The sequence below is a fragment of the Gracilibacillus sp. YIM 98692 genome (genome assembly GCF_010993965.1).
GTDB lineage: Bacteria > Bacillota > Bacilli > Bacillales > Amphibacillaceae > Gracilibacillus.
In genome coordinates, this window is record NZ_WIXM01000003.1 from 1 (window position 1) to 115,343 (window position 115,343).

The 115,343-nt window shown below is 35.5% G+C and carries 102 protein-coding genes, 2 pseudogenes and 1 riboswitch (1 of these 105 running past the window's edge); of the genes and pseudogenes, 18 read left to right on the top strand and 86 right to left on the bottom strand.

The window, feature by feature from the left end:
* Positions 1-435: 435 nt before the first annotated feature.
* The 9 genes from GHD00_RS04500 to GHD00_RS04540 form a co-directional block, all read right to left on the bottom strand.
* A complete protein-coding gene (locus tag GHD00_RS04500; protein WP_163536938.1) occupies positions 436-1,656 on the bottom strand; it encodes an EAL domain-containing protein in 1,221 nt (406 codons plus the stop codon).
* Between the two features lie 123 nt (positions 1,657-1,779).
* The gene (gene glnA / locus GHD00_RS04505; RefSeq protein WP_163536940.1) at positions 1,780-3,150 is read right to left on the bottom strand and encodes a type I glutamate--ammonia ligase; all 1,371 of its coding nucleotides are present in this window, start codon (positions 3,148-3,150) and stop codon (positions 1,780-1,782) included.
* A 268-nt stretch (positions 3,151-3,418) separates the two neighbouring features.
* Complete coding sequence (locus GHD00_RS04510; RefSeq protein WP_163536942.1) at positions 3,419-4,897, bottom strand: sodium:solute symporter family protein; 1,479 nt, start codon at positions 4,895-4,897, stop codon at positions 3,419-3,421.
* Positions 4,894-5,082 (bottom strand): hypothetical protein, encoded by a 189-nt coding sequence (locus GHD00_RS04515; protein WP_163536944.1) that lies wholly within the window; start codon positions 5,080-5,082, stop codon positions 4,894-4,896. The genes GHD00_RS04510 and GHD00_RS04515 overlap by 4 nt, the downstream gene beginning before the upstream one ends.
* 126 nt (positions 5,083-5,208) lie before the next feature.
* Complete coding sequence (locus GHD00_RS04520; RefSeq protein ID WP_163536947.1) at positions 5,209-6,837, bottom strand: BCCT family transporter; 1,629 nt, start codon at positions 6,835-6,837, stop codon at positions 5,209-5,211.
* A gap of 327 nt (positions 6,838-7,164) precedes the next feature.
* The gene (locus GHD00_RS04525) at positions 7,165-8,184 is read right to left on the bottom strand and encodes an LLM class flavin-dependent oxidoreductase (protein WP_346427610.1); all 1,020 of its coding nucleotides are present in this window, start codon (positions 8,182-8,184) and stop codon (positions 7,165-7,167) included.
* A gap of 15 nt (positions 8,185-8,199) precedes the next feature.
* Positions 8,200-8,874, bottom strand: a complete 675-nt coding sequence (locus GHD00_RS04530; RefSeq protein WP_163536950.1) for an RluA family pseudouridine synthase — start codon at positions 8,872-8,874, stop codon at positions 8,200-8,202.
* A gap of 218 nt (positions 8,875-9,092) precedes the next feature.
* The gene (locus GHD00_RS04535) at positions 9,093-9,482 is read right to left on the bottom strand and encodes a cupredoxin domain-containing protein (RefSeq protein WP_163536953.1); all 390 of its coding nucleotides are present in this window, start codon (positions 9,480-9,482) and stop codon (positions 9,093-9,095) included.
* A gap of 114 nt (positions 9,483-9,596) precedes the next feature.
* A complete protein-coding gene (locus tag GHD00_RS04540; RefSeq protein WP_163536954.1) occupies positions 9,597-10,184 on the bottom strand; it encodes a YdcF family protein in 588 nt (195 codons plus the stop codon).
* A 150-nt stretch (positions 10,185-10,334) separates the two neighbouring features.
* Between GHD00_RS04540 and GHD00_RS04545 the strand changes: the two genes are divergently transcribed.
* On the top strand, positions 10,335-11,111 hold the full coding sequence (locus tag GHD00_RS04545; RefSeq protein WP_240468591.1) for a thermonuclease family protein: 777 nt from the start codon (positions 10,335-10,337) through the stop codon (positions 11,109-11,111).
* A 423-nt stretch (positions 11,112-11,534) separates the two neighbouring features.
* On the opposite strand, the gene GHD00_RS04550 is transcribed toward GHD00_RS04545, so the two are convergent.
* The 11 genes from GHD00_RS04550 to GHD00_RS04600 all read right to left on the bottom strand — a co-directional run bounded on the left by GHD00_RS04550 (position 11,535) and on the right by GHD00_RS04600 (position 24,723).
* Entirely contained in the window at positions 11,535-12,980 is a 1,446-nt protein-coding gene (locus tag GHD00_RS04550; protein ID WP_163536956.1) for an aldehyde dehydrogenase family protein, read from the bottom strand.
* A 14-nt stretch (positions 12,981-12,994) separates the two neighbouring features.
* Positions 12,995-14,068: a homoserine dehydrogenase gene (locus tag GHD00_RS04555; protein ID WP_163536958.1), complete on the bottom strand. Its 1,074-nt coding sequence runs from the start codon at positions 14,066-14,068 to the stop codon at positions 12,995-12,997.
* A gap of 68 nt (positions 14,069-14,136) precedes the next feature.
* Positions 14,137-15,333, bottom strand: coding sequence for a cystathionine gamma-synthase family protein (locus GHD00_RS04560; RefSeq protein ID WP_163536960.1), 1,197 nt, complete (start codon positions 15,331-15,333; stop codon positions 14,137-14,139).
* Positions 15,334-15,375: 42 nt separating this feature from the next.
* Positions 15,376-16,584: a M24 family metallopeptidase gene (locus GHD00_RS04565; protein ID WP_163536962.1), complete on the bottom strand. Its 1,209-nt coding sequence runs from the start codon at positions 16,582-16,584 to the stop codon at positions 15,376-15,378.
* Positions 16,585-16,979: 395 nt separating this feature from the next.
* Entirely contained in the window at positions 16,980-18,662 is a 1,683-nt protein-coding gene (locus GHD00_RS04570; RefSeq protein WP_163536964.1) for a PucR family transcriptional regulator, read from the bottom strand.
* A gap of 835 nt (positions 18,663-19,497) precedes the next feature.
* Positions 19,498-20,094 (bottom strand): NAD(P)H:quinone oxidoreductase, encoded by a 597-nt coding sequence (gene wrbA / locus GHD00_RS04575; protein WP_163536966.1) that lies wholly within the window; start codon positions 20,092-20,094, stop codon positions 19,498-19,500.
* 97 nt (positions 20,095-20,191) lie between these two features.
* On the bottom strand, positions 20,192-21,166 hold the full coding sequence (locus tag GHD00_RS04580) for a DUF4362 domain-containing protein (RefSeq protein WP_163536968.1): 975 nt from the start codon (positions 21,164-21,166) through the stop codon (positions 20,192-20,194).
* 243 nt (positions 21,167-21,409) lie between these two features.
* The gene (gene arsC / locus GHD00_RS04585) at positions 21,410-21,829 is read right to left on the bottom strand and encodes an arsenate reductase (thioredoxin) (RefSeq protein WP_163536969.1); all 420 of its coding nucleotides are present in this window, start codon (positions 21,827-21,829) and stop codon (positions 21,410-21,412) included.
* A gap of 15 nt (positions 21,830-21,844) precedes the next feature.
* Complete coding sequence (locus GHD00_RS04590; protein WP_163536971.1) at positions 21,845-23,143, bottom strand: arsenic transporter; 1,299 nt, start codon at positions 23,141-23,143, stop codon at positions 21,845-21,847.
* A gap of 18 nt (positions 23,144-23,161) precedes the next feature.
* Positions 23,162-23,509 (bottom strand): ArsR/SmtB family transcription factor, encoded by a 348-nt coding sequence (locus GHD00_RS04595; protein WP_163536973.1) that lies wholly within the window; start codon positions 23,507-23,509, stop codon positions 23,162-23,164.
* Between the two features lie 98 nt (positions 23,510-23,607).
* Complete coding sequence (locus GHD00_RS04600; RefSeq protein ID WP_163536975.1) at positions 23,608-24,723, bottom strand: metal ABC transporter solute-binding protein, Zn/Mn family; 1,116 nt, start codon at positions 24,721-24,723, stop codon at positions 23,608-23,610.
* Positions 24,724-24,953: 230 nt separating this feature from the next.
* Here GHD00_RS04600 and GHD00_RS04605 point away from each other — a divergent pair, with 230 nt between their 5' ends.
* On the top strand, positions 24,954-25,718 hold the full coding sequence (locus tag GHD00_RS04605; RefSeq protein WP_163536977.1) for a FixH family protein: 765 nt from the start codon (positions 24,954-24,956) through the stop codon (positions 25,716-25,718).
* 265 nt (positions 25,719-25,983) lie between these two features.
* Here GHD00_RS04605 and GHD00_RS04610 read toward each other — a convergent pair whose 3' ends face one another.
* Positions 25,984-26,307 (bottom strand): DUF4870 domain-containing protein, encoded by a 324-nt coding sequence (locus tag GHD00_RS04610; protein WP_163536978.1) that lies wholly within the window; start codon positions 26,305-26,307, stop codon positions 25,984-25,986.
* A 209-nt stretch (positions 26,308-26,516) separates the two neighbouring features.
* On the opposite strand from GHD00_RS04610, the gene GHD00_RS04615 reads away from it, so the two are divergent.
* The gene (locus tag GHD00_RS04615) at positions 26,517-27,821 is read left to right on the top strand and encodes a lysine N(6)-hydroxylase/L-ornithine N(5)-oxygenase family protein (protein WP_163536979.1); all 1,305 of its coding nucleotides are present in this window, start codon (positions 26,517-26,519) and stop codon (positions 27,819-27,821) included.
* Positions 27,822-27,825: 4 nt separating this feature from the next.
* On the opposite strand, the gene GHD00_RS04620 is transcribed toward GHD00_RS04615, so the two are convergent.
* Positions 27,826-28,329 (bottom strand): GNAT family N-acetyltransferase, encoded by a 504-nt coding sequence (locus tag GHD00_RS04620; protein ID WP_240468593.1) that lies wholly within the window; start codon positions 28,327-28,329, stop codon positions 27,826-27,828.
* A 186-nt stretch (positions 28,330-28,515) separates the two neighbouring features.
* Between GHD00_RS04620 and GHD00_RS04625 the strand changes: the two genes are divergently transcribed.
* The gene (locus GHD00_RS04625) at positions 28,516-28,791 is read left to right on the top strand and encodes a hypothetical protein (RefSeq protein WP_163536981.1); all 276 of its coding nucleotides are present in this window, start codon (positions 28,516-28,518) and stop codon (positions 28,789-28,791) included.
* 65 nt (positions 28,792-28,856) lie between these two features.
* Here GHD00_RS04625 and queE read toward each other — a convergent pair whose 3' ends face one another.
* Genes queE through queC form a run of 3 tightly spaced genes read right to left on the bottom strand, consistent with a single transcriptional unit; the run spans position 28,857 to position 30,716 of the window.
* On the bottom strand, positions 28,857-29,585 hold the full coding sequence (queE, locus tag GHD00_RS04630; RefSeq protein ID WP_205600704.1) for a 7-carboxy-7-deazaguanine synthase QueE: 729 nt from the start codon (positions 29,583-29,585) through the stop codon (positions 28,857-28,859).
* A complete protein-coding gene (gene queD, locus GHD00_RS04635; RefSeq protein ID WP_163536983.1) occupies positions 29,578-30,045 on the bottom strand; it encodes a 6-carboxytetrahydropterin synthase QueD in 468 nt (155 codons plus the stop codon). The genes queE and queD overlap by 8 nt, the downstream gene beginning before the upstream one ends.
* Entirely contained in the window at positions 30,045-30,716 is a 672-nt protein-coding gene (gene queC / locus GHD00_RS04640; RefSeq protein WP_163536984.1) for a 7-cyano-7-deazaguanine synthase QueC, read from the bottom strand. The genes queD and queC overlap by 1 nt, the downstream gene beginning before the upstream one ends.
* A gap of 82 nt (positions 30,717-30,798) precedes the next feature.
* Positions 30,799-30,843: riboswitch (PreQ1 riboswitch) on the bottom strand.
* Between the two features lie 210 nt (positions 30,844-31,053).
* Here queC and guaC point away from each other — a divergent pair.
* Positions 31,054-32,037, top strand: a complete 984-nt coding sequence (gene guaC, locus GHD00_RS04645) for a GMP reductase (protein ID WP_163536985.1) — start codon at positions 31,054-31,056, stop codon at positions 32,035-32,037.
* A gap of 24 nt (positions 32,038-32,061) precedes the next feature.
* On the opposite strand, the gene GHD00_RS04650 is transcribed toward guaC, so the two are convergent.
* The 4 genes from GHD00_RS04650 to GHD00_RS04665 form a co-directional block, all read right to left on the bottom strand.
* Positions 32,062-32,772 (bottom strand): DUF2306 domain-containing protein, encoded by a 711-nt coding sequence (locus tag GHD00_RS04650; protein WP_163536986.1) that lies wholly within the window; start codon positions 32,770-32,772, stop codon positions 32,062-32,064.
* 377 nt (positions 32,773-33,149) lie between these two features.
* A complete protein-coding gene (gene cypC / locus GHD00_RS04655) occupies positions 33,150-34,406 on the bottom strand; it encodes a CYP152 family fatty-acid peroxygenase CypC (protein WP_163536987.1) in 1,257 nt (418 codons plus the stop codon).
* A 738-nt stretch (positions 34,407-35,144) separates the two neighbouring features.
* A complete protein-coding gene (locus GHD00_RS04660; RefSeq protein WP_163536988.1) occupies positions 35,145-35,993 on the bottom strand; it encodes a glycerophosphodiester phosphodiesterase in 849 nt (282 codons plus the stop codon).
* 202 nt (positions 35,994-36,195) lie between these two features.
* Positions 36,196-36,852 carry an SOS response-associated peptidase gene (locus tag GHD00_RS04665; RefSeq protein WP_163536989.1) on the bottom strand — a complete coding sequence of 219 codons (657 nt, stop codon included), beginning with the start codon at positions 36,850-36,852 and terminating at the stop codon, positions 36,196-36,198.
* A gap of 335 nt (positions 36,853-37,187) precedes the next feature.
* On the opposite strand from GHD00_RS04665, the gene thpD reads away from it, so the two are divergent.
* Entirely contained in the window at positions 37,188-38,117 is a 930-nt protein-coding gene (gene thpD, locus GHD00_RS04670) for an ectoine hydroxylase (RefSeq protein ID WP_163537196.1), read from the top strand.
* A 50-nt stretch (positions 38,118-38,167) separates the two neighbouring features.
* Here the strand turns inward: thpD and GHD00_RS04675 are convergent, their stop codons facing one another.
* The 20 genes and pseudogenes from GHD00_RS04675 to GHD00_RS04765 form a co-directional block, all read right to left on the bottom strand.
* Positions 38,168-38,803, bottom strand: coding sequence for an FMN-dependent NADH-azoreductase (locus tag GHD00_RS04675; protein ID WP_163536990.1), 636 nt, complete (start codon positions 38,801-38,803; stop codon positions 38,168-38,170).
* A gap of 194 nt (positions 38,804-38,997) precedes the next feature.
* Positions 38,998-39,132: a hypothetical protein gene (locus tag GHD00_RS21220; RefSeq protein ID WP_276208252.1), complete on the bottom strand. Its 135-nt coding sequence runs from the start codon at positions 39,130-39,132 to the stop codon at positions 38,998-39,000.
* A gap of 275 nt (positions 39,133-39,407) precedes the next feature.
* Positions 39,408-40,820 (bottom strand): hypothetical protein, encoded by a 1,413-nt coding sequence (locus GHD00_RS04680; RefSeq protein ID WP_163536991.1) that lies wholly within the window; start codon positions 40,818-40,820, stop codon positions 39,408-39,410.
* Between the two features lie 273 nt (positions 40,821-41,093).
* Entirely contained in the window at positions 41,094-41,960 is an 867-nt protein-coding gene (locus GHD00_RS04685; protein ID WP_163536992.1) for a PHP domain-containing protein, read from the bottom strand.
* A complete protein-coding gene (locus GHD00_RS04690) occupies positions 41,957-42,412 on the bottom strand; it encodes a GNAT family N-acetyltransferase (RefSeq protein ID WP_163536993.1) in 456 nt (151 codons plus the stop codon). The genes GHD00_RS04685 and GHD00_RS04690 overlap by 4 nt, the downstream gene beginning before the upstream one ends.
* Positions 42,405-43,127 carry a phosphonate C-P lyase system protein PhnL gene (locus GHD00_RS04695; protein WP_163536994.1) on the bottom strand — a complete coding sequence of 241 codons (723 nt, stop codon included), beginning with the start codon at positions 43,125-43,127 and terminating at the stop codon, positions 42,405-42,407. Before GHD00_RS04695 ends, GHD00_RS04690 begins: the two co-directional genes overlap by 8 nt.
* Positions 43,128-43,140: 13 nt before the next feature.
* A complete protein-coding gene (locus GHD00_RS04700) occupies positions 43,141-44,346 on the bottom strand; it encodes an alpha-D-ribose 1-methylphosphonate 5-triphosphate diphosphatase (RefSeq protein ID WP_163536995.1) in 1,206 nt (401 codons plus the stop codon).
* A gap of 509 nt (positions 44,347-44,855) precedes the next feature.
* Positions 44,856-45,719, bottom strand: coding sequence for an ATP-binding cassette domain-containing protein (locus GHD00_RS04705; protein WP_240468594.1), 864 nt, complete (start codon positions 45,717-45,719; stop codon positions 44,856-44,858).
* On the bottom strand, positions 45,701-46,576 hold the full coding sequence (locus tag GHD00_RS04710; RefSeq protein ID WP_163536996.1) for an alpha-D-ribose 1-methylphosphonate 5-phosphate C-P-lyase PhnJ: 876 nt from the start codon (positions 46,574-46,576) through the stop codon (positions 45,701-45,703). The genes GHD00_RS04705 and GHD00_RS04710 overlap by 19 nt, the downstream gene beginning before the upstream one ends.
* A gap of 34 nt (positions 46,577-46,610) precedes the next feature.
* Positions 46,611-47,708: a carbon-phosphorus lyase complex subunit PhnI gene (locus GHD00_RS04715; RefSeq protein ID WP_163536997.1), complete on the bottom strand. Its 1,098-nt coding sequence runs from the start codon at positions 47,706-47,708 to the stop codon at positions 46,611-46,613.
* On the bottom strand, positions 47,709-48,335 hold the full coding sequence (phnH, locus tag GHD00_RS04720; RefSeq protein ID WP_163536998.1) for a phosphonate C-P lyase system protein PhnH: 627 nt from the start codon (positions 48,333-48,335) through the stop codon (positions 47,709-47,711). It lies immediately after the preceding gene.
* Positions 48,322-48,759: a phosphonate C-P lyase system protein PhnG gene (gene phnG, locus GHD00_RS04725; protein WP_163536999.1), complete on the bottom strand. Its 438-nt coding sequence runs from the start codon at positions 48,757-48,759 to the stop codon at positions 48,322-48,324. The genes phnH and phnG overlap by 14 nt, the downstream gene beginning before the upstream one ends.
* Positions 48,760-48,778: 19 nt before the next feature.
* On the bottom strand, positions 48,779-49,501 hold the full coding sequence (locus tag GHD00_RS04730) for a GntR family transcriptional regulator (RefSeq protein WP_163537000.1): 723 nt from the start codon (positions 49,499-49,501) through the stop codon (positions 48,779-48,781).
* Positions 49,502-49,717: 216 nt separating this feature from the next.
* Complete coding sequence (locus GHD00_RS04735; protein WP_205600708.1) at positions 49,718-50,557, bottom strand: PhnE/PtxC family ABC transporter permease; 840 nt, start codon at positions 50,555-50,557, stop codon at positions 49,718-49,720.
* 6 nt (positions 50,558-50,563) lie between these two features.
* Positions 50,564-51,348: pseudogene (locus GHD00_RS04740) on the bottom strand (PhnE/PtxC family ABC transporter permease).
* A complete protein-coding gene (gene phnC / locus GHD00_RS04745) occupies positions 51,338-52,132 on the bottom strand; it encodes a phosphonate ABC transporter ATP-binding protein (RefSeq protein ID WP_163537002.1) in 795 nt (264 codons plus the stop codon). The pseudogene GHD00_RS04740 and the gene phnC overlap by 11 nt, the downstream one beginning before the upstream one ends.
* 29 nt (positions 52,133-52,161) lie before the next feature.
* Positions 52,162-53,187: a phosphate/phosphite/phosphonate ABC transporter substrate-binding protein gene (locus GHD00_RS04750; protein WP_163537003.1), complete on the bottom strand. Its 1,026-nt coding sequence runs from the start codon at positions 53,185-53,187 to the stop codon at positions 52,162-52,164.
* A gap of 296 nt (positions 53,188-53,483) precedes the next feature.
* Positions 53,484-53,780, bottom strand: coding sequence for a hypothetical protein (locus tag GHD00_RS04755; RefSeq protein ID WP_163537004.1), 297 nt, complete (start codon positions 53,778-53,780; stop codon positions 53,484-53,486).
* A 63-nt stretch (positions 53,781-53,843) separates the two neighbouring features.
* Complete coding sequence (locus GHD00_RS04760) at positions 53,844-54,113, bottom strand: hypothetical protein (RefSeq protein WP_163537005.1); 270 nt, start codon at positions 54,111-54,113, stop codon at positions 53,844-53,846.
* 161 nt (positions 54,114-54,274) lie between these two features.
* The gene (locus tag GHD00_RS04765) at positions 54,275-55,492 is read right to left on the bottom strand and encodes a Bcr/CflA family efflux MFS transporter (protein ID WP_163537198.1); all 1,218 of its coding nucleotides are present in this window, start codon (positions 55,490-55,492) and stop codon (positions 54,275-54,277) included.
* Between the two features lie 520 nt (positions 55,493-56,012).
* Between GHD00_RS04765 and GHD00_RS04770 the strand changes: the two genes are divergently transcribed.
* Both GHD00_RS04770 and GHD00_RS04775 read left to right on the top strand, forming a co-directional pair.
* The gene (locus GHD00_RS04770) at positions 56,013-56,507 is read left to right on the top strand and encodes a universal stress protein (RefSeq protein ID WP_163537006.1); all 495 of its coding nucleotides are present in this window, start codon (positions 56,013-56,015) and stop codon (positions 56,505-56,507) included.
* Between the two features lie 298 nt (positions 56,508-56,805).
* The gene (locus tag GHD00_RS04775; RefSeq protein ID WP_163537007.1) at positions 56,806-57,957 is read left to right on the top strand and encodes a glucose-1-phosphate adenylyltransferase; all 1,152 of its coding nucleotides are present in this window, start codon (positions 56,806-56,808) and stop codon (positions 57,955-57,957) included.
* A gap of 74 nt (positions 57,958-58,031) precedes the next feature.
* Here the strand turns inward: GHD00_RS04775 and GHD00_RS04780 are convergent, their stop codons facing one another.
* Positions 58,032-58,775 carry an NAD-dependent epimerase/dehydratase family protein gene (locus GHD00_RS04780; RefSeq protein ID WP_163537008.1) on the bottom strand — a complete coding sequence of 248 codons (744 nt, stop codon included), beginning with the start codon at positions 58,773-58,775 and terminating at the stop codon, positions 58,032-58,034.
* A gap of 166 nt (positions 58,776-58,941) precedes the next feature.
* On the opposite strand from GHD00_RS04780, the gene GHD00_RS04785 reads away from it, so the two are divergent.
* Complete coding sequence (locus GHD00_RS04785; RefSeq protein ID WP_163537009.1) at positions 58,942-60,072, top strand: CAP domain-containing protein; 1,131 nt, start codon at positions 58,942-58,944, stop codon at positions 60,070-60,072.
* A gap of 165 nt (positions 60,073-60,237) precedes the next feature.
* Here GHD00_RS04785 and GHD00_RS04790 read toward each other — a convergent pair whose 3' ends face one another.
* The 13 genes from GHD00_RS04790 to GHD00_RS20885 form a co-directional block, all read right to left on the bottom strand.
* Positions 60,238-61,791 (bottom strand): response regulator, encoded by a 1,554-nt coding sequence (locus tag GHD00_RS04790; RefSeq protein WP_163537010.1) that lies wholly within the window; start codon positions 61,789-61,791, stop codon positions 60,238-60,240.
* 27 nt (positions 61,792-61,818) lie between these two features.
* The gene (locus GHD00_RS04795; protein ID WP_163537011.1) at positions 61,819-63,558 is read right to left on the bottom strand and encodes a sensor histidine kinase; all 1,740 of its coding nucleotides are present in this window, start codon (positions 63,556-63,558) and stop codon (positions 61,819-61,821) included.
* Positions 63,559-63,654: 96 nt separating this feature from the next.
* Positions 63,655-64,542: a carbohydrate ABC transporter permease gene (locus GHD00_RS04800; protein WP_240468595.1), complete on the bottom strand. Its 888-nt coding sequence runs from the start codon at positions 64,540-64,542 to the stop codon at positions 63,655-63,657.
* Between the two features lie 20 nt (positions 64,543-64,562).
* Positions 64,563-65,453, bottom strand: coding sequence for a carbohydrate ABC transporter permease (locus GHD00_RS04805; protein ID WP_163537012.1), 891 nt, complete (start codon positions 65,451-65,453; stop codon positions 64,563-64,565).
* 95 nt (positions 65,454-65,548) lie between these two features.
* Complete coding sequence (locus tag GHD00_RS04810) at positions 65,549-66,901, bottom strand: ABC transporter substrate-binding protein (RefSeq protein WP_163537013.1); 1,353 nt, start codon at positions 66,899-66,901, stop codon at positions 65,549-65,551.
* A gap of 25 nt (positions 66,902-66,926) precedes the next feature.
* A complete protein-coding gene (locus tag GHD00_RS04815) occupies positions 66,927-68,054 on the bottom strand; it encodes a glycoside hydrolase family 172 protein (protein ID WP_163537014.1) in 1,128 nt (375 codons plus the stop codon).
* A gap of 461 nt (positions 68,055-68,515) precedes the next feature.
* On the bottom strand, positions 68,516-69,052 hold the full coding sequence (locus GHD00_RS04820; protein WP_163537015.1) for a ribonuclease H-like YkuK family protein: 537 nt from the start codon (positions 69,050-69,052) through the stop codon (positions 68,516-68,518).
* 442 nt (positions 69,053-69,494) lie between these two features.
* Positions 69,495-70,658, bottom strand: coding sequence for an iron-containing alcohol dehydrogenase (locus GHD00_RS04825; protein ID WP_163537016.1), 1,164 nt, complete (start codon positions 70,656-70,658; stop codon positions 69,495-69,497).
* 74 nt (positions 70,659-70,732) lie between these two features.
* The gene (locus GHD00_RS04830) at positions 70,733-71,440 is read right to left on the bottom strand and encodes a hypothetical protein (protein ID WP_163537017.1); all 708 of its coding nucleotides are present in this window, start codon (positions 71,438-71,440) and stop codon (positions 70,733-70,735) included.
* A gap of 150 nt (positions 71,441-71,590) precedes the next feature.
* Positions 71,591-75,379, bottom strand: a complete 3,789-nt coding sequence (locus GHD00_RS04835) for a glycoside hydrolase family 30 protein (protein WP_163537018.1) — start codon at positions 75,377-75,379, stop codon at positions 71,591-71,593.
* Between the two features lie 331 nt (positions 75,380-75,710).
* Positions 75,711-78,848, bottom strand: coding sequence for a rhamnogalacturonan lyase family protein (locus GHD00_RS04840; RefSeq protein ID WP_240468596.1), 3,138 nt, complete (start codon positions 78,846-78,848; stop codon positions 75,711-75,713).
* A gap of 527 nt (positions 78,849-79,375) precedes the next feature.
* The gene (locus GHD00_RS04845; RefSeq protein ID WP_240468597.1) at positions 79,376-82,495 is read right to left on the bottom strand and encodes a rhamnogalacturonan lyase; all 3,120 of its coding nucleotides are present in this window, start codon (positions 82,493-82,495) and stop codon (positions 79,376-79,378) included.
* A gap of 62 nt (positions 82,496-82,557) precedes the next feature.
* Positions 82,558-82,734, bottom strand: coding sequence for a hypothetical protein (locus GHD00_RS20885; RefSeq protein ID WP_205600705.1), 177 nt, complete (start codon positions 82,732-82,734; stop codon positions 82,558-82,560).
* A 355-nt stretch (positions 82,735-83,089) separates the two neighbouring features.
* Between GHD00_RS20885 and GHD00_RS04850 the strand changes: the two genes are divergently transcribed.
* On the top strand, positions 83,090-83,521 hold the full coding sequence (locus GHD00_RS04850; RefSeq protein WP_163537019.1) for a universal stress protein: 432 nt from the start codon (positions 83,090-83,092) through the stop codon (positions 83,519-83,521).
* A gap of 82 nt (positions 83,522-83,603) precedes the next feature.
* Here the strand turns inward: GHD00_RS04850 and pseI are convergent, their stop codons facing one another.
* From pseI to GHD00_RS04910, 12 genes are all read right to left on the bottom strand, one after another.
* The gene (pseI, locus tag GHD00_RS04855; RefSeq protein WP_163537020.1) at positions 83,604-84,653 is read right to left on the bottom strand and encodes a pseudaminic acid synthase; all 1,050 of its coding nucleotides are present in this window, start codon (positions 84,651-84,653) and stop codon (positions 83,604-83,606) included.
* A 2-nt stretch (positions 84,654-84,655) separates the two neighbouring features.
* The gene (pseH, locus tag GHD00_RS04860) at positions 84,656-85,207 is read right to left on the bottom strand and encodes a UDP-4-amino-4,6-dideoxy-N-acetyl-beta-L-altrosamine N-acetyltransferase (RefSeq protein WP_163537021.1); all 552 of its coding nucleotides are present in this window, start codon (positions 85,205-85,207) and stop codon (positions 84,656-84,658) included.
* Positions 85,208-85,213: 6 nt separating this feature from the next.
* Complete coding sequence (gene pseG / locus GHD00_RS04865) at positions 85,214-86,290, bottom strand: UDP-2,4-diacetamido-2,4,6-trideoxy-beta-L-altropyranose hydrolase (protein WP_163537022.1); 1,077 nt, start codon at positions 86,288-86,290, stop codon at positions 85,214-85,216.
* Positions 86,291-86,300: 10 nt separating this feature from the next.
* Positions 86,301-87,032 carry a cytidylyltransferase domain-containing protein gene (locus GHD00_RS04870; protein WP_163537023.1) on the bottom strand — a complete coding sequence of 244 codons (732 nt, stop codon included), beginning with the start codon at positions 87,030-87,032 and terminating at the stop codon, positions 86,301-86,303.
* Positions 87,033-87,042: 10 nt separating this feature from the next.
* Positions 87,043-88,245, bottom strand: coding sequence for a UDP-4-amino-4,6-dideoxy-N-acetyl-beta-L-altrosamine transaminase (pseC, locus tag GHD00_RS04875; protein WP_163537024.1), 1,203 nt, complete (start codon positions 88,243-88,245; stop codon positions 87,043-87,045).
* 16 nt (positions 88,246-88,261) lie between these two features.
* Positions 88,262-89,206 (bottom strand): dTDP-glucose 4,6-dehydratase, encoded by a 945-nt coding sequence (locus GHD00_RS04880; protein WP_163537025.1) that lies wholly within the window; start codon positions 89,204-89,206, stop codon positions 88,262-88,264.
* An 866-nt stretch (positions 89,207-90,072) separates the two neighbouring features.
* On the bottom strand, positions 90,073-91,185 hold the full coding sequence (locus GHD00_RS04885; protein ID WP_163537026.1) for a polysaccharide pyruvyl transferase family protein: 1,113 nt from the start codon (positions 91,183-91,185) through the stop codon (positions 90,073-90,075).
* A gap of 51 nt (positions 91,186-91,236) precedes the next feature.
* On the bottom strand, positions 91,237-92,664 hold the full coding sequence (locus GHD00_RS04890; protein WP_163537027.1) for a capsular polysaccharide export protein, LipB/KpsS family: 1,428 nt from the start codon (positions 92,662-92,664) through the stop codon (positions 91,237-91,239).
* Positions 92,665-92,687: 23 nt separating this feature from the next.
* Positions 92,688-94,448: a hypothetical protein gene (locus GHD00_RS04895; RefSeq protein ID WP_163537028.1), complete on the bottom strand. Its 1,761-nt coding sequence runs from the start codon at positions 94,446-94,448 to the stop codon at positions 92,688-92,690.
* 29 nt (positions 94,449-94,477) lie between these two features.
* Positions 94,478-95,482, bottom strand: a complete 1,005-nt coding sequence (locus tag GHD00_RS04900; protein WP_163537029.1) for an SDR family NAD(P)-dependent oxidoreductase — start codon at positions 95,480-95,482, stop codon at positions 94,478-94,480.
* 287 nt (positions 95,483-95,769) lie between these two features.
* On the bottom strand, positions 95,770-97,059 hold the full coding sequence (locus tag GHD00_RS04905; protein WP_163537030.1) for a surface carbohydrate biosynthesis protein: 1,290 nt from the start codon (positions 97,057-97,059) through the stop codon (positions 95,770-95,772).
* A gap of 91 nt (positions 97,060-97,150) precedes the next feature.
* Positions 97,151-97,840 (bottom strand): BMQ_0737 family morphogenetic spore coat protein, encoded by a 690-nt coding sequence (locus GHD00_RS04910; RefSeq protein ID WP_163537031.1) that lies wholly within the window; start codon positions 97,838-97,840, stop codon positions 97,151-97,153.
* Positions 97,841-98,047: 207 nt separating this feature from the next.
* Here GHD00_RS04910 and GHD00_RS04915 point away from each other — a divergent pair, with 207 nt between their 5' ends.
* Positions 98,048-98,602, top strand: coding sequence for a hypothetical protein (locus GHD00_RS04915; RefSeq protein WP_163537032.1), 555 nt, complete (start codon positions 98,048-98,050; stop codon positions 98,600-98,602).
* Positions 98,603-98,951: 349 nt separating this feature from the next.
* On the opposite strand, the gene GHD00_RS04920 is transcribed toward GHD00_RS04915, so the two are convergent.
* From GHD00_RS04920 to GHD00_RS04935, 4 genes are all read right to left on the bottom strand, one after another.
* Positions 98,952-100,205 carry a surface carbohydrate biosynthesis protein gene (locus tag GHD00_RS04920; protein WP_163537033.1) on the bottom strand — a complete coding sequence of 418 codons (1,254 nt, stop codon included), beginning with the start codon at positions 100,203-100,205 and terminating at the stop codon, positions 98,952-98,954.
* Positions 100,206-100,525: 320 nt separating this feature from the next.
* A complete protein-coding gene (locus GHD00_RS04925) occupies positions 100,526-100,831 on the bottom strand; it encodes a hypothetical protein (RefSeq protein ID WP_163537034.1) in 306 nt (101 codons plus the stop codon).
* Positions 100,824-101,411 (bottom strand): hypothetical protein, encoded by a 588-nt coding sequence (locus GHD00_RS04930; protein ID WP_240468598.1) that lies wholly within the window; start codon positions 101,409-101,411, stop codon positions 100,824-100,826. The genes GHD00_RS04925 and GHD00_RS04930 overlap by 8 nt, the downstream gene beginning before the upstream one ends.
* 116 nt (positions 101,412-101,527) lie before the next feature.
* Positions 101,528-102,217 (bottom strand): BMQ_0737 family morphogenetic spore coat protein, encoded by a 690-nt coding sequence (locus tag GHD00_RS04935; RefSeq protein ID WP_163537035.1) that lies wholly within the window; start codon positions 102,215-102,217, stop codon positions 101,528-101,530.
* 284 nt (positions 102,218-102,501) lie between these two features.
* On the opposite strand from GHD00_RS04935, the gene GHD00_RS04940 reads away from it, so the two are divergent.
* Complete coding sequence (locus GHD00_RS04940; protein WP_163537036.1) at positions 102,502-103,671, top strand: hypothetical protein; 1,170 nt, start codon at positions 102,502-102,504, stop codon at positions 103,669-103,671.
* Between the two features lie 3 nt (positions 103,672-103,674).
* A complete protein-coding gene (locus GHD00_RS04945) occupies positions 103,675-104,076 on the top strand; it encodes a M67 family metallopeptidase (RefSeq protein ID WP_163537037.1) in 402 nt (133 codons plus the stop codon).
* A gap of 637 nt (positions 104,077-104,713) precedes the next feature.
* Here the strand turns inward: GHD00_RS04945 and GHD00_RS04950 are convergent.
* From GHD00_RS04950 to GHD00_RS21225, 4 genes are all read right to left on the bottom strand, one after another.
* Entirely contained in the window at positions 104,714-105,889 is a 1,176-nt protein-coding gene (locus GHD00_RS04950; RefSeq protein WP_205600706.1) for an acylneuraminate cytidylyltransferase, read from the bottom strand.
* Between the two features lie 269 nt (positions 105,890-106,158).
* Complete coding sequence (locus GHD00_RS04955) at positions 106,159-107,100, bottom strand: hypothetical protein (protein WP_163537039.1); 942 nt, start codon at positions 107,098-107,100, stop codon at positions 106,159-106,161.
* Between the two features lie 293 nt (positions 107,101-107,393).
* Positions 107,394-108,266 (bottom strand): N-acetylneuraminate synthase family protein, encoded by an 873-nt coding sequence (locus tag GHD00_RS04960; protein WP_205600707.1) that lies wholly within the window; start codon positions 108,264-108,266, stop codon positions 107,394-107,396.
* Between the two features lie 354 nt (positions 108,267-108,620).
* Complete coding sequence (locus tag GHD00_RS21225) at positions 108,621-108,743, bottom strand: hypothetical protein (RefSeq protein ID WP_276208253.1); 123 nt, start codon at positions 108,741-108,743, stop codon at positions 108,621-108,623.
* Positions 108,744-108,805: 62 nt separating this feature from the next.
* On the opposite strand from GHD00_RS21225, the pseudogene GHD00_RS20890 reads away from it, so the two are divergent.
* Positions 108,806-108,959: pseudogene (locus GHD00_RS20890) on the top strand (transposase); the annotation flags it as partial.
* Between the two features lie 37 nt (positions 108,960-108,996).
* Here the strand turns inward: GHD00_RS20890 and GHD00_RS04965 are convergent.
* Positions 108,997-110,169 carry a polysaccharide pyruvyl transferase family protein gene (locus GHD00_RS04965; RefSeq protein WP_163537040.1) on the bottom strand — a complete coding sequence of 391 codons (1,173 nt, stop codon included), beginning with the start codon at positions 110,167-110,169 and terminating at the stop codon, positions 108,997-108,999.
* A 161-nt stretch (positions 110,170-110,330) separates the two neighbouring features.
* Complete coding sequence (locus GHD00_RS04970; protein WP_163537041.1) at positions 110,331-111,218, bottom strand: class I SAM-dependent methyltransferase; 888 nt, start codon at positions 111,216-111,218, stop codon at positions 110,331-110,333.
* 924 nt (positions 111,219-112,142) lie between these two features.
* Here GHD00_RS04970 and GHD00_RS04975 point away from each other — a divergent pair.
* Together GHD00_RS04975 and GHD00_RS04980 are read left to right on the top strand one after the other, a co-directional pair.
* On the top strand, positions 112,143-112,328 hold the full coding sequence (locus GHD00_RS04975; RefSeq protein ID WP_163537042.1) for a type Z 30S ribosomal protein S14: 186 nt from the start codon (positions 112,143-112,145) through the stop codon (positions 112,326-112,328).
* 128 nt (positions 112,329-112,456) lie between these two features.
* Complete coding sequence (locus tag GHD00_RS04980; protein ID WP_163537043.1) at positions 112,457-112,798, top strand: hypothetical protein; 342 nt, start codon at positions 112,457-112,459, stop codon at positions 112,796-112,798.
* 508 nt (positions 112,799-113,306) lie between these two features.
* Here the strand turns inward: GHD00_RS04980 and GHD00_RS04985 are convergent.
* The gene (locus GHD00_RS04985; RefSeq protein WP_240468599.1) at positions 113,307-113,474 is read right to left on the bottom strand and encodes an aspartyl-phosphate phosphatase Spo0E family protein; all 168 of its coding nucleotides are present in this window, start codon (positions 113,472-113,474) and stop codon (positions 113,307-113,309) included.
* A 736-nt stretch (positions 113,475-114,210) separates the two neighbouring features.
* On the opposite strand from GHD00_RS04985, the gene GHD00_RS04990 reads away from it, so the two are divergent.
* Positions 114,211-115,029, top strand: a complete 819-nt coding sequence (locus GHD00_RS04990) for a helix-turn-helix domain-containing protein (protein WP_163537044.1) — start codon at positions 114,211-114,213, stop codon at positions 115,027-115,029.
* Between the two features lie 76 nt (positions 115,030-115,105).
* Positions 115,106-115,343, top strand: partial view of an MEDS domain-containing protein gene (locus GHD00_RS04995; protein ID WP_163537045.1) — the start only. It continues 341 nt past the right edge of the window; 238 of the gene's 579 nt are visible here — the first part of the coding sequence; it begins with the start codon at positions 115,106-115,108; the stop codon falls past the right edge of the window.

A 115,343-nucleotide genomic window follows, 5' to 3' on the forward strand; every position in this document is an offset into this window, starting at 1 on the left:
TCACCAATTAGCAATGAACGGCTTGCTAGGCACGCGGCAGCACCTCAGCCTCCTCACTCACCAAAACCGTTCGCTGTGGGGTCTTCGGAAGCTGCTCTTCCCCCAGGAGTCTCGCATTTTTCCGCCGCTTGTGTGAGTTTTCGTATTTAGTAAGAAAAAATTCTAGTAGCTTTTATATATGATGCGTTTGCACAAAAAATTCACCATCCTAACAGCGTAGGAAATATACGTAGACTCCTGCGGGAACAGCAACGGCTGAAGATCCCGCAGGAAGTGTATTTTGCTTCCGAGGAAGCTGAAGCGTTGCCCGCGGAAAGCGAAGTATATTTCTGGAGCGGTATTCAGAGCTTTTTTAAGGCTTATTGCGCAGTTTTGTTCTACTGTGTAGTAAAAAAAGACCCTAAATAGGGCCTTTGATAAGGAATATTCTCTATGCTACCAAAGTAAATATTCGTGTTCGTCGATGTACATTCTTGATATATCCATAAATAAGTATAAGTCTTGATTAACCGGGTAAGAAAAGGTGCGAATTAATTCGCCTGTTTCAATATCACTATATAAATCTGATAAAAATCCTACCTTTTCTTTGTTCATACGTATCACATTTTCTATAAAATATGGACGCCAGCTCCAGTTTTTTTCTAATGCACTTGTATCTAACTCCCATTTCCCATTGGTATTTAATACAATATTAGAAGTTTTTTGAAAACCGTCTTCATCTGTTAAATACAATCTGAAAGCAATATTTGAAATTTTACCAGCTATTTCTAGTAATTGCTTATCTAAATCGCTATTCTTTTTCCATGACTTTGTTAAGTTGGACATTGTTTCGTTTATGTTGGCAGTGAACTGAAATATTTCCTCTAATTTTGATCGCTCTATTTGAATGAACTGTTGAATATCCCCTTTAATACTATCTTTCCATCTGTTTTTATCAACGAACGATGGCATAGCCTGAGCAAATAAAGTACCTTGATAATAACGGCCATTTTTACGCCATGCATAATGAAACGGATAGTTAGAATCGATACCTTTATATAAGATCTCTGCTCCAACTTTCCTTGCAAGTAGTGTAAGCGAATATATAACATTATGGTGCATACTTGAAAGGGATGGATTCTGCAATGATTGCAAATCAATGATAATTATATTTGGTTCAAGCTTGCTAATACGCGAAAACTGGTTTGAACCACTATCGACATCATGAATGGCAATTTTTGTTCCAAGTGCTTTTAAATACTTTAGGGAATTCCAAAACACATGATCATCTATTGATTTATCTAATTCTGCAACCGCAATTATAATTTGAGACAAATTCAAACCTTTTTCTTGAAAACGTAGCAGCTGTGGAATAATAGCATTATCAGACTCTTTTACAATATTAGTTGCATGAACCGTTAAAAATAAAGACGTATCCTGTGGTTGTTCTAGACACTGCTTTAGTGCATGATAATAGACGTGTTGGTCCAATTCTTGCTTAAAATCATCTGGCACATTCGGATCTTGAAAAAAGAATTGAATATTTTCTACTTTTTCGCCCTTTTCCATCACTGCTACCGTCTGATACCCTGTTACCTCATGACTATCTGCACTTAGAACTGGCTCAAAATATGCTTTCACCTTATCCTTATATAACATCACATCAAGCGGATCCACTCTTAAATCCCTCCATCATTTAGACAAAAACATGACAAGTGTTATTTCCTTTTCAAAATTTGTGTCGAATGAATAAAGCCTGTATTTCGATGTGAAATACAGGCTTTTACTTATTATATCATATTAGAATTTTGCTTGGTAGCGATCTAGCTCCCATCCTGTTACAGCAGTTCGATAGCTATCCCATTCTTCTTGTTTTAAATCTACGTACTCGTTAAATGCAAATTCTCCAAGTACTTTTTTACCAATTTCACCGTTTGTTAAAGCTTCGATAGATTCACCTAAAGTTGTTGGTAAGTTATCGATTTTTCTTTCATCACGTTCCTCATCAGACATGCTGAAGATATCGTCTACTGTTTCTTCTGGAGCTTCTAATCCTTTTTCGATTCCATCAATACCTGCTGCTGCGATAGAAGCAAAAGCATAGTATGGGTTAGCAGATGGATCTGGACAACGGATCTCTACACGTGTACCTGCTCCACGAGTTGCCGGAATACGTACAAGCGCAGAACGGTTAGAAGAAGACCAAGCGATGTAGCATGGAGCTTCATAACCAGGTACTAAACGCTTATAAGAGTTTACTAGCGGGTTAGTAAATGCTGCAAAACCAGGAACATGGTTTAATAAACCAGCAATGAATTGGTAAGCCTGATCAGATAATTGACGAGAATCTGATTCATCAAAAAATGCGTTTTTACCTGCTTTTTCATCAAATAGAGACATGTTTACGTGCATACCGTTACCATTCTCACCGAATACTGGTTTTGGCATAAAAGTCGCACGTAAGCCAAATTGTTGCGCTACTGTTTTTACAACCCATTTAAATGTTGTAGCATTATCTGCAGTTGTTAGGGCATCATCAAATTTAAAGTTAATTTCATGTTGACCTTTAGCAACTTCGTGGTGAGATGCTTCGATAGTAAAGCCCATTTTTTTCAACGTTTTATAGATTTCTAAACGAACGCGCTCCCCTAAGTCATATGGAGCTGGCTCGAAATATCCAGCTTGGTCATGAACTTCTTGTGTTGGTTGACCTTTTTCGTCTTGTTCAAATAAAAAGAATTCAAGCTCTGGACCTACATTAATAGAAAAACCTTTTTCTTCTGCGTTATCTACTGTTTTTTTTAGTACGTTACGTGGATCTCCTTCAAATAAAGAACCATCTGGATTTGTTACACTGCACAAGAAACGAGCTTCAGAGTAATCTTCTTCTTCAGTCCAAGGAAGAACAGCAAAGCTATTCAAGTCTGGTAATAAGTAAAGATCAGATTGGTTAATCGGTGTAAAACCAGTAATAGAAGAACCATCAAACATTGTTTCGCCTTCTACTACATCATCTAATTGTTCCGCTGTAACGGTTACCTGTTTTAAGGAACCTTCAATATCTACAAATTGTAAGTGTAATAATTCTACATGCTTTGCTTCTATTTCTGCTTTAATATTTTCTAATAACTCATTAGTATTAGATGTTTTTTCTGGTGCTACAGTTGCCATAAGAATTCATATCCCCTTTTTTCTTTTCATGTTTTGTAACATCAATATTTATCTATAATCCTACTATCCGACTTTTTATTTGTCATGGCCTTTGTCAGAAAATCTGACAAACTTTTTTAATGTAATTTTTTATAAAAACCGTCATAATGGGTTTTATCGTTATAAAAAATTTTTTTTTAAAATGTATTCTTCAAAAATGACTTGCTATCTTCCAAACATTATTGGAAGATGTTAACACGATTTCCCATATTATAACTTCCATTTCTTTTTATCGATACATTTTTCTCGTTTTCATCTGTTCTCTTACATAACCTATAAAAGCATCCGCTTTTCCCCAAGGAGCATTAGTTAGTAAACTAATCACTATAAATAAGACAGCAGAGACGAAAATACCCCAAATTCCTGATTTTAAACCTAGTGGGATTAATTGAAAAAACTCTAGTATAAAAACAAGTACACTGCCTACAAGCACACTAACAATGACTCCAGCAGCGGTACCCTTTTTCCAAAAAAATGCACCTATAATTGCTGGAACAACCACAATAAGTCCAGCAGAAGACGAAACAGATAGTACAGCAATTAAGTCCAATTGCAATTGAGCGAATAAAAACGCAAGAATTGCAATAATTGGAATAACCAGTTTCCCTACCATTAATTGTTGTTTATCATTTGCGTCTTTCTTCACATTTCGAAAAACATCTCTTGAAAATATAGAGGATAAAGTCAACATAATCGAATCTATGGTGGAAATAGCAGCTGCCATAATTCCTACCATCACAATAACTCCTAACAATGGCGGCACATGTTCAGATGATAAAAGCATCGGAGTTGCCAGATCAGCATTTTCTAAGCCTGGAAATAACACAGAAGCAGAAAAACCCCACACTACCGAAACAATCGTATAAATAAAACCAAATATTAAAAAGCCTAACAGCATATGCCGCATGCTTTTTAATGAAGCTGGCATAAATAAGCGCTGACTAACTTGCGGATTAGAAATACTAAAGAAAAACCAAGGTAAAGTCAAGCCCAAGAATGTCCAAAAGTCAAAAAATCCATTTCCTGGTACAGCTAATGCTTGTGGATCACTGGATTCTATTGCATGAAAAAATCCTCCTAAACCGCCAAGCCCATTTATAATTAAAATCACTACAATAGTAGATGTAATAATCATCATTAGTGATTGTAAAGAATCTGTCCAGGCAACCGAACGAATTCCCGCTATATAGGAAAAAACAAGTGCCAGTATAGTGGCTATCACTACACCTGTTGTAAAAGGTATGGCGTTATTTGTAACACCTTGCAATAAATAACCAATTCCTGTTAATTGAACGGCACTATACGGAATAAGGAATAAGCAACTAGCAAGTGCCGTTATAATAGCAACCCATTTACTTTCATAACGATCTCCTAACATCTCAGAGGGTGTTACATAACCATATTTTTTTCCTACAAGCCAAAAACGAGGACCAAATATTGCTACTAGTGAAACACCCATAAAATAAATAATTTCAAAACCAAAAGCGCCTATACCTCCACTATATGTTAGTCCAGCTAAGCCTACTAACATAAAAGCACTGTATGTAGTCGCACTATAGCTTAATGCCGATACAAATCCATTTAATTTTCTCTCACCTAAAAAATAGCCAGTCATACTATTTTGCTTGCCATTCCTAGATAAAAAAGCAATAACTAAAGCAAATGCTATATAAACTCCTATTGTTCCCCATACTAATACTGTACTCATTCCTTATCACTCCAATCTTTCGTTAATCTGTAATTTGCAATGATAACGAAAATACCTAGGATTGACCAAAGCAAAAAGCTTCCATACCATTTCGTTATATTACTAAGAAACGTGTAAGGAATAAGATATCCTAAGAAAACGAAGCATAATAAAATAAGTCCCCATACTTTCTCTCTCTGATTCATTGTTACACCTCTCCTTTTCTTAATGGTTCCGTTCTATTATACATATAATAAGACATCTGTAAAGACATCTTTACAGACGGAAAAAACTTGCCGCTAAAGCAACAAGTTTTTTCTAAATTGATTGATTTATTCATCTTTATTGCGACCCTGATCCTTATCTTCTAACACCTCTAAAGAGGATCTTTTTTTACGTCTTCTCCAGCGCTTAATATAGATCGTTGGTGATTCATAATCATCTGATTTTGTAATATCTCGGTTAGATGCTCGCATAAAAGACCAAGCCAGCAGAAACATGATAAAAATTAATGGAAAACCACCGATAATACTAGCCGTTTGCAATGTACCTAATCCTCCAAGAAATAGAAGAACAAGTGGCATAATACACAACGAGAACGCCCAAAAGAGTCTATTCCAGCGAATCGGTTCTCCCTCTACTTCTTTTTGTACGACAGAAGCTAAAATATAAGAAGAAGAGTCAAAAGTGGTGGCTAAGAAAATGACCGCCAAAATCGTGAAAACTAATACGATTAAATTACTAAAAGGTAATTGATTGATGATCGCAATAATTGTAGCTGCAGGGCCATTTTGATCCATAAACGCAATCGCATCAAATGAACCGGTAAGCTGCATATATAAACCGAAATTACCTAAAATCCCAAAAAACAATACACATCCCAATGTCCCATAAACCATCGTTCCTAATACCATTTCACGAATGGTTCTTCCTCTTGAGATTCGTGCTACAAATAAACCTACAAATGGAGCATACACAAGCCACCATGCCCAATAAAACACAGTCCACCCTTCTGGGAATCCAGATTCTGTAAAACCACCTAAATTCCCGAATGGCTCCACCCATGTAGACATTTTAAAGAAATTATCCAACAAGATACCAAGTGAATTAAATGTTGTTTCAACAATAAATCTAGTTGGACCTAAAATCAATACAAACGCCAGGATAAATAATGCTAACCATAAGTTAATATCACTTAATAACTTTATCCCTTTCCTTAAACCTGAATATGCACTAATAGCAAAAATGGTAGTACAGACTATCATGATTACAGCTTGCATAAATAAGGTTACAGGAATTCCTGTTAGTAAATGAACCCCTTCCGCAATCATAGGAGTTCCTAAGGCTAACGTTGTTCCTGCCCCGCCAAGTAAACCGAACATAAAAAGGATATCGATTAGGTTTCCAATAGGGCCGTCCACCCAATTACCTAATACAGGACGAACCGCTTCACTAACTTTTAAAACTGGCCTTTTTCTCACGTAGAAAAAGTAAGCGATCGGTAATGCCGGTAACGTATAAATAGCCCAAGCAATTGGACCCCAGTGAAAAATACCATAAGCAGTCGCCCATTGTATGGCTTCATTTGTCTCGGCTTCTACGCCAAATGGCGGACCTTGAAAGTAATAAACCCATTCAATTACCGACCAATATAAAATACTAGACCCAATACCTGCAGCAAAAAGCATGGCTGCCCAAGACAATGTATTAAATTCGGGCTTTTCTCCTTCCTCCCCTAATTTAACATGACCATTTTTACTAAAGGCTACAAAAATTAAGAATGAAAAAATAATTAACCCCATAGCTAAATATAAAACACCAAAATTCGTTGTAACAAACGTATTTGCTATACTTACAAATTCTTTCCCTTCATCAGGAAAGATAATAAGCGGTACAGTGACTAATAACAATAAAATAAAGGCACCAATAAATGTGGGCCAGTCAATATACTTCTGTTTCATCTTTATTAGCCTCCTTTTCGTCATTTTAATTTTAATGTACCCAAGTTGTTTTATTCCAAACAAAAAAGGCAACAAAAATTGCTGCCTTTTTCAGTCGTTATTTTTTTGCTTGCGATAAGCGTTTCGGCGTATGTAGATATTAAAAACTATTAATCCAAAAGCTATTAGAAATATCACAAAAGCTGGAACATGTATAATTCCCGTCAGATCTAATACCATAAGAATGACTAGTATGATTAATAAAGGTATTCTCAAAAAAAACTCTCCTCTCAAACGCTTTCATCTATTTGTTATTATATAAGATATAAGTACAAAAAGCACGGACTATCATATATTAAAATGCGGCATCACTTTATTTGCTAATAAATGAATCGTCTTTTTCACCTCTTCTAATGGCTGTCCGCCAAAATCGACTTGTGCTAAAAACCGTTGATGTCCAAACAGTTCCTGCTGATAATGGATTTTTTCAATGATTTGCTCAGGGGTACCGACAAATAAAGTCGATTCTTTACTTGTGATAAACCCGATATCGGTACGCGCTGCCCCCATGGCACCACCGATTCCTTGACTTGTGAGATGCTTCCAATATTGCGCATAGTATGGATAGAATTCTCGTTCTATTTCAGCATTAGTTTCTCGAATAAAAGTATGTCCCGCTATAGATAGAAAAGGCTTATCTCCTTGAAAACTGCCTTGATAGGTTTGGACTAAATTCTCATAACGCTTCACTACACCACCTATCATAATAACAGCTAAGCGACAGCCTAATTCTCCTGCTCTTTGCGCACTTTCAATCGTCCCGCCAACTCCAATAGATATAGGTATTTTTGACTGAACAGGTCGCGGTGAAATGTCAGCATTTCTTATACTTGGGCGATGATGACCGCTCCAAGATACACGACTCTTTTGATTTAATTCCAACAATAATTCCAGATGTTCTTGAAATAAATCATCATAATGCTGCTCATTATACCCGAATAAAGGAAATGATTCGACAAAAGCTCCTCTTCCTGCAGTTATCTCTGCTCGACCATTAGATATTAAATCAAGCGTCGCATAATCTTCAAACACGCGAACAGGATCAGACGTATTTAAGACATTCGTAAGCCCGGTTAACTTTATTCGCTTTGTTATTTGGGCAATCGCTGACAACATCATTTGCGGAGAAGAAACAGCATAATCCAACCGATGATGTTCTCCTACTCCAAAAAGGTCTAAACCTTGTTGATCAGCATACCTCGCCATTTCAATGATATCCTGTATACGTTTGTCAAATGTTGTTTGTGATTTGGATAACGGATGGCTATGCATTTCTCCTAATGAATAAATTCCAAATTCCATTTTCATCTTCTACCTTTTTCTTCAAATATTTTTCCACATCGTCCATGGATATCGATTAGGCGGACGTGATACACCGCAAACTTCTTCTTTTTTTACTGGGTGTACAAAAGAAAGTTCATGGGACCATAAAGCGATTTGTTGACCTGGTTTATTCACATGACTGCCGTATTTTTGGTCACCATATAATGGGAAACCTCTTGATGCAAACTGGACTCTAATTTGATGCGGCCTTCCTGTTTCTAACTTAATTTTGATAAGACTTAAATCATGCTCGGTTTCAAGTACTTGGTAATGAAGCCTTGCCTTTTTCCCTTTTTTATCTTGAGGAGACACGACAGATACTTGATTTCTTTTTTTATCTTTATGTAAATAGTCGACTAACGTATCTTGTTGTTCAGGAACTCCACGTACAACCGCAAGATATTCTTTCTCCCACTCATTTTTACGAATGATATTCGATAATCTAGAGGCAGCTTTTGATGTTTTAGCAAACACCATCACCCCGCCCACTGGCCGGTCTAACCGATGTACCAATGCTAAATAAACATTACCTGGCTTTTGATATCTTACTTTAATGTCTTGTTTTAATAAGTTTAATAAGTCTTGATCATTACTTTTGTCTTCCTGAACAGGTATATTTGGTTGCTTTTCTACCATTAACAGATGATTATCTTCATATATAATTGGAATATCCATGTACGATTTACTCCTTATTTTTTTGACTCGTGTTATTTATCACGGTTAAGACTTAGAATAAAAAATAGATGTATACGCTAGCACACTGAGAAGTTTCACTAACCATCAGTGGAGGACGAGAAAACTTCACTGATGGAAGTCTCTCTTTATATTAACATAATAACGAATACAAATACCACAGCACCTTAACGACACTGTGGTATTTACCATTCTAACGATTATTGAACAATGAGAGTAGATACCATTTCACTGTGGCCTGTCCCACATTGAATGGAACATCTTATCGTATATTCACCAGGTTCAAGCACACCAGTTGCAGACCCTTCTCCATCCACTGCAATATCAGTACCTACGACTTCAATGCCATGAAAACCTTCTTCGTTAGTTAATTCTACTGTTACTTCTCCAGCTGGCACCGTATACTCCTCTTGATCAAATTGCCAATTCGATGCGGTTAGATGAACCACTGATTCATCACCTGCTGCACTTTCGTTATTTTCTTCTGTGTTCTCTCCATTATTACCTTCTGAATTATCTGCTTCGCCTCCACATGCTGCTAAAACAAAAGCAAGTGTTAAAAGCACTAAGATGAACATAAACTTTTTCACTTAAATTTCTCCTTTCCGTTCCCATAATTGAAATATATATGTATTATAACCCTTCTGCGATCGACTCTTCTAGTGCCAGTATCATTCTTCACAAAATATACAAAAATTAACCAATTACGATGAAAACCACAAATATTTATAGTAAGCTGGAAATTCCCTTATTGTTGAATAGACATCACGCCATTCTAAAAAATCTGCATGGGCTCCATAAACCTGTTCAAAACCTGCTTCTTTAAAAGCTAATTTAGATCTTGTTATATGAAAATGCTGTGTTATCACCGTTACCTTTGTCGTTTCAAGACTCATTTCCAAATATTTCAAGAAAGATCTCGCATTTTGAGCTGTTTGCATCGTGTTATAACCATTTTGATCAACCAAAATAACTTCTGCTGGAATAGCATGGTCCACAAGGTACTCTTTCATCACTTTCGCTTCATCATAACCTTCGACTCCTACCCCTCCACTCACTATTACTTGATCTAAAAGTCCACGTTGATGAAACTCCACTGCTTTATCAAGCCTAGCCTGTAAACGTTCTGATGGAGAACCATCTTCCATCACTTTATTACCAAGGACAACCCCTATATGAGATTCCTTTTCTTCATCATTCCATCCATCCCACAAGATATAGGCTGTATGTATCATGAACCAAAGAAAAAATAGAAGTAAAAACATTTTGATTACAGGAAATAAAGACTTCATCTGCACCCTCCTCCTTTCATTATGACTTGCCTTTCCTATTTCATCAATCATTTATCGGAGCATTCAGTCGTTTTTTCCTATTTTCAACCACCAATATGATATAGTAAAATATTCTTCTAACATATGTTTCTACAACAAGGGGATGACAGAATGTTTCAAAAAAGTTCTTTATGGATTTGTTATTTCATTATAATGGTGTTGATTAGTGCGTGTGGAACTGGATCACCATCAGTGGATGAAGAGAAACATCAAATAGAAGAAGATGTTCAACTAAATCAACAACCAGATCAGTCGGATGTCACAGATAACACGAATGCCTCTGAGAAAGCCCCGAATGCAATGGTAACAAGGATAGTAGATGGCGACACTGTCAAAGTACAATATCAGGGTGAGGAAGAAACGGTGAGGCTTTTATTAGTCGACACTCCGGAAACCAAACATCCTGACATGCCTATTCAACCATATGGACCAGAGGCTTCTAAATTTGCAGAAAAAACGTTAGCAGGTGAAGAAATCTATTTAGAATTTGATGGACCGAAAAGGGATCACTATGATAGATTACTGGCTTACATATGGATAAACGAGCAATTATTCAATCAAATGCTTTTAGAAGAAGGATTGGCTCGGTATGCTTATGTCTATGATCCACCTTATACCCATTCAGAAGAGTTGATGAAAGCTCAAAATCGAGCAAAGGATGCAGAAAAAGGAATATGGAGTATCAATGGTTATGTAACTGATGAAGGTTTCCAAGCAGAGCCTAACCAAAATGAAACACAAGACTCTACAGACCATTCCGAAGATGATGAAGTCTATTATCAAAACTGTTCAGAAGCTCGTGATGCCGGTGTTACCCCACTTTACAAAGGTGATCCAGGCTATGGAACACACATGGATGGCGATGGAGACGGTGTGGCATGTGAATAAATTTATATAGCGGAAAGTAATGAACCTACTCAACAATCAGCCCAAAGTTACGCGCTTAGATACACTCACTTACTTTCACCAAATTTGCACTACTTGTTAAAACCGGCTCTTTTTCTTGTTGTTTTATATACATTTTCTGAACTAGTAAAAGAGCTTCAAATAATAGCCTTACTAAAAACAGTGAGCTTAGACCAGCGGAAGAAATAAACGGAGACTCCTGTGGGAAAGCGAAGTGTATTTCTGGAGCGGTACCATAGTACTGATCTTAAAGCAGTAAGTGCTAAACTTGTTCTCATTTTATCCGCAGTGTATAGCTATTGAGATATTAGCCTGAAGCAAAGTTAGTTAACCTCATAAAAAAAGTTCCATTTTGCGCTGACTTCCCAAAATGGAACTTTTAAAAATATTTACTTATTTTATCTTTTAGAATCTTTGATTTAGTTTAAAGCTCACTACCTTTTGTTCTGTCATGGCTTTGATCGAGGATTTGACACCTTCTCTTCCTAACCCCGATTGCTTCACCCCGCCAAACGGCATAGCATCAATACGATAATCACTGCTATCATTCACCATGATACCGCCGACTTCTAACTCCTGTATCGTTAAAAATGCATTCTCTACGTCTTTTGTAAATATTCCTGCTTGCAGTCCATAATCAGCAGCGTTGGATCGAGCAATCGCTTGATACACATCCTCTACTGGATAGACAAGCACGACAGGGCCAAATATTTCTTCTTGGGCAATTACTGCATCAATAGGGACATCTGTTAAGATAGTAGGATAATAAAAGGCTTTTTCTCGTTTTCCACCAATTTGAATTTTTGCCCCTTCTGCTACCGCTTCATTCACCCAGGATTCTACCCTCTTCGCTTCTCGTTCATTAATCATTGGACCAACGTCTGTTAATTCATCTAATTTATCTCCCAATTGCAGTTTAGAAGTCCTCTGTTTATATAATTCTAGGAATTGACCATATACTTCTTTCTCTACATAAACTCTCTGGACACCAATACAGTTTTGCCCTGCAACTGTAAAAGCACCAGAAACGCAAGATGCCACTGCTTCCTCAATATCTGCATCTTTTAACACAATAACGGGAGAATTGGACCCGAGTTCCATACCGATCTTCTTGATTCCAGCTTTATGTGCTATTTTCTTTCCAACATCTACCCCACCCGTGAATGTAATCATTTTAATGGTAGGGTGTGTAACGAGTACATCTCCCACATCTCTGCCTGATCCAGTCACAACAGACAACATGCCTGCAGGTAAGCCAGATTTTGTAAAAGCTTCTGCCAAAAGCAATGCACTCAACGGCGTATCAGAAGCTGGTTTAACAATAATCGCATTTCCAGAGGCAATCGCTGGACCAACCTTATGAGCTACTAAATTTAAAGGATCATTAAAAGGGGTAATAGCTCCAATCACACCTACTGGAAAGCGATAATAATAACCAACTCTATTTTCTCCACTTTCACTTTGATCAAAATTAATCGTTTCTCCATTTATCCTTCGCGCTTCTTCTGCGCTGATTTGAATCGTTTGTATCGCACGTTTCACTTCGCCACGAGCCTCATGAATCGTTTTACTTCCTTCTAATGCTATCGTTTCTGCATAACGTTCTTTATTTTCCTCTATATAGGAGGCTACTCGTTGAAGCACAGCCATCCTCTCATGAGTTGGCCAAGGTTTGTTGCTTAGATAAGCCTCCTCTGCTTTTTCAATGGCCATCAACATATCATTTTCTGTAGCTAATGGTACTTTGGCAATTAGTCGATTATCTTGCGGATCATATACATCAAATGTTTGCTCAGCAGCTATCCACTGTCCTGCAATCAACATTTTTTCCTGTTTAACTTGTAATTGCATGGAATCACCCCCTATTAAAGTTTGGTTAGGGCGTTTTGTCTATGATAATGAATGATATCAATAAATAGTGAGTAACCTGTTTCGATTAACCCTGCACCTGCACCTGTTAACATAATTGGACCAGATAAATCACATTCGTAGACAATCGCATTTGTTGGACCATTAACACCAGCTAATGGATCGTTATCATCAACTAGCTCCGGCTTTACAGAAGCTTCGATCGAACCATCTTCCCTTTTGGTTAAACGCGAGAGCAGACGCCATTTTTGATTTTTATCTAATGCTTTTTTCACCATCTCTAAAGTTAAATCGCTAATTCCTTTACAATAAATATCTTCTGATGCTATATTTTCACCCATTAAATATTTCGCTAAAATCGCTGTCTTGTATCTCGCATCATAACCTTCTACATCACTAGTTGGATCGGCTTCTGCATAGCCAAGGCTTTGCGCTTTTTCCAAAGCTTCCTGATATGTCTTGCCTTTTTCCATTTCTGTAATCATATAGTTAGTCGTCCCATTTAGGATACCTTTTATTTCTGTTATTTCATTACCAGCTAGTGTCATAATAGGCAATCTGAGAGCTGGTGTACCGCTCATTACCGTCCCCTCAAATCCCCAGAAAACTCCATTTTTTTCTGCTAATGCTGATAATTCATCATAAGCTAAGGCAACAGGACCTTTATTGGTCGTCACTACACTCTTTTTATGTTCGAAAGCTGTTCGACAGTGCTCAATGGCTGGTTGACCTGTCTTCACATCGGTGAACGTTACCTCTACAATCATATCTGCGTTAGTCTTCTTGATTGTTTCCATACTATCCCAGCCTCTAACCAGCCCCTTTTGATCTGGATAAGCATCTAACCCTCCAGAATCTCTAACGGCAGATAACAACTCTTCAATGTTTAAGCCATCTGGATGATAAACGGATCCTTTCATAATATCAGAAACAGCGACAACCTCGGGCTCAAAACCATACGACGGCTTTTCACCTTTTTGTTGTTTTAAGAAAATCTCTGCCAATGCCTGCCCAACACCGCCGAACCCAACAAAAGCGACCTTCATAGTCAATCTCATCACCTCCAGCATTTTTAAAAAATAATGAGTGTCATTCGTTTTGGTTAAAAAGCATTCTTTTCATCAAATGTGTGCTTTATTTAATTAACAAATAGACTTTCTGGCAAGGATTGAAAAGCTTGCTCTAAATCATGAATTAAGTCATCCTTATCCTCAAGTCCTGCTGAATATCGAATTAACCCTTCTGGTATCCCCATTGCAGCTCTTTCTTCTGGTGTACATTCTACATGGCTTGTTGTGCGTGTAGGTCCTACAATGGTTTCAACAGAGCCAAGATGTGCTGCACGGTTCACATACTTTAGCTTTGGAAGCAGGTGTCTTAGTGTGTCCACTCCACCTTTTACGGAGAAACTTAACATGTTTCCAAACCCGTTCATTTGTTTCTTAGCAATTTCATGACCTGGATGGTCCTCTAACCCTGGATAAAATACCGATTCAACTGCATCAACTGATTTCAAATAGCGTGCAACTGTCATTGCATTTTCGCTTTGTTTTTCCATCCTTAATTGTAGTGTTTTCATCCCTCGTAATAATAAATAGGCTGACATTGGATCAAGCGTTGCCCCATTAATTTCTCTATAATGATAAATACTTTCAACTAATTTTTTAGATCCACAAACAGAGCCACCTAATGCATCTGCATGCCCGCCTAAAAATTTCGTAGCACTATGAATTACTAAGTCTGCTCCTAACTCAAGCGGATTTTGGTTAATCGGAGTAGCGAATGTGTTATCAACAATGACAATTGCCCCTGCTTTTTTTCCAGCTTTCGCCATTCGTTCAATATCTGTGATTTTTACCGTTGGGTTTGTCGGGCTTTCTAAATAAAGAACTTTACATCCTTTCGCTACCTCTTTTTCAATCGCTTCATGATCCCCCGTGTCACATAAAACCACTTCTACTTTTTGCTTTGGCAAAAATTCGGTAAATATTTTATTAGTCCCGCCATAGGTGTCTTTAATGGAAACAATTCGGTCACCAGGATATAACAGAGTTCCAAGTGTGTTACTAATCGCTGCCATTCCAGTGGAAAAGCTAGTAGCTGCTTCAGCTCCTTCTAAAATTCTAATTTTTTCTTCAAATGCATCAACTGTTGGATTGGTATTACGACCATAAATATGCCCTTCTTTATTACCGATTGCCACTTCATACCATTCGTCCATATCATCATAGTTATAAGATACACTGTGTACAACTGGAACTTGAGTGGCTCCGAAAGCTAGTGAATCTTTTTCCCCTGCCCATATCGCTTTTGTACCCATTTTTACATTTTTCATGCTAAGCCCTCCTCATCTATGTCAATCTAATAATCTTTATAACTAGCTGATGATTCCGCCATGTTCTTGAAACGGAAAGGGATCTTGCACAATTAGATCTCTTGGGATTTTGGTGAACGTTTCACCGCCATATTTTGTTACTCGAAATGATTCACTGATCTCAATTCCATAGGCATCAAACCACAAGGCAGGAATAAGGTGAAAAGTCATGTTTGGTTGTAAAACGGTTGAATCCTCTGCTCGAATGCTTGCAGTATGCTCTCCCCAATCTGGCGGGTAACCTAAACCTACGGAATATCCTAGTCTTGCCTCTTTTTCAATCCCATATTTTTTGAGACAGTTATACCAATACCTCTCTAGTTCTCCACAAGTAATTCCAGGCCTTACCGCATCTAAAACGGTATTCAAACCTTCTACTACAATCGGAGCAATTTTCTGCAGCTGCTTTGAAGGTTCACCTATCGATACCGTTCTAGCTACTGGCACATGATACCTCTTGTAACAGCCTGCTAGTTCGATGACAACAGACTCTCCTTCTTTAAATCTTCTCTCCGACCATGTTAGATGTGGTGCACCAGTATTATCTCCAGACGGAAGCAATGGAACAATAGATGGATAATCCCCTCCATAATCATCCGTACCTGAAATCATTTGGTGATATATCGCTGCTGCTGCATCACATTCTCTGTTTCCTACCCGTACATTTTCAACTCCTTTATACATTGCTTGATCAGCAATTTCCGCTGCCCGCTTCATATATTCAATTTCTTGCTCTGATTTGATAATCCTTACATAGTTCACTAATAAATCCGCATTTTTAAATGTAGCATTCGGAAGTCCGTGCTTTAACCTTTCATAAGCTTTAGCTGTGAAATAATAGTTATCCATCTCAACGCCAATTTTTCTATTTCCTTGCCCTATCTGTTTTAAAATTTCTGCAATGAAATCCATTGGGTGGTAAATCGATGATTGGACATAATAATCTGGGAATGGAATAATATTTTCGTTGTAAATCCATGTGGTAATTTTCGCGCCATTTGCATCTTGATAACGACCAATCCAAATTGGCTGTGGCTCATCAATGATGATAATTAACATTTGGTGAACATAGAATGACCAAGCATCATAGCCTGATAAATAATTCATATTAGCGGGGTCTGTAACTAGCAACACTTCAATGCCGTTTTCGGCCATCCTCTGTTTCGTCTTCGTTAAACGTTTTTGATATTCTAAAATATCAAAGGCTAACATCGGATCCCCCCTCCCCCTAACAAATATTCCTTATAGAGGATGTTCAAAAAGTCCGGGAAATATCACTTGAACTTCTTCGTTGGCTTACTTCTTAAGTTCCTCATGCATCTATAAGCATACATTCCAGTACTCGAAGCGCGCCCTTGAATTTCTTTGCGCTTTTTATCCTCCTTTTTGAACATTCACTTATAAAGTTTTATTTCTTACTTTTATCTTATTAAACAGCGGTTTGAAATGTAATGTTCAGATTGTATGAAGTTTTTCCTTTTCTGTCATACAACATGAATAAAGGCACAAACGCCCGTACATTCAGGCATACAGGGTAATTTTTTACACAAATCATGTGTACTTTCATATAAAAAAATGCCCTATTATATAACAGGGCATTGAACCTATCATTTTATTTTATTCAACATCCATAGACGGACACTTAACTCTAATAAAAAAGAATCATCAGCATCAATTAAGGATAAATGCGTCAGAGACTCTATTTTTCGTAGCCGATGCAATAACGATTGACGATGTAAATTTAATTCCCTTGCTGTTTGGCTGACATTTCCTTTGTATTTATTGTACGTCATGAAAGTAAAAATAAGATCGGTCTGTCTCTTTTTATCGTATTCTAACAATGGTTTCAATGTATCTTTTATAATCTCATGAATATTCTCTTCTTGAGATATTGCCATTAATAGCCGGTTAATTCTTGTATCACTATAAAAGGTTCTATTGCCAGGACCATTATGCTGCAGTCCGATTTCTAGAGCCGTCCTTGCTTCTTCATAGCTGTCATAAAAAGGATACGAACTTTCTTTTTGAAGTGCAATTCCCCAGGAGATATCAATATCAGCAAGTAACTGGCTTAACCGTCGTTCAATCGTATCTAAAAATTGGTTCGCTACATCATGATAGAAACGATCCTCTACTTGCAGATAAAGAATGACTTCCCCTTTTTCAAAGGTAGTCATCGTTTTTCGTTCAAAAAGTCTACCTGCGTAAGTAATTTCCTTTTGAATATAATAATTCAAGCTTCTTAACGATGAATGATAAGGGTTATCTAAAGTATCATGCTTATCTGATCCTAAATCTTTATCTCTAATATCTCCAACTATGCAAACATAAGGAAGATTTAAATCATATCCCAATAATTGAGCTTTAGTTAATAATTGATGATCGACTCTCATTTTATTTTTAGCAAGGTTTAAAACAAAATTATCCTTAAGCCGTATCTCAGTTAACTCAATGGCATTCTCTTTTACAAAGTATAACGCACATGCCGTCAATGCATGTTCTAACACATTCATCACAAACCAAGTCAGTTCTTTATTATCTCGCGGCTGAAATACAATATATCCTTGCACTTTATGGTTGTTGAGGATTTTCAGCTGGAAAAAACGATCTTTATAGAATTTGTATTCCTTCATATGGTAATACAACGGATGCTCTTGAAATTTCATTTCAGATAGTGGTATCGGTTGTAAGTGACTTTCTTGGACTTCAAGACTATAACTTTCTAAAATATCTTTGTTAAAAAACTTAAATGCTCTCAATCTCTTTTCAGAATCTGTGATGGCAACAGGAATTTTAATATGTTTATATAAAGTGTGTGCAATATCTTCTAGTCCTTTATCCTGCAGCACACAATTAATTAATTCTTGTCTGGCATCTTCTACTTTATTACGTTCCTTTTGTTTTACTTCTGTAATTTTATCCATCACAGATTGCCAAATATCCGTAAAACGAATTTCCCAAGGAACATCAATGATAATTAAATCATTTTCATCAGCCTTTTTCAAAATTCGATCAGGGATATCATAAACATATCGTCCTGTGGCAAAACCTAAAACAGATGCTCCTGCTTGAATCACATCTTTAACAAAAGATTCCAATAAGTCTGGATTATCTTCGCATCCTATACCGGTACTTAAAACAAATTCATTCTTTCTGACAAAGTTTTCAACAGGAAGCTCCATAACCGAAACCCATTCAATCGTTTTTTGCTCTAGTAAATGCTTTCCTGCCTTCACTTCACAAGCTTTCATCACCGGCAATTGCATAATAGTACTTACCATCAAACCCATACCACTCACCTCATTTTGCTACAAAAGTTCATGATCATATAAACATAAGGGGCTTTACATAACGCAGCATTTTTTTATACTATCAGAAAGTATAAATTATTATGGATGATAGTATAAGTAAAACTAAGGCTTTCGCCATTAACACTTGTCGATAAGCCAAGTTTTTCTGTATGAAAAAAGCGATTAAAAGGAGAATTTCGTGATAATCGAGTTTGCAACATTTAAAGGATTTCTGTCGTTATGAGTTTTCAATTAAAAGAGGGAATAAAGAAGCAAATAATTTTCCAGTTATATCATTTTTACGCTTAAACACAGTACAATATGCCTTTTCATTCGTTATGCAGCTCAGCTTTTAAAGTCTGGTAAATATCCTTCTTCACTTGTAAAAAGTCAGATGTTAACAACAAAGATTCTTCACGCGGCCGCTTAAAAGGAATCGTGAATTCATTGACAACATGAGCAGGATATAACTAATAGAATCTTTTCTGCCCTCTGTCTAATAAAACTTTCCCTTTTTTTGGTTGATACAAACCTCTAATTTAGATGAAAAATGGTACTTTATCCACTGCCTAATGGATCTAGAAGGGAAACAAATTTACCTTCCTGTATACCTACTGTTATCACAAAAGGAACTGTGGGTGAGCTGGGGCAATTATCAGCACCATATCACGTTCACTGTTCAACTGACGTTAATAGGGGTTGTATTTTCCATGTAATGAAAAACTTGACTATCGGCCAAGCCTTATGGCGCAGTGCGGTAGCCTAGTTGCACTTATCTATATTCTTACCTATACGGTAAAAAAAGGACCTTCCGATTGAAGATCCTTTTTGGCGTTTAACCATGTATTTTGTTGGCTATTTCTACGACACGCTTGGCTTGATGTTTAACTGACCCTTCAACATCTTCTACCATATTGCCTTCTTGATTTTGCGTAACACTTGTGCCATAAGGGTTTCCACCAGAAGTAAAGATAGCATCATCTGTATATCCAGGTGCTACTACAATTGCCCCCCAGTGCATCATCGAGGTATATAAGCTTAAAATGGTTTGCTCTTGACCACCATTCGCATTTGTGGCAGATGACATGGCAGTTACTACTTTATTTACTGTCTTACCACTCATCCAAAGCCCGCCTTGTGAATCAATATATTGCTTCATTTGAGATGGTACATTTCCAAAACGAGTCGGTATACTAAAAATAATCGCATTAGCCCATTCAATATCATCAGATGTTGCTTCTGGAATGTGTTTCGTATCCTCTAAATGCTTTTCCCATGCTTGATTTGAAGCAACTGCTTCTTTAGGTGCTGTTTCCGCTGCTCTGACTAATCTCACCTCTGCTCCAGCATCTTTTGCAGCATCTGCTGCCCAATTAGCTAGTTGATAATTCGTTCCCGTTGAACTATAGTAAATAACCGCTACATTGACCATGATTCAGACTCCTTTTTCAGCAATTTTGTTACATCTCTAATCATTGCCCTTTTTTGGTTATTTTTATACGTCAACAGGAACTTAACCAATCAACATATTAGGATGAAACGTCGATATACGTATTATAGCGAATCAAGTTTCCATCTTGGTAATAGTCAAACTCAATATCTGCTTTATCCCCTTCTAGTATTAGTTGTCCATCTGGTGCCATTAATGACATGGTTATCACCGATTGATAATTCGCTTCTCTTATTTTAGTGATAAGATCGTTTATTGTTTCTTTATCCTTCGATTCTTCTAATACTTCACCATCAATCACTATTTTCCATCCTTGATAATCCTGATCCGGTATGAATATATCAGAAGGGGTTGATGCTTGGAAAATTGGTAACGAACCTCCTTCATTTTGACATTCCGTCCATTGAAATTGTAAGGATTGATCCTCTGTTAAATAATATTCCATATGATCACAAGAAACTTGTCGCACATTTTCTGCAGTGCCATAGTTATCTTGGCGTGCGTCTACATAAATCTGATAAGCCCCCTCCCCATTATATTGGATATTATAAAAAATGGGATCTCCTTCCGTTGTATATCGTACTACTCTTAATTGTGTTTCTTCTTCCTTCTCTACCTTTTGCATAAATGATTCAAAGAAGATAGTATTTTGAATGCCACCATGCTCATCGATAACATCAAAATCTTCATCAAGTTTGCGAGAAATGTCTTGAGCACTGCTTTGACCAGGATAAGATTCTGCCACTGCTCCATGCTTTACTGAAATCCTTTCTTTTTTAGTAAGCGATTTTCGCAAATTGTCATCTATTTCATCCAAGCTAAAATACACGGCATTGCCTGCTTTTTGATTCATTTCTTCTGGTTCTAAATCTGAAAAACTCTCCTTCAACCGATTTTCAGTTATTAAAACTCGATTCTCATCGATTTCCTCCACAAATCCAACCATATAGTTTGCTGATGGGTCATCATTACTAGCTCCACTATGTTTTTCATTATTCCCTGTACCACATGCTACAAGTAAAAATAACATGAACAGACTTACATAATATTTCACTTTAATCCAACCCCTTATTTGTTATTTTGATTTATTTGTCGCTCCATCATGAAAAAAGTTACCAATAAAGAAAACTCGGCGAGTGCCGAGCCTTTAGGCGACAGCAGAGCCGTAGTTGCACTTATACTTCGCACCTTAAAATTTTTGCTACGTCGAGTAACTTCCCTGCTAAAATTTTATACTTTCCTAAGAGTATAAAAAACAGAAGACAGCTACTTTCAAAAGTAACTGTCTTCCTAGTTATTACTCTCCTGTTTGTGCAAAATGTTTAATTCTCTCTCCGATTTTATCACGCACACGCTGGAACACACTCCATTTTTCTTCGTCTGTTCCTTCTGCTTTTGCAGGATCATCAAATCCCCAATGTTCATTTCGAACGGTTGGCGGTATTACTGGACATTTATCTCTAGCATCACCGCACAATGTAACGACCATATCGGCGTTATTTAAAATCTCTGTGTCAATTTTATCTGATGTTTGATTAGAGATATCAATATCTATTTCATTCATGGCTTTGACTGCATTTTGGTTTAAACCATGCGTTTCTATTCCAGCACTGTAAACATTCCAATCTTCACCTAGATGATGTTTTGCCCACCCTTCAGCCATTTGACTTCGGCAAGAGTTTCCGGTGCATAAAAAGTAGATAGTTTTTTTCGTCATTTTTTGTTCTCTCCTTTAATAATAAAGTAACAAGCTGATAAACAAGCCGACAAGTGTGATAAATAAAATAGGAATGGTGAGAATAATACCTGTTTTAAAATATGTTCCCCATGAAATTTTAACTCCTTTTTGTGCTAAGACATGGAGCCACAACAAGGTAGCCAATGAACCAATTGGTGTGATTTTCGGACCTAAGTCAGACCCGATCACATTAGCATAAATCAATGCTTCTCTTACCACTCCTGATGTATTTGTTTCGGCAATGGCTAATGCATCTATCATCACAGTTGGCATGTTATTCATAATGGAAGATAAAATGGCGGCAATAAAGCCCATAAATATTGTTGCTGCAAATAAACCTTGATCTGCACTCCATTGAATCAATTGAGCTAATACTGTCGTTAATCCTGCGTTTTTTAAACCATAAACAACTACGTACATCCCAATAGAGAAGAAGACAATCTCCCAAGGAGCTCCTTTCACAACAGATGTCGTGTTAACCACTGCACTATTTCTAGCCATGATTAAGAAAAAGATCGCAACAATACCTGCGATAATGGAAACAGGAACAGCTATAAATTCACTAGCAAAATATCCTATTAATAAAATAGCCAGTACATACCATGATAAATGAAACATTTTAAGATCTTTTATCGCTTCAGCTGGATTTTTCAACTGGGATAAATCATAAGTTTTCGGGATATTTTTTCTAAAGTACAAATAAAGCACAATGATAGTAGCTATGATAGAAAATAAGTTTGGAATAATCATTCTAGAAGCATACTCTACAAAGCCAATTTCAAAAAAGTCAGCAGATACAATGTTCACTAAGTTACTCACAACAAAAGGTAATGAAGTCGTGTCCGCAATAAACCCGCTAGCCATAATAAACGGGAACACCATTTTCTCTTCAAAACGGAGATTTCTTACCATTGCTAAAACGATGGGCGTTAGAATGAGAGCTGCTCCATCATTAGCGAAAAAGGCAGCAACTAGTGCTCCAAGTAAACTGATATACACAAACATTTTAATCCCATTGCCTTTGGCTATTCTTGCCATATGTAATGCGGCCCATTCAAAAAATCCAATTTCATCTAAAATTAAAGAAATTAGAATAATCGCAACAAATGCTAAGGTAGCATTCCAAACAATTCCGGTAACTTCCCATACATCACTAAAGCCTACTACACCTACAAGAAGAGCTATGACAGCTCCACCACAAGCTGACCAGCCAATAGATAGGTCTTTTGGCTGCCAGATAACCAATATTAACGTAACTAAAAAAATGAGTACTGCTAAAATCGATTCAAGCAACATAATTCCCCCCGCAATTTAACAACACGTGATTCTTGTTCCTTTTTTCTCTAGTTCTTTTAATTTTTCTTCTTGACTAGGTAAATTTTCTAAGATAGAAGTAACGAACGGATACCATTCACTATCGTTATTTAATGAATAAAAAATCCATTGACTCCGGCGTTCTTCTCGAATCAGTCCTGCGTCTCGTAATTTACGAAGATGTTGGCTGATAGATGGTTGACTCATTTGAAAGATCTCCACAAATTCGCATACACAACATGTCTGATTTTCCAACAACTTTACCATCGTTAACCTAGTTTTATCACCAAGCAGTTTTAATATGACAGCCGCTTTTTGCATATCAGGAACAGTCTGTACAGACATAAAATATCCCCCTCTCAATATCCATGTATAACTATATAACAATTTACTTATATAATCAACAAAAAAACACTAGCTTTGCTTAGCTAGTGTTTTTAAGATTAATAATCTAATGCTTCTACTAATACGTCTAGGTTTCGTTCCATTAAACTAAAGTAGTCTTCTTCATTATCGATATCTTCTTCGGTTAATACGGATAGGTTATGCAATTCTAATGATTCCACATTCGTCTCTTGTTGGATTACTTGCGCTACTTTTGGCTCCACATTTTGCTCAAATAGTAGATATTGGATACCATGTTCTTTCACATGACCTAACAATCTCTCTAATTGTTTTTGAGATGGTTCATCTGATGGGGATAAACCGGAAATAGCTAGCTGCTGTATACCATAGCTTTGCTCCCAGTAGCCATAAGCCGCATGTGTTACCAAAATCTCGTGATTCGGAGCTTGTTCTAACTGTTCATGGAAAGCATCATCTAAAGCAATGAATCTTTCTTCTAATTCATGAAAATTAGATTCAAAGAATTCTTCCTGTTCAGGATATTGTTCAATCAATGCATCTTTTATATTTTCTGCTAAGGTAATCGCACGAATTGGATCTAACCATAAGTGTGGGTCTACATCGCCATGTTGATGACCATCATGATCTGCATCCTCTTCATGTGACTCTGTTGATTCATCTTCATGATCATCATGCTCGTGTTCGCTACCCTCATGTTCGTGTTCATCATGAGCTTCTTCTTCATGCGCGTGATCCTCTTCATGTTCATGAGGATCTTCGTCATGAGAGTGACTCTCTTCTTCAGAATCGACGTGATCATGCACATGCTCCTCTAACGATACTCCTTCAGACGCTTCTATCATCAATACCTCTTCGTTTTCCAGAGCTGATTGAATATCTTCTGCGTATGCTTCCATGTTCGCTCCATTGTATAAAAATATATCTGCTGAAGCGATGTCTACCATTAATTTAGACGTTGGCTCAAAGTTATGCGGATCTGCACCAGCAGGAAGAATCGTAGTTACATCGACATAGTCCTGTCCAATTTCCTCTGCAAAAAACGCTAACGGATATAATGTAGCATAAACTTCGATTATTTCTTTCTCATCTTCTATCTCTTCTTGTTCTGATTGTGAGACAGATTCATTACTACAAGCTGCAAGTATAAAAGCCAAAATAACCATTAACGTCCCAAATTGCCATATTCGTTTCATCCCATTTCCCCCTATTTCATATATGTATATCTTTAAAACGTAATTATTACGTTTCGAAAACAAAAAGGTAAAGCGTAATAACTACGATTTATAGTATAGCCTATGATTGTTCTGATGTAAATAGTAATTGTTACGATTTATTTGTTTTTTTCACGATTTGTTCATTGCATTTCTACTATTATAGGATTATAGTATGAAAGGAATCATAAATATTGGGAGGTCACCACATAATGAAAATACATAGAATTTTGATTGTTTTTCTTCTTTTTTTAACAGCTTGTGGCAATAATGCACAACAACAAGATGAGCAAGAAGAATTAAAAGAGTTAACAGTAAACTTCCATGTTCCTGAAACGGCAGAAGCTGGTGAAAATGTCACTCTAGAAGCTAAAGTCACCTATGGAGAAGAACCCGTAACAGATGCTGAATATGTACAGTTTGAATATTGGCATGAAGATGATGAAGAGCACTCGACAACGGTAGAAGCACAGCATCAAGAAGGTGGTAACTACACTGCAGATATATCTTTTTCCAATAGCGGTACCTATGAAATATATGCACACACACAAGCAAGACAACTGCATACCATGCCAAAAAAATCGATTGTTATAGAAGGTGACGAAGAGAAATCAACAGATGAAGCACAACATTCTGACGAACATACCGAAGAGGAAGATCATCATCACCATCATGATCAAAGTTTATCGATCGATTTGGAACAAGCAAATGGATTTGTAAAAAGTGAAACAGCGAAATTTACCATCCATCTACAAATGGATCACGAACCATTAACGGATGCCAATGTTAGACTGGAACTGTTCACCGATGAAAGTGAAAAGCATATCTGGATTGATGCAGAAGAATTGGAGGATGGCACTTATGTTGGTTCACATGAATTTCAACAAGTAGCCACCTACACCTCAGTGATACATGTTACAAGCGATAATGGTTTACATGAGCATAAAGAATACGATATTCAGGTTAAAAATGAATAGATAATTGATTCCAAAGAGCTGGGGATTACCTTAGCTCTTATATATTATTTCCCACTAAAAATCTGTTAGTGTTTCAAGCGGAATTTCTACAAGTGCGTTCCTTGGCCACTTTTTCCGTACTACAACAAAGATGTAATATCAGCGGAGGAAATACACGTAGGTTTCGAAGTAACTGTTGTGTAATGAGCTTTACTAGAAAACGGCCGAACAAAAAAACAGCTCAATTATGGAAAGTTTCCAGAACTGAACTGCTTCATATCATTCACTATTTTATAAAGCGAATGACTAGTGGAATACGATAGTGTTCTCCGTTGTATGCTTTTACTAATGCAATAATAGTAAAAATAAAAGCTAAAATACCGACGATCGGCAGCAAAATAATTCCAATAAGTACTAAAATGAGAATACCACTGACAATCGAGTAAATTGTAAAAGATATGAAAAAGTTAAAATACTCCTTACCATGATAATCAATCAATTCAGATTCTTCCCTTTTCATTAACCAGATAATTAATGGTGCTAAAACTGGAAAGAAAAAGCTAAGTAAATACATTAACATCGCAAATAAGCGTTCATCCTTTTCCGCCATATTGCTCCCCCTTTCTTCCTCCAATTATTGTATCACATATTGTAACCATATTCAGATATTTGCCATTCTTTCCATATTTTTTAACAAACTCCAAACCTTAGATAATTTTGGTGGAACTGGTATATAATAAAGAGAGTCTTCCATCAGTGGAGGGCTTACGAACGATTGTTCACCGTGATAATAAAAAGTAAAAAAAATGAGGGTAAGCTATGTCACATCATTCTATTTATGACTTTATCGGAATCGGAATCGGTCCATATAATTTAGGTCTTGCAGCATTAACAGAAGAAAAAAGTGATTTAAAATCGATCTTATTTGACCAAAACGGCCAATTTGCATGGCATCCAGGAATGCTCATAAATGGTGCAGACTTACAGGTTCCTTTTTTAGCAGATCTGGTTACCTTTGCAAATCCAACAAGTAAATACTCCTTTCTAAACTATTTGCATGAGAAAAATCGCCTATATAAATTTTACTTTTTTCATAAACTAGAAATGCCTAGACAAGAATACGCAGCGTACTTAAAATGGGTTACGGATCAACTGACAAAGTGCCACTTCAAATCAGAAGTAATCGATTGTATAGATCACGGAGATCACTTTGAGGTAGTTGTCAATCACTGGGATCAACAAGTACATACTTCCTATTTTGCTAAACATGTAGTGTTTGGCACAGGCAGCACTCCGCTCATTCCATTTGAGGTAAATGATATCGATATAGAAGATGTTCATCATTCTAGTCAATATTTATATCTTAAAGACCGAACGGTGAAGTCTAGAAATATTAGTGTGATTGGATCTGGTCAAAGTGCATCCGAAATATTTTTTGACCTATTAAAGTTACAAGAAAATTATGACTATCATTTGAATTGGTACACAAGATCGCCAGGCTTTTTACAACTAGACCGATCTAAACTTGGACAAGAAGTATTTACACCAGATTATGTCGATTATTTTCATAACCTAGCATTTCAAGAGAGGTTAGAATCACTCGATCATTTAGGGCAATTACGAAAAGGGATAGATGGTGATACATTACACCGTATTCATGAACTGCTTTATCATCGCTCTGTTGAAAATAACCGAGTACCGGTGACGATTCAACCATTAACAGAAATTAATCAAGTCATACAATCAGGAGATCGCCTTCTAGTAGAAGGAGAACAATGGCAGAAGAAAGAAAAAATCGAATTTTATACAGATAAAGTCATCGTAGCAACTGGATACAAACCAAACATCCCGGATTGGTTTTATCAAAGATTTGAGGACAAAATCGATTGGGAAGATGATAAAAGATTTAAGGTGGATAAAAATTTCAAGCTATCCTTCAAGGATAAAAATCGTGCTCATCATTTTTACACTTCAACCAATTTAGAACACTCCCATGGGACAGGTGCGACTAATTTAGGATTAGCAGTAGACAGAAATATTCAAATCATTAATGAAATAGCGGGTAAAGAAGTATATAAAAAGCAGCGAAATACGATATTTACGCAATTTTTCCCAAATAAATAAACAATTAATAGAAATTGGCCGCATATAAATGAACCACTCTGCCATCGATTGTGATGACTTTATCTACTTTCATTCCTAACTTCCTCGCAATGTTAGCAGAAGCATAGTTACCTTCTTGAACGAGAGCTATCAGCCGATTACGATCTAAATATTGGATCGCAAACTGCTTTAATGCTTCTGCTATTTCTGTTGCATAACCGTTCCCCCAGTAAGAATGAGCAATCCAATAACCTATTTCTAACTCCTTTTTCCCATCTATCGTTTGCGGTACGAGCCCAGCATGTCCAATAGGCCTATGATCAGATTTACGAATCATAATTCTCAGACCAAACTCTTCCCCTAATTGATACATTTGAAAAATCCAATGGAGAAAGTCTTTCGCTTCTTTCCTCGATTTTGTGTGGCCATTCCCTATAAAATGCATCACTGCTGGATCTGATACAAGATGATATAAAAATGCAAAGTCATGTTGTTGATAAGGACGTAAAATAAGACGTCTTGTTTCCATCAAAAAAAACACCACCTTCTTATTATGAAACTCAATGCGCTTTCGTGCCAACTTTACCCGAATCGAGTCATCTTTTGTCTTTTTTGAGTGACTCCCCCTTTAAAATTGAAAAAATAACGAATTATATACCAAATAATTGAAACTTTTCTCTATTTTCATCCGTCATATATAAAAAAGGAGGAGTGGATGTTGGAGATGCTGCTCGTTTTAGGTGCACATTTTCTATTGATGGGAATGGTTGTGTTGTTAGTCAACATGATTGTTAGTTACTTTGTGTCCCATCCTTACATTTGGATTTTTGTCGTTGTCAGTATGATAGCAGGTTACGTCTATTTTAGTCCATACGGTACGTTCATTTTATCTGTTTTTGCCATTATATTTAATGGAATCATCTCGTTGTTAGGAATTGGATTAGTCAAATTAGGACTTTATGCAAAGCACAAGGCAGAAAAAGAGGCTTGAAACATTATGTTTCAAGCCTTTTTTGGCAAGTATTTTCTAACGGGGGAATATAAAAGCACTGTTAACTATACCCCTCTTTTATTCCCCCATACGAGTGTGTGTAGTTGTGGGAGAACTCGAACACGATTTAAGGTATTGGATGTGACTACTTGATCGATTAACCATTCATATTTCTCTAATAGTCTACTAGCTAATTGGTCAGGCTGCATTTCATCTAAATCGTCATTACCTACTTGTACATAGAATGGAATGTTTTGGTATCGTTGATGGATTTGTTCTGCATATTGTAAATCTGCATGATCAAATATCACGACTTTTAGGCTGGTATAAGATAACCGGTCACTAGATTTTAATTTTTCGATAATATCATCTAATACCATCCAATTTGTTTTCATTTTAGAGCTTGGCGGCTTCGGTGATATCGTTAAATCATCAATAGATACAAACCAATCCTGCCATCGGCTCCCTTGTGTTTCTAGTGCTACTTCTATATTTAATTCATGAAGATCGTCTACCAGTTCATCTAGATGTTTGAGAAGGGCTGGATTTCCTCCGGAGATGGTAACATGGTCAAATTGATCGCCGCCGATATCTTTCAACCTTCCTATAATTTCCTCACTGGTCAATTTTTCGATTTCATCTTTTGCACTTCCGTCCCATGTAAAGGCTGAGTCACACCATGCACAGCTATAATCGCAGCCTGCGGTTCTGACAAACATTGTCTTGCGCCCCACGACCATTCCTTCCCCTTGAATCGTTGGGCCGAATATCTCTAGTACCGGGAATTTATTCACCGTACATCCACTCCCGTCTAGCTTCTGCATAGCTTGTTGGCGTCTCATATAACTTTACAAACTCTACTCGGCACTTATTTGGATGTTTTTCTAGTGCTTGTTCCATTTTTTCAAAAATCCAAACGACCATATTTTCTGCTGTTGTATTCATTTTCGGTAATGTTTCATTTAAATAACGATGATCGAGATAAACTTCAATTTGTTCCTTCCAAATCTCTTTGATGTCCCCAAAATCTATCACAATTCCAATCTCATCCACAAATCCACTGATGCCAAATACAACTTTATAGGTATGGCCATGCAAGTTTTTACATTTTCCTTCATAGCAATGCAAGTGATGGGCAGCATCAAAAGTGAATTCTTTGCTTACCATTACTCGCTTTTGATGATATTTTAGTTGATCTCTTTTAATATCTTGATCTATTTTTTGTAATTCCTCTACGATACGAAACCCGAACATTAATGAGATCCCTCCTCCGTACGTTTCTCTAGGTATTGTTCTAAGCCGTTTTGACGGAGTTTACATGCTGGACATTCACCGCAACCATCTCCGCGAACACCGTTATAGCAAGTTAATGTATGTTCTCGTACATAGTCAAAGGCGTTCAGTTGGTCGGCAAGTTCCCAAGTTTCGGCTTTATCCAACCACATTAATGGTGTGTGTACAACGAATTCATCATCCATGGATAGATTTAGAGTCACGTTAAGAGATTTAATAAATACATCTCGGCAATCTGGATAGCCGCTAAAATCTGTTTCACAAACGCCTGTTATAATATGTTTGGCATCGATTTGTTTTGCTAGAATCGTAGCAAAGGACAAAAATAGAAGATTTCGCCCAGGAACAAATGTAGATGGTAATTCACCATCTTCCCCTTCTTTCACTTCTATATCATCTCTTGTTAAGGCATTTGGTGCTAGTTGGTTTAATAATGACATATCTAGAATATGATGCTTCACTCCTAAATCATTCGCAATCTCTTTTGCCACTCCAATTTCTTCTTGATGACGTTGGTTATAATCGAATGTCACTACTTCTACATGCTTATATTTTTTAAGGGCCCAGAACAGACATGTCGTACTATCCTGACCTCCACTAAAAACGACAACCGCTTTATCTTGTTTATCCATAAAAAAATTCTCCTTTCACACATTGAAAAGAGAGAAATTCACTCACCCCAAAACAAAAAATCATACCTAAGGCATTGGTATGATATCCTTAGTTTTTTATAGAGGGTGTAGCTAGAACCTCTCCTGCAAAGAACGCAGACTTTAATGAAATTTTGCACTTTCTGTAGTATAGCATATTCTATAGATTTGTAAATAATTATAGCATTTTGGTAAAAAATATAAGAAGGGTTCTGATTGAAATTTTATATTTGACATCATATACCATATGTATTATATTACTAAAGGCGAATAATGGGTTTAACTTTATAAATATCGTTCGCCTATAGGAGTGTTAACTATGGAAAATGTATTTGATTACGAAGATATTCAATTAATTCCCGCAAAATGTGTCGTGAACAGTCGATCTGAGTGCGATACTTCTGTCGTATTAGGTGAGCACCGTTTTCGCTTACCAGTAGTACCTGCGAATATGCAAACAATTATTGATGAGAATATTGCTAAATTTTTAGCCGAAAAAAATTATTTCTATATTATGCATCGTTTTGAACCAGAAACAAGAAAAACGTTTATTCAAGATATGCATTCCAAAAAATTAATCGCTTCCATTAGTGTTGGTGTAAAAGACGAAGAATACAGCTTTATAAAGGAATTAGCGGAAGCAAATCTTTTACCTGAATATATTACGATTGACATTGCACATGGTCATTCTGATGCAGTCATCAGCATGATTAAGCATATCAAACAGCATTTACCTAACAGTTTTGTTATTGCTGGAAATGTTGGAACACCCGAAGCTGTAAGAGAACTAGAAAATGCTGGAGCTGATGCAACAAAAGTAGGGATTGGTCCAGGTAAAGTTTGTATTACGAAAGTAAAAACAGGTTTCGGTACAGGTGGATGGCAGTTAGCTGCATTACGTTGGTGTGCAAAAGCTGCATCCAAACCTATTATTGCTGATGGCGGTATCCGTACACACGGTGATATTGCCAAGTCAATTCGCTTCGGGGCATCCATGGTGATGATTGGCTCTCTATTTGCAGGACATGAGGAATCGCCCGGTACCACAGTAGAAGAAGATGGAAAACTTTATAAAGAGTATTTCGGATCAGCTTCTGAATATCAAAAAGGTGAAAAGAAAAACGTTGAAGGAAAGAAAATGTACGTAGAATACAAAGGACCACTTCAAGACACACTGACTGAAATGGAACAAGACTTGCAGTCATCTATTTCTTATGCAGGCGGAAGAAAGCTGGATGCCATCCGTACAGTAGACTATGTAGTAGTGAAAAACTCTATTTTCAACGGAGATAAAGTATACTAAAAGTTTAAATGAAACGCTCAGTGACTACTGAGCGTTTTTTTGCTTCTTATCATCTTGGACAGGATTCATTTTTCTTCTATAATACACCGAAAACCCAACGATGACAGGAACGATCACAACTGCTGGAGCAAACCATAATAAAATGCTTACTGTCTCCACTTCTAACAATCTAGGAGCACCGAATACAACAAACGCAGTGACAGTAGCAATACAACAACTCAGCATTCCAATTAGATGCTCTATTAACCAATGTCCTTTTATTTTGGGTTTTTGCAACCAATAAGCTAATTGCGAACCTCCTAAAAATAGACCTACAATCGGAAAGTAAGTGAGCAATGCAACCTCTACTTGTATGCCATACCATAAAATGATGATCGAACAAACAAATAAGAGGATCGGCACTCCTAAATCCCATCCGTTACTATGTCTACTTTCCCGCTTCTTATAACGAAGCACTCTAATACCGTACCAAGCCGTTGCAGAACTTAATATCGCAATATATATTAAAAACCATGAAAAAGAGATTACATCTTGACCACTGTTTTGAAAAAAAATACGGTAAAACCCCATATAAAATGCGGATATAGCTACCATCGCCATTGCTCCTACATACGTCCAGCCAATTTTTCGATGAATAGAGCCTCCTTTTTTCACTACTACCGGAATCCAAAATATAAATAATGCGAGAAATCCTGCTATAATATGAGCTATTCTAAATACATCAAACCAAAACATCCTCCACTCCCCCATCTCCATGTACGATAATCTTTATATGTACATTCTAATTCTTTGGAATGATTTGTAAATAAGAACACTCATTTTTTAATAAATTTTTACATTAAATTAGTCTTATTTGTTCGATTAGAAAATACATAAAGAAAACTCGGCGATTGCCGAGCTTTTGACGACAGCAGAGCCGTAGCTGCGCTTATCTATCTACTTCAAATTGGCCTTCTCATCGAATTACTTCCTTGCTGACAATTTACTTTCCTGACGTGTAAAGACAATCCGGGTAAAACCTGCCCGGTTCTTACATGAACAAATTCTCATCAGAACAAAATGCAACATAGTGAAAAGTCTCATAAATAAAGCTGTAAAAAATAATAAATTTTTTACAGTTTTTCATTCTTTTGAAGCTTCATCACAAATCCGCTTGTTGGTAATGTTGGAATTTCATTCAGTTTATAACGAAGATCTTGTTTTGGTATATCATATTTTATATCGTGTAATAAAAAGGATAAGCTTGCCTTTATTACCTCAACTGTTATCCCTTCTCCTGGGCAACGATGGCCTTTTTCTACATCACCACCGCCTTGCGGCATAAAATGATAAGCATTTTTCGGCATGTGATCAAACCGTTCTGGATAAAACTTTTTCGGTTGTTCCCATAGATTTGTATCATGATTTGTTCCATACAAATCAAGTAATACAAGCATCCCCTTTGAAAACTTGCAATCATTCCAAATAAATGGCCTATTTACTCTTGCTCCAACAAAAGGAGCAAATGGATAATAGCGCCGTACTTCTTGGGAAAAGTTTTCTAAATCTTTTTCACTGCCGTGACGAAGTTTTTCTATATAGTGAGGATGCTCATATAATGCTAATGCAGCAAAGGTGATAAAAGTAGAGATAGCAACAATAGGGCGCAGAACATTGATTAATTCAATCGCAGCCATATTTAAATCAAACGGATTTCCATTTAATTGCTGATGAAATGCCATTTGATGCGTAGCTGATTCTTTTGGTACTTGCAAACGTCCTTTTCTAACATCTCGAATAATATCTTTTATCCATGCTTCTGCTCTTTTTCTAGCTTTTCTCCCTCTCCAATGTATCGGGCCTACGGTACCAAAAGCATATACCATGTCCGTAAAATCCTTCGCTCTCATTGGCAACTCTTTTTGCTTTAACGGTACCCCAGCCCATTCACAAGCAGCCTCACACAACACTTTTCTTGCTTCTTCAAATAAAATAACCTTTCCGCCATTTGTACGCTCGCTGAGAAATTGTCTCCATTTATGTAATGTAAGCTCAGCAATCTGCTTTTGATGTGTTGGTGTCATTAAAGCATTAAATAATACTTTTCGGTGCCTATGTACTTGTCCATCCATCGATTGAATGGCCCCCACTCCAAATAATGTTTTTTGTACACGCTTTGGTGCTGCACCTTGACGTTTGAATTTTTCAGAATCATAAAAGATTCTTGCAGCCTCGGCACCACTCATGCAAATAACTTTCTGTCCAAATAAGCGTGTTTCCACTATATTTGATTGAAAATAATCCAAACGATTTTGGATAAAGAGATACCCTTCTTGCATGATCGCAAGAGTATGATCTAAACCTCTTTCCTTTGGCGCACTTGTATTCATTTACACATCCACCTCCATCTTTCCATCAACATTAGTATGAACACAAGTTTAAATGCTATTACATTTTTGATAACATCGTTGTGAGAACAGCCTTGTGAACAGTTTTCACCCCAATGCTTCTGTTAAAAAACGGGCATAACTCATCCGATCCCATCTGCTTTACTCAAAACTAATTCGCAATAGAACCAAACTGTGCAATAGTGAAATGTAAATGGAGTGCGACTATATCTCCCTCATTTTGGTTACTGCTATTATGACGCTCCAACAACATACTTCGCTGGTAGTAATTACCTGATGTTTAAAAGGAGAAAGCTCATGAAATCAACATTTCCAGAACTTCTTTTTACACATCAATAGAAAAGCTTACTAAGCTGCGGAAAAATGCGAGACTCCTGGGGGAAGAGCAGCTTCCAAAGACCCCACAGGATGCACCTGCGTCTTCTAGTAAAGCTTCGTAGTAGGCTTCCTCGGTGCAAGGGAGCAAAGGGGTTATTTCAAGTAGCCCCTGGCTGAGGTGCTGCCCCCCCCGGAAAGCGAGTGTTTTTCCGCAGCGTCGATTAAGCACTCATCGTGAAACGAGTTTTCAAAAGTTATGTCGTAGTATATGGATTATGTGTACTATTTTATTTACTCCCTAACGTGCATAGAAAAAAACCATGAAGAGTTTTCTCCATGGTTTTTCTTGTTCATCATTCCTTACGGTGAACAATCGTAAAACTCCCTTATGGAAGTCTCTCCTTATAGTGGATTCTCTATTAACACGTGTTCTTCTAAAAACCAGTCATTGTAATCGGTTACAATAGAATCTACACCTAAATAAATAGCTTTGTTTAATTGAGGTTTTTTCTTTAATGTCCATGTCAAGACTTTTAAATCTCTTTGATGTGCTTCGCTTACTATACGCTCTCTTAAAAGTTTAATATTGTAGCCGATATATGACATGTACTCGGAAATTTCATCCCATTCGTTTGTGGAAATGGGATGTTGTTTTCTTGACACCAACAGTCCGACCTCTACATTTGGCAAAAGATAACTGATTTTTTTCATTGATTCAAAATCAAATGATTGAATAAAAATTTGACTATTTGGGTAGTCTTTGACTATGTTCGCTACCTTTTCTTCTATTCCTATATATAGTTCAGGATACTTTATATCGATGACAATTCCTACCTTGTCATGTAATTCTTCTAACAATTCATTTAATGTAATAATTCTCTCTTCTTTGTAATCAGCATGAAAATGGCTGCCAACATCCAATTGTTTTATTTCTTCAAGGGTTAAATCTTTGACTTTTCCCTTGCCATTTGAAGTTCGATTTACGGTTAGATCATGTATAATCACTAACTCATCATCTTTTGTCACATGAACGTCGACTTCAATAAAATCAGCACCATAATCGACCCCTTTTTGGAATGCAGACATGGTATTTTCTGGTGCTTGATCTGATGCACCTCTATGGGCGATAGTTTTCACACCCTCAAGTGTAACAACACTTTCCACTGGATTGTTGATAAAACCTACTGAAAAGATAAGACTGACTAATAAGACGGTAATAATAACGGATACTTTTACTTTTCGCATTTTCATATAAATACAAATCCCTTCTACTGCTGCTCAACTGGTTGTCCTACCTTTATTGTATAATGAAAGCGCTTTACTTTCAAGAGAATTTGGGTATATGGATTCATTTTCTTTACTTCATATTATGAACAAACGCTCTAAAGGTGTACTTTTGAGCCAAAAAATTTTTAACATACACAGCAGTAGTCAAATGGGGAATGTACATTATTCAAACTTTTTCAATGAGACTTTGGTCATTATTCCCTGGATTATTAACTGCTTTAGAAACAGGGTGTGCTGACATGTCGTTAGCAGAGTAAGGCATTAATAGACTTTTTAAATATTTACGATCTTCTACTTCCTTATCAAGCCAATATTTCCGTTTTTCTTCCTCTAAAATAACCGGCATCCGATCATGGATAGAAGACATTAATTGGTTTGGTTTCGTTGTTAAGATCGTGCAAGTCACGATTTCTTCTTTATTATGTCTCCATCTATCCCATAGGCCAGCAAAGGTAAACACATTGCCGTCATTCACCGTGATTCTATATGGGAACTTTTCCTTTCCAACTCTTTTCCATTCATAAAAACTATCCGCGATGATCAAGCACCTTCTGCGAGATAATAACCTTTTAAAAGACGGCTTTTCATCTACGGTTTCACTGCGAGCATTGATCATTTTATGGCCTATTTTAAGATCTTTGGCCCAACTAGGAATAAGTCCCCATTTTAAAAGGCCAGCTTTCCTGCCATCATCTGTGCCAACTACAGCTAAAACGTGCTGTGCTGGTGCAATATTATAGCTAGGTTTCCATCCCTCTATTCCAATTCCTAATTCTCTTTCTATTAATTCTGTTGAAGTTGCTAATGTAAAACGACCGCACATTTTTACTCCTCCTTTTACAAGTATTATCATCTTATCCGATACGGCTTATTTCCATTCTATTACTAGCATATCTCCCCATTACAGTTCTATTTTCAAATATAGTCTAAGCGCAGCACACCTTCTCATTTATCCCCAAACATTTTTCACAAAAGAAGGAGGTTGAAGGAGATATATTGTAAAAAATCGAATAATCAGTATGTGATTAGGCTTGATTGTTCTTGATTCGCTTACATTTGCTTACATTTAGTGTGATCAGGTTTGAGTTTCCTGCCTTGGATTCTTATACTGGTAGTGCACAACAAAATATCACTTTTTTACAAAGGAGTGGATGGATGATGGTAGATTTATACCCTTCTAGAGTAAAAGGCAATCCTTCTATTTTGGAAAGGAAAGATCCCGTAATTCATGACTCCACGGAAAAAGATGGGCCTTTAAGCCAGCAACAACTAGATGATTATGAGAAAAATGGTTATCTATTTTTACCGAACTTATTCTCAGGTGAAGAGGTAAAAGTTTTACAACAAGAATTAAAACGTAATATGGATCAAAACAAGGGATCTAATGAACCACATATAGTAAAGGAATCCCAAAGTGAAGAAATTCGCTCTGTTTTTGATGTTCACCAGAATGATGAATTCTTTCACCGTTTATCTTCCGAAAATCGAATTGTTCACATTGCAGAGCAACTTCTCGGCAGCCAGGTTTACATAAATCAATCAAGAATTAATTTTAAACCTGGCTTTAAAGGAAAAGATTTCTATTGGCATTCCGATTTTGAAACTTGGCACATGGAAGATGGAATGCCTAATATGAGAGCGGTAAGCTGCAGTATTATTCTTACCGATAATTATCATTATAATGGGCCTTTATTATTAATACCAGGATCTCACCGTTATTATGTACAATGTATTGGAGAAACACCTGAGAATCACTTTGAACAATCATTAAAAATGCAAAACATTGGTGTGCCAGATCATGATAGTGTTCATTGGTTGTTAGAAAAAGGCGGCAAAATTGATAGTGCGACAGGTCCTGCAGGCTCTGTTCTATTCTTTGAATGTAACACCATGCATGGATCTAATAGTAATATTTCACCAATGCCTCGAAGCAATGTTTTCTTTGTATTTAATAGTATAAAAAATCAATTGGTTGACCCATTTGCAAATGTTTCACCACGTCCAGAATTTATAGCGAATCGAACAAATATTAAGCCAATTGAGCCTGTTGCAATGGACTTAACTAAGAAAATTATTGCTGCATCATAATAGAAAAAAAGCTCAACATCCGTCTTAGGATGTTGAGCTTTTACTATTTATTAGAATGTTTGTGCTAGTTCTGTTGCGCGTTTGATACCATCGTCTTTAATTTGTTCTGCTTTATCCGGCATAGCATTATGCCCTTCGATAAATAGTCCTTCAAAGGATGGAACACCAAAGAAGTTCATCACTGTATTCAAGTAACGATGGCCCATTTCCATTCCAGCAGCAGGACCTTCTGAATAAACACCGCCACGTGCCTGAATGTGTAGAGCTTTTTTATCTGTTAATAGACCAACTGGGCCTTCTTCTGTATATTTAAAAGATTTTCCTGCAACAGCTACTGCATCAATATAAGCTTTCATGACTGGTGGGAAAGAGAAATTCCATAATGGTGTCACAAATACATACTTATCCGCTTCAATGAACTGTTCATTTAATTCAGCTAAACGGCCAACTTTTTTTTGTTCTTCCTCAGAAAGGTCATCAAATCCTTGTCCTGATTGAAGTTTACCCCATCCTTGGAATACATCCCCATCAATAAATGGTACGTATTCTTTGTATAAATCAATGTGAGTAACCTCATCGTTAGGGTTTACCTCTTTATATGTTTCAATAAAAGATTTTGCAGCAGCCATACTAAATGATTGCTTCTCATCGTTTGGATGTGCTGTAATATATAATACTTTTGCCATATTTCCTCATCCTTTTCCTAATATGTTGTAATTTATCTCGAATTAAAGATAATTTAAGCACAAAATTATACTAAATGATAAGACTACTAAAAGTCAATCTATTAAACTCAGAAAGGTTCCAAGAAACTATATCTTTTATAGTAAAAAAGAGCTGTCCTAGAAGACAGCTCCCTGATATTTTTGAGTCATTTCGTTTAATTTGGCTGGTATGGGTTACCACATAAATTTTTTCGTACTTCTTTTGTAATGTTGATTGGCTTAGACTGCTCCATCACTTTGTTTCCATTTAATGGACCAGATCCATCATAATAAATCGGCTTCTGTTTCATTTACCAATCCTCCTCTTTTCTTCATATTATATATGAAATCGCATACATATTCTAGAACAAAAAGAAGAATGCTGTGAAATTTGCAAAACATTCGTTCGTATCCCCTACTGATGGAAGTTTCTCTTTATTACGGTGAACAACCGTCCGTAAAATCCCTTTTTCTAGACTTAGAATTATAAGAAGGATAAGTGGGGGATAGCGGACGGTAGCACCCTGATAAGTTTCGCTAACCATCAGTGGGAACTCTTCATTCCCCCACTGACGGAAGTCTCTCTTTATAAAATGAAAATCCGAACTTGTATATAAACTTGTACCATGATATACAGCGTCAACCCGTATTTCCAATTAAACTGCAATCCATTTTTCACTGGATTCAAACCATTTACACTACTTAGTGCAATTAAAGGCATTATTAATGGAGATAATAAAATCGATATCGCACTCCCCGAACTAATGGCAAGGACAATTAATTCAGGTGGATAAGGTAACTGGATCGACTGTAATATACCTCCGACTAAAACCATTACAGTTAAAGGGCCAAGTCCGATAAATCCCAATATAATAATAATAAATGGAAGGAAATATAACACATTCAAAAAAGGAATGTGTTCTTGCAGCTGATAGATACCGTTCACAACAACTGAAGCAAATGCTGTTTGATTAAGAGCAAAAATTAATGTACCGGCTCCAAGCATGACGCAAAGTTGATAAGCTTGTTTGTCTACCCCTTTTTGTACAAAAAAGTGCACTTCTTTCCATAGTTTTTTCGCTCTTCCTTTAACTACATAAAAGCTTAAAATCCAAACCAATACTACAAGCGGAATGAGCACTAATAATTCTATTGTCAAAAATGCCTGCAGCACAAAAATCGAACCAAATAAGGTGATAAATAAAACCACAAACTCAATGACATTTCGAGTCATTTTACTATAATTGGTGTGTTGATGTAATACTTCATCTATTTCCGTTTGCAGTCCTGTTGTTAACGATACTCCATATCGCTTTTCATCCAGATAGGAAAAAAGAAGAGCAATAACAACGCCACCGATGGAAATCAATAATCCTTGGAAAATGGATATACCTAATGGCGCATTGATCACTTCTATCGCATAAGCAAAGCTGGGTATACTGACTACCCACATAACAGAAAGGGAAAAACCTCTGATTAATGCTGTTCCTTTATAATTTTCCCATACTTCCCCTTTTTCATCTTTTAAGATGTAGCTTGCAAATTGATACATCATGGTGATAGAACCAAATAGAAGAAAATAAGCAATGATCTGGGTAAAAGATATAATTCCAAAATAAAATTTTCTGCTTGTATCAAGTAATTTATGAGCGATACCTAAAAAGGATTCAATATAGTCCTCTTCATGAAGTACCCAACTAATCATTGGCACAACGACTAATAGGGCAATCATATTACGCATCTGTAACATGCCATTGTATACCCCGTCCATCAGCGACGTATCTGTCACTAATATAATAACAAGTCCCGCTATGACAAGACCAAATGGCATTTTAATTTGATGTATTGGTGTTTTTAATAAGGTAAAAAACAATAAGCATATCCCCCATATCACCAGAAAAATATTTCCTGTCTTACTAGGGTGAAAATAGGTTAAGAAATGGGATATTGTATATAAAATAATAGAAAGCCTTAACCCCCAATGGATAAACTGCTTCATAAATAAATCTCCTCAATGCTTTAAGTGTACGATGGACAGCTATTTTAGTATACCATTAATGAAAAGGTTCAAGCCATGGATGACGATCATTTTCTACTTTAGTTAATTGATCCTCTTCGTTAACGATCATTGGTTGGCAAGATTTACATGCGGATTGAAAGAGCCTCCCATTGCCAATAAGCTAATTTTCGGAGATTTGAGAAAGCATTAGTATTCTATTAGCTACTTTATACGGCTTTTCTTGTCTCATAGAATATAAAACTTGGATAGTCACTAAGTCTTATATTCTTTTAAGTCAAACTTCTTATTTTTCAACTCCATAAACCACTCTATCTCTGTTGGATAAGCCCCTAGAACAGATTGCGTATCACTATAAAAACCATGAAAGTCTGAACCGCCTGTTTTACATAATTGGAATTCTTCTGCTAGCTTCATTGCTTTTTTACGGTCAGTCTCATCGTGAAGTGGGTGATGGACTTCTATTCCTTGTAAACCAACGTCTACCCAATCACTTACAGCTTCGAAATTATTAAATTGTCCTGGATGTGCTAAAATCGGAATACCACCTGCTTTTTTAACCACTTGAATCGCATCTATAGCATCTATATAGCGAATAGGAATATAAGCAATCCCTGGTGATTGACCGTTCGTTCCTCTAGAAAATAACTTTTTATAAAGGTCACCAAATATTTGATTGGTATATCCTTTTGCTAGTAAAGCATGCATAATATGTTGTTTATAAACACCTGTACCGTTTTGACTATAGCTCTTTACTTCCTCCCAAGTAATATCATATCCTGCTTTGATAATCTGACAAACCATTTCATAACAAGCATGATGCCGTTTTTCTATGAGCGGTTTACATAATTGGTCGATGGCTTGGTGACCTGGAGTAACAAATACCCCTAATATATGAGCACGTCTATTACGTTTATAATCATATGCTGAAATCTCAATACCTGGTATAATTTCTATTCCGTGTTCTTTGCCAATTTGGATCGCTTTTTGTAAACCAATGGTTGTATCATGATCGGTAATAGCAAGGTGTGTTACCTCATGTTGTTTCGCTTCATAAATAACTTCTTCCATAGACATTGAATTATCGGATATATTAGTATGACAATGTAAATCTATCTTCATTCGACCAACTCCGTGACATAGCTTATGCCGTGTTGTTGAAAACCTAACGATTCATAAAAAGCATGAGCATTTTTTCTCTGTTTATTGCTTGCTAATATTAATTTATAACAGCCATTCTTTTTTGCAATATGAAGCGCTTGTTGCATCATAAACTTACCTATCCCCATGCGTTGCATATCTGGATGTACGACCACATTCTCAAGCACTCCAAATTTTAATCCGCCATGAGCAAAATTATCAATCACAATTAGGGTAAATGATCCAATGATTTCATCGTGCTGTTTGATTGTGTAAATATGATAAAAAGGGTAATTAGAAATTTTCTCAAATAATGTTTCCGCTTCTTCTAATGAGATTGGGTTTTCTTCGCCCAGTTCTGATAACAATTGAACATATACTGCTAACTCTCTCTTATACAGGGGTTGAATATTAAGTTCTACTGCACTAACCATGAGTCATCAACCTCTTTTCCATTTGTCCATTAGCAAGCATGTATGATTGATCTACTACTTCTTCCATAAAATCTAAATCATGAAAAATACCTATCATGGTTGTTCCTTCTTTTTTTAATTGTATAATCATTTCTTTTACCGATTGTTTGGACTGGTGATCTAAAGATGCCGTCGGTTCATCTAATAATAATAGTTTAGGACGTTTCACCATAGCTTTTGCCAGATTTAAACGAAGCTTTTCCCCTCCGCTAAAGGTACGAGGAAAAGAATCCCATAACGCAGAAGGTAAACGGAAATGAGTTAAAATATCTTTTGCTTTTTGTTCGGCAATATTAATATCTTCGCCCATCTCCACAATGGCGTCCATCACCATTTTTAATGCAGTAATTCTTGGCATGGCATGTAGAAACTGAGACACATAACCGATCTCATTTTTTCGAACGGCAATCATCTTTCGGTCCGACGCGCGAACTAAATCGATCATTCCAAAACGGTTTGATTGATAATGTATACAACCTTTTGTCGGTGTGTACGTACGATAAATACTTTTTAAAATAGTTGATTTTCCAGCACCACTTTCACCAGTGATGCCAACAAATTCGCCTGTGCGTATAGTAAGATTTATCCCTTTACATCCTATGATTTTTTTCTCATCATTCATTTGATTCATCTGAAACGTTTTTTCTAAGTCTTTTATGACTAATAATTCATCCATTTATACCAACCTTTCACACGTTAGACGTAGATAGTTCTTCCTCTTTTACAGGAAGTTGATAGTTCATTTCACAAATAACCTTCCCTTTTACCATCACTGTCTCTATCACAGGACGTTTACCATCTTCACTAATGAGGAGGATATCAGCGTCTTTTCCGATCTCAATCGATCCTAATTGATCCGAGATATTTAATGCTTTAGCGGGATTTAACGATACCATATTCACAGCCTGATGCAGCGGCATTCCTTGATGATATAGCTTAAAAGTTGTATGCAATAAAGAAGATGGATAATAATCAGAACAAAACATGTCGACTGCATTATGCTTTACTGCCTCTAATGCAGATAAATTGTTACTATGAGATTTCCCTAACAATGCATTAGGTGCTCCCATTACTACAAATAATCCCATTTCTTTAGCTTTCTTTGCCACTTCTAATTCGATAGGAAATTCACTAATTTGGGCATTCCAATCTTTTACCAAGGATAATTTTTCTACTGTATCATCATCATGTGAAGCTATAGGAATATGATAGTCATGAGCGAGATTGGCTAATTTTTGTAACGCTTCTGGATCTAATTTTTTTTGTTTTTTACTCTCTTGAATTAATTGTTCTGCTGCTTCCTCCGTATGATGACGGTGTGCCATTAGAAAATGCTTATGAACCTCTAAATCTCTAAATTGCCCTTGCCCTGGAGTATGATCCATGAAAGATAACTGATCAATTTGATGATCGCGTATCATTTGTTTTACTTCTTCAAACGCTGATAGATTGGTAATTTCATATCGAAGGTGTGTCTTGTGCCTAATTAGGTGCTGACCAATGGATAATCGTTTGATATCCCGAATCATTTGCAGTGCGGTGTCTGTTCTGCGAATCCATTTATTCGCATTATCTTCTAATAAGGATAACGAGTGATAAATCGTCGTAATACCTTCTCCAACTAATTTTTTTTCTAATTCATAGAATGATATTTCCATCGGTACATTGCTGTTTGGCCTTGGCTCCAACTCCATTTCGATTGCATCGCTATGGGAATCTATTAATCCAGGAATCACCCATTTTCCTGATGCATTAATATCAACTGATTGGACATTAGTAGGATTTCCTCTGTAAATCTTAGTAATCGAATTCCCTTCTATTACGATACTCCCCTGTTTAATCACTTCCGTCGGTGTCACAATATTGGCATTATAAATGGTTCGCTTTAGATGCATAAGTCACCTCGTCCTTTTTATTTCTATAAAGTCAGACTATTTTCTAAAAAAATGTAGCTATTACAATAAACCTTATGGCACAATATCCATAAACTACGCAATAACTTATCCTACTCGTCTTCAATGAGTGCTTAATCGTCGCTGCGGAAAACCACTCGCTTTCCGTGGGGAACGCTTCAGCCTCCTCACGAGCAAAAAGCGCTCGCTGCGGGGTCTTCAGACTGTTCCTTTCCCACAGGAGTCTCGTAGTTTTCCGCAGCTTGGATGGGTGCTCGTTTTAAGTGAGAAAAAAACATATTCTTACTACTCACAAACGGAAGAAATATACGTAGACTCCTGGGGGAACAGCGCGAGCTGAAGATCCCGCAGGCAGCTTGCTGCCGAGGAAGCTGAAGCCGTGCCCCCGGAAAGCGAAGTATATTTCTGGAGCAGTATTCAGAGCTTTTTTAAGGCTTATGTCGCAGTTTTGTTCTACTGTGTTATAAAACAACAAATAATGTGAAAGAAACTTATAATAAAGAATGTACTAGTTGCTGAGTGTATGCGTGGTGGGGATCTTCTAATATTTGGTCTGTTAAACCTTCTTCTACTACACTTCCATACCTCATGACCATGGTTCGATCTGCTAACATTCGAATAACTCCTAGATCATGGGATACAACGATCATGCCAACACCAAATTCCCGCTGAATGTTTCGAATCAAATCTAAGACCCTAGCCTGAACGGATAAATCCAGCCCTGTCGTTACCTCATCCAATAAAAGAATGGGCGGGTTATTCGCAAGCGCCTTAGAAATTTGCACACGCTGCTGCATACCTCCACTAAAATTTTTCGGCAATTCATCCATTCTACTTAGTGGAATCTCGACATGTTCTAGCAATTGAGATGCTCGATCCCGAATATTACCCACATGATAAGTTCCCGCTGAAATTAACTTCTCTGCAATATTTCCTCCACTAGAAAAGGACATCTTAAGTCCTAACCAAGGGTTTTGATAAACCATTCCCATTAAATGATTACGAATATATCGTTTTTGTTGTGAGGAAACTTGAAATATATTGCGCTGTCCATGTTTGTACTTGGAGATTGTGGCACTGCCAGATAAAACATCATCATCAAAATATAAACTTTTCACTAAAGAACTTTTACCTGAACCACTTTCGCCAACGATTCCAATAATTTCCCCCTCATATAAATCAAAGCTAACTTTTTTACAAGCCCAGACACTTCCACAATGAGGGCATTGATTAGTTTCTTTATCCAGCATGTCAAAAGATTCACAATGCTTGCATCCTTTTCCATATCGTTTGTTTAAATGCCGCACAGATAAAATAGGGTTTTCCTCCATATCTTTTACAGATCCCCATTCCATTCTACCTTCCCCCTTTCTTGTTGCCTTGCTTCACAGTAACCAGTATCAGAACATTGATACTTTTTCTCGCCCGAATCAGCGTCATACACTTCGTCCAAAAAGGAAGAGTCACTGCCACATAAGTGACACATTAATCCTTCAAAGCTTTCTACTTGGAAAGGATAATCTTCAAACTGTAATGGCACGACATCTGTATATGGCGGAACAGCATATATTTTCTTTTCTCTTCCTGCACCAAATAAATAGAGTCCATTTGCTTGATGCAGCTTCGGTAAGTCATATCGTGGGATAGGACTTGGATTAAATACATACCGTTGATGGACCATACAAGGATAATCCGCACCGATCGTAATATCTCCCCATTTGATAATATCTTCATACAAGCGAAGCCAAATACTGCTATATTCCATTTCCGCATGTAATCGTCTTGTAATTTCCTCTTTTGGCTCTGTTCTTCTTAGTGGTTCTGGCAAAGGTACTTGAAACACTAATATTTGATCTTTTCTTAATGGAATTTCTGGTATACGATGTCTTGTTTGTATCAATGTAGCTTGCTCTGATTGATTCGTTGTTGCTACATTCGTGCAATTTTCAACTAAACGTTTAATACTAACAGCGTTCACACTATCATCATTTCCTTGGTCGATTACCTTCAAGCGATCATTATCACCAATTAAAGAAAGAGTTAATTGTAAGCCTCCAGTACCCCAGCCTCTTCCAATGGGCATTTCTCTTGAAGCAAAAGGCACTTGACAACCAGGGATAGCAATAGCTTTAAGTGTGGTTCTTCTAATTTCTTTTTTGGACCCTTCATCTAAAAAGGCATAATTATATTCTCTTACGACTTGAAAACTCATATCGATACCGATCCTTTCTTTTTAAATTTTCACTTTAACTTTTGACTTCTATTTTTTCTTGTTCTTTCTGCGCTGTTCGGATTCGGTCTAACATCGACTGAAAAGTGGTATAATGGGGTAGTTTCAAATGGGACACAAAGCCATTTGCTTCCACACTATCAATATGCAATAATACAAACTCTTCATCTTGTGTTGGAGATGAACCAGATGTTTCTAAGCTTCGCTCTAAAATAGCCATTGCAATAGCCTTTACTTCGTTTTGACCAAATGTCATCCCATAACCGAGCATAAATTCCACATCATCTTGATCGTTCTGTGTAAAAGAATTAATCGTTTCTACTTCTGTAGTCAATATCTCTCCAATATAAATAGAATCATCATCGTCAAGTGGATATGGTATATGTACTTCTAAGTATCCTACTCGAAGCTCACCAATAGTTGGGTGTACGGCACCATAACCTCTCATACTGCTATATGCTAAAGCTGTCATCGCCCCTGTTTCTCCTCTTGATAAAAGCTGCAATCTAGCAGATCTTGTTGTTGGGAAGTTCAATTTATCTCTAGTAATATCAAAAGGTATTTGATCGTCTGATGTTCTTTCTGCCATTAAGCCTTGTTCTCGTAATAGATCTATCACCTTTTGAAATTTTCCTGATGAAGAAGCGTTCTCTATCTCCTTTTCCCCCAAGCCAAGTCTTTCTAAAAACTCCTTTACAGCACCTTTTTCATTTCGCATATCAAAATTTAACAACCGGTGTGTGTAGTCATATGTGGGGCCAAGCATTTGTCCACCAGGAATGTCTTTAAAGGAAGAAGAGATTCTTCGTATCACGCGCATATCACCGGGCTCTATTAGACGAGAATAATAATTCCTTGGTAATGTAGAACGATAGGCACGTAGAAGGAAAGCAGCCTCTGCTGGGTCACCTTCTGCTTGCTTTAAAGCTATGGCAGCATATTCTGGTGCATAAAGCCCACCTTCTCCCATTACTCGATCTATCAGTAATCGTAATTGGCTCTGAATTTCATTTGTTTCTAAAGCCTTCTCCGCATCTTGCAATCGATACTGATCAACCAATTGATTCGCCTTTTCAATCGCCCTTTGCCCTCCGGTAACCGCTACATAACCCATTTAAACTCCCTCCGTTTCCACAACAGTTGTTCTAGGAATCGCAATGAATTCTCCAGATTCTGTTGTAAAAATGAAATCTACTCCCATTGGATATTCAGAGTTAAGACTTTCTCTAAATGTAAACCACGAATTTGATATGCCATTCATATAACAGATGGAGCTGCCATTAATTCCAGGACCACTAAGTTTTAATATGTTCCCGTTGCTTTTATTGCTTGATATATTGTCGACCCGAATGATCAGTGTTGCACTATTGTATGGTTCTTCTAATGACCCTTTTTTGACTTTCTGTAATAGTTGTGCTATTTCTGCTTCATTTAATAACTGGTTTACAAAAAGATAATCCGCTTGTTGTATCGTTTCCGGCTCACTGAATGTCTGCCATTTAATATAATGGTTCCATTCTTCCTTATCATTTGTCATAAAGTGAAAAGATGCTTCCTTATCTAATAAAGTAAGTGCTATAGCTAGAAGAGACGCACCTTCTTTTGAAATAGCTGATAATTTTTGTGCAGATTTCTGAATTGATTGTATGCTGCCTGGTCGTGCCATGCCACCTAATAATTTTCGATAAATTTCTTGTGTATCACTCGTTACATCAAATGGATTGTTATTAGCTTTTATCATTGTAATCCTCCATTGTATTAAAATGTACTTTTGTTTGATTCACCATTGCTAACTCTTTTTGTTGTCGTTTATCTATATTTTTCTCTTCCTGTAAAAGTAGATGGAACCAATCTTTCGTCATCGGCAAATTACTGTTCATCGCAGCATCTATAATGGCAATTTGATAGGCAGTTTCCGCTTTTTCTCCCATAATTACACTCATTCCAAATGTGCCATTAATGGAAACCGTACATTCCGTAACAAGTACTTCTCCCATATAGAATGGATTATTCGATATCGAATCTTTTACTTTAACCATAGTTAATCCTGTTTGAGGTGGTTTTTCTGTTTGTATAAGGTAATTATTTTCCACTTGTGACGCTAAATCTTTTATTAATTGAGAATCTCCCTCTATGAGTATTTTTGTTAATCTAGATTTTTTCATAATAGCTCCTTTCTAAAACTTAAAATTCTACCACGCATTGGTGCATATCTCCTCTTATCCTAGAAATGTTATATTCAATAGGTACCCCATTTGGATGGTTCACCATGCTTTCCATTTGGATAATGGGTATATTTTCAGGAATTCCCAACATTTCCGCATCGCTTAATAATGGCAAAATCGCTTGAAATTTAGTCATTGATCGTACTGGTTGCAACTGGTAATGATCTAAAAAAATACGATACAACGATTTAAAATGAATGAAATGTTTTTCCAAATTAGGAAATTCCACTTTCGGTAATGTTGTCGTTGTTATCGACATTGGCTGCTTACGAGCGAATCTTACAATTTCTAATCGATAGACTTTTTCACCATTTCCAAGTTTCAGTTTAGATTTTTCCTCCTGATTAGGATTGGTTATTTCCCAGTCAATAAGTTTACTTGTATGATCAATCCCTTGTTCTTGCATGTTGTTAGAGTAGCTTGTCTCGGCTGATAGGATATAGGGAATAGGTTTTGGCTTTTGCTTAATATAGGAACCTTTTCCTTGGACAGGGGTAACCCAGCCTAGGTTTGTAAGTCGTGCAATAGCTTGTCTAACCATATGACGCGGAACTTGATACTTCTGACATAATGTATGTTCTGATGGGATTTTCTCGTTTGCTTGGTATTCCCCTAGACGAATCTTAGTGATTAAATCCTCAGCAATTTGCAGATGAGAGGTTACAGTCTTCGCTTGTTTCATTACTCTACTCTCCCTTATTGGATGTCTTACTGATAATCTAACTTATTAACAAGTGACAATGGTAAAATGAGTGTAAATTTATGATTAAATTATGTAAATTTTGAGATTTTTCAGTATTAGGACTTAAACTCATCTCCCAATTGTGGAAATCCTTCATTATTAGAGTGTAAATGAAAAAACCGTATGAAAAGCCGCCCTTTTCATACGGTTTTTTCGTTAAGCTGTTTTCAGATGACGTTTTACTCTTATTGCTACAACTTCTAACAAAATAGCAAAGATAAGAATATAGACAGTAATCGTTCCTAATTCACGTAAATCTAAGTAGAAAGAACTTGCCATAAAGAGATCATATCCAATACCTCCTGCGCCAGCTGCAGCTCCCATTGCAACTGCGACAGCAAAATTAATTTCAAATCTGAGGAAAGTCCACGATATGAGGTATGTAATACTAGAAGGAAGTACTGCTTGCCAAATAATTTGCCACCAATTGGCACCACTCGCCTTTAATACTTCAATAACTCCTTCATCTAATTCTTCAAATGATTCAGAATATGCTTTAATTAAATAACCTACAGTGTGAAAAGTCATACCAATCACAGCAGCCACACTGCCAAGACCAGCAGCAACTGCAAAAATTAATACCCATAAGACAGTAGGAACCGCCCGAATAAATGCAACAATAGTTTTAATACCATTGGAAACCTTTCGCGAAGATAAGTTTTCAGAAGCAAATAACCCTAAAAACAATGAAATGACCGCTCCGATTAAGGTTGTTAATAAGGCTAATCCAATTGTAATCAAGACTTGGTATAGACCTTCGGTAAATGTAAAATGACTAAAATGCGGTTCTGTAAACATTACCGTAAAATTAGCAATGGTTGATAAAATCCCTTCGACTAGACCCACTTCTTTATAATCATAAGTCCAAAAACCTAAAATGGTTAAAGCAATTAAACAAAAAAGAGTAGACCGAATAACTATCGCAGTCTTATTTAATGGCTTAACCTTTATTGGTTTACTTTGAGTCAACACGGTACTTTTATTAGTATCTTCCATTCTCATTTACAAAATCACCCTTCTAATATAATTAGAAACAGCTTCAAGCATTAAAATAGAAACGGCAATTGCAATTACTACTAAACTAGCTGTATTATAATCAACTGATTTATAATATAAATCAAAGACAAACCCAATACCTGTACCAGTTAGAATTCCAATCAAGGTAGCACTTCTAATATTTGTTTCAATCATAAATAAGAGCCAGCTTAGCATTTGTGAAGCACTAGAAGGGATTACAGAATGAATAATAATGGAGCTATAGCTTGCTCCAGTTGCACGTAAAGCCTCTACACCACTATTACTAACTTCATCAATCGTTCAATAAAAGCCCTTGTCAAGAAACCAAAAGAAACAAAAAACAAGGCAAAATAGCCTGTTAACGCACTCTGTCCAAAGGAAAATAGTAAGATCATAGACCAAACAGCGACATCAATATTCCGAAAAAAAGTAGCACAGAAACGGCAAATCGTAGCGAAAAAATTATTAACTTTTGTTGTGTTAGATCCCAACACAGCAAAAACAAGGGCAAACATTGCTGCGACCGTTGCAGCACCTATTGAAATTAAAATAGTTTCCCATAAACTCAACATAATGGTTGGCAGTTTATCCAACGAAGCAACTGTTGGATAAAAATTAGTTACTCCCCAAACAATCGCCAACGGGATAGAAGTAAAACCTTCTATCACGTTATATTCCGTAATGATGATGGCACCATAGGTGATAAACAATAAAAAAATTAGTATAAAAATAGATTGTAATCGTTTCTTAAAGAAGAAATTATCCTGCATGATTTTTCTCCTCTTCCGTATCCATGATTAATTCACCAGCTTCTGATCCATAAATATGGTGAATTTGCTCTTGTGTCATTTGTGCTGGTGATCCATCATAAACAATTTCCCCTTGGCTAACTCCAATAATGCGGTCACTATATTTTAAGGCAACATCAACTTGATGTAAGTTAACCAATACAGTAATCCCCATCGACCTTGAAATATTCTGCAGATAATCCATAATAACTTTTGAGGCATTCGGATCTAAAGAAGCAATTGGTTCGTCACATAACAACATCTTAGGATCTTGCACTAATGCTCTAGCAATACCTACTCTTTGCTTTTGCCCCCCACTTAGTTGATCGCTTCGTTTAAATATTTGGTCTTCCAAACCAAGCATATTTAATAAATGAATCGCTTGTTCTTTTTCTTTCTGTGTATACAAACCTAATGCACCTGCTAGGGTAGATTTATAGCCTAATCGGCCATGTAATACATTCTCAATGACTGACAATCTTTCTACCAAATTATAGTGTTGAAAAATCATTCCAATCTTTGTTCTAAGTCTTCTTAAGTCTCTTTTTTTCAACTCCAGTGCATCGACACCATCAAAAACTATTTCTCCGCTTGTCGCATCAATCATACGATTAATACAACGAAGGAGAGTTGACTTTCCGGCACCGGAAGGACCAATGACGGAAATAAACTCTCCTTCTTTTACGGAGAAGTTAATATTAGATAATGCTATAGTGTTTTGGCCATATTGCTTAGACACATCTGATAATTCTAGCAAATTAGACATCATATTAACTCCTCTCTTTTATTATTCTATTAATTAGAAAGCTCACGAATTGGATCAAACCAAGCATCATCAACTTCTAAAAATCTTTCGTCACCTGATTTATTAAATAATCCACCTTCTTCAGAATCCTCTGGTATGAAGATATTTTCATTGTTTGCTACTTCATCCGATGTAAAAGCTTCTATAATAGCTTGTTGATCTTCTTCACTTAATGTTTCTGTATTCATTGTAAACGGAGCATTTAACACTGGTGTAACAGAGATTAATACAAACTCCTCTCCAGCTACCGTATTAAAAGGTTCTGCAGCATCATTTTTTACTCGATAAATAGCACCAGGTCTGTTTTCTTCCCCTTCTACATGTTCTACATAGTTATCAACACATACATCGCAAAATGCCGCTACATCGACTTTGTCTGAAAGTAAATTAACAGCTGAACCTTGATGTGATCCGCCAAACAAAACTTCACTAAAGAAAGCTCCACCTTCTAATAAATCCTCTTGCGTTAAATCTTCGTATCCATCTTTCTCATTAAAGTAAGAAACAATACCTTCTGACGGGACCTTAAAACCAGAAGTAGAACTGTTGGAAACAAATGAAAAAGACTTATCTACAAGATTATCAATAGAGTACTCTTCTCCATTCTTGTGATTCTCTTCGTTCCCTTTTTTTACGTTTAACCAGCTATGATACACTGCATCTTCTAAAGTACCGGAAGAGCCAGAGGCGACCGCAATTGGTAAAACATTCTCATTCTTCGCATGTGCTTCTACGTAACCTTGTGCACCTAAAAATGCCAAATCAGCATTACCGCTTGCTAAAGCCTCGATTGCTACAATATAGTCTGTTGTTGTCTGATGTTCTACTTCTTTTCCTGTTACTTCTTCTACTATGTTCCCAATCTCTTCTCTAGCTGATTTAAGATCTTCACCTGATTCATTTGGCAACCATGTAAAAGTAATTGTATCTCCTGTACTTGCTGAACCTTCTTCCGAGCACGCACTTAAAAATACAACAAATAACACAACAAAACACGACATTACGACTTTTTTCATTAAATATTCCCCCTGTATGTATTATTTCTTTCAACACTAACTATATAGCTAGAAAGTTAAGCTTGTTTTAATTATCTGTAAAATATCGGTAAAGTTTTTATTTATACATATTAAATCTAGTAACCTTGCTCGTTAACCTATAGATAAAGAAAACTCGGCGATTGCCGAGCCTTGGCGACAGCAGAGCCGTAGTTGCCCTTATCTATCTTCCTAATCGTGGAATCTACACCGAATTCACTTCATATGTAACACGATATAAATTGTGATATGGATAAAAAAGCAAAGAAGGAATCGGTTTATAACCAACTCCTTCTTTGCTTTTGCTTTTGCTTTGGGAAATCGTAAATTTTTGGTTTTGACACACCGTTTGAATCAATATTACGTCTCTTTCTATCTTCCTCTACTAATGAATCTAATTTATGAATCCCTTTTTGTAATTGATGTTCTGTTAAATCTCCCTTAGCATATAAACTGCATAGCATGCCATAAGCAATAACCTTTGTATCTACTTCCATATTAACTACTAAATCTACATCGGAATTCCCGCTATCCTGAATAATAGATTTCAATTTATTTTCAGTTGCATCTTGCATGTGGAACCTCCTATTCTATTAAAAAGGAGATACTACTTTTTTAGCATCTCCTATCATAATATATTACACATCAAATTCTTGATCCTGATCTGCTTTTGATCTAGCACGTACTCTAGCTTTCGAATCACTATCTACTTTTATATCTATATCTAATTTTGAATTTCCAGAATCTATAACTTTTGCATCTGCTTTATTTAGGTTTTTATCCTTTAAACGCACATCATTCTCATTATCTAATTCACTGTCTAGTTTACTGTCTAGTTTGGCATCAACATCTAAATCATTTTTGTTTTTATTCTTTAAAATGTCTTCTTCTTCCCAGAATTTACTCATAGATATCCCCCCTTTTCTAATGTTAATACCAATATATGTACTTTGATAAATGGTGTATGGACAAAGGTGCCATTTTTTCATAGACTAGAAACTATTTTTATACTAATGAAATATTGTTTAATATTTAAATAAAATTAGATGACAAAAGCCAGCGTCATATACTATGAAGCTGGCTTTTCCTCATCGTTTTCTTCTTTTGTCAGTGTAAAAAATGCGATAAAACCTACTAAAGACGTCGTAAATAGTGACGCTCCCATTGGTACTGCAGTGGTTTCGTCAATCCCAACAAGTGGAGCTATAATGGATCCCATTAATAACGGCGACATGCCTAATAGTGCACTTGCACTACCTGCTCGATGTCCTTGCTTTTTCATTGCAAGTGAAAAAGAACTTGTTAAAATAATACCGATTGTATACATGTGAATAAAAATAGGAATAACAATCAGAGCAAGTGGCCCTTGTATAATGGTCATTACTAAAAGGAAAGCATTTGCGCATAGGGATACGATAACCCCTGTCCGTAATAATGAACGATCCTGTACTCTGCCACTTAACCTACCAACCGTAAAGCTCCCTGAAATAATCGCTAAACCGTTTATACCAAATAATATACTGAAAATCTGTGGTGAAACTTGGTAGATTTCTTGATAGACAAAGGGTGTCCCTGCTACATAAGCAAAGGTTCCACCTTGCACAAAACAGACAACAATAGCATATCCAATAAAAGACCGATCAGTTAGCAATCCTCCCATTGTTCGTACTGTATGGGCAATAGAGCTAGGCTGTCTTTTTTCCAGTGGCAGGGATTCTTTTAATCTAAAAACGACCATGGCAACAAGCGAAAATCCAAAAATACTTAAGAATATAAAAATCGTATGCCATGTAGCAAATGGTAATAGCAGAACTGCTCCTCCACTAATAGGAGCAATCATTGGTGCTGTTGCATTAATCACCATCAGCAAGGCGAAAAATTGTGTAAGGTCCTTTCCATTAAAAATATCTCTGACCACTGCACGCGACAGTACTATTCCTGCAGATGCAGTAAAACCTTGTAAAAAGCGAGCGATAATTAGAACAATTATATTTGGAGCAGCTGCACAAAGCAATGAAGCAATAGCAAAAAAAGTAAGCGATATAATCATAGGCTTTCTTCTACCGTGTGCATCACTGATTGGACCAAATACAAGCTGACCACTTGCTAGTCCAACCAAACATGCTGTTAAACTAAGCTGTACTAATGATGCTCTTGCATCAAAATCATCTGCTATCGCAGGGAAACTAGGTAAATACATATCAATATTAAAAGGCCCTAACATCCCAAGCATAGCCAATAAGAAAGCAAGAGCTAAACGCTTTTTCCCTTTAGGGTTTCTCTCCAAAATATCCTGTTGTGGCATTCCTTCACCTTCCTCACTTCTCCCCATTATAATAGATTAGGAAAATATAGTATAATAATTGAACTGCACCACATTTACACATGAAAGGCATCAGAAATATTTTTATAATAATACTTCCGCCAACAAACGATGCGTTCCAATTATGCACCTTTTCCGATTTTGCTTCATTTTATTTTTATATCATCTTCTGTGAACTGAGCTACTTCTTATGTATTAGCTAAAGTTTTTTCAGGTATATCCCCTCTTGTAATGGGAGAATGATCCAATACACTTAATCTGACTTTTATTCTCCTTTTCCTAAATACTGTAATTATTATTATAAAGATCTTCTAAATAGAAGTGAAAAAAGGATGTTTATTATTTTTCTAAAAGTGAATATATAAATAAAAGATATTTTTAGTGGAAAGGAGATATTCATTAAAAGCTATTTCCATCCATTACATCCAGTTCGAAAGCGTGCTCAAGTTTGTCTAAAATTATATCTCAAAAAGGAGTGAAAACTATGACCAAAGAATTCACAAACATTCTTGTCGCTTATGATGGATCAATGGATAGTGTGGAAGCATTAAAAGCAGCGGAGAATTTGGCAAAAGTAAATCAAAGCAGATTAACCATTGTTCATGTAAAAGAACAAGGTGATCGTATCCCTCTTCATCATCAACAGTCTTTTCCAATCGGACAGGGGTATACAAATACTGCTCCTATAGCTCCCCAATTGAAAACAGGTTCAGATTTTAAAACAGATCTTGAAGATGATAATTCTGATCATATTCTTGCAGAAGCAAAAAATCATTTGACTAGTGCGCGTACCGAAGCTGAATACGAAAAACTTTTAGGAACACCATCTAAAGAAATTGTGCGATTTGCCAATCAAAATGAAGTAGATCTAATCGTAATCGGAAGCAGAGGTTTAAGTGGTATTAAAAAATTAGTGATGGGAAGTGTTAGTCATAAAGTAACCAATAACGCTAACTGTCCTGTCCTTGTTATTAAATAAAGAAAGCGCTGCATTCTTTAAAAAAGAGTGCAGCATTTTCTTTTGTATCGAAACCTGTATTTTCCTTCTCTTGTTATCCAAACCATTTCTTTAATATTTCTTATTCATTTCATGTAATATTACCGATTATCCATCATAGAATATAAATAGTGGCAAATTCATTTCTATCAAATGAAAACCACTCTCCTATTATTGTTAGAAAAAGGAACAATAACATAGCATGATGATAATCTATTCTTTTAATAGATTCATGATTATAAATGGTAAATATTTGATATTAGTCTGAGGGGGATTTAACATGAAACAAGAATGTGTCACAATGCTTCTAGCTGGAGGCGTCGGTAAACGCCTTGGTTTATTAACCCAAAACATAGCAAAACCCGCTGTTCCTTTTGGTGGAAAATACCGTATTATTGACTTCACATTAAGTAATTGCATGCAATCTAATATGAACACAGTTGGGGTCGTTACACAATACAATCCGTTTGAACTTCATAAACATATTGGCGCAGGCGATACATGGGATCTGAATAAAAATAATGGCGGACTCACTATTTTATCTCCTTTTACTGAACAAAATGGAGGTGACTGGTATCGTGGTACTGCTGACGCTGTAACGAAAAACATATCCTTTATTGATCAGTATGATCCAGAATATGTCATGATTTTATCTGGTGACCATATTTATCACATGGATTATGACAAGTTACTGCATCATCATAAGCAAAAAGATGCAGATGTTACCATTTCCACGATAAAAGTGCCATGGTCAGAAACTTCACGATTTGGAATTCTCCATACTGATGAACATTTCAAGATCTATGATTTCGAGGAAAAACCTGTACAAGCCAAAAACAACCTTGCTTCCATGGGAATTTATATTTTTAACTGGAATATTCTAAAACAATATCTAGAAATGGATGCAAGTGCAGTAAGTTCCGATCATGATTTTGGGAAGGATATTATTCCTGCTTTGATAGAAGATCAAGTAGATGTGTATGCCTATCAATTTCAAGGTTATTGGAAGGATGTTGGTACAATAGAGAGTTATTGGGAAGCACATATGGATTTATTACAAGAGAATTTTCCATTTTCTCTTCATCAAAATGAATGGAATACCTATTCTCATAATTCTTTATATGGACCACAACTTGTTGATGAGAATGGTATAGTTCGGCAATCACTTATTCATGACGGATGTATGTTTTCTGGGGAAATTGATAGGTCTGTGTTATTTGAAAATGTGCATGTAGGGAAAGGTTCCGTTATAAAACAATCGGTGGTTCACCCTGGTGCTCGAATTGGCTCTGATGTTGTACTTGATAGAGTTATCATACAAGAGGATGTCATAATTCCAAATAATGTGAACATAGTTGCTGCTCTGGATGAAGAACCTATTGTTCTTTCAAAAAATAACATAGAATCAAAATTACTAGTTAAGACATCATAAGCATGTTTAAGCCTGCTAATTAAGCAGGCTTCCTTTACGTGGTTCCAAACTATTTTAACTAATAATGAAAAATTTTAATTCAATTCCTCTGTATTTTTCCTTGATTGATACCCCAATTCCTCTTTAGCATTGGAGATATCCCACGGTTTACCTGGATTATCAGATACGCCATAATAAGTTCCATACTTCACATTGGAATTTATGGCGGATTCAAATACATTCACTAAATCTTCCCTCGAGAGTAACGTTCTTTTTAAACGATCATTTTTTGCTAAAGCTACCTTCTCCTCTTCATGAGGAACAGATCCAATACGTATATTAATAACCGATAAATCAGAATGTAATGAGAAAATGAAACCTGCTTGTTCGGAAGCAATTTTTAACACACCGTATAAGCCTTTTGGGTATGGGTAGTCGTCTGTTGTTATTTCCCGTCCAAGCTTGGAATGCCCATTCTTTTCATAATAATCCGTCACATGATTGCTACTAGCAAAGATAACTTGGGGTATTTGGTATTTTTCAGCGGCTAGCATTAGATAATAAGAAGCTTTAAAGAAGACATCTGTCATCGAATCAAACTTAACCACATCTTCTATTGCTTTATCAGTTTCCATTCTTAGTAAGTTGATGATCACATCCGTATCTCGTGGAATGGTTGATAATAAACTTTTATAATCTGTTGCATCAACATAGTGATGTGTTTTGGTATTCTCTTTTATAGTTTTATCCAGAACTAGAACATTGTATGTTTTGCTTAAGGATTGAAAAAGTATTTCACCAACTGTCCCTGCCCCGCCGACAATGACAAGATTCCTCATTTTAACTCCCCCGTTCATTTACTTAAAATAGTATTACCAGACTGTTTAAACATTATTATAAAATGAGTACTTACTGACGTATTAAACTTCTTATACCCTCCCTATTTGTTCCTAGACTAAAATCTTGGTAAAATAAAATAATCAAAAGTAGGACAGGAGTGGGATTTTGCCAAAAATACGAAACATTATCTTTTTATTGCTTATAGCATATGGATTTTGGCATTTTTATGGAGATACGTTCAATCGCTCAGGTGTAGAGGGCGTGTGGGACGATATGAAAACTGATGTTGATGAAATAAAAGAGAATCCTCGAGTTGCCGCTTTTTTAGACACAATGAACCAGGAAATCCAATTATTTCTCGGGAAATTAAATGATAATTTTGCAGAAAATAAGCAGCCTACCCAGCCTGCTCCAGACCACCCAGAGCTAAGTCAGCCTTCAGATCAATCCTTCTCTGTTCACAATATCGAGATAGGAGATGACCGTTCAGAGGTGGAAAATCAAGCAGGTAATCACAAACGTTCATCGCAAAATGAATATGGGGTTAATTGGGTGGCTTATCATGAAAATTACGCTAACTTTTTTATGGTGGCATATGATGAGGAAAATAAAGTGGCTGGTTTATACACCAATCAAAACCTACTCTCATCAAACGAAGAAATCACCCTTGAATCGTCTAAGGAAACAGTGGTTTCTAAATTAGGAGAGCCGATAAAAGGAATACGGAAAGGGTTTGTTCATTATCAAGTTCAAAACAACGAAGAATACGATACTTTTCTTATAGACAATAATTATGTGACCATTTTTTATGATAAGCACGAAAACAACACCGTTACAGCCATTCAAATCATTAGTGGTGGACTGGAAAAACAAAAAGAAGGCTTTTTTGCAGAGCCCAGCAATGCACTTAGAGAAGGATTTGAATATCAATTGTTTGACTTAACCAATGCGGCAAGAGTAGCACATGGACTTTCGCCGTTGGAGTGGAAAGAACCCGTAAGAACAACTGCTCGTGATCACAGCCAAGATATGGCAGACAATAATTATTTCAGTCATACCAATTTAGATGGACAAACTCCATTTGACCGTCTGTCAGAGGATGATATTCGCTACCGAATGGCTGGGGAGAATCTTGCTGCAGGACAATCAAGCAGCGTTTTTGCACATGAAGGTCTGATGAATTCGCTTGGTCACCGCGAAAACATTTTAAAGAACGGGTATAGGTTACTAGCGATAGGCGTGGCTTTTAATGAAGAATCACAGCCTTATTATACGGAAAACTTTATAACAGAATAGTACAGAAAGGCAGGGTTTGCTTATTTGCAACCTTGCCTTTTTCATTCGTGTGTTATATCCTACACATTATTTACAATCTGCAAGCTTAATCTCATATATGATCATGTGGGTAGCGATGAAAATTATTGTTTTATCCATTTTGGTATTGCACTTGACTGATTCAGATTATTTCTCCATCACTCTTTTTGCGCGATACTCACCGGGAGTGGTGCCTACCTTTTTTTTGAATACTAAATGAAAATAACGTTGATTGTCATACCCTATTTCCTGGCATATTTCTCTCACTTTATATTTAGTTGTTCTTAATAAATCCTTAGCTTTATTCAGACGAAGTTGGGTAACATATTCTGAAATGGTTACATTTACCTTTTGAGAAAAAAGACAGCTTAAATAGGCTGGACTTATATGGTATTTCTCTGCCAGTTCATTTAAACTAATAGACTCATTAAAATGTTGATTTAAATATGTTTTAACATCTCTTATTAATTTATCATTATACGTTAGTCGATGATCAGTAATATATTGCAGGATTTCCTGGATAGACGTTAATAGCCAAACTCGAATTTCATTAATGGAATGCAGCTTATTTAATTCCTCATAAACAGGATTATTTGTCTTTAAAATGCTGTATGCATCCACTTCATATTCCGTCCTTACATACGTAAAAAGTCCAGAAATAAGCTTATAACAAACATATTTGGTTTTTTCAGGAGGAAGAGCTTGATCCCTACAGTACCTAATCACTTCATCTACTAAAGATAGGATGTGATGAAGTACATGATCATTTTGGGCAAAAAACTCCTCCATTATTTTAAAAATATCATTTCCAATATGGTGATTAATATTTTCATATTCATCATAGTGAGTGCAGATTTTATTTAGAAAAAAGCCTATTTTAAAGGCTGATTTGGCTTGCTTATACAGATCGTGTAGTGAATATGATGTAGCGTAATATCTACTAACACCAATTATGGGATCAAATGGAAAATCGTCTCCTAATTTATCAAAGAAATCGATTAGTAACCGTTCATCATCGATCTGTTGGTCCGATTTTTCATATAAGAAAATTAAATTATCTTCGATCACATAACTATATGCTATATGCCCCTGTTTTTCGAATGTTTTTTGAAATAGATCTCTATATTGGTTATTATTTATATTTAAAATTTTTTTCCAATCTGTTTCATGATGAAATCCGATACAAGCTATTGTAAGACCATGACTTTTTTGTAATATATTAGATTCTTCTTGATTTCCGCTCAGTATACAGTCTAAAATGTTTTTTTCTTCTAATTGGTTTTCATAGTAGCGAATTTGTTTGTTTGTTTTTTTCCTTAATATTTCTTTTTTATATTTTTCTATTGCTTTTTGTATAGCTGAAATAATATCTTCCACTTCTATAGGCTTTACTAAATAATCAACGGCTTGCAGTTCTATAGCCTTCTTCGCATACTCAAATTCCGTATAACCGCTAATAATAATAAAGATTGTGTCAAGTCCTAACTTTCGTGTTTCCGTTATTAACTCTAAACCAGTTAATCCTGGCATTCGTATATCCACAAGTACAATATCTGGTTTTTTCTCTTCTATTAATTCTAAAGCTTCTCTCCCATTAGATGCAGAGCCTAATAATTCAACTTCGTAGTCTTCCCAGCATATGATAGATTTTAAAACATCTACCACTATCTTTTCATCATCTACGATTAATAATTTAAACAATGAAACACCCCACTTTCTAAAGGAAACTCACGAAATTTGATGTTTGGCTTTCGCAATAAGTATGGTTGCCTTAGTTCCTTTATTTACTTGACTCTCCATACTAAGACCATATTTATCCCCATAATAAAGCTCTATTCTTTCTTTAATATTTTGAAGCCCATAACCAAAAGAATTGTGCTGATCAAACCCTACTCCGTCATCCATAATTTCAAACATAATCCCTTTTTCGTAATACTTCCCATTAATTATGATACAGCCTTGTCCCTCTTTCGGTTCTAATCCATGGTAAACAGCATTTTCAACTAGTGGTTGTAATAATAATTTTATAATACGTTCCTCTAGAATCTCTGGATCAATATTGATTTGATAATCAATTTTATTATTAAATCGAATATTTTGAATAAAAAGATAATGCTTAATTTGCTCTATTTCATTTTTTACTGAAGTCATATAATTTCCATTGTTTAATGTTAACTTAAATAATTTAGATAAACTTATCGCCATTTTGGCAATAGGACGCATTTTTTCCTTTTCTGCCATCCAGTATATTAGATTCAAAGTATTATATAAAAAATGTGGTTTAATATGATTATGCAATGCTCGTAACTCTGCTTCTTTTTCTTTGAGTTGTGATGTATATAATCTCATGGTCAATTCTTTGTTTTTATTATACACTTCAACTAAACGGTTTCCTATTTCACCAATCTCATCATTGGTATCAAAATCTAGTGGAGTAATCAACGTATCTTTTTCCATGTTCTTTGAAACCTTCCTTAACAAGGATAAATGTTTAGTAATTTTTCTCGATATTAAAAAAGCAAAAATAACCACTAAAAGAAAGGATAAAAATAAAAGTGCAATTGTAATAAGACGAATTTGAATGAATTCCTTAATAAAACTGTTATAAGGGATTAAACTAACCATTGTCCATTGGATTTCATCATTATTATACGAATTGATGAAGTATTTCGTACCGTTTACCGATTTAATTTGAGTCGTCTTTTCCTGAGAATATTCAAAAATTTCAGATAAATTTTCTTGTTTAATTTTATTCTTATCACTAAAGTAAATAGGAGTATTTCCATTATAAATAACAATAGTTCCATCTAAATCAATGCTGCTAAGCATATTGTCAAAAAAGCTTTTGTCTAAGCTAATTAAAGACAGCCCTAACTCTTCTGATGAACTTAAATCTCGAATTACTCGTCCAAACATTAAAGTATCTGTTTTATTTGAATAATTTTCAATCAGTTTAGTTTGATTTGCATCAAACCAAACACCTCCCCACTCACTTTTTTTTAATTTTGTATACCATGTGGCTTTTTGAATGATTTCGTGGTTATTATCCTTGTGTATGGCGTAACCTGAGTTAACTTTTAAAAACTCATTGTCTTCATTCCCTATATAAATACCATTAATATAAGGTTTATTAACAACAGTTATATTGTTCAAAAGTTTTCTTGACGAATTTTCTAATTGATATAGCCGTGGAGAGGTTTGTTGATGACTTAAATAATTCTGAATTTCATTGGATAGAAAAATGATATTCGACATATTTTCAACATCTTTAATTAAACTAGCTACGTTCCGGTCTACCATTTTCAAAAAGTTATCAGCAGTATTGGAAACTTTATTCTCAATAATTTTATTTTGATAATAGAATGTAAATGTTCCAATAACAACCAGTGGTACTAATGTGGAAAAAAGAGCTAATAAAACAATTTGCGTTTTAATGGTCAATCTCTTTTTTACATGTAATCTTTTCATTCTACATTCCTCATTGTGTTCAAATATATATCTTCATTCTATCAATTTTTTACATGATATATTAAATGTTTTTTCTAATTTTTTAAAAAGAGGACATCATTCTTTTACTGCACCTAGTGTCATACCACTAACAATATATTTTTGTACAATAAAAGAGAAAATCATTACAGGTAAACTAAATGAGATTGCGGCAGCTGTCATGGGGCCCATATCTAGACTATAAGCTGTTAAAAATTCTGAAATCCCTACAGTTGCTGTTTTGGACTCAGAACTCGTTATTAATAAAGCGAATAAAAAATCATTCCATGCCAGCATAAAAGTAAAAATAGCTGTAGTAGCAAGACCAGGTAGAGATACGGGTAAGATAATTCGGAAAAAAGCACCGACACGACTACAGCCATCCACTCTTGCTGCTTCATCAAACTCCCTCGGAATAGAATCAAAAAATCCAATCATTAGCCAAATAGCGAAGGGAACATTGATGCTCGTATACACTAAAATCAAAGCAAGCTTCGTATCTATTAATCCCATATGATTAATAATCATATACATAGGAATGGCGATACTAATCATCGGCACCATTCTAATCGTTAATGTAAATAACAAGAAAACATTCCCCAAACTAGAGGAAAACCGAGATAGCCCATAAGCTCCAAGTGAGCCTAACAATAAGCTTAAAACCATACTAACCCCTGCAGCTATTAAACTATTGAAAAAAAACTTTCCAATTGGTAAGTAATCGATCATCCCTCTGAAACTCTCCAGGGAAAACGTTGATGGCCATAAAGATGGCGGAGTAGAAACAGCTTCACTTGATGGCTTAAGTGCTGTTAATATTAAATATATATATGGACCTAAAAATAATAATGCTAAAAAACAAGTTAAAGAGATAACAAATAGCTTCCATATATTCTTTTTGAACTTCCACGGTTGATAACCCATCATAAATGGATACTCTGGTTTTATGACTTTAATTTTCGCCATTTACAATCACTCTCTTTCTATTAGGCTTTATTTTGGTTCGGAGACATTACCTTAACAATGAAGAAGGAACTGATAGTAAGTAGAATAATGATAAAAATAACCGCCATTGCACTTGCTTCTCCTGCTTGACCATAACGTGTTAACACTTTATACATGTATGTGCTGAGCACTTCAGATGAGAATCCAGGTCCCCCTTGTGTTAAAACCCAAACGATATCAAATGTTCTAGCAGCGTCAATAATTCGTATAAGAAGTGCAACGGTAGCTACTGGTATTAAAGAAGGAAAAGTGACATATTTAAATGTTTGCCATTTTGATGCTCCATCTATTTGTGCGGATTCATACATTGTTTTTGGTATTCCTTGAATCCCGGCTAGTAAAACAAGCATCATAAAAGGTGTTGTGAGCCATACATCTGCAATAATAGTTGATATTAGAGCTAAACTTGGATCAGACAACCACATAATTTGGTGTGGATCAGAAATGATTCTTAATTTGTAAAGTACCCAATTAATAATGCCAAATTGGTCATTTAACATGAATTTCCATATTAAACCTGATACTAGTGGTGCAATCATTAAGGGACTTAAAAGCAGTGTTCGAATGAACTGACTCCCTCTAAATGCTGTACTTAACAGCAAGGCAAGAATAAGCCCAAGAATAAATTCAATACCAACTGCGGTAACAATATAAATCACTGTATTGAAAGCGGATTGTAAAAACCTGTTCGATGATAATGCTTCAATATAATTAGCTAAGCCGACAAATTCTTTAGACATAGGATCTAATATATCTATCCTATAAAAACTATCTCGTACTAAAAGCAACATAGGATATAATAAAAATATCATCATAAATAAACCGGCTGGTGCAAAAAACATCAATGACAATCCACTATTACGAAGTTTCATGCTAGATCACCCTTTCTATCCATTTCGTTTTATAAAAACTCCTCTCTGTATTGCAGAATGATTTAGAGAGGAGTTTTTACCGTTATTTTTCTTTATTATGGGAGAATTTCTTCTATAACACCTGCCGCCCAATCAAGTGCTTCCTGTGGTGTTTTTTCTCCTGAGAAAGCATATTGTACAGCTGGGATGAGAGCTTCACTTTCTATTTGCTGCCATTGTTTAATTTTTGGTCGATTTTGGGTTTGTTCTCCCGATAGTGTTGTCATTAAAGGTTGTAAATGCTCATACCCCTCTTTTTCACCGTATTCCTCAAACACAGATTTTCTCGCAGCCACCCCTAAAGTTTCCATATATAATTCATTCTTCTCATATAAAAATTGAATATATTGCTTCGCTATTTCAGGCTTGTTCGATGATTTTGGAATAACTTGATACCAAGGTCCAGGAACAGCTCCAATGCCTTCGTCGCCAGCAATCATAGGAGCAGAGCCAACATTTCCCGCTATATCTGACTGTTCGGGATCATTTGAAGGAACATAAAAGTGCCCCCAAGCCAGCATCATCGCTGATTTACCGCTCCAAAATAGTTCAGAAGTTTCTGCTGAAGCCATTTCAAGAGCACCTGCTGGTACGGATTGATCTGCATGTAATAAGGTTGTTAGAAACTCCAGTGATTCTACGTATGGCTCTGTATTCACCAAGACTTCACCATTTTTACCAACTACCAAAGGATCAGCACCTGCTTGAGCTGCATGATCTAACCAACTTGCAACAGAATCACCATTATTTGCCCCGAATACCGTCGTACCATACATATCAATGTTTCCGTCTTCATTTGTATCTTGAGTAAAGAATTCTGCTACATCTCTATATTCTTCCCATGTTTGCGGTGGTTGTAACTCATACCCATACTTGTCTTGAAATGCCATTTTATTTTCATTATTTTGGAACAAGTCTTTTCGATAAATTAAATTTTTCACATTAGTCCAAACTGGCATTCCATATACTTCATCGTTATAGGTTCCACCGGAGATTAAACCCGGAAATAAATCACTTTCAACCTGATCGGTGACAAGATCACCAATTGGCAACAAACCACCTGCCAGAGCTGGAAACCATAATATATCGATTGTCGCTACATCAAACGCACCAGCACGAGATGCTACTTCTGCTTTTAATTTGTCATAAACACCAGTGTACGGTACGGCTTCTATTTTTACTTCATAACCTGTTTCTTCTTTAAATTCATCTGCTGTTTCATTAGCAACAGTAAAGGCAGGACTTCCACCTTCAACAAGTACAGTGATAGACTGGTTTTCTTCATCACTTCCTTCTTCAGATTGTTGATCCTCTGATTCATTATTGCTTGTTTCATTAGCTGAGCATGCTGCTAGCATCAAAAGAATAAATAATAAGAAATGTAACAGAATGATTTTTCTAGTGACCATTTACATACCTCCATCTAACGATTTTTTATCTGTCCCATAATCCATGCTCTGGCCATCTTCTCGGAAGGCGTTCTTTTACTGGCGGAAGCTTATCCAATGGTTTATGCGGTTCTAGTTGATACCAATATGCAACACTAGAATAATCATTTGCTTGATCATTAGCATGTCCATGTTCTATTGTTGCTTTTATAGAAGTACTAAACCGAATTGGGTCTTCTATATGAAATCGATAAAGGCTCCATTTACCAAAATGCTCCTGCACATCACTACCTAATGAAATACCATGATATGGACCTGCATATTCACCGCTTGGAAATCCCCAGGCTGCATTAAAATAATCCTCTGTTCCTGTTCCATGCAAGGATGGCGGCCATTCTTCTCCATCTATAAAGAACATATCATCACCTTCACCTGGCCATGTAAACTCTTGATTCGATGCATCAAAGTTATCAATATTTAACACACAGCCAACGTAGTGACCCTGCCCCTCTGCATCTAGGATGACATAATTATCATCACCAGTAAGGTTTATACCTGGCAGTTCCCACGGCGCTGGGTCTTCTATATCAGATTCATGAATCACTTTCTCACAAGGGTTTTCTCTATTCCATACTGCATGGAATCTACCCATATCATTTGGTATTTGATCCTTGCTATCATACGTTTCATAATCTATATAATAAAATAAATTTTCTATTCTTTCTTCGCTTTCATTGATTAAATAAATTTTTGCTCCATCTGCAAATGGCATTGGAAAATAACTATTCATAGATGCCGCAAAAGGTCCTTTTGGTCCTCTTTTCTCTCCCATTACCATGCTTAATGGTAACGAAACATAATGTTTACAAGTTGCGTGACCAATTCCGAAAAAATCACCCAGTGGCACTCGAACACTTGGATTTTCTTCACCATCCCAATACATTTCAAGTACTAACTTCCTTAAGTACTGCTCTGCATAACATCTTGTGGTCATCCAAATATGTTTAATAGTGCCAGCACCTTGAATATCCGCTACTACAGCTGTTTCACCTGGTTCCACCACTTTAAAATCTCTATTCCCGCCAGTTTTATCATAACTGGACTCTCTCTTACTACTAGCATTCTTTAAAAAAGGCAATCCTCCTAAAGGACTGTTCGGCTGCCATACATTCATCTTATAAATCCTCCTCTAACTTTATTGACACCGCTTACACAAAAGCAGAAATAAAAATTTTTTTTATCCTCCCTTCTAGATTTGTCATAATTTCTATTTTCATTGTATACGGTTTCTCCATTCTGGAAAATTCTAAATAATTTTTATAATGTCATATATTTTTAGAATTTTAAATTTAGGCAAGGAATAAGAGGGAGTGACTAACTCCCTCCTATTACATCACTGTTTATACGTCGCCTTTATTAAGATTGACAGATGAAAAGAAAATAAAAATAGAAGCAATTGGCTAAAGCAGTTATACGAGGGAAAAACACTCAATAAAGGATAAAGAGGTAGAGGAATAGAAGGCTTCATTAGAATTTATGGTATAGATCATAGATTACAAAGGGGCCATCGGATTATGAAGAAATAAGGACTAGAGGCGTCCCATGAAGAAGTCATTTTTTCATGCCTACAAACAATTATTTCGTATAACGATTCGCGTAAGCACTGGCTACAAAAGAATCAGGTTTAATTTTTGGCTCAGCGCCCATGGACTTAATACGCGACACCATCTCTTGAACAAATATCCTTGTTTTGTTGCGCTGTCCAGCTCCAATATCGATATGTCCTTCTATTGAAAAGCTTGCGCCTCTATAAATATGTGGTAAAACAATATCATATAATTGCTCTTTTCTGTCTTGGGTAAACATGGAGAATATCTCCTCCGACAAAGTCGTCTCAAAAGATATACGTTCGTGTAAATTCGTCATTTTCCTAGGTACATTTACTTCTCTAATACAAGCCCATGCACCTTTTCCTTTGTTTTGAATAACAATACCTGTAATAAACAAAGTATGGCGTTTGTGAACTTGAGAATCAGTACCTATCATCAAACTAAAGTCTCCATTAGGAGTTTGCTTCATAAAATGAACAATTCTTTCAAAAACTTGTTCGAAAGACATGTTCTTTTCATTCAAATTTTTAAATGAGAAATTTAATCCTTTAAGTTTATTCATAATCTACACCTACATCTTCCCTCTCTTAAGAATTTAACGGGTGGATCCTCCGGGAAACTAACACTTGTTCTTCTTGTTAGAAACGCTTTCATTCGAGCATGTATTTTAGAATATGAATATTTACTTATAAGATATTTTTTCATGTTTTGTCTAAAATTATCCTTAAAAAATAACAAAAATGAAATGGATATATATTATTCTATGTTATGGATGGATTTTTGAGATGGCGCTTGTAATAGGAACCGAGCCCACAACCTATCCCTAACATTGCGATTACTCTCTGCCCAATTAAGGTACATCATTATTCGCAAAGAGGGAAAACGGGGCTTTATCCCCACTCTTTTTTATTATATGAATCAGCGTTCATAATAATTATGTTTGTCAGAATGGAATTCACGGGAAAACCCCGCATCCAATGAAGGAACGGGGTTTTTACTTTTTGTTATTTTGCTAATTGATAAATATTGTATACATCTTCTTCGTATAATTTAATAAAGTTACCTAAAGGACCTCTTTCTGTTGCTTTTCTAGCCATTTCTTCAAAATGGTCATCATCAATATTCTCTTCCCTCAGTGTGACTGGCATGCCTATTGAACTAAAGAATTCTTCTGTTTTCTTAATACCAGCTAATGCTGTTTTCTCTGGGTTATTTAAGTCGATTTCAACTCCCCATACTCGATTCGCAAATTGAGCAAATAAATGGATATCATGCTTATATACGTACTTCATCCATGCTGGAAAAATAATGGCCAATCCGGCTCCATGGGTAATATCATAAATCCCGCTAAGCTCATGCTCAATATCGTGACTTCCCCAATCACCGATTCTGCCTGTATTTAGCAGATCATTATGTGCAATTGTCCCAGACCACATAATTTCTGCTCTCGCAGCATAATTTGTTGGATCTTCAAGAACGGTATGTGCATTATTAATAATCGTTCGTAAAGTAGCTTCACATAATCGATCAGTTAACTCTACATTCTTTTCGTTTGTAAAATATCTTTCCAATATATGTGCCATCATATCAGTAACTCCAGCAGCAGTTTGATAAGCTGGTAAGGTGTATGTAAGCTCTGGGTTTAATATAGCAAACTGTGGTCGCAAAGTAATATGACCAAATGCTCTCTTATAATCGCCATTCTCGTTCGTAACAACCGTTCCTGCACTTGATTCACTACCAGCAGCAGGAATCGTTAGAACAACACCTGTCGGTAAGCAATCTTCAACTACAGCTTCTCCTGTAAAGAAGTCCCAGACATCTCCTTCATATTTCGCTCCAGCAGCTATTGCTTTTGCTGAATCAATAACACTTCCGCCGCCTACAGATAAAATGAAGTCAATGTCATGTTTCTTACAGAGTTCTACTCCTTCTCGGACAAGAGTTACTCTAGGATTTGGCTTAACGCCGCCTAACTCGATGACTTCAATCCCTTGTTCCTTCAACGAATTTAAAACGCTGTCATATAAACCGCTTTCTTTTATGCTTCCTCCTCCATAATGCAAAAGAAGCTTTTTGCCATAAACGACAGACTCTTCCCCTACGACTTGTTCTTGATCCTTTCCAAATATAATCTTCGTCTTATTATCAAATACAAAATTTTGCATATAATCTCCTCCCGCCTCTATCTTAATATACTTTTTTATATGAAAGCAATTACTTGAGACAAAAGCCTATACTATTAAGCATTTATAACACGTGTATATTCCCATATTGCATAATCTAATAATCTAGGAGTGAGATTAGGATAATCCTTTTTTAATAATTCTGATGACCTTGTCATAATAGCCTGTGCTTCATTAATATTTACTTTTGATCCTAACACATCCTCTAAGAAACGTAATATCATTCTATCGGGTTTAATCCATTCATCTGAACCTGCGAGCATGAAAAAATACGTCAGGGATACTCCGCTTCCTTGTCCTTTTATGGACTTAATTTCATTTTCAAAACTTCTATTTCCTAAAATTTTTGGCATGTTCTGTAAATAATGAACATCATATTGTTGAAGCACTTTGCAAAATTGATAGACTGCTTCTGTCTTAAGTATTCCGTTAGTTGTTGAAGTTCTTTGCTTGTTTTGAAACACATCATATGTAAAGGTTTCAATTCCCATTTCATCCATCTTTTTAATAAACATATCGACGGATTCTTGTTCATTTATATCTGGAGTAATGTCGTTATCCCTCGTCCTTTTTAATACAAAAAAGTCACAGTATTTCTTTACTGTATTTCTAGTACTTTCATATCGAACACCGATGGAAAAAACCGCATCAATTACACATAATGGTAAACTTTGATAATAATATTCCTCTGGTAATGCTAGATTAGCCAAATCAAACTTCTCTTTGCTAGCTTCAGCTACTGCTTCTACTAAGGCGTGATTCATTACGCTACTCCCCTCTTTTGTTATCTCTTCAACAAAATTATACACTATTTTTACGATAGCATGGTTATGAAAATGGCCCTATCAATAAGTAGATTACTATAATATAAAATGAGCCTCTATTTTAAAGAGATAGAGGCTCATAAATTAATTTTAATCGTTTATTTCGGTTAATCCTTCGACTGCTTCCTGTAAAGTTGTTTTGGCGTCAACTACCTCCAATAGTGTAGATTGAGGATTTTTCAAAACTTGTTTTGCTCCCATTAGCGCCTTGTGAAATGGTTTCCAACTTTCCTTAGTGTAATTTTTGTGATCTTTTTCTTCATTTTCATCATACAATTGCTGGAGTTCTGCTTTATCTACTTCTACTTTATTTCTACCAGTGATGATATCCATACCATCAAAAACAAATTCACCAGCTTGAACATGAATTTTTGCGGTATGTTTCGTGTCTTTTAGCCCTCGAACGTGATAAGATGTCTGCCTGTCTCCTGTAGAATAAATTCTATAGTCATCTTCCACTAGCTGACCATCAATATACACATCAATTAATGCATCAGAAGTTGCTCCGAATAAATTGAACCCTGATCCGTCAAAATCGAAGATCATGCTGCTATTACTTTCTTCTGGTGTACTGTAAATATTGACTCCACGATAATCCATAAAGGTTTCTTTTCTTTCATTATCACCAAGTGAAACTTTTAACGTATGCGGCTTTTCTTCCAAACCTCTTACAGAATATCTCACACCATCAGCATCTACGCCAAAGTTACCTACATCTTCGCCATCGAGTTCGAATTTATATTTTGTTTGTTCTCCAGTCCCAGCGAGATAATCTATCCCTGTACCTGTAAAGTTAATCAAAATATAAGGATTATCATCAAAATTTGCCCAAGCATTAGTGCTATTAGAGCCCCAAGAATTCCCATTCTCTCTGTAAGCATAGACTGTATTTTCCTCATATCCTACTTCTGAATCATCTGCTATCTTAACAATCTCATTTGCTGCTAAGTTGGTGACTGATACTACAGGAACAGGATCTGTTGTCTCTATTTCCGCTTTTGTAAAACTGGTCCAGCTTTCTTTTGATACAACCTTAAGCGTATGTTCTTTTTCTTCGAGATTCTCTGCAGACCAGACCATTCTTTCCACACTGATATTATTCAAATAATTCGCTTCACCCACTAATTCACCATCTAAATAGATATCAGCTGTTCCATTATTAGGATTCGCTTCTCCATATAACCTGATTTCATGACCTTTAAATGTAATTTCAAAGGATTCTCCATCAGATCCCCAAGCATTTCCGCTGTTCGATGACCAGTCTCCAGAATAGTACACTTTATTCAAAGTGCCTTGTGCATTTGTAGAGTCCCTGTGTCCTACAGTTATTCCATTCCAAACAGGAAAGTCTGTACTCGCACTCATCCGCGTACGGTTGTAATGTGCATATCCTGATTGTAAAAACTCCCAATCTCCAACATAACCGATTGGATTCCATTTGTCATTATTATTTAAAGCTTCTTCTTCCGTATCATATACCTTACCTTGAGCATTATCAAATTTATCTGATGTATAGGTGTAGCCTTTAACAGGATCAACACGCAAATTATCTATAAGTGTTTCATAATAACCAGAACCTATCGTCACTCGTCCTGCCATTACGCTTGAGTCCTCGTCTGTATAAGCAGCTACCTCTTCACCGTCAAGATAAAGTGTAAAGACATTTTCTTTTGCTTCAAACGCTAAATTATGCCAAACCGTATTATCAAAGCTTTCAATCGTTCCCTCTTCTTCCACACTTCCAAACTTAAGAATTTCGTATCTTCCATCTGAATAGATACGTGCATTATATGGTGCTTGAGAATCTGACCAACCTGCTTTTACTTGACGCACTCCAATCAATGCATAGTTATCTCTGCCTTCCACTTCAGGTGTATGAGTATCTAGTAAAAAGTCGTAAGAAACTTTATAGTTTACCCAACGGAAATCACCTAGATTCGTGTTTGGATTAACACTAGACGCAGTTCCATCTGTTCCGCCCCAGACGGACCAATCTGCTCCAATAATGTCAGGAGTGATTTTTTGTTGTAACATATTCCCATGTTTTTTTGCATCCGGAATGTCCAGCTCTACCCGTTCTACGCTTCTGCTCTCAGCCTGTTTCGTTGCTTTTTCAACTACTTCAAATGCACCAATTTGGTCAGTCGTATAGCGTGGTGTACCTCCGCGACGCTCCACATAATCTCTGCCTTCTTCATCGACAGGATATTCACGATATTCAAAGTCATCCGTATATGGTAATGGCATTATGGTGTCTTCTGATAAATCCACTGGTTGGGATTCATACTCAAAACCTTCTACTTCAGATTCCTTGTCTAATGTAGAGATGGTTACGATAGAATAAGGTTTTACTTCTACTTCGTATACACCATCTTTAGGTGTGATGGTATTGATATTTTTCATCCAATTTGTATCATAAGCTTGCCCTTCGTCTGGACCACGTGTTTCCCAAACATAGACTTCTGCATTTTCTTTACCATTTAAATTTTGTGTTTTCATTTGATACTTGCGAGTCTCTTTTGTATTATTCGTAAAAATCGTTGTATAGTCATCTGTTTCAGGATCTTTTAACGTTATATAATCATGCGTACTCGTGTCGACTCTGACTCCGCCATCTCCTTCAGCCCCGTCACTATAGGTTGCACCCTTTACGTACATCCAGCGCTCATTTTCTGGTGTAGAATGATCGTCATATCCAACAAAGTTCATCACTTGACGTACACCTTGTATCCCACCGTCTACTTCATAAAAACCAGACCACGGATCAAACGCGCTAATCAAGTGCTTCGGATTATACTGAGAACCTTGATAAAAGGCTGCAACAGATGGTTGAAAATCAAATGAAACAGCATTCAAAGGATTATCGGTTGTACCAGTCCAAGAATAGACAGAAATAATCCTTGAAACGACATCGACCACCCCTGCGTTTCCACCAAGTCCATTGTAATTAGGTTCCATGTTTTTACGATAACGAGCATTAATCATTGGGGAAATTCCCTCAGATATCCAAACCTCTTTTGGTTCTTTACCCTCATCCATCAACTTATTTTGCAAAGCAGTAAGCTCATTAGAACCATCTAAATCATAGTGAACACTGATTACATCAATTTCATCAATCAAGTCTGGATTATCCAGTAGCACTTGGCTAATAGATGATGTGTCACGATAACCATCTGCGGCAACAAGCTTAATATGTTTATAGTCTGATTCATAATTTGGCTCTTCTTTTATTTTTGAAGTAAAATATTTCAGCCATTCCACTTCAATTCTGCCATTACCATTTATTGCTCTTTCATTTTGTGAGATTCCAACATAATCTAATTTAAAGCCGTACTCCTTATAAACTGCATCGATAGTCTTTTTATACCATTGATATCGATTTTCATAATCTCCATTTGCAACACCATTCCATGTCCATCGAGGTTCACCCCAACGCAAGATTTCAGTCGTGATATCAGGATTGATTGATTTTGCATCAGCTGCAAATTGAAAACCTGCGCCTCTTAGGACATTGGCTGGTTCATCTGCATAACGCATCGTTGCAGGTTCTGTTCCTGAAGAGGAGTTAATATCGCCGCCTAGTTCTACTTTTACATGCGTTAATCCAGCCCCTGTATTTGGGTTAAATAGCTTGTTCATGATTTCCCAATATTTTTCTGGATGCTCTTCTTTGTAATCTAACAACAGACGAGATGTATTATTGCCTGACACTGTCCCAAAACCTTTAAAACGGTTAAATTCATCTACATCGTTTCCATCAATCGTGATGGTTCTCATATTATCTTCAGCTTTAGATTCACCGGCTGTCATTAATGCAACGACAAAAAATAACGTGGAAACAAGTGCTAAATACCCGATCATTTTTCTTTTACTTGTCATGTTATCCAACCCTTTCACTTTAAAACATAGAATGATTTCAGTAATTCTTAGGAGTGAATTTACAAGACTTCTTGCTCACTCCTTTTACGCCTGTTAATCTAAGCTGTTGGATGATTAGAATGAATCCCTCCTTTTTAAAATTTTTGTCAGCGTTTACATTATTTCATATTTTATTTTCCTTTTATATCTTGATATTGACATCATTTAATACTTTTTTTACATATTTTGCCCACTTCCTATTTACTCTGAAAGGATGTGCTTGCTTAGCAAGAAAAAAGGTTAGACAATAACTGCCTAACCTTACATTCTTACTCTTAAAAGTTTAACAATTTTAATTCTGCCAATCCTCTATTAACGCATGTGCATCTGCTTTGACTTTTTCTTGGAAAGCATGATTCAAACTACTTTTATCCAAGTGTTTAATAAAATCTTCCATATGTTTAGCAGCTTGACCTGGTCTATCAATGGACAATTGATGTGCTGCTTGATCTAGCTTATTCGTTAAAATGGAGTGTTTTTTATCAGTTGTTTCTGAGTTAATCAAATACTTGATTGCCTCTAAGTTTGGTGTATAATCCACTTCAGGGAAGTCAAGGTTTCCTTCTAGTACTTGATCTCGGATATCTTCTCCTAAATAATAACCAATATGAGGCGGTTGATTATACGTCGTATTTTGCCATGCAATCCCCATTCGGTAAACCGAATCATGCATTAATGTTGGCAAACGATATTCAGTTGGGATAGTCGTACTAAAGATTCGAAGTTCAGAGCTATCAGGTGTTGGGTAGATAGCTTCTTCACGCCAGTCCCCTAAAATATCTGCTTGAAGTGTTGGATTTGCTTTAGTTCCATTATTGCTCACAACACCTTCAAATTGCTCCATCACATAAGCTTCACCAGTGTCTTCATTATATTTCGTAATGGAAGTACCATCTAAAAGCTCGTGTGATAAGTCTCCATCCCAGTAAGTGACAAAGTTTACTGGCAATCCAATATTACGGAAGCTTTCCTCTATCACATCACCTTGGACATTGTAAACACCACCGCCATCTTCTACATTAGCGCCACCAGTACCCCAAAATTCATAACCAGGTTTTGAAGTAATATTAGCAGCTACACCTCGCCCAGCATCTTTATAAGCAAAAAATGCTTCGAGCGTTTCACCAGTTGCACCATCATGGTATTCTAAGGATGCCACTTCCGGCTCTTCACGAACACCAAAAACATGCAACCCTTCACGGTCTGGATCAAATGCACCTACATGTAATGCGTCACCATGGGATCCTTCTTCCCTGCCCATTTCTCCATCCATGGCATAAAGAATCGATCCGTCATGGTCAAGTGTCAATGAACCAGCAATAATTTCATCAAACCCATCGTTATCGACATCACCAGTTGCAAGGTTGTGGTTACCTAAACTTTCCCCACGACCAGCTTCATCTGTATCAAATGTCCAATCTTCGATTAATTCATCATTTTCTAAACTGTAGGCTGCAAATGTCGTGCGCTCATAATAACCTCTTCCATAAATAGCGCTAGGTTTTTTCCCATCTAAATAAGCGACACCAGATAAGAATCGATCAGAACGGTTATAGAATGTATCTCCCCATGACGCACCTTGATCGCCTTCTTCTTTTTCAATAGGGAAAGCATAATCAATCGTGTCAATCACTTGCCCAGTTTCCCCATCAAAAACGGATACATATTCTGGTCCAGTTACAACGTGCCCCCCATCATTGATCCATCTTCCATCATCCTCAGGGTTTCCAATTACACTAATCACTTTATCGCTATCGTACTCCCCGTTTGTTGCACCATATACGGTTGTAGCATCTGCCGTTTTAATTAAAAATTCTGATTTTCCATTTCCATCCATATCAGCGACAACAAATTGATGATATTGTGGGCCTGATGTTAAATTCATTCCCATATTCATGCGCCATAACAAGGTTCCATCTAATTTATAAGCATCAAAAATGGTAGGACCTGTAATAACATCCTCCAAAGCAGTCATTGCATTAGACGGGCGCCATTTTAATATAATTTCGTATTCGCCATCACCGTCTAAATCACCTACACTAGCATCATTTGCGCTATACGTGTAATCTCCTGTTGGTGTCGTGCCACCTTCAGGTTTTTGCAGTGGTAAAGATAGGTAATCATTAGATGCTGCTGATACTTCATTAGTTTCAGTCGCATTACCTTGAACTAATGTTTCGATAGTGTACTCGGCACCTGGTTCCCCTTGTTTATCCTCATAGTTTGTAACAGAAAGCGGCTCTTCGTTTAATTTTTGACCATTTCGATAAATATTGAATAAAACATCTTTATCATATTCATCCGCTAATAGTCTCCATGATACAAAGACACTTTCATCTGTTGGCAGTGCGATAACACCTCTATCCAACCACTCGGTATTACGATTGGTTTCAGGAGGAGTAAGTCGGTTGTACACATAAAGTGTCGCTTCTTTTTCAAAAGAGTTTACTATCCCTTCTGTTTCGGCAAGCGTCCCTTTAAATTCGTATACTCCTTCTTCATCAGGATTCCATTGTTTATCGACTTCTGTCCATTCTTCTATTGGCACATCTACTTTACGATTATCTGCTAATTGAACGGAAACAGTTTCTGGTAAACCAATGGATTCAAGAGCCTCTGTTGTTTCGCCAACATACACTCGATGGTAAGGAAGACGTGGAATATTGGTTATCGCATTATCTTGAATCGGCTTATGATAAACACCCATATTATCTAAGTAGGTTGTCCATGTATGATTATTCCCTGACGTACGCATCCCTACTAGTCGTAATGTTGAAACAGTCCCATCAAAATTTACTCCTTCTAAAGAGGAGGTATACGATTCTGTTTCTCCTGTTTCTTTGCTTTCCAATGTTAATGTTAATTCATTCGTTAACAAGTCAATATTTACTTGTACGTTATACCATGCTTCCGGGTTTGTCATTCCTGTTTCAACAGGAGCATTTTTTCCAACAAAATAAACTAATGGGGCATTATTCGTGTTATTTAGTGTAAACACAGTGTTTCCAGCACTATCGGAAATGCGGAACTCGCCACCATTTTCTTCTGGATGGACTCCTTTATCATTGTTCTTACCAGGATACCAGTCAAACTTAACTAGAATCTGTTCACCCTTAACAGCAGAGTCCAATTCCTTTGTCGCGACACGTCCACCTGATTGATCGACAATACTAAAATCTAGCTTAGGTGTGTTATTTCCTGCAATCTCTTCCTCATTAATAGATACTGTTGCTGCAAAAGTTGAAAACCCCCAGTTTTCAGGAGTTACTTCACCAGAATCACCAAAATCACTATAATAAATGCCTTCATACCCTTCAACCTCTGGGATTTCCACAGTTTCTGCAAATGAGATAAATGAAAAATTTGCAAATAAAAGGATAAATGTAGCCATCACTACAAAAGTTCTTTTTATACTTCTGTTATGCCTCAATATTCACTTCACTCCTTCTTTTTTGTCTAAGAAGTATGTTGAACATGCTGCAAATCTTTATAGACATATGAGATTCCATCTCACTTTGCAACCTAGTTAGTTCCATTTTGGTGCATAAACAAACCTAAAACAGTTATTGCTCCGTTCACATTCGATTCACAATAACAGCTGTTTTCACCTCCTACTCATGAAACCGAATACATTATTATAGATGATCTAACTTTTTTACGCTCCATTTGGCTAACTATATGGTCAAATGATAGAAAGAAATCTCTTAGTAAAGATTACCAACAACTAGAATCCTCTGTCTATTGTACTCTTTTGCAGTTGTAGAATCCTTGTGACACAATGGGTTTGATCTATATAATACTTTTTTTACATACATTTCATATTTCATTGCAAAAAATACGTAGTAAGAAGGAAGGAGATGGAAATAGGTTTATAATACTAATCCCTAAAATAAAAAGGATAATTGTCCTACATTAAAAACAGGACAGTAGGGCTAACCCCACTGTCCTACATTATTTCTATTTTGTCCAAATATCAATTAATGAAAGAGCATCCGCTTTTAATTTTTCTTTAAGCTCTGCGTTTAAACTGCTTCTTTCTAAGTGTTTAATGAAATCTTCCATATGTTTAGCAGCTTGGCTTGGTCTGTTAATCGATAATTGGTGCTGTGCTTGATCTAGTTTATTCTTGAGTACTGAATGCTTCGGATCATTAATTTCTAGGTTAGACGTATGTTTCATAGCATCTATACTAGGTGTGTAATCAACAGTTGGTGCTTCTAATTCTCCTGCAAGAACATCTTCTCTTATATCTTCACCCAGATAGAAACCAAGATGAGGCGGCTGATTATAGGCTGAATTTTGCCATGCAATTCCCATTCTATATACAGAATCATGCATCAACGTATGAAGTCTGTATTCAGTCGGAATGGTCGTACTGAATATTCTTAGCTCTGAACTATCCGTTGTAGGAAGCAGAACTTCTTCACGCCAGTCCCCAAGAATATCAGCCTGTAATGTCGGTGTCGCTTTTGTTCCATTATTACTTACAACACCTTTAAAATCTCTCATAAGCTCAGCTTTGCCAGTATCTTCGTTATACTTTGTAATGGATGTATCATCCAATAATTCGTTCAGTAAGTCTCCATCCCAGTAAAGCGAAAAGTTAACGCTAAGACCTGCATCTCTAAAGCTATCGGCTATAACATCACCTTGAACATTATAGATTCCTCCACCTGATTCAACATCTGGTCCTCCCGTTCCCCAGAATTCATAACCAGGGTTAGAGGTAATGTTCGCAGCTAGTCCACGTCCTGCATCTTTACTAGCGTAGAAAGACATAAGGGTTTCGCCCGTTGCTCCATCATGGTATTCCAGAGATGCAACTGCAGGTACTTCATGAACAGCGAAAACATGAAGGCCTTCACGTTCTGGATCGAATGCACCTACATGTAATGCATCACCATGAGATCCAAGCTCACGTCCCATTTCTCCATCCATCGCATAAAGAATCGAGCCATCATGGTCAAGAGTTAGGGAACCTGCTACTATTTCATCAAAACCATCATTATCAACATCACCAGTCGCAAGACTATGGAATCCTAATCCGCCGCCTCTGCCTTCTTCGTCTGAATCAAACGTCCATTCCTCGACAAGTTCACCGTCAACTAAGTTATATGCCGCAAAGGTTGTGCGTGCATAATATCCCCTACCGTAAATAGCACTTGGAGTTTGTCCATCTAAGTAGGCTAAGCCTGAAAGGAATCTGTCTGAACGATTGTACCATGTATCTCCCCATGAAGCGCCTCGATCGCCTTCTTCTTTTTCAACTGGAAATGCATAATCAATCGTATCAATAACCTCTCCTGTTTCTCCATCAAAGACAGACATATATTCAGGTCCGCCATACACATGACCGCTATCATTTACCCATTTTCCATCATCTTCTGGATTCCCGACCACGCTAAGTACTTTATTAGGATCGAACTTTCCATCGGTTGTACCATAAGATGTTGTCGCGTCAGCTGTTTTAATGAGAAATTCACTTTTACCATTTCCATTGAAATCAGCTACGACAAATTGGTTATAATGCGCACCAGATGTAAGGTTATGCCCCATGTTTATCCGCCATAAAAGCGTTCCATCTAGTTTATAAGCATCAAAAATAGTCGGACCAGTCATGCCTGTATGTGCACTATCTATCGCATTAGACGGATACCATTTCACAATAACTTCGTATTCTCCATCACCATCTAAGTCACCTACACTAGAGTCATTGACACTATACGTGTAATCTCCAGTTGCAGTCGTTCCACCCTCAGGCTTTTGCATTGGAATAGAAAGATAATCTTCCCCTGCCGCATCTACGTCATTTTTTTCAGTGGATTTACCATTCACCAATGTTTCAACAGTGTACGTATCCCCAGCGGTACCTTCTGAATCTTCAAAGTTTGTCACAGCTAATGGTTCAGCATTTAACTTCTTGCCATTGCGGTAAACATTAAATGTCACATCTTTATCATATTCATCAGCTAATAGACGCCAAGATACGAAAATGCCATTATCTGATTGAAGAGCCACGACACCTCGATCCAGCCATTCTGTATCCCTCTCTGTGTCTGGTGGAGTAAGACGATTATAGACATAGATCGTAGCATTTCTGTCAAAGGTGTTCTCTACACCCTCTGTTTCAGCAAGGGTTCCTCTAAATTCATAGACACCTGATTCACCAGGATTCCACTCTTGTCCAACAGCTACCCATTCACTTACAGCAACATCTGGAGTGCTGTTATCAGCTAGAGTAACAGTAACGGCTTCAGGTAATCCAATGGAATCGATATCTTCCGTTGTTTCATCTACATAAACGCGATGATAAGGTAATGAATTTACCTTTGTAATCGTTTGATCACTAATCGGCTTATGATAAACTCCGAAATTATCTAGATAGGTTGTCCAAGTATGGTTATTTCCAGACGTACGAATACCTACTAATTTTACAGTAGAGATAGACCCGTCAAAATCTACACCATCTAAAGAAGTGGTATAAGCTTCATTAACACCAGCTTCTTGATTTTCAAGTGTTAAGGAAACTTCATTACTGATTAAATCTAAATGAACCTCTACTTCATACCATGCTTCTGGTTCAGTAATATTTGTTTCAGCAGGCTCATTATTACCAGCAGAATAAGTTAATGGCGCATTATTTGTATTGTTTAATGTAAATACTGTATTACCTGAGCTGTCAATAAGTCTGAATTCGCCACCGTTTTCTTCTGCTTTGTCACCTTTATCATTATTCTTCCCTGGATACCAGTCAAATTTAACAAGTATCTCTTCACCTTTTACAGCAGAATCAAAATGCTTAGTGGCAACTCGTCCACCGGATTGATTAACTATACTAAAATCTAGCTTAGGCGTGTTATTTCCAGCAATATCATCCTCATTAATTGATAGTGTTGCTGCATAAGTTGAAAAACCCCAATTTTCCAAATCCAATTCTTCTGAATCACCAAAATCTGTATAGTACACATCTTCAAGTCCTTCTGGGATTTCATTAGCTACTAAAGGTAAAAAAGAAAAATTCATAAATACCAAAGTAAAAATCAAAACCAAGATACTGCTTCTTTTGACATTATCCAATGCTTCTATTCACTCCTTCTTTGTATGGACCAAAGAAGTCGTTCATGATGTAGGACATATGGTCATTTTGTTTTGGGTACTTCCCATTCGATCATGCCATCCGTTAAATAAAATATTTGTTCATCACCCCTTCCTATGTTTGAAACCGTATTCATAATAGGTATAAATGGATGGATGAAGAACCCGTATACAGAGGTTAGCAACAAGTGGTATTGACTGTCTATAACACTTTTTTGCACTTCTCTATGCCCCGTCCTTATAGAGTTTTGTAATAGTGAATACAAAATTTTGATAATCAGCAAAAATAGTATAATTAATTAATATCCATTTTTTTACAGTAAGTAGTGCTGTTCCATAAGTGAACTTTTTTCTTCTGTAAAGTGAGACTTTCATCTGTGGGGGTCTTCATCCCTACTTGATGAATTAGCGAAACTTATCAGGGTGCTAGCGTCCGTTATACCCCACTTATACTTTTTTCATTATTCTAAGTCTTGAAGTGGGGGTATTACGGACGATTGTTCACCGTGGTGAAAAATGATGTTATAATTAAACAAAGGATAAGCCATTCCTTAATACACTTAAGAGGTGATCTACATGCATCGTAAAATTCTTGTTGCTTATGACGGTTCTAACTTAAGTAAAAAGGCATTAGAAGAAGCGAAAGTACAAGCTGTTGGCATTTCTGACGTTGAAATCCATATTATTTCAGTAGTTTCACAAGCTGGACCTAGGACGAATTCAGCTGTCGCACGTAGTATTCAGGAAGATGTGGCAAATGAGATGCGACCACAATTGGAGGAAATAAAGTCATCCTTTACAGATGTCGAGCGAGTATTTACAGATATTCTTATAGATTCTAAGCAAAATAACGCATCGGTCAAGATATGTAAGTATGCAAAGGAAAAGGATATTGATTTGATTATTACAGGTAGCAGAGGACTTGGCAGTATAAAAAAATTTCTCCTTGGCAGTGTTAGTAACGGTATTGTTCAAAATGCAGAATGTCGCGTTTTGATTGTAAAATAGAAAGCGTTTAAGCGTTAAATAACCCCCATCATTTATAGGTGGGGGTTATTTAACGTTCACTGCATAAATGTCTATAAATAGGTCACAGGTTATCCCAAGTAAGAGGAGTGCCAGATTTCATATCATTTTTCACTTGTTTTCCCAATATTTTTTCATAATATTTTGGAGACAAACCATATCCTGGTCTAATAACTCTTAAGTTATCTTCTGTAAAAATGTCTCCTTTCTTTACATCTTTAGAGACGTATATAGAACGTCTAAATTGTAATGAAGATTTTTCTTTGTTCGTTGGACCATAATGTACCATACCCATCGCTTGCCATGCACGCTTTGTTTCCTCTACTAACGATTCCATTTCAGACGGTTCCATAGAAAAAGTAGAATCCACACCACCGTCTCTTCTGTCTAATGTTAAATGTTTTTCAATGACAGTCGCTCCTAAGGATACACTTGCAACAGCAACACCTGTGCCTAAAGTATGATCTGATAAACCTACCTGTACCTGAAATAGGTCTTTCATATGAGGAATCGTTATTATATTCGTGTTATTAGGAGATGCTGGATATGTACTTGTGCATTTCAAGAGGATTAAGTCTTTACAGCCAACCTCCCTTGCCGCTTTTACAGTTTCATCCAACTCAGCAGCAGTAGCCATGCCTGTGGATATAATCATAGGTTTACCCGTTGACGCTACTTTTTTAATTAACGGTATATCATTATTTTCAAATGATGCAATTTTATAAAATGGTGTATTTAATGTTTCGAGAAAATCAACTGCTGTTTCATCAAATGGTGTACTAAATGGAATGATTCCTAATTCACGTGCACGTCTAAAAATCGGTTCATGCCATTCCCATGGCGTATACGCTTCCTGATAGAGTTCATACAATGTTTTATTTTTCCAAGGGCTTTTTGCATCCGTGATCATGAATTCATTTTTAGCCTCATCTAAGGTCATCGTATCCGCAGTGTATGTTTGAATTTTGAGTGCATTTGCCCCTGTTTCAGCTGCTGCATCTACTATTTGCAAAGCCTTTTCAAGTGATTGATTATGATTACCAGACATTTCAGCAATAATAAAAGGAGGATTATTTTTTCCTACTTTCTGTCCTCCCAAATCTATTTCTTTCACGGTTATCCACCCCCCAAATCCTTTATAAGTTGTTTTTTAACCTCCCCCCATTTCTCTTTAAATAATGCCATAGGAATGACATCCAAAAATTGGCCATCTTTCCACACATGATCAACAAATTTACCTTCAGGTTCAAACCCTAATTTCTTGTGATAATGGATACTTCCACTATTCGTATGAATAACTTCGGAACAAACCTTGTGCAGTCCAACTTCATTAAAAATTTTGTTCAGGGCTAAAATGGCCATAATCGTTCCAGAACCTTTAGGTGCCGTTTCTTCCCCTATATAAAATCCCCAGTAACACCGAGAATTTCCTTTGTCAATATCTGAAAAATTCACTAATCCTAAAGGTTGGTTTTGATGATACAATAACCACACGATTCGACGTGAATCTTTTGAGACATTTTTAAACCATTGATAATGTTCCTCCCAAGTAATATGATGATCTGTATACATCGAAGACTTAATTCTATTTGAATTACGCCATTTAAGAACCTTTTTCAAATCTTTCAGACTAAGCGGTTTCAATTGAAAATCTCCCGTATTACCCATAAATAACTATTCTCCCTTAATTAAATGTTTAACAACTGAGCAATCTTCAAAGTCCTTCATGATACATTTAGAAGCACCTATCATCTTCTTGATCATAATTGGAGAGTTGATAGCATTTTGGAGATTATTTGCTATGTCTTCTTCTGTTACCACCTTGCTATACCCTAAATGACATACCACACCTAATTCTGATAAATACGATAGAATTTCAGATTGATTCTCAGCTGTTTCAATCGTCATAGTTGGCAGCCCAACATAACACCTTTCCCATGTCGTGCTACCGCCTGCTCCAATTGCCAAATCAGCTTTTGCCATCAACTCTGCTAAATAGTTAATCTGACAGTGCAATATTATATAAGACTTTTTATCACAAAATTGCTTAATAGATGAATAGTTTTGATTTGAAAATCCCACCACTACATCAACTGTAATATCTGGCCTATTAACAGTATCCAATGTCTTTAAGGTTTTCATTGTTTCATTTGTTGGATCACTGCCGCCAAAAGATACAAGTATTCGTTTTACAATACCACTTCTTTCTTTTATATCTTTTAAATCTCTAAATTCTTGTCTTAACAAAAGATATTTAATTCCTAATAAGGCAGTAGCATGTTTAGGGATAAGCTTTATATAGCGTTCTTCCATATTTCGATACAGATTTTGGTCTAAAAGTAAATCACAATCATGATAGCGATTAGCTAAATCATCAATCACCATTATTTTGTTAACAAATGGTCTTATGGTATTTTCCCATTTCTCATCAATAGCATAATGATCAATAATGAACCAATCTATATTTGATTGCGTTCTTAACAATTCAATCGTTTGGTGCACATCCGTTTTCCAGTTTCCCTCCACCCAATCCAAATGATTATCAGGTGAAGTCTCGTTCTCAGGTGCAGGTAATCTAAAAACAGCAAATCCTTTCTCTTCTATAAAATCAAATAAATGACCAGGAAAATTTCGACAAACAAAACTGACATTTACATTTCTCTTACGAAGATCCTCTGCTAAGACCAAACACCTCATCACATGGCCAGCACCTATCTCTACTGACGCATCCGTTCGTATGAAGATGTTCATGCACTCACCTTCAATCTTTTTTCTGTTGTATATGTTTATTGATTAACTGCCATTTTGGATTCTTATCAAGTAAGTGTATAATGTCTTCCATTGAAAAATGCGGGTTATGAGGATACAATGTTTCGATAATTTTTTTTATGAGGGTAAAATCTTCGTACGTATCAACAGTCCAGCGGTGATAACTGTAGTTTTTACTGTGAGCAACGTTAAATATTTTAAAAATTTCCGGATGATTTATGATATATCTGGTGACGTGTTCTCGATCCTCCTTTGATACTGCTTTTTCATAAGCTTTCTTTAATGCTTGGAGTGAAAATACTTCTGTATCCATTCCTCTTGGGAATGTCCTTTTTAGTACATTGGAGACATATTGTAAATCATAATCATAAATGAAGTAATCTTCTATCACTCTATCAATTTGTTCAGGATCAATAAGAGGACAATCGGAAGTCAAACGTACCACTACGTCTGCATTAAAAGCCGTAGCTGTCTGATAATATCGTTTTAACACATCGTTCTCTGAACCTCGATAAAAAGGTATCTGCATAAACTCACATAATGATACAATCGGTTCATCCTTAGATTGATCTGTAGTAGCAACTACGAATTCATCTATATATTTGGACCTGCTTATGCGTTCCAATTCATAAACTAACAATGGGCTTCCAAGTACTTTTTTCAAAACTTTTCCTGGCAATCTAGTAGATCCCATCCGCGACTGTATGATTGCCACTACCTTCATTATTGTCACCTCAATAAATAGAATAATAAGATATCACTTTTTTCACACCAGTTATTACGTCATCGAGATCCTGTTCAGACATTTTTGGAAACAATGGAAGGGTAATAATCTCTTGATATAAGCTTTCTGCGTTCGGACATAAACCTTTTTGATATCCTAACTGTTGATAAAAAGGGTGTAAATAGACTGGAATATAATGAACATTCACGCCAATATTTTCTTTCTGTATAGCTTTAAATATTTCAGTACGTTCTGTTTTCAATTTATTCAAATTTAGCCTTATAATATATAAATGCCAACTGGAGTTAGAGTAATGCTGTTGAAATGGCACTGTAATCTCTTCCATTTTTTCAAATGCATTGCTATATTTTTTGGCGTATTCTCTCCTTCTTGCAAGGAATGTGTCCAATTTTTCTAATTGACTTAATCCTAGTGCTGCCTGGATATCTGTCATCCGATAATTAAAACCAAATTCTTGCATTTCATAATACCAAGGCTCATTACTGTGTTTGAGTTTCATAGGATCACGAGTTATTCCATGATTTCTAAAACTTAATAATTTTTCATAATATGTCTTATTGTTTGTCGTTATCATTCCACCTTCTCCAGTGGTGATATGTTTTACTGGATGAAAGCTAAACATAGTCATATCTGCAATAGAACCTATAAACTGATCTTTATAAGTAGCGCCTAATGCATGTGCGGCATCATCAATCACAATAAGTCCATGTTTTTTAGCCAGGTCCATCATTTCTTCATACTCGGCTGGCTGACCTGTAAAATCAACGGTGATGATTGCTTTCGTATTTGCATTAATAAGAGAATGGATAGCTTCTGGAGAAATGTTGTAAGTTTGAGGGTGTATATCGGCAAATACAGGGGTTCCGTTATTGTACAGAATACTATTCGATGTTGCTGCAAATGTTATCGGAGTTGTAATGACTTCATCACTTTCTTTGATTCCAGCTGCAAAGCATGCAGCATGTAATGCAGCCGTTCCACTAGAGAAAGCTACAGCATACTTTGCATCGACAAATGAGGCTATTGCATCTTCAAATTCAGAAATAATAGGTCCAGTAGTAATATAATCACTGGTTAATACATTAGTAACAGCTTTTACATCCTCCTCATCCAACCACTGTTTTCCATATGGTAAATAGGAATCTCTAACCGGCTTTCCACCGTGAAGTGCAAGATGGTCTTTACTCTTCATCTTTAATTCCTTTCCTTTATATAAGATTTGTAGATTCAATCCATTCTTCCGTTTTTTGGATCCCCTCCTCTAAACTATATTTCGGCTCCCAGTCTAATAACGTTTTCGCTTTGCTGTAATCACATAGTAATTTAGGTATTTCGCTTTGCGGGTGAATATGTGTCACATGTTTTATCCGTGTTTCATCTTGAACAATAAGTTGAGCTAATTGATTAATGCTCACATCTTGACCGAGCCCTGCATTAATAATTTCACCATTTACCTTATCTGAATAGCCGGATTCTACCACAAAACGTGCACAATCTTCGACATAAAGCAAATCACGAGTTTGGGTTCCATCACCATATATCTGCAAAGATTTACCCGCTAACTTATTTTTAAGAAAAATAGCAACTACGCCACCTTCTCCCCCAGTTTTTTGATAAGGCCCATACGTATTAAATGGACGAATAACGGTGACAGGAAGACCGTAAGCGTAAAAATAAGATAAAACCATATTTTCTGCCGCTAATTTCGAACCTGCATATGGAGAAGCAGGCTTCACTCGATTATTCTCATGAATACCCTCATCGCTCCAAGCACGTTCATATACCATACAAGTACTCATAAACACGATCTTCACATGATGTCTTTTGCATTGTTCCAATATATTGAATGTGCCTATAACATCATTATCAAAGGTTGCTTTCGGGTTATCGATACTATCCTGTACGTTAATGCTTGCAGCTAAATGATAACAAATATCAAATTTTTTCATAAACAAATGGTTAAGTATTCGAATGTCCTTTATATCGCCTTTAATAAAACCCATAAAATTTTTGTTAGTTTTCAAGTCTTCAAGGTTTTCTTTTCTGCCGTTTGACAGATCATCTAAAGCCCATACTTGATGCCCATCCTTTAAAAGTCGATCGACTACCCACCTTCCAATGAAACCCGCCCCGCCAGTTACAAGGATCTTCAATGTCTTCACCCTTTCTAATCCCTTCTCATACTATCTTATTTTTACTAACAAAAATATATTCATGAAGAATGTAATTTAATGGATTGCCATTTAAAATTAAATCTCAACTTGTGTTTTTAGGCTGTAAATACTGCCAAGCAATAATTTGTTAATATTATAAATGATTTAAAGTGAATGAATATTTCTTAAAACTAGAAGGCTATCAACCAGAACAAACTGCATTGAATAACAGCCCTAGGTGACTAGGGTATGATAAGATACAAGTTAAGGTTTATCATAAATGGCAGAGAGTTATAGATATAGAAGATGTTCAATCTTGGCCTCATATACTTAATGGGATGTATGATAAAGAATCAGCAATTGCAATCTTTAATTCATATTTCACTAACTACGGGAGAGAAAAAGCTAAAAAAGTTAAACCTACTAAATTAAAAAAGCTACTTAATTCTTTTTTCTGAATCAAGTAGCTTTTTTTGACTGTTTAAATACCATAAGCGGCCTCTTTCCTAAGTTTCTTGTGTTATTAGTTATTTGAAATTTCTAGATTTCTTACTTGTAAGTTTTTTTATTCCTTTTACACGATTGCTATTATACTCTCCTTTTGCCTCTTCTAAAGCGAGGTTTCAATAAATAACAGTTCAGAAGTATTAAATTGTCTCAATAACCTTATCATAATCTTCAAAATGATGTAAAACACTAAGAGATAAGATAACATCCGAACTTTCTTTTAGTAGAATACCTTTTCAAATCATTTGTGCTTACATGTTTTATTCCTTTACCATCTTACTCATACTCCATTCCGTATGTTCATGAAGAATAGTAACTCTTATTATCTTAATATCATAGTTCTTAAGATAACCAAGATATTAGCTAGGAATAAAATTTAGAAATGGTTTCATTTTTTCTTCCCACAATTGATCCACTATTTTTAATGAGTTCCTTGTCACCTCATACCCCGATTCCATTTCTTTTTCTAGTAGGTTATAGACAGCATCTGATGGGGGTTGCTTATGAAGCTCTAGTCTATATTTATTTGCTAGTTCCGGTAAAAGTTCCGCTAAAATAATCGCAAACTTTGGAGCTGCCTTATAACCAAGTCCGTTAATGGTAGCTAGATGTCCAGTCGACCTTCCATCCTCAGCAATCAGCAAACTCGGTTTTCTAGTTCTTAAAAACCAGATATGTGCATGAAGCCTAAATCCAACATGCAAATCAATATCATTGTAAAACTTTAATTTTTCTGCTCCACCAGATGCATCAATAATTTCTATAGGTGTATTGGACCATTTTTGTAGTAATCGTGAGTATAATCTACCTCGATATCCGTGAAGAACCAATTTAACTTGACATGAGTATCTTTTTTTTAGATTTAAAGCTATTTCGTAGGCTTTATCAAAATTATGTCTATTATGTGGGAGTGAAACAGCAATCGTGTTGATTCTTTGAGGCAAATTAGGTGTCCGGCCTATATAATCAGTGTCAAATAAACCAGGATCTCCGGTCGTTCCAAAACAAGAAATATGATGATTTTTCAGAATGTTTTCAGTGTAGATATCTCTACAAGATATCCGACTTTTCACAGCATTCTCTTTGTTAAATAGTTTATTAAATAACTGTATTTCAGGTTCAGCTAGCTTAACATTTTCAGACTGTGAAAAAGTTCCAGGGTAATGATTCCACCCGGCTCCAATTGCATAAACTGGAATATTATGTTGAAGAGCAAATTCCATATATTCATTACGATACCTTGGCGCAACCCCGCCATTACTTTCCCTTAGTTTCAAAGCTGGTGCTAAAATAGCCTTATAGTCTAGCATTAAGTCCTCTGTTGAATTTGTCTTTGTAATATACCTAGTATCTACTTTTACATTCTGACCTTTTATATCTTTTAATTGTTTGATTAAACTTTTTCCAATTAAATCATCTCCAGAATTTCTGGACCTATCAATGGGATATGTTGATAACAATAAATACTTCACTCAAGCCTCCACCCTCTCCTAAAAGCTTTCTTAGTGATCAAAATAATTGTTCTAACTGGTCAGCGCATCAATTAACTTTTTCAAACGTTCGCTCGACATACTGGTATCTGGATAAGCATAACGAATAAATTCTTCTCTTTTCTGTTTGACATAACTTGCCCAAATTGGATCATTAAAATATTTTAAAATCAATTTTCCTAATTTCTTTGGGTCTGTTTGAACCAATTCATCCAGGTCATCATAATACCCTGTATAACTTGGTATCTTATTGCCCAAAATAAATACAGGTTTTTGTGCTAGCATAGCTTCTAAGCCTACTGTAGATGTGTAAGAAACAACACAATCAACCTTATGAAGAACGTTATAAAGATCGAATGACTGTGTGGAATGGACAAACGGAAACTCCTTCGTCAATGGATGCGGGGGACTATTAGGAAAGTCTTTAATTAGTATATTTAAATTCTTTTGCTTAGAGATAGTTTTTATTAAAATTCTCCATTTATCGATATCTCGATTTCCTCTAACAACAATTAGTAAAGTCTTTTTACTTTTATCAACGCCTAATTGCTTGAAAAATTTATTCCGTGATATGGTAGGTGGCAAAAATGCATAGTCAAATCTTGGATGGCCGATAATTTTTACAGAGTCTTTTGGAGCTCCTCTTGCTTTATACCAATCAACCTCAAAATTTCCATAGACAGCATCCACAGTTGCAATTTTAGGTGTAAAACCAAATTCGTTTCCAATAATTCCGTGCTGCATACAGATAGTAGGTATTCCCTTTTCTAAAGCAGCTAAAGCTAATATTCTACTTATATAGCTATGAGTAGTAGATACTATTAAACAGGAAGCAGAAACTTCATCCAAAAACTTTAAAGACTGTTCAATACAATTAATAACTTCAGCTATTTTCTTTAATAACAAACTTTGAAAATTTTTTTCTTGATATAAATGATGATCTTGATAGGATTTCAACAAATTTCTGGCTTGATTTTGAATTTTAACAATATCTTTTTTGGTATCAATTTGATAATTGCTTAAATATTTAGTCGGAAGATTATACAGCTGTTTGTTTTTAATAGCTGAAACACTTGGTCTTTTTTTGTTTTTACTGCCAGCCATTATTATCATTGTACGTGATCGATCAAAATAATCTTTGAACGTTTTTTCTGGAAATCTAAGAACTGTATCATAATTAACGACTACTTTCCCGTGCTTATTTTTTACTAATGGTTTTTTCTTATGGGATTGTACATAATCATTAAAAACTTCTTGAATCTCTTTAGGAGCTTTAACTCGATTTCTTAATTGTTTACTAAAACCTTTATCATACAAGGCATTCCAAATTTTTGTATTATTTCTAATCAAGCTAGGAAAGTGAATGATATAAGATAATGTAAAACCTTTATAATTTAACGTTTGAAAATCTTGGATAAAATCAAGATATTGAGACCAATAATTTTTTACATACGTATTCATAATGCCTCCTTATACACATCATGCTAAGTGGTCAACTTGTTTATTAAGTTTTTCAATCGTGCTCCTGATTTGCTTAAATTAGGATAAGCATAAGCTAGGAATTTTTTACGTGTATTCGCTGCATAACTACTAATTTGTCGATTCGTAAAATAACTAATAATGAGTTTAGCTAATATTCGAGGATCAGCTTGAACTAGTTTACCTAGCCTTTTATAGTATCCTGTATAACCGGAAAAGTTCGTGTTCAAAATAAACACACTTTTTTGAGCAAGCATAGCCTCTAAGCCTACTGTGGATGAATAGGTAACGACTGCATCAACATGTGGAAATATATCATAAATAGTATAACCTTGTGTCGGATAAACAAATGAAAACTCTTTAGTTAATTTATGAGGCGTTTTACTTGGATAATTTTTAATGAGTATATTAAGATTTATTTTTTTCGAAATAGTCTGGATTAACGTTCGCCATTTGTCGTCATCTTCGCTTCCTCTAGCAGCAATCATTAATGTTTTCTTTTTTGGATCTAACCCTAATTTCCTATTGAATTGAGTACGTGTCATTTTAGGAGATGCAAACACTTCATCAAACCTTGGATGTCCGATAACCTCGGTAGATTGATCTGGGGCTCCCACTTTTTTGAACCAGTCTCTCTCAAAGTTTCCATATACTGCATCCACCGTTGCGATTTTCGGTATATATCCTAGTTCACTTGAAATGATCCCGTGCTGCATACAAATGGTTGGAATCCCCTTTTCCGCAGCCACTAAAGCTAATATACGATTAATAAAACTATGTGTTGTCGATACAACTATACAAGAAATTGGAACTTTATTAAGAAAATTTTTAGTCATTTCAATATGATTTATAACTGTAGCAATATTATTTAAAAACCAAGTTTGGAATTTTTTATTCTTGTAAAAATGGTGCCCCTTATAAGCTTTTAACATTTTTCTTGCCTGATTCTGTACCTGTGCTGCTGATTTATTTGTATCTATTGCGTAATTAAATAAATGATCGTAAGGAAATCTTTTTTGCAATGAAGTGTTCTTTTTCACTGCATTGTTCCTCTTTTTTACTGCATAGTTCTTTTTCCTTTGTTTCTCTGCATTTGTTAGTGATACAGCTTTCATTTTCTTATTGATAGGATTGGTACTTGATGGTCTAGCTTTGATCGCCTTCATATTACTACCTGATCTATATTTCTTATTTTTACTATTTAAAGATTGCTTTTTTGCATTCTTTCTTTTATTCTGTATTGATGAGCTTGTTTTTTTTACTGTGCGTTTATTATTAGTTGATGGGGCCGTTTTTTTCGCCTGGCTTTTTTTATTGGTTGATGGAGCAGGTTTTCTTGACCTACTCTTTTTACCGCTAGTTTTTTTCACCTTGCTTTTATTACGAGGTGAGCTAGTTTTTTTTCCCTTGGTTAGTAAAATAGTATTGGATGGATCCAAAAAATCATTTAACGTATGTGGTGGAAAACGGAGTAACTTATCAACATGTATGACAACTTTTCCATGTTTATTTTTTACTAACGGTTTTTGGTGTGATTGGATGAAATGATTAAACACCTCTTGAAACTCTTTTGGATCATTAACTCGATGTTTTAATTTCCTTATATAATTTTTATCCTTTAATTCATTCGAAATTTTATCATTATTAAGAATCAAACTAGGTAAATGACATAAATAAGGTAAGGAAAATCCTTTATAAATCAATTTCTCAAAATCTTTTATAAAATCAAGATACAGAGACCAATAATTCCTTGAAAATGTATCCATAGTAACCTCCTGACTTACTCTACCTATTTTTAAATTAACGCTGCTTCTTTAAGCAATAAACGTAATTCATTAGTGTTGATCGTTTCTTGACTACTAGAACTGTACGTTCCCGTTTTAGCCTTTTTAGCATGACGATATCTGTCTTCTCCACTTGAACTTCCGGGGATGATGAACATATCAGGTAACTCCCAAGCTAATATTGATTCATCGTATGTCATCAACTCTTCATACATTTTTTCTCCTGGTCTAAGCCCTGTCACTTCTATATCAATTTCTTCCCTTATTATTTGATGTTTTTTGCATGTTTCTTCTATTAAAATATCAGCTAAATCTCCTAAGTTAATGACAGGCATTTTTAATACAAACACTTCACCGCCCTTTGCTTCCTTTAGAGCCTTAATTGTTAATTCAGTTGCCTGATTTAAAGTCATCATGAAACGTGTCATATTTTTATCTGTAATGGAGACCTTCTTATTCTTAAGAATACTTTCTTTAAAAAGAGGAATGACTGAACCTCTTGAACCCATTACATTACCGAACCGTACACTAGCAAATATCGTTTCATTCTCTTTTCTGTTCCATTCAGCAGCTGAAATTAACCTTTCTGCAATAAGTTTTGTTGCTCCATATGAATTAGTGGGCGAAATAGCTTTATCTGAACTTGTAAAAATGACTTTTTTCACATTTTGGGAGATAGCCGCTTGCATTACATTATGAGTACCATGAACATTTGTTTTTACAGCTTCATACGGATTGTTCTCACAAGAATCCACCCGTTTCATCGCAGCCAAATGCAACACATAATCAATGTCCTTCATTGCATTTAGCAAAGTATCGTATTCGCGAATATCTCCAATGATAAAACTTAATTTATCACTATTACCGAATTCATCTTGAAGTTTGTGTTGCTTATATTCATCCCGACTAAATATGTTTATCACTTGTGGATTTTCTTTTATCAGATGTTTTATTACACTTTTACCTATTGTTCCGGTACCACCGATAACCAATATTTTTTTTCCTTCAAAATACACAACTTCTCCCTCTTTCCTAACTATATTATTCGTTTACTCTAAGGAAGGATAAATACTTACTTTATATGTATATTAAGAAAGAAAATATCAGTTAAAGACCACAGCCTATTATTTAAACCCATTTTAAAGAAAACTCGGCGATTGCCGAGCCTCTGGCGAGAGCAGAGCCGTAGTTACACTTATCTATCTTCCTATAATGGTCCACTACGTCGAGAATGCTTCCTTGCTGACCATTTGTACTTTCTGATACGGTAATACAAAACCGGGCAACTTACCTGGTACAACCATCACTTTGCCTGAATTTTAAAAAGATTGTTTCCTAATTTATTTATACAAATGTGATTGTTTTTACCCTCTATTTCATCTAATTTGTTAAAGAAATCCTGTATTTCTTTTTCTGTTAAAGAAAAACGTTGCTTCCCGCCCTTTACACCTTTGTTATGGAATAATTTTTTGGAAAGAGAAACTTTGTCGAATACCGGAGGTGGTAATGGAATCGTGTTACATAATCGAAGGATAGATTCATAAGAATAATTTTCTGTTGACCATTCGCAATAATGAAACAAGTCTTTTTCGTTCCTATCTATATCATTTTCATTGATATTTTTAGTATTGTCTTTCTCATGTAATACATTTCTCAATTTAATATGCAATTCTTCCATATTAGTCGCCTTTATTCCTAATTGATTTGGAAGGTTCACCTCATTCTTATTAGAGATAGGAGGCATATAGGATATTACCGGTTTACCAAGCAAAAATGCTTCAATACCCGATGTACACCCATTGTGTATCACAACTTTAGCAGCCAATAGCCATTTGATAATGTTACCTTCATGTATCACATGTGCATTTTTATAGGCGGAGAAAGCTTGACAGTAAGTTTCAAAGTTTTCTCCTGGATGTGGCCTGATAACAAAATTAGTATCAGGGAATTTCTCACACATTACTTTAATCATTTCAACAAATTTATAATATAATGTTTTAATATGCTTATAATATACGTTATCTTTCATTCCTTTTTTAGAATTATATCTAGAAAATCTTGTGTTAATTAAAATAAAATCCCCATATTTGTTTATTAACTTTTCAGCATCCTTTTTATAAAGGCTTCTAAATTTTGGTTTTAAAAGATCAAGCCGTGGATTACCTACGATATAGCACTTCCCTTTATAATCAGGATTCACCCTAGTAATGACTTCTTTCTGGAAGTGTCCCCAACAGTATTCCTGTGTGACTAACGGAAGCAATTCTTTTCTCAATCTGTTTTGAAGATAATTTTTAGGTTGGATAAGTAAACCTTCTTCATCTAATTCAACCACTGAATGTCCATTTCTTTTGGCATTCGTGATAATCCTTTTTCTAAAACCATGCGGATAGCCTTTTGAAAAAAATATCCCTTTAGGGTATATCCCAGATGCTAATTCCACCATTATATGATCACCTATGACAACATTATAACCTTCTATAACTGCATAATATGCGAGTAACAACTTCGCATCTAATTCCCTTACTTTTTGCTCTACAGGTAAGTATAACCATCTATTGTATTTTTCCACTGCTATACAACCCTTCTCCATATGAATAATTCCTATAACCCAAAACAGTAAATGATCGCCTTCATAGAAAAAAGAGAGGAGTATTTCCTCTCTTTAACCCTACTTTTAAAAATTACCCGATATCATTTGTATCGCCATTCCCATTGTTAGGAAATACGGCAGGACATTGTTGTGGCATGGTTGGCGCAGGGCATGGCGGGAATGGTAGTATATCTCTTGGTTGACAGAAGTCAGCAACTATTTCAAGTGTGACATCAAAAGTGGATTGAATGCTTTGACATAGACGAACTGTCACAGTCACATCAAGTTCATCCACCTCAGTCGTTGTTCCGGGATCACACGCTGCTGTACAAACAAAACAGTCTAAATCAGTATAAGTTACATCTACGTCAGTACCGTCCGGTGCACATAAAATGACCTGCTCACAGCGGGTAAATTCTACAGTACCGACTTCGACTGTGGCTCCTCCAAGCTCTGGTACTAAGTCAACAAAAATAGTGACGTCAAAGTTTTTACGAAGGTTTACTATTTGTAATGTCACTTCTTCTCCATCAACAGTAAACACTTGATCTTCTCGATCCAAAACAACAATCGGATCTACTTCAGCAGGAGCAACCGTACATGTAACAGTATCCAGATCAATATCGTCACACTCTAATTGATCACCAGTGACAGGGTTAACCGGTAATTCTAAATCATTTAAACTTAGATCAAAAGTTGCTTCATTAAGGATCCAATCAAATACTTTCTCTGTGTTAATACACAGAAGTTCCTGACCCCCAGTTAGATTATCTGACTGCATCTAGTAGACACCTCCAAATAAGATTAATTTCATTTATAGCCTATGACAGCTCACAACAAAACGTTAATGAATTAGTGGAAAAAATTGATACATTTGTCACGAATTAATGATGCATCAATAATATGTTAATGGGTTCTTAAATGGGCAAACGTGTTATTTTTTGGTCAATGGTAAACTAAAATCATCATTTGAAAGGGGAATAAAAGAATGGAAGGTAATCAAAATAATCAAATAGAAAAATTAACGGGATATGGGAAGCAGATGTACAACATTTCAGACAAAATTCAGAATATTAATGACTCATTAAACCAATTAAAGCAAGAGGTGAATTTGATTAAGAGTGAAGTAGAAGAAATACGTGTTAATGAATTACTTGAAAAGATGGATATGGTAATGAATAAAACAGATGAGAATTTAACAAATATACAAACGGAAGTTTATTCACAGAAAGAAGAACTTTCTCAACTTGAAGATCACATGAAACAAAATACTCCTAACAAACCAAAAAGTCGTAAACCTTCAGAATATAGACAATTACAAAATATGCTGCGATCTGTTAACAATGTGGGGCAAACTTCCAACCAAATCAACAGTAGCATGTCAAATAGAAGCACTTTTAATCAAACGACATCTATCAATCAAAAATCTCGACGCACTGGCCAGAACACCATTCCAACGAGCAAAGGAAAAAAGATGTTTCGAGGCTCCCAATATGATTTAAACAAAAATACTATTACCCGTATCTCCACTTCAAAAAAATAAAATGATCAATCAAGCAATGTTAAGCCCCTTTTTTATAGAACGATTTCATTAGCCCAAACTTTTTTTATAAAAAATACTATAATGCACTATAACCAAACAGGGAGCTGATAATTATGAAGGGAAAAAAAGTGAATAAGATAGTAAGCAACTCTAAACATATAAGACATACTAATCAGCCCATAGAAATTAATTCGTCATCGATTAAAAGAAGAACGATAAGACGAAGAGGCGGCTGTGGCTGCAGGAAATCAGTTTAGTCAATTCTTAAAATTAGAAACAGATGAGATGATTTTATCAAACACGTTTTCCTAAGTATGAGGCGCTTAAAATAAACTGCTTTAACTAGATATTACCTTTTTTGAATTTGATACAGGTTATTTCCTAACTTCCTTATAATAAGATGACTACTCTCCCCCTCTATCTCATCTAATTTCCTGTAAAAATCCTTGATTTCTTTTTCTGTTAGCGAGAAGCGGCGTTTCCGTTTCTTATTACCTTTCATAAGAAATGGCATTTTGGTCAAGGATAATTTTTTTGGTTGTGGCGGCAGTTGAATCCTATTACATAAACGTAGAATAGATTCATAGGAAAAATTGTCCTTTGACCAGTTACAATAGTAAAACAAACCTTTTTCGCTCTGATCCATTTGCTTTGCATGATCTTGGGGTTCGTTCTTATATAGTATATCCTCTAGACGAGCATTTACTTCATCTTTATTAGAAGCCTTAAATCCCAGTTGATTAGGAATATTCATCTCATTTGAGGTGAAAGGTACATAGGAGATTAATGGTTTTCCAAGCAGAAATGCCTCAATACCTGAGGTACAACCATTGTGTATAATGACTTTAGCAGCCAAAAGCCACTTAATAATGTTCCCTTCATGAACCACATGTACGTTATGATTACCAGCGAGAGCTTTACGGTAAGATGCAAAGTTTTCTCCTGGATGCGGTCTAATGATAATATTTATATTCGGAAATTTTTCGCATGTTTCTTTAATCATTTCCAAAAAGATGTAATATAATTGTTTGATATGTTTAAAATGAATGTTATCTTTCTTCCCTTTTGCTGCATTATATTGAGAAAATCTCGTATTGATTAAAATAAACTCTCCATATTTATTTATGATTTGTTCTGTATCTTCTTTATAGATACTCATAAATTTCGGTTTTAAAAGATCGAATCGTGGATTTCCAACAATATGGCACTTCTTTTTATAATCTGGATTCGCTCCAATAATAACTTCTTTTTGATATGATCCCCAACAGTATTCCTGTGTGACTAACTGAAGCATATCTCTTCTCATTCTATCTCGAAGATATTGTTTCTCTTTAAAAAGTAGCCCTTCCTCATCCAATTCAACTATCTCGTGACCATTTTTTTTGACATTTGTAATAATCCTTTTTCTAAATCCATGTGGACCGCCTTTTGAAAAGAAAATCCCTTTTGGATATTCCTCTGCTGCTAATTCAACCATGATATGATCACCAAGAACAACTTGATATCCTTCCTTGGCGGCATAATAGGATAATAGTAACTTAGCATCTGATTCTCTAACTTTTACTTCTACAGGTAAATATAACAATCCTTTATTTTTTTTCACCTTTGTACAACCCTTCTAGAATAATATACTAAGAAAAACTTGGTTCGCTCTTATTCCTTGTATAATTGGCGAGCTTCATCACCGATGATATGATTCGGGTGAACGGAAGGCGACGACTCCAGCGGGAAAGCATGTGTCCGAAGACCCCGCAGAGCGAAGCATGAGCTCGGGGAGGCTGAGGCCATGCCCGCGGAAAGCGTTCGCCTGAAGAGAACCCGAACGGTGGGATAGCATCCAAAATAGAACACTATGGTAGAGAAAACTTGTCGATTGCCCAACCTTGATGAAGTCAGAGACGTAGTTACGCTTTTAACCCTAAACTAAGTTCTTTCCTTTAAAATATCGATCATTTCTTCAAATGCCGCTTTGCTTTCCTCTATCATGGAGTCCAGAGACAGAGAAATTTCCTCTAAATCAGGTGATGGGTCTTCATACCTTGAACCATTAGCTTGTTGATTCTCTAAATGCATAAACATATAAGTCATTAACATATTGAGCGTGTTATTCTCTAAAAAAATAAAACTATTATTATCCTTTTGCTGACTTTCATTGTTTAACCGGTCGGTATATTGTCTCATAGAATTCCGAATCAGTTGTTGCATCAACTCATTGTTTTTGTTATTCATCCTCATATACCTCCTTCTCATCATCAACATTGTCTACCTTACCATTAATGTTGATTTGATTCAGAGCATTTATTCCCTGAGTAATCTCATCCCCATATGTAAAACCTTGTATGCTGCCTGAATAAGAGGCTTCTGGAAGCCATTTGATTTGAAAGTTAGGAAATGTTACTGTCTCGGAAGGTTCAAGTGTACGCTTATCATTCGGTTTTAGCCAAAATTCTTCTTTATCTGTCGGTTCATTAAGTCTCTCCCATGCATTTGTTAATCGGACTGTTTGCCTTGAATTTTTATACAAATATTTACCAGAAAAATCGAAAACAGAATCTGAAGATACTTTTATACAAATATATGGATTAGTAAGCGGCTCACCTCCTATATTTTGAATGTGATAGGAACCAAGGCAAAAATTTTCACGTCCAGGTTCATGGGATATATTTAAAGAATAGGTGAAGTAACTAATAACTTGAAATTTTTTCGATGCTTTTATTTCCGTAACTAATGATTTCATTTCTTTTAGGTAAGAAGTATTCATTTCTTGCCAATTCAACATTTTCTTACGTACATCATTCATTTTATCCATAAAATCATTCACCTCCACAAAGGATATTGAGTTAAATCCTTATTTCTCTTATGCTTTCTGATAGAATAAAAATAAAGAGAGGAGTATTTTCCTCTCTTTAAACCTATGCTGAAAAATTATCCGTTATCACCTGTATCGCCATTCCCATTGTTAGGGAAAACGGCAGGGCATTGTAGTGGAATGGTTGGTGCTGGACATGGCGGGAATGGTAGTATATCTCTTGGTTGACAGAAGTCGGCAACAAGCTCAAGCGTTACAGGAAAAGTGGATTGAATACTTTGGCATAGACGAACTGTCACAGTCACATCCAGTTCATCCACCTCAGTTGTTGTTCCAGGATCACACGCTGCTGTACAAACAAAGCAGTCTAAATCAGTAAAAGTTACATCTATGTCTGTACCCTCCGGTGCACATAAAATGACCTGCTCACAGCGGGTGAATTCTACAGTACCGACTTCGACTGTTGCTCCTCCAAGCTCTGGTACTAAGTCTACAAAAATAGTTACTTCAAAGTTTTTGCGAAGGTTCACAATTTGTAATGTCACTTCTGCCCCATCAACTACAAATACCTGATCTTCTCGATCCAATACCTCGATCGGATTGTCTTCAGCAGGAGCAACCGTACATGTAACAGTATCAAGATCAACATCGTCACACTCTAATTGATCACCAGTTACAGGGTTGACCGGTAAATCTAAGTCATTTAAAGTTAGATCAAAAGTTGCTTCGTTTAGAATCCAGTCAAATACTTTCTCTGTGTTAATACACAGAAGTTCCTGCCCTCCAGTTAAATTATCTGCTTGCATTATGCAAACACCTCCAAATAAGATTAATGTCCTTATAGCCTATGACAGTACCCTACAAAACGTTTTAGTGAATTAGCGGAAATATCATGATATTTAGGAAGTTGGGTGAATATCATACTTACAATAGTACTCCGCAATTGCACAACAACAACCATGACTTACAGTAGTGCTTAAGGTTAGAACGCAAGGGCAGAACGTTTCCAATTAGCAAAAACATAGCACATCTGTCACGATTTGATGTTTCATCAATATTATATTAATGTACTGAAAAAGGGTGAATACTCATGTATCAATATAGGCTGTATAACTCTGAAGACGTTGGGAAATTAAAACGAGATCTAGAAGTCTATAAATCTACGTTAGAATCCTTAGATTCGAGTGAGGAATCCAAATATCTCAAGACGCAAAGGGAATTATATGATTTAAAATTAAAATTTTCTAAATTTAAAGGGGAAATGAAGGTTATGGAAGAAATGTATCAAGAGAAAATAACCGAGTATGAAAAGCAGGAGCAAATACTTTCCGGGCAAATACAATCTATTAATAATTCTATAAATCAACTAAAACGAGACGTGAACTTAATTAAAGGTGAAGTGAAAGAAATGCGTTTTAAAGAAATGCATGAAAAGATGAATATGGTAATTAGTAAGACAGAAGATAATTTAACAAATATTAAAAATCAAATCGATACACAAAAACAAGAATTTTCACAACTAAAAGAACAGGTGAAATCAAACCCTCCTAAGAAAACAACTCGTCGTAGAATGTCAGAATACAGACAATTACAAAATATGCTGCAATCTAATAATATGAATCAAGCTTCCAACCAAACTAATAATAGCATGACAAATAGAAGTAGAAATCAATCAACATCAATCAACCATAAATCTCGTCGAACAAGATCTTTTGACAATAATCAAAATACTATATCAATAAATAAAGGAACAAAAACCTTTCACAGTTCTCAATATGGCTTAAACAAGAATATCATTACCCGAACGTCTACACCAGAAAAACCAAAAAAAGTAAATAATGACAGTAATAAGCATTACAACGAAAAAACTTCCGAATCTAAGAAGGAAAAAACTTCTTCTCTTTCCAACGATAATTCTACAAAAAAAAGCATAGAAACACCTCTGAATACTAAAAACCACTCAGAAAAGAATATAGAGCAACCTCAAAAACAAGACACAAACCGTGTATCTACCGATAACAATACTTCTCCAAACACAACAGACGAACCCATTTCAAATAAAACAGATAAGACTAATCAAGGTATTACCGCTACAAAAAATACGACAGACGAAAATTCTATTTCTACAAAAACTAAAACAAAAGAAGGCTTCACATCTACAGAAAAACAAAATAATGAAAAAAATCAACGAGATGATCAGGAGCAATCAAGCATAAAAAAAGATTTGGCTTCATTCTTTAACATCTTCAGGAAGGGTTAAAATATGAATAAAAAAAAGATCATTATACCGCAATTCATTTATAATAAAATGCTTGAAAATGGCAGGTCACATCTACCCTATGAATCATGCGGCTTGTTATCGGGTAAGGATAATCATGTTCTGTCCATATGGCCATTGAAAAACGAAGTGAAGTCAGTAAGCCGTTTCTTTGTTAAAAAGGAAATAGTTGAGGAATCCATACAAAAAATAAAACAACTGGAAGAACAGGTATTAGCCATTTATCACACTCATCCAACTACAGACCCTGTTCCTTCCAGTTATGATGTTTTAAATCATTCTGATGATAATGTAGATATGGTTATTATTTCATATAAAACAAATTCACCAAAAACAAAATGGTATCACATTCAAGGCTCCAATTATGTTGAGCGCCTTTTTTTATAGATCCTTCCTAATCGTCCAACCTCTTTTGCATCTTTAATACTATAATGCACTATAAAAGAAGGGAGCTGATACAAATTGAAAGCAAAAACAATAAGAAGAAAAGTAAAACCTGTCAAACGTTCTAATCAACCGATTGAAATCAATTCCTCAACCATTAAAAGAACAACGATAAAACGAAAAGGTGGCTGCTGCCTGAAATAATTTAGTTATAAAAAATCTCCTTCAAATAGGATTAAAGAACGACTTTATTACTGGATAAATGTGTCCAATCTATATCTACATGCTGTTTGTTCTCCTATCCCATAAATTATTAATAAGTGACAGAATAAAGAGCATGTTTTTCACATGCTCCATTCTTTTGAATTTTTTATCCTCCTCTCAAAAACTATTACCCACTATTTTTCAAGTTTTATGCACCTATTTCACATAATCCTTCGTTAAAATAATCCCTACTATAGAATTTCCTTTATACAAATAATTGTTACCCTACTAATTCTGCCAATTTCAAAGGTTTCAAAAGTCTATGTTTTTTGGGGCAAATGAAATTTCATTGATCAACATGCTAGATAGGTATCTTTTAAGCTTTGCAAAAGGTATACTTTTCTTTTATTTGTTATACTTAAATGGATACTATATATTAATCTTTAGCATTTAGAAGTATTTCTGCAACTTCTCTAATAGCACCTTTACCTCCATCAACTTTAGTAACATAATCTGCCGCGTCTTTAACACTTTCTATTCCATCATTTACTGTACAGCCGAATCCTACAGCTTTTATTACTTCTAGATCATTGATATCATCACCAATATAAGCAATTTCATCATAACTTAAATCAAACTTCCCACACATTTCATCAAGAATTTTCATTTTATTTTTAATACCGAGATATACTATATCAACCTTCATTTTTGCTGCTCTTCTTTTAACTAATTCAATATTTTCTCCTGTTATTATACCAGTTTTTAATCCTTTTTCTTGTAACAGTTTAAAACCCATGCCGTCTTTTGTATTAAACTTTTTGAGTTCATGTCCCGTTTCTGAATAATACATTCCCCCATCAGTTAACACTCCATCACAGTCTGCCAATAAACATTTAATATTACGTATTTTTTCATTTCCGCAAGATTTTTGGCCTGTTGTCCTTTTGAGTAAGTTTTCGACTAATATCCAATCATTAGGTTCATCTATTTCATAATAAGATTCCTCTCGCAATTCTACGGTAGCCACATTTCCTGAAATACGACACTTAGTTTTTAGTAATCTATTTCTCGATGTAATATAAAAAGCACCATTTTCAACTAAAAAACCATCAAACTCTTGTCTTCGCGGCCTATTCAACGGATCATAATTCACTGGTTTCGCAGTAAGGTTTGATTTTTCCCATATAAACCGTTTTTGCCTAACAACAGATAGGACACTATCAATTGTTACATGGCTATATTTTTCAATACCTTTATTTAAATCCCTACTAGTCAAAAGTGGAGAAGTAGCTTGTACTAAAACAATATCTTCAAAATAATAATTTGATGCAAATTCAAGCATTACTGACTCAGTACTTGCTGAATCCGTAGATACATCTTTAGAGCGACCTATTACCATTATTTTATCAGACCCGTATTGATTAACCGTGTATTTTATTTCATTACTATCCGTAGCGACTACAACCTTATCAATTTTTTCACAATTAACAGCAGCATCTAAAACCCAATATACTAGTGGACGTCCATTAATTTTTTTTACATTTTTTAGTGGAATAGATTTACTCTTCCCTCTTAAAGGTATAAATGCCACTGTCTTGCCAATTCTGCTCACCATTTATCTCTCCCCATACTTTAACTTTGGAAACTTTTTCAATAAATTAGGACTTCATTTTTTATAGTCTAAAGCTTTCCTTTGTAGAAGTAATACCAAACTCTTCACACCATTCTTTTAGCTATGCAAGTTGTTCAACCCTGAACTCTAAATATTCTCTGTGCTGAGCATAGGTATCACCTAAAGAACGAATGGGATTTGGATATGATGCATTTTATTGTTATGGCGTTAGTAACTCCTTGTTATTTCTAATTAATTAATAAATTAAATTACTTATCTAAATATGGTTCGACATATTTTTCTTCCATTAATTCGACATATTTTTCTGGAGTTAATTTTAGTACCGATTTAAGTGTTTTGTCAGCCTGAAATTGCTTCATTTTCCAAAGATTTTTCACAAAATTAAATTGTGTAATAATGTCATGTGCAGCAAATGAATACCATAAACTACGGTTCTCTTTTCGTTTATTATGATAACCATTATAATGTGGTGTATTTGAAAGGTATAAGTTATTGTGGAAAACTTTTATAAACTTCGGATTGAAATGGAGAATATCAAATAAGACATTAGGAAGAAGGAGTGAACTACCATTAAATAAAAATTCTTCAGGTGACCTAAACTTTCTGCCTTTATGAGCAGCTATCAATTTATTCTGAAAACTATGCTTTAAAGATTTAAAACACGTAAAGTCTAATGCATTAAGAAAGTTAATATTATCCAACCGCTTTAAGTTCCCAACAGTTCCATTATTATAATACGAAACATTTATTCTATTACCAAATCCTTCGCTTGGTAGATGGTTATCTCCTATATAATTGAACCTAACCACAATATCAAAAGAATTAATCTCAGCTGATAAATCCTCCTCTATTGGTGCAGGTCCGACAATAGCTATTGTTTTACCATTTATATAATTAAAAAATGCCTGATCTTCTGAAAAAAGCTTCTTACTTAATTTACTTGTTAGTTCTTTATCTCCTTTTAATATAGAATAGAGAATTTCCATTCTGTTTAAGCGTGATTTTTCTAATGAATTTTTCTTTAAACTTAGAAGAGCCTGATTGGCTTTATCCAGGTCACCTTGATCAATATATGCTTTAAAGCCTTGTATTAATGTATTACTGTTCATTGTATAATCTAATAATTGATATGCACTTTTGATAGATTTATTTCGTGCAATATTAGCAACCTGAAATAAACCGTTGTTCATACATAAGAACACCAAAAGATTCCATCTAATTGAAGGTAATAATGTTGCGTCTAGTTTTATTGTACTGTAAACAAGAGTATTTGAATAATTCGTGTTATAATTATTCAAATTAAGCCTCTCTTCAATCGACTTCAGAAGAATATTAATATAATTTTCTGGTAACCCCTTGTAGTTTTTTAAGGAACTTTTAAATATATCGTTTAACATTGAGACCCCTGACTGAAAGGCTTCTTCAGTCCCAATTTTCAATTTGCTTACTAGCTTAGATTGTACTTCCCTTTTGTTAACCAAGCTTATCTCTCCCTGTACTTTAACTTCTGTCTTTGTACTTTTTCAATATCTAAGATTTCTTCTTTTTTATAGACTAATGCTTTATTTGTAGCAACTAAATCCCTTTTTAACCTTCTCATTCCATCAGGCTCTAATGATGCAGCATGATCCGTGCCCTTCCAAGTTCTATCTAAAGTGTAGTGTCTTTCGATTGTATTAGCACCTAATGTATAAGCAGCTATGTCTACCGCAATCCCTTTATGGTGACCTGAAAATCCTATATCTTTAACTCTTGTTCCAAACTTCTCTTTTATACGGGTAATTTCTAGTAATGCTACATCTTCAAACGGAACAGGGTAGCCTGATGTACAACTATAGATAACTAGATCTTTGTTACGCCCTTTATCTTCAAACAATTTAACAATCTTTTCTTCTTCTTCGTGTGTTGTCATTCCAAAGGAAAGGTGAATTTCTCCATTATAGTTGTCACATAACCAATTTAACATTTCGAAATGATTATTACATGCAGACGGGATTTTAATTAGTTCTGGATCTAATGAAGCTATTTCTTTAGCAGATGTTAAGTCCCATACAGAGGTATTATAAGTAATACCAAACTCCTCACACCATTTTTTTAGTTGTGCATGTTGTTCAACGCTGAACTCTAAATATTCTCTATGTTCTCCATAGGTATGACCATAGGAATGAATTGGATTTGGATGTGGAGCATTATACTGTTCTGGTGTTAATAACTCTTTGTTATTTCTTTTTTGAAATTTAATGATATCTGCTTTACAAAAAATAGCAGCAATTTTAATAAGTTCCTTTGCTATTTCCATGTTACCTTTATGATTACACCCTGCTTCTGCAATTATTTTGGGTGTATTAAAACTCACCTAATACCCCTCCTTTTTATCTACATTCTCATAGCTTCTAAATATATTAAATTTCAACTCTTATATTTAAATATGTTTCAAATAATGCTGTTGTTACATATTATAAGAAAATTGGGGGAAATAAAGGCAGCTCACCTATGGATAGAGTTCTTGAAGACCAGAAGTCTTTTAAGGAGAAAAGGCAAAAACGTAACTATAGGACAGGTTGCAAAAAGCAAGAAATGGATACATAAATGGCTCCAGGGTAAGCCGGACATTGTTGTTGGAACGACTCATATGGCACATCAACCCATTCTTTTGGAGCCAAGAAAATTGCATGGTTAATCGGCCAACCTCAACATAAAGGTGTTCAATTTAATCTTCATCATCAGCTTTCATCTTTTCTTTATCTTTGTTTTTCTGTGAATTTGATTTAGGGATTGTGTTTTTTGAATGAATGCCATGTACCTTTTCAAGCTTCTTTTTATCTAAATTCATGGGCCCCTTATAGATTGTGGTACAACCAGGAAACATCTCCATCACGTCGTACAGTTATTTGAATACGTAAGTTCATGTATACCACGAACGCGATTGAAAGTATTTACTCCAGTTTTAGAAAGATAACCAAAAAAGGAGCATTCCCTAACGAGAACGCTCTCTTAAAAGTACTGTATTTAAGAAATAAAAGAATTAAAAGAAAAATGGAGTGGTGGCCACCACTCATCAATAACGGATTTGAAGATTTAACCATTTATCCCAAACTATTTTCCTTCGTCCATTCCCTAACCCTTTTGTAAAAATCATTACTTTCATTTTTTACATTTTCATTTATCATTCTGTACCTTAATTTAATATCTTCTTTATTCTTTATAGTATATTTTAGTTCTTCCCTTAATTCCTTTTGAAATCCTTCTTTATTTACTTTAATAACTCTATCGGATACATTTAATTCTTTATACAAATCAATAATTTTTTTATAACTACTTAAAGCAATCGTTGGAATGTTTTGCGCAATTGAACAAACATTACTATGAAACCTCATACCTAATATAAGTTCGCACTCCTTATAAAGCCCAAATATATACTCATCAGAACCCGGTCCAGTCAAACAAGGGGCTATTACAATTCTGTTCCTTCTATATCTATCATCTATTTTTTCGAGCAAATTACTAATTGCCTTTAAATCACTGTATATATGAGGAAATAATATGATTTGGTAATCACTGTATACTTTCAAGAAAGTGTTCAACTCTTTGGAAAGCCCATTAATGAAATCATAATATTCAATTCCATCTTCCAAATCTTTATTAAACCTAATATCGGTCATGTCAGATACAATGTTAATTCCAATGGACTTTAGATTATTATTTAACTCAGGAAAATTAAACTTCTTTGTTTCCAAGAAAAACGCTCCATCTGGAACCCTATATATTTTATCAGAATATTTTTCTCCATATAGTTTTTTAATAGTATCATATGAGCCGTCATTTCTAACACTTACTAAATACTTATTATCTCTTGTTATCGTTTCTAAAAAATATCCAAATTTACTAATTGCATTCTCGCTAGCACCTTTAGCTGTATCACAACCTACCCCATTGAAGAGAATGGGAGTATCTATTTTATTTAAGGACTCTTTGCTTATATTTATTGTAGTTCCTGTGTAGGAGTAATCCCATTTCAATTCAAAAAAATTCCCACCACCAATGATTACTAGATCATAGCGATTACATAAGTTTATAAATTCTGACCGATTAAAATCTCTAATATTCCAAGACTGATAAAACTCCCTTATTTCAATTTCATCATATTCAATTTCACAGTCTAATGTTTCGTTTAATCTATTCCTAAATCCATTATGATTAGCATTGTCACCAATATTCCCATTAAAACTAGCTATATGCAAAGCTCTTATATTTTTCATATTCTCCCCCTTTCAAATTTCTTTTGAATAAACAATTACAATTAAAAGCAAAATCTAATAAAAACCCCAAATATTTTGAGGCCTTAAAAACTACTTTATCTCTTATTACTTCCTTTATTCAGAGTTGGTATAAATGACTTATGTAATCAAACTAGAATTTTTTACTTTTTAAGTACTATAAGAATCGTGTCACTTTTAAAATTAGAAACCAATTGCTCTTTATATTTATCGTTTAGCCATCCTAACTCTTTAGGAGGATCAAAAGAAGGACCACTGATTTGTGGTTTGTAATTAATTAACCAATTTGCCATGTTTAAAAATGAATATCTTTGTACTCCTATAAATTCTTTTGTTTGGAACTTAAAATTTGATAATAGTAAATCTATACTTTTAATATTAAAATAAGATAAGTGAGCACGTTGCCAGTAAAAATTATTATAAGCCTTTGAAATTGACAACAAATGATCATCAACGTTAGGAACTTCAATAATTAAATAACCTTCTTTTTTTAAAAACTTTAAAACATTTTTCAAAAACTTCCTTGGACTAGATATATGTTCCAAAACGTGAAACAAAGTAACCATGTCATATTTCTCTATATAGTCTTTTGGTGTCGAATCAGAAAGTAGATTAATATCTAGAATGTTACGTTTACTATTCTTTCTCGCAATCAATCTTCTAGATTCACTTGTTTCCAATCCATCTACCTCAATACCTTGATTATTAAGATTTTCAACAAAGAATCCATAACCACAACCTATGTCTAATATTTTCGAATCAATATTTGTATAATTCTTAACAAATTCTACTCTTCTTTTTGTATCTGGTAAAGCTTTTTTACGGGCTTCTTCAACAGTAATGTTACTAACAAATTTTGCTTGACTATTTTTATTGTAAAAATTTTCATCGTCCTCCACATTAGGTAGTGGTGCTAGTTGAAAATGATTACAATTATTACATACTACTACATCATGATCGTTACTGTCTCTTACTGTCTTATGTATTACTTTACAAGTACTACTACCACAAATTACACATTTAAAATCCATTGTAGAGAACTCCTTTTCACGTTGTTTAAGGAACAAGGGAAAAATAACTTATTACAAATCTGCGCTATTGTCTAACGGTAAGCTATCGTTAATTATCTGATAAAAATTTTAACCGTAGCAAAAATTCATATAATTACAGCTTTAGCCGCTTCTTAGAAATTTTAATGCCAATTTAATACTTCCATTATGGTTATTTCTAATTTCAGCGATAAATGAGTGATGGGGAACTACTATCAATGTAGAAGTCACCAATTGTTTTTTAAATAAACTGTTACTGCAACAGCTAGTAATGATGCTTCTTATCCTAATAAACTGATACTTTTCAAGTTATTCATTTTATCACCTTTATATGTATATGTGTCCGTCAAGTAAAATTGAATACTTTTTGCTAATTAATTTTGTATAGTTTGTTCCATTAGTATAGACTTATGGTTTTTCATTCGATTACTTTCACCACTGAGTTGGATTACCTCAATCGGTGAACAAATTTCCGTTAAGTACAGTAGTTATTATCGATAGATATACCAAGTAATTCACCCCATCCTAATCTCCATTCGTCAATACACCTTCTAGTACTCTATATTCGTTATTCTGGTTATTTTTCAGATGTGCCATATAACCCACAGATGTTTTATGATGCAGTTGATATCCACCCATCGGTTACGAGAACCGTTGAGCGAGATCAACAGGTAACGATGATGTTCCAACTATTAAAAGATTATTAATAGAATGCAATAGTACAGAAGAGACCTTATACCTGGCGGAAAAACATTTTGGGATATACATGTAAAACACACAATCGACCATGTAACATATCATTTACCTTTACACTATCTTATTTTTTTGTTATGATTATTCATTCAAACATTATTAAAATAAATTTAGTTCTATATAAATAAATTTTTGTAAAAGGAGGTTACTATCTTGGCTAAAACATCAATGATCGCAAAGCAAAAACGACCACAAAAATTCAAAGTTCGAGAGTATACACGTTGCGAGCGCTGCGGACGTCCACACTCTGTACTTCGTAAATTTAAATTGTGTCGTGTTTGTTTCCGTGAGCTAGCATACAAAGGCCAAATTCCAGGTGTTAAAAAAGCAAGTTGGTAAGAGGATTCTCAGTCAACCTTAAAGGGTTGGCTTTTTTATTACGAAAATACAATTCATTCTCCTTTTACATTCACAAAATCCATTCAGGTGAATAGCCTAAATATGAAGAAATAAGAGGGGGAATGATCGTGTATCAACAACATCAAGGTATGTATCATGCAGATCACATGAAAAAAATGTGCAATGATTATATGAATTACCATGTATATGGAGATCTAAACGATGGGTCACAGTTTGAGGGGATAATCATTAGTGTGGACAATAACAGTGTGATTATCTTAATACCGGAAGATGTAGAAGAAGGCAGCTTCCACCGCCAGTATGGATATGATGATGATTATGGTAGACCTCGCAGGAGATTTCGCCGTTATCGCAGACAACGTTTTCCATTTGATTTATTACGTGGTCTGTTCCTATTTCCATTCTATCCTCCGTACCCTTACCCATATCCATATTATCCTTATTATTAAATGGAAAAGCAGCTCAAATGCTGCTTTTTCTTTTTAGTATTGCTTGGTTGAAAAGAGCATAGTAAAATCTCAACCCTGTTTTAACCCTACTTTTCTCTCTAATTGTCGGTAAATTCATTATCTAGCCATAGTTGCACTTGCATTGGGGTCGGTTTTCTTTTTTCGTTAAAGGCTTACGAACATTAAGATATTCATAGAGGATTAACTCCAATGGTTTCCGGCGAGAAGTCATCAAAACCGCCTCCCTACATCTGTATTTTGTCTATATTTTAAAATAAAAAATCAAAAGTCGATAAATAATAGTAGCATAAGCCTACTTATTTACTCGCATTATTCATTCTGAAAATAGCTTGTTGGTTAAATTGCTATGATCAAAGCTGCTTTTCCCAAACATAAAAAACATGCTGGTGTAATTTCTAAGCCATAAATATAAATCTGGAAAAAGAGTAGATACTTTTTCTAACTCTCTTTCCAGCACCATGACTATGGCTAATCCATTATTATCGAATTAACTTTTTTTTTCAAGCTTTTGAATTTCATAAATTAGCTTATCCATCTGTTGGCTTTTCAAAATTGTGCTTTTATCATTAAACCCTTTAGAAAGTCCCTCTTCTATCATTTCCTTTCGTTTTTTTTGAATTTTTTTATCTAATTTATCCCAACGGCTTTCATTCAATGTTCCATTCCCCTTTGACTATAAAATAAGAAAAATACTAATATATCATCATGCTCCCTGCACGATTTCAAAAATACACTCATTTTATATTTTTTATATTTTTAAAAATCACATTATTTCTAAAACCATTATAGTTATTTTATACCACAAACAATGAAATCATATACATATTCTAAACCGATTTACTATACATAATAGTTAAAAAGCCCTATCAAAGCAAAACAAAAGCACTTAAAAAGGATATTTCTCATTTTTGCAAAAATATTTCGAATAAATAAAAAAATACAAAAATTTGAACTTTTCTAAACTTTATATTCCTATGGTAATATTATCTTATAGAAAATCAATGGTGTATCCATAAAAATTGATCGATGTGGCACTTTGCCACAATAGCTGTCATATCATTACCGCAATTTGCTCAGTTTTCTATAGAATAGCAAGAGCATACTATAAATTATTAATTAACTAGGAGATTGTTTCCATTACCAATAGTGGTAAACTTGTGTTTTAATCAATATAAAGAGAGACTTCCATGAGTGGGTGGTCTTCCCCCCACTCATGGTTAGCGATACTTATCAGGGTGCTAGCGTCCGTTATCCCCTACTTATACCACTTTCGTTATTCTAAGTCTTGCAGTGGGGGTCTTACAGACGATGGTTCGCCATGATAAGCCATATTGGATTCTCATCCATATAGTACAACCACATTGGGGGCCCATTTGAGGAAGGTGTAAGTGATGAAAAGAGAATGGTTGATACAAGCTCGTAAATCAAAAAAGTTAACACAAGAGCAAGTCGCTGCTCAATCCTTTATCGATCGAGGATACTATTCACAAATAGAAAATGGAAAACGCAACCCTGGGCCGTCTGTTGCACTTAATATTGCAAAGATACTGGAATTTGATCCAATGCTATTCTTTCCATACAAAAATACAGATACATCAAATAATCCAGAAAACAAACAGGCTCAGCATAGTATTATAGATTTCTATAAAAATATATCGAAAGGCAATATACTATATCTATATAATGATAAAAGTAATTATTTGAATAATGCTGTTCATTTTCTCTTAACTAGATTGGAGATAGATCAATACTGTTTTTTCATCGATCATCATCAAAATATCCAGTCTATTCTACTAGAATTAGAAAACATTTTACCTAAAAGTAAAATAAAGCAGAACATTATTTTTATGGATAGTAAAATAATGTATGATAACACACCAATAAATACGATCAATTTCTTTCAATCACTTCAGCTTCCTTTAACCAATGATTCATCTATCTGTATCTGGTCATCTGAAGAGAAATACTTTCATGATGATTGGCTTTCTTTATTAAAGAAATACTTTCAATCAGTTAATACAGAATATAGCTCCATCCAAACTCTTTTGGTACGTTCCTATGACGCTTTTTCGATATCTGCAGCGTTGCATATAAAAATTATGAGAGATTACCAGTATCTCATGACAGATTATGAGATAGTAGAATCTCCATTATATAGTGCGAGTGATAAATTTATGTTACCTTCCTTATTTTTACAGGATAATTCTTAATAGGCAATACAGACTTTGTTATATACTCATAATGACAAAGCTTAAAAGAAAATAATCAAAAGCTAGGGTGAAAAGAATGAAACAATCCATAGAATTAACCAACGATCTCGAGGTGTCAAACAACGCCCATATTTTATATTTAAATGAAAATTCGGAAGACTATATTAATAACTTAATAGCTTATATAAAAGCAGGAATAGAACGAAATCATCATGTTATTATTATAGAAAATCCTTTTATTTTTCAACAAGCAAAGCGAAAAATCAATCCATCTTTGACAAACGAAAAGCAAAAGTTCATTCACCATGTTGATA

What these genes read in the sequence shown, in the direction of transcription:
- glnA (WP_163536940.1), bottom strand. Translation starts at nt 3,150, where the DNA reads ATGGCAACTGTAGCACCAGAAAAAACATCTAATACTAATGAGTTATTA.
- GHD00_RS04510 (WP_163536942.1), bottom strand. Translation starts at nt 4,897, where the DNA reads ATGAGTACAGTATTAGTATGGGGAACAATAGGAGTTTATATAGCATTT.
- GHD00_RS04515 (WP_163536944.1), bottom strand. Translation starts at nt 5,082, where the DNA reads ATGAATCAGAGAGAGAAAGTATGGGGACTTATTTTATTATGCTTCGTT.
- GHD00_RS04520 (WP_163536947.1), bottom strand. Translation starts at nt 6,837, where the DNA reads ATGAAACAGAAGTATATTGACTGGCCCACATTTATTGGTGCCTTTATT.
- GHD00_RS04525 (WP_346427610.1), bottom strand. Translation starts at nt 8,184, where the DNA reads ATGAAAATGGAATTTGGAATTTATTCATTAGGAGAAATGCATAGCCAT.
- GHD00_RS04530 (WP_163536950.1), bottom strand. Translation starts at nt 8,874, where the DNA reads ATGGATATTCCAATTATATATGAAGATAATCATCTGTTAATGGTAGAA.
- GHD00_RS04540 (WP_163536954.1), bottom strand. Translation starts at nt 10,184, where the DNA reads ATGAAGTCTTTATTTCCTGTAATCAAAATGTTTTTACTTCTATTTTTT.
- GHD00_RS04545 (WP_240468591.1), top strand. Translation starts at nt 10,335, where the DNA reads ATGTTTCAAAAAAGTTCTTTATGGATTTGTTATTTCATTATAATGGTG.
- GHD00_RS04550 (WP_163536956.1), bottom strand. Translation starts at nt 12,980, where the DNA reads ATGCAATTACAAGTTAAACAGGAAAAAATGTTGATTGCAGGACAGTGG.
- GHD00_RS04555 (WP_163536958.1), bottom strand. Translation starts at nt 14,068, where the DNA reads ATGCTGGAGGTGATGAGATTGACTATGAAGGTCGCTTTTGTTGGGTTC.
- GHD00_RS04560 (WP_163536960.1), bottom strand. Translation starts at nt 15,333, where the DNA reads ATGAAAAATGTAAAAATGGGTACAAAAGCGATATGGGCAGGGGAAAAA.
- GHD00_RS04565 (WP_163536962.1), bottom strand. Translation starts at nt 16,584, where the DNA reads ATGTTAGCCTTTGATATTTTAGAATATCAAAAACGTTTAACGAAGACG.
- GHD00_RS04570 (WP_163536964.1), bottom strand. Translation starts at nt 18,662, where the DNA reads ATGGGTTTGATGGTAAGTACTATTATGCAATTGCCGGTGATGAAAGCT.
- wrbA (WP_163536966.1), bottom strand. Translation starts at nt 20,094, where the DNA reads ATGGTCAATGTAGCGGTTATTTACTATAGTTCAACGGGAACGAATTAT.
- arsC (WP_163536969.1), bottom strand. Translation starts at nt 21,829, where the DNA reads ATGACGAAAAAAACTATCTACTTTTTATGCACCGGAAACTCTTGCCGA.
- GHD00_RS04595 (WP_163536973.1), bottom strand. Translation starts at nt 23,509, where the DNA reads ATGTCTGTACAGACTGTTCCTGATATGCAAAAAGCGGCTGTCATATTA.
- GHD00_RS04600 (WP_163536975.1), bottom strand. Translation starts at nt 24,723, where the DNA reads ATGAAACGAATATGGCAATTTGGGACGTTAATGGTTATTTTGGCTTTT.
- GHD00_RS04605 (WP_163536977.1), top strand. Translation starts at nt 24,954, where the DNA reads ATGAAAATACATAGAATTTTGATTGTTTTTCTTCTTTTTTTAACAGCT.
- GHD00_RS04610 (WP_163536978.1), bottom strand. Translation starts at nt 26,307, where the DNA reads ATGGCGGAAAAGGATGAACGCTTATTTGCGATGTTAATGTATTTACTT.
- GHD00_RS04615 (WP_163536979.1), top strand. Translation starts at nt 26,517, where the DNA reads ATGTCACATCATTCTATTTATGACTTTATCGGAATCGGAATCGGTCCA.
- GHD00_RS04620 (WP_240468593.1), bottom strand. Translation starts at nt 28,329, where the DNA reads ATGGAAACAAGACGTCTTATTTTACGTCCTTATCAACAACATGACTTT.
- GHD00_RS04625 (WP_163536981.1), top strand. Translation starts at nt 28,516, where the DNA reads ATGTTGGAGATGCTGCTCGTTTTAGGTGCACATTTTCTATTGATGGGA.
- queD (WP_163536983.1), bottom strand. Translation starts at nt 30,045, where the DNA reads ATGTTCGGGTTTCGTATCGTAGAGGAATTACAAAAAATAGATCAAGAT.
- queC (WP_163536984.1), bottom strand. Translation starts at nt 30,716, where the DNA reads ATGGATAAACAAGATAAAGCGGTTGTCGTTTTTAGTGGAGGTCAGGAT.
- guaC (WP_163536985.1), top strand. Translation starts at nt 31,054, where the DNA reads ATGGAAAATGTATTTGATTACGAAGATATTCAATTAATTCCCGCAAAA.
- GHD00_RS04650 (WP_163536986.1), bottom strand. Translation starts at nt 32,772, where the DNA reads ATGTTTTGGTTTGATGTATTTAGAATAGCTCATATTATAGCAGGATTT.
- cypC (WP_163536987.1), bottom strand. Translation starts at nt 34,406, where the DNA reads ATGAATACAAGTGCGCCAAAGGAAAGAGGTTTAGATCATACTCTTGCG.
- GHD00_RS04660 (WP_163536988.1), bottom strand. Translation starts at nt 35,993, where the DNA reads ATGAAAATGCGAAAAGTAAAAGTATCCGTTATTATTACCGTCTTATTA.
- GHD00_RS04665 (WP_163536989.1), bottom strand. Translation starts at nt 36,852, where the DNA reads ATGTGCGGTCGTTTTACATTAGCAACTTCAACAGAATTAATAGAAAGA.
- thpD (WP_163537196.1), top strand. Translation starts at nt 37,188, where the DNA reads ATGGTAGATTTATACCCTTCTAGAGTAAAAGGCAATCCTTCTATTTTG.
- GHD00_RS04675 (WP_163536990.1), bottom strand. Translation starts at nt 38,803, where the DNA reads ATGGCAAAAGTATTATATATTACAGCACATCCAAACGATGAGAAGCAA.
- GHD00_RS21220 (WP_276208252.1), bottom strand. Translation starts at nt 39,132, where the DNA reads ATGAAACAGAAGCCGATTTATTATGATGGATCTGGTCCATTAAATGGA.
- GHD00_RS04680 (WP_163536991.1), bottom strand. Translation starts at nt 40,820, where the DNA reads ATGAAGCAGTTTATCCATTGGGGGTTAAGGCTTTCTATTATTTTATAT.
- GHD00_RS04685 (WP_163536992.1), bottom strand. Translation starts at nt 41,960, where the DNA reads ATGAAGATAGATTTACATTGTCATACTAATATATCCGATAATTCAATG.
- GHD00_RS04690 (WP_163536993.1), bottom strand. Translation starts at nt 42,412, where the DNA reads ATGGTTAGTGCAGTAGAACTTAATATTCAACCCCTGTATAAGAGAGAG.
- GHD00_RS04695 (WP_163536994.1), bottom strand. Translation starts at nt 43,127, where the DNA reads ATGGATGAATTATTAGTCATAAAAGACTTAGAAAAAACGTTTCAGATG.
- GHD00_RS04700 (WP_163536995.1), bottom strand. Translation starts at nt 44,346, where the DNA reads ATGCATCTAAAGCGAACCATTTATAATGCCAATATTGTGACACCGACG.
- GHD00_RS04705 (WP_240468594.1), bottom strand. Translation starts at nt 45,719, where the DNA reads ATGGAATGGGGATCTGTAAAAGATATGGAGGAAAACCCTATTTTATCT.
- GHD00_RS04710 (WP_163536996.1), bottom strand. Translation starts at nt 46,576, where the DNA reads ATGAGTTTTCAAGTCGTAAGAGAATATAATTATGCCTTTTTAGATGAA.
- GHD00_RS04715 (WP_163536997.1), bottom strand. Translation starts at nt 47,708, where the DNA reads ATGGGTTATGTAGCGGTTACCGGAGGGCAAAGGGCGATTGAAAAGGCG.
- phnH (WP_163536998.1), bottom strand. Translation starts at nt 48,335, where the DNA reads ATGATAAAAGCTAATAACAATCCATTTGATGTAACGAGTGATACACAA.
- phnG (WP_163536999.1), bottom strand. Translation starts at nt 48,759, where the DNA reads ATGAAAAAATCTAGATTAACAAAAATACTCATAGAGGGAGATTCTCAA.
- GHD00_RS04730 (WP_163537000.1), bottom strand. Translation starts at nt 49,501, where the DNA reads ATGAAACAAGCGAAGACTGTAACCTCTCATCTGCAAATTGCTGAGGAT.
- GHD00_RS04735 (WP_205600708.1), bottom strand. Translation starts at nt 50,557, where the DNA reads ATGGAAGATACTAATAAAAGTACCGTGTTGACTCAAAGTAAACCAATA.
- phnC (WP_163537002.1), bottom strand. Translation starts at nt 52,132, where the DNA reads ATGTCTAATTTGCTAGAATTATCAGATGTGTCTAAGCAATATGGCCAA.
- GHD00_RS04750 (WP_163537003.1), bottom strand. Translation starts at nt 53,187, where the DNA reads ATGAAAAAAGTCGTAATGTCGTGTTTTGTTGTGTTATTTGTTGTATTT.
- GHD00_RS04755 (WP_163537004.1), bottom strand. Translation starts at nt 53,780, where the DNA reads ATGCAAGATGCAACTGAAAATAAATTGAAATCTATTATTCAGGATAGC.
- GHD00_RS04760 (WP_163537005.1), bottom strand. Translation starts at nt 54,113, where the DNA reads ATGAGTAAATTCTGGGAAGAAGAAGACATTTTAAAGAATAAAAACAAA.
- GHD00_RS04770 (WP_163537006.1), top strand. Translation starts at nt 56,013, where the DNA reads ATGACCAAAGAATTCACAAACATTCTTGTCGCTTATGATGGATCAATG.
- GHD00_RS04775 (WP_163537007.1), top strand. Translation starts at nt 56,806, where the DNA reads ATGAAACAAGAATGTGTCACAATGCTTCTAGCTGGAGGCGTCGGTAAA.
- GHD00_RS04780 (WP_163537008.1), bottom strand. Translation starts at nt 58,775, where the DNA reads ATGAGGAATCTTGTCATTGTCGGCGGGGCAGGGACAGTTGGTGAAATA.
- GHD00_RS04795 (WP_163537011.1), bottom strand. Translation starts at nt 63,558, where the DNA reads ATGAAAAGATTACATGTAAAAAAGAGATTGACCATTAAAACGCAAATT.
- GHD00_RS04800 (WP_240468595.1), bottom strand. Translation starts at nt 64,542, where the DNA reads ATGGCGAAAATTAAAGTCATAAAACCAGAGTATCCATTTATGATGGGT.
- GHD00_RS04805 (WP_163537012.1), bottom strand. Translation starts at nt 65,453, where the DNA reads ATGAAACTTCGTAATAGTGGATTGTCATTGATGTTTTTTGCACCAGCC.
- GHD00_RS04810 (WP_163537013.1), bottom strand. Translation starts at nt 66,901, where the DNA reads ATGGTCACTAGAAAAATCATTCTGTTACATTTCTTATTATTTATTCTT.
- GHD00_RS04815 (WP_163537014.1), bottom strand. Translation starts at nt 68,054, where the DNA reads ATGAATGTATGGCAGCCGAACAGTCCTTTAGGAGGATTGCCTTTTTTA.
- GHD00_RS04820 (WP_163537015.1), bottom strand. Translation starts at nt 69,052, where the DNA reads ATGAATAAACTTAAAGGATTAAATTTCTCATTTAAAAATTTGAATGAA.
- GHD00_RS04825 (WP_163537016.1), bottom strand. Translation starts at nt 70,658, where the DNA reads ATGCAAAATTTTGTATTTGATAATAAGACGAAGATTATATTTGGAAAG.
- GHD00_RS04830 (WP_163537017.1), bottom strand. Translation starts at nt 71,440, where the DNA reads ATGAATCACGCCTTAGTAGAAGCAGTAGCTGAAGCTAGCAAAGAGAAG.
- GHD00_RS04835 (WP_163537018.1), bottom strand. Translation starts at nt 75,379, where the DNA reads ATGACAAGTAAAAGAAAAATGATCGGGTATTTAGCACTTGTTTCCACG.
- GHD00_RS04850 (WP_163537019.1), top strand. Translation starts at nt 83,090, where the DNA reads ATGCATCGTAAAATTCTTGTTGCTTATGACGGTTCTAACTTAAGTAAA.
- pseH (WP_163537021.1), bottom strand. Translation starts at nt 85,207, where the DNA reads ATGGGTAATACGGGAGATTTTCAATTGAAACCGCTTAGTCTGAAAGAT.
- pseG (WP_163537022.1), bottom strand. Translation starts at nt 86,290, where the DNA reads ATGAACATCTTCATACGAACGGATGCGTCAGTAGAGATAGGTGCTGGC.
- GHD00_RS04870 (WP_163537023.1), bottom strand. Translation starts at nt 87,032, where the DNA reads ATGAAGGTAGTGGCAATCATACAGTCGCGGATGGGATCTACTAGATTG.
- pseC (WP_163537024.1), bottom strand. Translation starts at nt 88,245, where the DNA reads ATGAAGAGTAAAGACCATCTTGCACTTCACGGTGGAAAGCCGGTTAGA.
- GHD00_RS04890 (WP_163537027.1), bottom strand. Translation starts at nt 92,664, where the DNA reads ATGAATACGTATGTAAAAAATTATTGGTCTCAATATCTTGATTTTATC.
- GHD00_RS04895 (WP_163537028.1), bottom strand. Translation starts at nt 94,448, where the DNA reads ATGGATACATTTTCAAGGAATTATTGGTCTCTGTATCTTGATTTTATA.
- GHD00_RS04905 (WP_163537030.1), bottom strand. Translation starts at nt 97,059, where the DNA reads ATGGAGAAGGGTTGTATAGCAGTGGAAAAATACAATAGATGGTTATAC.
- GHD00_RS04910 (WP_163537031.1), bottom strand. Translation starts at nt 97,840, where the DNA reads ATGCAGTCAGATAATCTAACTGGGGGTCAGGAACTTCTGTGTATTAAC.
- GHD00_RS04915 (WP_163537032.1), top strand. Translation starts at nt 98,048, where the DNA reads ATGGAAGGTAATCAAAATAATCAAATAGAAAAATTAACGGGATATGGG.
- GHD00_RS04925 (WP_163537034.1), bottom strand. Translation starts at nt 100,831, where the DNA reads ATGAATAACAAAAACAATGAGTTGATGCAACAACTGATTCGGAATTCT.
- GHD00_RS04930 (WP_240468598.1), bottom strand. Translation starts at nt 101,411, where the DNA reads ATGGATAAAATGAATGATGTACGTAAGAAAATGTTGAATTGGCAAGAA.
- GHD00_RS04935 (WP_163537035.1), bottom strand. Translation starts at nt 102,217, where the DNA reads ATGCAAGCAGATAATTTAACTGGAGGGCAGGAACTTCTGTGTATTAAC.
- GHD00_RS04940 (WP_163537036.1), top strand. Translation starts at nt 102,502, where the DNA reads ATGTATCAATATAGGCTGTATAACTCTGAAGACGTTGGGAAATTAAAA.
- GHD00_RS04945 (WP_163537037.1), top strand. Translation starts at nt 103,675, where the DNA reads ATGAATAAAAAAAAGATCATTATACCGCAATTCATTTATAATAAAATG.
- GHD00_RS04955 (WP_163537039.1), bottom strand. Translation starts at nt 107,100, where the DNA reads ATGAACAACGGTTTATTTCAGGTTGCTAATATTGCACGAAATAAATCT.
- GHD00_RS21225 (WP_276208253.1), bottom strand. Translation starts at nt 108,743, where the DNA reads ATGAATTTAGATAAAAAGAAGCTTGAAAAGGTACATGGCATTCATTCA.
- GHD00_RS04965 (WP_163537040.1), bottom strand. Translation starts at nt 110,169, where the DNA reads ATGAAAAATATAAGAGCTTTGCATATAGCTAGTTTTAATGGGAATATT.
- GHD00_RS04970 (WP_163537041.1), bottom strand. Translation starts at nt 111,218, where the DNA reads ATGGATTTTAAATGTGTAATTTGTGGTAGTAGTACTTGTAAAGTAATA.
- GHD00_RS04990 (WP_163537044.1), top strand. Translation starts at nt 114,211, where the DNA reads ATGAAAAGAGAATGGTTGATACAAGCTCGTAAATCAAAAAAGTTAACA.